Source organism: Pseudomonas taeanensis MS-3, assembly GCF_000498575.2.
Classification (GTDB): Bacteria; Pseudomonadota; Gammaproteobacteria; order Pseudomonadales; family Pseudomonadaceae; genus Aquipseudomonas; species Aquipseudomonas taeanensis.
Window position 1 is genome coordinate 1,539,963 of record NZ_AWSQ01000001.1, and the last position, 112,895, is coordinate 1,652,857.

General features: G+C 60.4%; 103 protein-coding genes and 8 pseudogenes (2 of these 111 cut by a window edge). 51 read left to right on the top strand and 60 right to left on the bottom strand.

Annotation, left to right across the window (positions count from 1 at the left end; all coding sequences use genetic code 11):
* Positions 1-319 carry the 3' portion of an efflux RND transporter permease subunit gene (locus TMS3_RS06680; protein ID WP_025164483.1) on the top strand. 2,813 nt of this gene lie to the left of the window's left edge, so 319 of the gene's 3,132 nt are visible here — the last part of the coding sequence; its start codon lies off the left edge, out of view; it ends in the stop codon at positions 317-319.
* A gap of 205 nt (positions 320-524) precedes the next feature.
* Entirely contained in the window at positions 525-1,715 is a 1,191-nt protein-coding gene (locus TMS3_RS06685; RefSeq protein WP_025164484.1) for a multidrug effflux MFS transporter, read from the top strand.
* 8 nt (positions 1,716-1,723) lie between these two features.
* Here TMS3_RS06685 and TMS3_RS06690 read toward each other — a convergent pair whose 3' ends face one another.
* The 5 genes from TMS3_RS06690 to TMS3_RS06710 form a co-directional block, all read right to left on the bottom strand.
* Positions 1,724-1,903: a hypothetical protein gene (locus TMS3_RS06690; RefSeq protein ID WP_025164485.1), complete on the bottom strand. Its 180-nt coding sequence runs from the start codon at positions 1,901-1,903 to the stop codon at positions 1,724-1,726.
* Positions 1,904-1,992: 89 nt separating this feature from the next.
* On the bottom strand, positions 1,993-3,846 hold the full coding sequence (locus TMS3_RS06695) for a bifunctional diguanylate cyclase/phosphodiesterase (RefSeq protein ID WP_083491709.1): 1,854 nt from the start codon (positions 3,844-3,846) through the stop codon (positions 1,993-1,995).
* Between the two features lie 184 nt (positions 3,847-4,030).
* Positions 4,031-4,300 (bottom strand): DUF2790 domain-containing protein, encoded by a 270-nt coding sequence (locus TMS3_RS06700; RefSeq protein ID WP_051394187.1) that lies wholly within the window; start codon positions 4,298-4,300, stop codon positions 4,031-4,033.
* A gap of 116 nt (positions 4,301-4,416) precedes the next feature.
* Positions 4,417-5,433, bottom strand: a complete 1,017-nt coding sequence (locus TMS3_RS06705; RefSeq protein ID WP_025164488.1) for a zinc-binding alcohol dehydrogenase family protein — start codon at positions 5,431-5,433, stop codon at positions 4,417-4,419.
* Between the two features lie 28 nt (positions 5,434-5,461).
* On the bottom strand, positions 5,462-5,755 hold the full coding sequence (locus TMS3_RS06710; protein ID WP_025164489.1) for a putative quinol monooxygenase: 294 nt from the start codon (positions 5,753-5,755) through the stop codon (positions 5,462-5,464).
* 103 nt (positions 5,756-5,858) lie between these two features.
* Between TMS3_RS06710 and TMS3_RS06715 the strand changes: the two genes are divergently transcribed.
* The 4 genes from TMS3_RS06715 (at position 5,859) to TMS3_RS06730 (ending at position 9,341) form a co-directional block, all read left to right on the top strand.
* Positions 5,859-6,776 (top strand): LysR family transcriptional regulator, encoded by a 918-nt coding sequence (locus tag TMS3_RS06715; RefSeq protein WP_025164490.1) that lies wholly within the window; start codon positions 5,859-5,861, stop codon positions 6,774-6,776.
* An 82-nt stretch (positions 6,777-6,858) separates the two neighbouring features.
* Entirely contained in the window at positions 6,859-7,245 is a 387-nt protein-coding gene (locus TMS3_RS06720; protein WP_025164491.1) for a DUF2946 domain-containing protein, read from the top strand.
* 137 nt (positions 7,246-7,382) lie between these two features.
* Positions 7,383-8,759 (top strand): PepSY-associated TM helix domain-containing protein, encoded by a 1,377-nt coding sequence (locus TMS3_RS06725; protein WP_025164492.1) that lies wholly within the window; start codon positions 7,383-7,385, stop codon positions 8,757-8,759.
* A gap of 114 nt (positions 8,760-8,873) precedes the next feature.
* Entirely contained in the window at positions 8,874-9,341 is a 468-nt protein-coding gene (locus TMS3_RS06730) for a copper chaperone PCu(A)C (protein WP_025164493.1), read from the top strand.
* A gap of 116 nt (positions 9,342-9,457) precedes the next feature.
* Here TMS3_RS06730 and TMS3_RS06735 read toward each other — a convergent pair whose 3' ends face one another.
* From TMS3_RS06735 to TMS3_RS06745, 3 genes are read right to left on the bottom strand one after another with little or no spacing between them, the layout of a single operon-like run.
* Entirely contained in the window at positions 9,458-10,192 is a 735-nt protein-coding gene (locus TMS3_RS06735; RefSeq protein WP_025164494.1) for a type 2 periplasmic-binding domain-containing protein, read from the bottom strand.
* 20 nt (positions 10,193-10,212) lie between these two features.
* Positions 10,213-11,526 carry a diguanylate cyclase gene (locus tag TMS3_RS06740; protein WP_029866164.1) on the bottom strand — a complete coding sequence of 438 codons (1,314 nt, stop codon included), beginning with the start codon at positions 11,524-11,526 and terminating at the stop codon, positions 10,213-10,215.
* Between the two features lie 37 nt (positions 11,527-11,563).
* A complete protein-coding gene (locus TMS3_RS06745; protein ID WP_025164496.1) occupies positions 11,564-12,334 on the bottom strand; it encodes a substrate-binding periplasmic protein in 771 nt (256 codons plus the stop codon).
* 292 nt (positions 12,335-12,626) lie between these two features.
* On the opposite strand from TMS3_RS06745, the gene TMS3_RS06750 reads away from it, so the two are divergent.
* The gene (locus tag TMS3_RS06750; protein ID WP_025164497.1) at positions 12,627-12,908 is read left to right on the top strand and encodes a PepSY domain-containing protein; all 282 of its coding nucleotides are present in this window, start codon (positions 12,627-12,629) and stop codon (positions 12,906-12,908) included.
* 102 nt (positions 12,909-13,010) lie between these two features.
* On the opposite strand, the gene TMS3_RS06755 is transcribed toward TMS3_RS06750, so the two are convergent.
* From TMS3_RS06755 to TMS3_RS06775, 5 genes are all read right to left on the bottom strand, one after another.
* Positions 13,011-13,958: an adenosine deaminase gene (locus tag TMS3_RS06755; protein WP_025164498.1), complete on the bottom strand. Its 948-nt coding sequence runs from the start codon at positions 13,956-13,958 to the stop codon at positions 13,011-13,013.
* Between the two features lie 134 nt (positions 13,959-14,092).
* Positions 14,093-15,448, bottom strand: a complete 1,356-nt coding sequence (locus TMS3_RS06760) for an 8-oxoguanine deaminase (RefSeq protein WP_025164499.1) — start codon at positions 15,446-15,448, stop codon at positions 14,093-14,095.
* A 152-nt stretch (positions 15,449-15,600) separates the two neighbouring features.
* Positions 15,601-16,185, bottom strand: coding sequence for an IMPACT family protein (locus TMS3_RS06765; RefSeq protein WP_025164500.1), 585 nt, complete (start codon positions 16,183-16,185; stop codon positions 15,601-15,603).
* A 14-nt stretch (positions 16,186-16,199) separates the two neighbouring features.
* The gene (locus tag TMS3_RS06770) at positions 16,200-16,865 is read right to left on the bottom strand and encodes a TetR/AcrR family transcriptional regulator (RefSeq protein ID WP_025164501.1); all 666 of its coding nucleotides are present in this window, start codon (positions 16,863-16,865) and stop codon (positions 16,200-16,202) included.
* 127 nt (positions 16,866-16,992) lie between these two features.
* Complete coding sequence (locus TMS3_RS06775) at positions 16,993-17,847, bottom strand: LysR family transcriptional regulator (protein WP_025164502.1); 855 nt, start codon at positions 17,845-17,847, stop codon at positions 16,993-16,995.
* A gap of 95 nt (positions 17,848-17,942) precedes the next feature.
* Here TMS3_RS06775 and TMS3_RS06780 point away from each other — a divergent pair, with 95 nt between their 5' ends.
* Positions 17,943-18,410 carry a multidrug/biocide efflux PACE transporter gene (locus TMS3_RS06780; protein ID WP_025164503.1) on the top strand — a complete coding sequence of 156 codons (468 nt, stop codon included), beginning with the start codon at positions 17,943-17,945 and terminating at the stop codon, positions 18,408-18,410.
* 15 nt (positions 18,411-18,425) lie between these two features.
* Here the strand turns inward: TMS3_RS06780 and TMS3_RS06785 are convergent, their stop codons facing one another.
* Positions 18,426-19,346 (bottom strand): LysR family transcriptional regulator, encoded by a 921-nt coding sequence (locus TMS3_RS06785; protein WP_025164504.1) that lies wholly within the window; start codon positions 19,344-19,346, stop codon positions 18,426-18,428.
* A 117-nt stretch (positions 19,347-19,463) separates the two neighbouring features.
* On the opposite strand from TMS3_RS06785, the gene TMS3_RS06790 reads away from it, so the two are divergent.
* Together TMS3_RS06790 and TMS3_RS06795 are read left to right on the top strand one after the other, a co-directional pair.
* Positions 19,464-20,810, top strand: coding sequence for an aspartate aminotransferase family protein (locus TMS3_RS06790; RefSeq protein ID WP_025164505.1), 1,347 nt, complete (start codon positions 19,464-19,466; stop codon positions 20,808-20,810).
* A 102-nt stretch (positions 20,811-20,912) separates the two neighbouring features.
* Positions 20,913-22,409 (top strand): CoA-acylating methylmalonate-semialdehyde dehydrogenase, encoded by a 1,497-nt coding sequence (locus TMS3_RS06795; protein WP_025164506.1) that lies wholly within the window; start codon positions 20,913-20,915, stop codon positions 22,407-22,409.
* Between the two features lie 113 nt (positions 22,410-22,522).
* On the opposite strand, the gene TMS3_RS06800 is transcribed toward TMS3_RS06795, so the two are convergent.
* Positions 22,523-23,851 carry an alkaline phosphatase D family protein gene (locus tag TMS3_RS06800; RefSeq protein WP_025164507.1) on the bottom strand — a complete coding sequence of 443 codons (1,329 nt, stop codon included), beginning with the start codon at positions 23,849-23,851 and terminating at the stop codon, positions 22,523-22,525.
* A 378-nt stretch (positions 23,852-24,229) separates the two neighbouring features.
* On the opposite strand from TMS3_RS06800, the gene TMS3_RS06805 reads away from it, so the two are divergent.
* The gene (locus tag TMS3_RS06805; RefSeq protein WP_025164508.1) at positions 24,230-24,856 is read left to right on the top strand and encodes a c-type cytochrome; all 627 of its coding nucleotides are present in this window, start codon (positions 24,230-24,232) and stop codon (positions 24,854-24,856) included.
* A gap of 998 nt (positions 24,857-25,854) precedes the next feature.
* Here the strand turns inward: TMS3_RS06805 and TMS3_RS06810 are convergent.
* Both TMS3_RS06810 and TMS3_RS06815 read right to left on the bottom strand, forming a co-directional pair.
* Complete coding sequence (locus tag TMS3_RS06810) at positions 25,855-26,907, bottom strand: hypothetical protein (RefSeq protein WP_025164509.1); 1,053 nt, start codon at positions 26,905-26,907, stop codon at positions 25,855-25,857.
* 57 nt (positions 26,908-26,964) lie between these two features.
* Positions 26,965-27,798, bottom strand: a complete 834-nt coding sequence (locus tag TMS3_RS06815) for an NYN domain-containing protein (protein WP_025164510.1) — start codon at positions 27,796-27,798, stop codon at positions 26,965-26,967.
* Positions 27,799-27,817: 19 nt separating this feature from the next.
* On the opposite strand from TMS3_RS06815, the gene TMS3_RS25305 reads away from it, so the two are divergent.
* Positions 27,818-28,177 carry a hypothetical protein gene (locus TMS3_RS25305; protein ID WP_160321024.1) on the top strand — a complete coding sequence of 120 codons (360 nt, stop codon included), beginning with the start codon at positions 27,818-27,820 and terminating at the stop codon, positions 28,175-28,177.
* A gap of 31 nt (positions 28,178-28,208) precedes the next feature.
* Here TMS3_RS25305 and TMS3_RS06825 read toward each other — a convergent pair whose 3' ends face one another.
* From TMS3_RS06825 to TMS3_RS06855, 7 genes are all read right to left on the bottom strand, one after another.
* Positions 28,209-29,069: a prohibitin family protein gene (locus tag TMS3_RS06825; protein WP_025164512.1), complete on the bottom strand. Its 861-nt coding sequence runs from the start codon at positions 29,067-29,069 to the stop codon at positions 28,209-28,211.
* A 365-nt stretch (positions 29,070-29,434) separates the two neighbouring features.
* The gene (locus TMS3_RS06830) at positions 29,435-29,776 is read right to left on the bottom strand and encodes a zinc ribbon domain-containing protein YjdM (protein WP_025164513.1); all 342 of its coding nucleotides are present in this window, start codon (positions 29,774-29,776) and stop codon (positions 29,435-29,437) included.
* A 201-nt stretch (positions 29,777-29,977) separates the two neighbouring features.
* Positions 29,978-30,823: an arylamine N-acetyltransferase family protein gene (locus TMS3_RS06835; RefSeq protein WP_025164514.1), complete on the bottom strand. Its 846-nt coding sequence runs from the start codon at positions 30,821-30,823 to the stop codon at positions 29,978-29,980.
* Positions 30,824-30,871: 48 nt separating this feature from the next.
* Entirely contained in the window at positions 30,872-31,294 is a 423-nt protein-coding gene (locus tag TMS3_RS06840) for a DoxX family protein (protein ID WP_025164515.1), read from the bottom strand.
* A 210-nt stretch (positions 31,295-31,504) separates the two neighbouring features.
* Positions 31,505-32,239 carry a substrate-binding periplasmic protein gene (locus TMS3_RS06845; RefSeq protein ID WP_025164516.1) on the bottom strand — a complete coding sequence of 245 codons (735 nt, stop codon included), beginning with the start codon at positions 32,237-32,239 and terminating at the stop codon, positions 31,505-31,507.
* A gap of 134 nt (positions 32,240-32,373) precedes the next feature.
* A complete protein-coding gene (locus TMS3_RS06850) occupies positions 32,374-33,144 on the bottom strand; it encodes a phytanoyl-CoA dioxygenase family protein (RefSeq protein WP_025164517.1) in 771 nt (256 codons plus the stop codon).
* Positions 33,145-33,197: 53 nt separating this feature from the next.
* Positions 33,198-33,827 carry a glutaredoxin family protein gene (locus TMS3_RS06855; RefSeq protein WP_025164518.1) on the bottom strand — a complete coding sequence of 210 codons (630 nt, stop codon included), beginning with the start codon at positions 33,825-33,827 and terminating at the stop codon, positions 33,198-33,200.
* 214 nt (positions 33,828-34,041) lie between these two features.
* Here TMS3_RS06855 and TMS3_RS06860 point away from each other — a divergent pair, with 214 nt between their 5' ends.
* Positions 34,042-35,001, top strand: a complete 960-nt coding sequence (locus tag TMS3_RS06860; RefSeq protein ID WP_025164519.1) for a mechanosensitive ion channel family protein — start codon at positions 34,042-34,044, stop codon at positions 34,999-35,001.
* 45 nt (positions 35,002-35,046) lie between these two features.
* On the opposite strand, the gene TMS3_RS06865 is transcribed toward TMS3_RS06860, so the two are convergent.
* On the bottom strand, positions 35,047-35,421 hold the full coding sequence (locus tag TMS3_RS06865) for a hypothetical protein (RefSeq protein ID WP_025164520.1): 375 nt from the start codon (positions 35,419-35,421) through the stop codon (positions 35,047-35,049).
* A 721-nt stretch (positions 35,422-36,142) separates the two neighbouring features.
* Between TMS3_RS06865 and TMS3_RS06870 the strand changes: the two genes are divergently transcribed.
* Positions 36,143-37,582 carry a multiheme c-type cytochrome gene (locus TMS3_RS06870; RefSeq protein WP_025164521.1) on the top strand — a complete coding sequence of 480 codons (1,440 nt, stop codon included), beginning with the start codon at positions 36,143-36,145 and terminating at the stop codon, positions 37,580-37,582.
* An 81-nt stretch (positions 37,583-37,663) separates the two neighbouring features.
* Here TMS3_RS06870 and TMS3_RS06875 read toward each other — a convergent pair whose 3' ends face one another.
* Complete coding sequence (locus TMS3_RS06875) at positions 37,664-38,212, bottom strand: cytochrome P460 family protein (RefSeq protein ID WP_025164522.1); 549 nt, start codon at positions 38,210-38,212, stop codon at positions 37,664-37,666.
* Between the two features lie 59 nt (positions 38,213-38,271).
* On the bottom strand, positions 38,272-38,811 hold the full coding sequence (locus tag TMS3_RS06880; RefSeq protein WP_025164523.1) for a carboxymuconolactone decarboxylase family protein: 540 nt from the start codon (positions 38,809-38,811) through the stop codon (positions 38,272-38,274).
* A 104-nt stretch (positions 38,812-38,915) separates the two neighbouring features.
* Here TMS3_RS06880 and TMS3_RS06885 point away from each other — a divergent pair, with 104 nt between their 5' ends.
* On the top strand, positions 38,916-39,743 hold the full coding sequence (locus TMS3_RS06885; RefSeq protein WP_025164524.1) for an AraC family transcriptional regulator: 828 nt from the start codon (positions 38,916-38,918) through the stop codon (positions 39,741-39,743).
* A gap of 24 nt (positions 39,744-39,767) precedes the next feature.
* Here TMS3_RS06885 and TMS3_RS06890 read toward each other — a convergent pair whose 3' ends face one another.
* Complete coding sequence (locus tag TMS3_RS06890; protein WP_025164525.1) at positions 39,768-40,253, bottom strand: LEA type 2 family protein; 486 nt, start codon at positions 40,251-40,253, stop codon at positions 39,768-39,770.
* Between the two features lie 188 nt (positions 40,254-40,441).
* On the bottom strand, positions 40,442-41,281 hold the full coding sequence (locus TMS3_RS06895; protein ID WP_025164526.1) for an EamA family transporter: 840 nt from the start codon (positions 41,279-41,281) through the stop codon (positions 40,442-40,444).
* A gap of 311 nt (positions 41,282-41,592) precedes the next feature.
* Between TMS3_RS06895 and TMS3_RS06900 the strand changes: the two genes are divergently transcribed.
* Both TMS3_RS06900 and egtD read left to right on the top strand, forming a co-directional pair.
* A complete protein-coding gene (locus TMS3_RS06900) occupies positions 41,593-42,942 on the top strand; it encodes an SUMF1/EgtB/PvdO family nonheme iron enzyme (RefSeq protein ID WP_025164527.1) in 1,350 nt (449 codons plus the stop codon).
* Positions 42,939-43,928, top strand: coding sequence for an L-histidine N(alpha)-methyltransferase (gene egtD, locus TMS3_RS06905; RefSeq protein WP_025164528.1), 990 nt, complete (start codon positions 42,939-42,941; stop codon positions 43,926-43,928). Before TMS3_RS06900 ends, egtD begins: the two co-directional genes overlap by 4 nt.
* A gap of 96 nt (positions 43,929-44,024) precedes the next feature.
* Here the strand turns inward: egtD and TMS3_RS06910 are convergent, their stop codons facing one another.
* The 6 genes from TMS3_RS06910 to TMS3_RS06935 form a co-directional block, all read right to left on the bottom strand.
* The gene (locus TMS3_RS06910; protein ID WP_025164529.1) at positions 44,025-44,762 is read right to left on the bottom strand and encodes a flavodoxin family protein; all 738 of its coding nucleotides are present in this window, start codon (positions 44,760-44,762) and stop codon (positions 44,025-44,027) included.
* A gap of 190 nt (positions 44,763-44,952) precedes the next feature.
* A complete protein-coding gene (locus TMS3_RS06915) occupies positions 44,953-45,738 on the bottom strand; it encodes a DUF547 domain-containing protein (RefSeq protein ID WP_025164530.1) in 786 nt (261 codons plus the stop codon).
* 8 nt (positions 45,739-45,746) lie between these two features.
* The gene (locus TMS3_RS06920; RefSeq protein WP_025164531.1) at positions 45,747-46,475 is read right to left on the bottom strand and encodes a glycosyltransferase; all 729 of its coding nucleotides are present in this window, start codon (positions 46,473-46,475) and stop codon (positions 45,747-45,749) included.
* On the bottom strand, positions 46,468-47,169 hold the full coding sequence (locus tag TMS3_RS06925) for a DUF2064 domain-containing protein (protein WP_025164532.1): 702 nt from the start codon (positions 47,167-47,169) through the stop codon (positions 46,468-46,470). The genes TMS3_RS06920 and TMS3_RS06925 overlap by 8 nt, the downstream gene beginning before the upstream one ends.
* A gap of 83 nt (positions 47,170-47,252) precedes the next feature.
* Positions 47,253-47,480 (bottom strand): anti-sigma factor family protein, encoded by a 228-nt coding sequence (locus tag TMS3_RS25310; RefSeq protein ID WP_025164533.1) that lies wholly within the window; start codon positions 47,478-47,480, stop codon positions 47,253-47,255.
* Positions 47,474-48,079, bottom strand: coding sequence for an RNA polymerase sigma factor (locus TMS3_RS06935; protein ID WP_025164534.1), 606 nt, complete (start codon positions 48,077-48,079; stop codon positions 47,474-47,476). Before TMS3_RS06935 ends, TMS3_RS25310 begins: the two co-directional genes overlap by 7 nt.
* Positions 48,080-48,418: 339 nt before the next feature.
* On the opposite strand from TMS3_RS06935, the gene TMS3_RS06940 reads away from it, so the two are divergent.
* From TMS3_RS06940 to TMS3_RS06980, 9 genes are all read left to right on the top strand, one after another.
* Positions 48,419-48,949 carry a TetR/AcrR family transcriptional regulator gene (locus tag TMS3_RS06940; protein ID WP_051394189.1) on the top strand — a complete coding sequence of 177 codons (531 nt, stop codon included), beginning with the start codon at positions 48,419-48,421 and terminating at the stop codon, positions 48,947-48,949.
* A gap of 228 nt (positions 48,950-49,177) precedes the next feature.
* Positions 49,178-50,158, top strand: a complete 981-nt coding sequence (gene arsS / locus TMS3_RS06945; protein ID WP_025164536.1) for an arsenosugar biosynthesis radical SAM (seleno)protein ArsS — start codon at positions 49,178-49,180, stop codon at positions 50,156-50,158.
* Between the two features lie 13 nt (positions 50,159-50,171).
* Positions 50,172-52,364 carry an FAD-dependent oxidoreductase gene (locus TMS3_RS06950; protein ID WP_025164537.1) on the top strand — a complete coding sequence of 731 codons (2,193 nt, stop codon included), beginning with the start codon at positions 50,172-50,174 and terminating at the stop codon, positions 52,362-52,364.
* Between the two features lie 130 nt (positions 52,365-52,494).
* A complete protein-coding gene (locus TMS3_RS06955) occupies positions 52,495-52,908 on the top strand; it encodes a DoxX family membrane protein (RefSeq protein ID WP_025164538.1) in 414 nt (137 codons plus the stop codon).
* Positions 52,909-52,998: 90 nt separating this feature from the next.
* Positions 52,999-54,333, top strand: coding sequence for an OprD family porin (locus TMS3_RS06960; RefSeq protein ID WP_025164539.1), 1,335 nt, complete (start codon positions 52,999-53,001; stop codon positions 54,331-54,333).
* A 183-nt stretch (positions 54,334-54,516) separates the two neighbouring features.
* Positions 54,517-55,035, top strand: a complete 519-nt coding sequence (locus tag TMS3_RS06965; RefSeq protein ID WP_268788192.1) for a phosphate ABC transporter ATP-binding protein — start codon at positions 54,517-54,519, stop codon at positions 55,033-55,035.
* Positions 55,036-55,765: 730 nt separating this feature from the next.
* Entirely contained in the window at positions 55,766-56,233 is a 468-nt protein-coding gene (locus TMS3_RS06970; protein WP_025164541.1) for a hypothetical protein, read from the top strand.
* A gap of 296 nt (positions 56,234-56,529) precedes the next feature.
* Positions 56,530-56,802 carry a hypothetical protein gene (locus TMS3_RS06975; RefSeq protein WP_321163846.1) on the top strand — a complete coding sequence of 91 codons (273 nt, stop codon included), beginning with the start codon at positions 56,530-56,532 and terminating at the stop codon, positions 56,800-56,802.
* Complete coding sequence (locus tag TMS3_RS06980) at positions 56,802-57,068, top strand: hypothetical protein (protein ID WP_025164543.1); 267 nt, start codon at positions 56,802-56,804, stop codon at positions 57,066-57,068. The genes TMS3_RS06975 and TMS3_RS06980 overlap by 1 nt, the downstream gene beginning before the upstream one ends.
* Before the next feature lie 109 nt (positions 57,069-57,177).
* On the opposite strand, the gene TMS3_RS06985 is transcribed toward TMS3_RS06980, so the two are convergent.
* From TMS3_RS06985 to TMS3_RS07020, 8 genes are all read right to left on the bottom strand, one after another.
* Positions 57,178-57,957 carry an IclR family transcriptional regulator gene (locus TMS3_RS06985; RefSeq protein WP_025164544.1) on the bottom strand — a complete coding sequence of 260 codons (780 nt, stop codon included), beginning with the start codon at positions 57,955-57,957 and terminating at the stop codon, positions 57,178-57,180.
* A gap of 58 nt (positions 57,958-58,015) precedes the next feature.
* Positions 58,016-58,699, bottom strand: a complete 684-nt coding sequence (locus TMS3_RS06990) for a sarcosine oxidase subunit gamma (protein ID WP_025164545.1) — start codon at positions 58,697-58,699, stop codon at positions 58,016-58,018.
* A 2-nt stretch (positions 58,700-58,701) separates the two neighbouring features.
* Positions 58,702-61,608, bottom strand: coding sequence for a 2Fe-2S iron-sulfur cluster-binding protein (locus TMS3_RS06995; RefSeq protein ID WP_025164546.1), 2,907 nt, complete (start codon positions 61,606-61,608; stop codon positions 58,702-58,704).
* On the bottom strand, positions 61,605-61,916 hold the full coding sequence (locus tag TMS3_RS07000) for a sarcosine oxidase subunit delta (RefSeq protein ID WP_025164547.1): 312 nt from the start codon (positions 61,914-61,916) through the stop codon (positions 61,605-61,607). Before TMS3_RS07000 ends, TMS3_RS06995 begins: the two co-directional genes overlap by 4 nt.
* A gap of 10 nt (positions 61,917-61,926) precedes the next feature.
* Positions 61,927-63,168, bottom strand: a complete 1,242-nt coding sequence (locus TMS3_RS07005; RefSeq protein ID WP_025164548.1) for an FAD-dependent oxidoreductase — start codon at positions 63,166-63,168, stop codon at positions 61,927-61,929.
* Positions 63,150-64,073 (bottom strand): bifunctional methylenetetrahydrofolate dehydrogenase/methenyltetrahydrofolate cyclohydrolase FolD, encoded by a 924-nt coding sequence (gene folD, locus TMS3_RS07010; protein WP_025164549.1) that lies wholly within the window; start codon positions 64,071-64,073, stop codon positions 63,150-63,152. Before folD (TMS3_RS07010) ends, TMS3_RS07005 begins: the two co-directional genes overlap by 19 nt.
* Entirely contained in the window at positions 64,070-64,936 is an 867-nt protein-coding gene (gene purU, locus TMS3_RS07015; protein WP_025164550.1) for a formyltetrahydrofolate deformylase, read from the bottom strand. The genes folD (TMS3_RS07010) and purU (TMS3_RS07015) overlap by 4 nt, the downstream gene beginning before the upstream one ends.
* 396 nt (positions 64,937-65,332) lie before the next feature.
* The gene (locus TMS3_RS07020) at positions 65,333-65,926 is read right to left on the bottom strand and encodes a helix-turn-helix domain-containing protein (RefSeq protein ID WP_025164551.1); all 594 of its coding nucleotides are present in this window, start codon (positions 65,924-65,926) and stop codon (positions 65,333-65,335) included.
* A 376-nt stretch (positions 65,927-66,302) separates the two neighbouring features.
* Here TMS3_RS07020 and glnT point away from each other — a divergent pair, with 376 nt between their 5' ends.
* The 5 genes from glnT (at position 66,303) to TMS3_RS07045 (ending at position 71,146) form a co-directional block, all read left to right on the top strand.
* Positions 66,303-67,637, top strand: coding sequence for a type III glutamate--ammonia ligase (glnT, locus tag TMS3_RS07025; RefSeq protein ID WP_025164552.1), 1,335 nt, complete (start codon positions 66,303-66,305; stop codon positions 67,635-67,637).
* 72 nt (positions 67,638-67,709) lie between these two features.
* On the top strand, positions 67,710-68,615 hold the full coding sequence (locus TMS3_RS07030) for a class II glutamine amidotransferase (RefSeq protein ID WP_025164553.1): 906 nt from the start codon (positions 67,710-67,712) through the stop codon (positions 68,613-68,615).
* An 11-nt stretch (positions 68,616-68,626) separates the two neighbouring features.
* Positions 68,627-69,310, top strand: a complete 684-nt coding sequence (locus tag TMS3_RS07035; RefSeq protein ID WP_025164554.1) for a GltB/FmdC/FwdC-like GXGXG domain-containing protein — start codon at positions 68,627-68,629, stop codon at positions 69,308-69,310.
* Positions 69,311-69,325: 15 nt separating this feature from the next.
* A complete protein-coding gene (locus TMS3_RS07040) occupies positions 69,326-70,663 on the top strand; it encodes an FMN-binding glutamate synthase family protein (RefSeq protein WP_025164555.1) in 1,338 nt (445 codons plus the stop codon).
* 141 nt (positions 70,664-70,804) lie between these two features.
* On the top strand, positions 70,805-71,146 hold the full coding sequence (locus TMS3_RS07045) for a DMT family transporter (RefSeq protein ID WP_025164556.1): 342 nt from the start codon (positions 70,805-70,807) through the stop codon (positions 71,144-71,146).
* A gap of 166 nt (positions 71,147-71,312) precedes the next feature.
* Here the strand turns inward: TMS3_RS07045 and TMS3_RS07050 are convergent, their stop codons facing one another.
* From TMS3_RS07050 to TMS3_RS07100, 12 genes and pseudogenes are all read right to left on the bottom strand, one after another.
* Positions 71,313-71,957, bottom strand: coding sequence for a B3/B4 domain-containing protein (locus tag TMS3_RS07050; protein ID WP_025164557.1), 645 nt, complete (start codon positions 71,955-71,957; stop codon positions 71,313-71,315).
* Positions 71,958-72,006: 49 nt separating this feature from the next.
* Positions 72,007-72,180, bottom strand: a complete 174-nt coding sequence (locus tag TMS3_RS25440; RefSeq protein WP_200929603.1) for a hypothetical protein — start codon at positions 72,178-72,180, stop codon at positions 72,007-72,009.
* A gap of 57 nt (positions 72,181-72,237) precedes the next feature.
* The gene (locus tag TMS3_RS07055) at positions 72,238-73,611 is read right to left on the bottom strand and encodes an ammonium transporter (protein ID WP_025164558.1); all 1,374 of its coding nucleotides are present in this window, start codon (positions 73,609-73,611) and stop codon (positions 72,238-72,240) included.
* Positions 73,612-73,888: 277 nt separating this feature from the next.
* Positions 73,889-74,866: pseudogene (locus TMS3_RS07060) on the bottom strand (methyl-accepting chemotaxis protein); the annotation flags it as partial.
* Between the two features lie 95 nt (positions 74,867-74,961).
* Complete coding sequence (locus tag TMS3_RS07065) at positions 74,962-77,307, bottom strand: DUF1989 domain-containing protein (protein WP_025164560.1); 2,346 nt, start codon at positions 77,305-77,307, stop codon at positions 74,962-74,964.
* A 44-nt stretch (positions 77,308-77,351) separates the two neighbouring features.
* Positions 77,352-78,722, bottom strand: a complete 1,371-nt coding sequence (locus tag TMS3_RS07070) for a flavin-containing monooxygenase (RefSeq protein ID WP_025164561.1) — start codon at positions 78,720-78,722, stop codon at positions 77,352-77,354.
* Entirely contained in the window at positions 78,719-79,621 is a 903-nt protein-coding gene (gene folD, locus TMS3_RS07075) for a bifunctional methylenetetrahydrofolate dehydrogenase/methenyltetrahydrofolate cyclohydrolase FolD (RefSeq protein WP_025164562.1), read from the bottom strand. Before folD (TMS3_RS07075) ends, TMS3_RS07070 begins: the two co-directional genes overlap by 4 nt.
* Positions 79,618-80,484 (bottom strand): formyltetrahydrofolate deformylase, encoded by an 867-nt coding sequence (gene purU, locus TMS3_RS07080; RefSeq protein ID WP_025164563.1) that lies wholly within the window; start codon positions 80,482-80,484, stop codon positions 79,618-79,620. The genes folD (TMS3_RS07075) and purU (TMS3_RS07080) overlap by 4 nt, the downstream gene beginning before the upstream one ends.
* Before the next feature lie 39 nt (positions 80,485-80,523).
* Positions 80,524-81,654, bottom strand: coding sequence for an aminomethyltransferase family protein (locus TMS3_RS07085; RefSeq protein WP_025164564.1), 1,131 nt, complete (start codon positions 81,652-81,654; stop codon positions 80,524-80,526).
* A 33-nt stretch (positions 81,655-81,687) separates the two neighbouring features.
* Positions 81,688-82,704 carry a heme-dependent oxidative N-demethylase family protein gene (locus tag TMS3_RS07090; RefSeq protein WP_025164565.1) on the bottom strand — a complete coding sequence of 339 codons (1,017 nt, stop codon included), beginning with the start codon at positions 82,702-82,704 and terminating at the stop codon, positions 81,688-81,690.
* Between the two features lie 11 nt (positions 82,705-82,715).
* A complete protein-coding gene (locus TMS3_RS07095) occupies positions 82,716-83,645 on the bottom strand; it encodes a PDR/VanB family oxidoreductase (RefSeq protein WP_025164566.1) in 930 nt (309 codons plus the stop codon).
* Positions 83,642-84,175, bottom strand: coding sequence for a dimethylamine monooxygenase subunit DmmA family protein (locus TMS3_RS07100; protein ID WP_025164567.1), 534 nt, complete (start codon positions 84,173-84,175; stop codon positions 83,642-83,644). The genes TMS3_RS07095 and TMS3_RS07100 overlap by 4 nt, the downstream gene beginning before the upstream one ends.
* Before the next feature lie 262 nt (positions 84,176-84,437).
* Between TMS3_RS07100 and TMS3_RS07105 the strand changes: the two genes are divergently transcribed.
* The 4 genes and pseudogenes from TMS3_RS07105 to TMS3_RS24545 all read left to right on the top strand — a co-directional run.
* A complete protein-coding gene (locus tag TMS3_RS07105) occupies positions 84,438-85,097 on the top strand; it encodes a LuxR C-terminal-related transcriptional regulator (RefSeq protein WP_025164568.1) in 660 nt (219 codons plus the stop codon).
* 912 nt (positions 85,098-86,009) lie between these two features.
* The gene (locus TMS3_RS07115; protein ID WP_268788205.1) at positions 86,010-86,540 is read left to right on the top strand and encodes an ABC transporter ATP-binding protein; all 531 of its coding nucleotides are present in this window, start codon (positions 86,010-86,012) and stop codon (positions 86,538-86,540) included.
* Positions 86,541-86,956: 416 nt separating this feature from the next.
* A pseudogene (locus tag TMS3_RS24995) lies at positions 86,957-87,184 on the top strand (helix-turn-helix domain-containing protein); the annotation flags it as partial.
* Positions 87,185-87,197: 13 nt separating this feature from the next.
* A pseudogene (locus TMS3_RS24545) lies at positions 87,198-87,356 on the top strand (LysR family transcriptional regulator); the annotation flags it as partial.
* Positions 87,357-87,379: 23 nt separating this feature from the next.
* On the opposite strand, the gene TMS3_RS07125 reads toward TMS3_RS24545, so the two are convergent.
* Complete coding sequence (locus TMS3_RS07125) at positions 87,380-87,853, bottom strand: MarR family winged helix-turn-helix transcriptional regulator (RefSeq protein WP_025164572.1); 474 nt, start codon at positions 87,851-87,853, stop codon at positions 87,380-87,382.
* Positions 87,854-88,191: 338 nt separating this feature from the next.
* Between TMS3_RS07125 and TMS3_RS07130 the strand changes: the two are divergent.
* The 6 genes and pseudogenes from TMS3_RS07130 to TMS3_RS07160 form a co-directional block, all read left to right on the top strand.
* A pseudogene (locus TMS3_RS07130) lies at positions 88,192-89,039 on the top strand (PDR/VanB family oxidoreductase); the annotation flags it as partial.
* A 42-nt stretch (positions 89,040-89,081) separates the two neighbouring features.
* Positions 89,082-90,164 (top strand): aromatic ring-hydroxylating dioxygenase subunit alpha, encoded by a 1,083-nt coding sequence (locus TMS3_RS07135; RefSeq protein ID WP_025164573.1) that lies wholly within the window; start codon positions 89,082-89,084, stop codon positions 90,162-90,164.
* An 85-nt stretch (positions 90,165-90,249) separates the two neighbouring features.
* A pseudogene (locus TMS3_RS07140) lies at positions 90,250-91,293 on the top strand (alcohol dehydrogenase catalytic domain-containing protein); the annotation flags it as partial.
* Between the two features lie 773 nt (positions 91,294-92,066).
* Positions 92,067-93,020, top strand: a complete 954-nt coding sequence (locus TMS3_RS07145) for a PDR/VanB family oxidoreductase (RefSeq protein WP_025164575.1) — start codon at positions 92,067-92,069, stop codon at positions 93,018-93,020.
* Positions 93,021-93,252: 232 nt separating this feature from the next.
* Positions 93,253-94,068, top strand: a pseudogene (locus tag TMS3_RS07150) (alcohol dehydrogenase catalytic domain-containing protein); the annotation flags it as partial.
* A gap of 303 nt (positions 94,069-94,371) precedes the next feature.
* Positions 94,372-95,459, top strand: a pseudogene (locus TMS3_RS07160) (IS3 family transposase).
* Positions 95,460-95,550: 91 nt separating this feature from the next.
* Here TMS3_RS07160 and TMS3_RS07165 read toward each other — a convergent pair.
* From TMS3_RS07165 to TMS3_RS07175, 3 genes are all read right to left on the bottom strand, one after another.
* Positions 95,551-96,315, bottom strand: coding sequence for a hypothetical protein (locus tag TMS3_RS07165; protein WP_025164577.1), 765 nt, complete (start codon positions 96,313-96,315; stop codon positions 95,551-95,553).
* A 97-nt stretch (positions 96,316-96,412) separates the two neighbouring features.
* Complete coding sequence (locus TMS3_RS07170) at positions 96,413-97,354, bottom strand: VOC family protein (RefSeq protein ID WP_025164578.1); 942 nt, start codon at positions 97,352-97,354, stop codon at positions 96,413-96,415.
* A 22-nt stretch (positions 97,355-97,376) separates the two neighbouring features.
* Positions 97,377-98,534 carry an alpha/beta hydrolase family protein gene (locus TMS3_RS07175; protein ID WP_025164579.1) on the bottom strand — a complete coding sequence of 386 codons (1,158 nt, stop codon included), beginning with the start codon at positions 98,532-98,534 and terminating at the stop codon, positions 97,377-97,379.
* A 1,454-nt stretch (positions 98,535-99,988) separates the two neighbouring features.
* On the opposite strand from TMS3_RS07175, the pseudogene TMS3_RS25925 reads away from it, so the two are divergent.
* Both TMS3_RS25925 and TMS3_RS25930 read left to right on the top strand, forming a co-directional pair.
* Positions 99,989-100,210: pseudogene (locus tag TMS3_RS25925) on the top strand (HAMP domain-containing protein); the annotation flags it as partial.
* A gap of 72 nt (positions 100,211-100,282) precedes the next feature.
* On the top strand, positions 100,283-101,074 hold the full coding sequence (locus TMS3_RS25930; RefSeq protein WP_407691607.1) for a methyl-accepting chemotaxis protein: 792 nt from the start codon (positions 100,283-100,285) through the stop codon (positions 101,072-101,074).
* Positions 101,075-101,133: 59 nt separating this feature from the next.
* On the opposite strand, the gene TMS3_RS07185 is transcribed toward TMS3_RS25930, so the two are convergent.
* Positions 101,134-102,075: a LysR family transcriptional regulator gene (locus TMS3_RS07185; protein ID WP_025164581.1), complete on the bottom strand. Its 942-nt coding sequence runs from the start codon at positions 102,073-102,075 to the stop codon at positions 101,134-101,136.
* 257 nt (positions 102,076-102,332) lie between these two features.
* Between TMS3_RS07185 and TMS3_RS07190 the strand changes: the two genes are divergently transcribed.
* The 8 genes from TMS3_RS07190 to TMS3_RS07225 all read left to right on the top strand — a co-directional run.
* On the top strand, positions 102,333-103,457 hold the full coding sequence (locus TMS3_RS07190) for an FAD-dependent oxidoreductase (RefSeq protein WP_025164582.1): 1,125 nt from the start codon (positions 102,333-102,335) through the stop codon (positions 103,455-103,457).
* Positions 103,458-103,577: 120 nt separating this feature from the next.
* Positions 103,578-105,221, top strand: coding sequence for a DUF1302 domain-containing protein (locus tag TMS3_RS07195; protein ID WP_025164583.1), 1,644 nt, complete (start codon positions 103,578-103,580; stop codon positions 105,219-105,221).
* A 10-nt stretch (positions 105,222-105,231) separates the two neighbouring features.
* On the top strand, positions 105,232-106,614 hold the full coding sequence (locus tag TMS3_RS07200) for a DUF1329 domain-containing protein (protein ID WP_029866180.1): 1,383 nt from the start codon (positions 105,232-105,234) through the stop codon (positions 106,612-106,614).
* Positions 106,615-106,874: 260 nt separating this feature from the next.
* On the top strand, positions 106,875-107,045 hold the full coding sequence (locus TMS3_RS25315; protein WP_160321025.1) for a type 2 periplasmic-binding domain-containing protein: 171 nt from the start codon (positions 106,875-106,877) through the stop codon (positions 107,043-107,045).
* Positions 107,046-107,707: 662 nt separating this feature from the next.
* Positions 107,708-108,721, top strand: a complete 1,014-nt coding sequence (locus TMS3_RS07210; RefSeq protein ID WP_235576610.1) for a WD40/YVTN/BNR-like repeat-containing protein — start codon at positions 107,708-107,710, stop codon at positions 108,719-108,721.
* A gap of 3 nt (positions 108,722-108,724) precedes the next feature.
* Complete coding sequence (locus TMS3_RS07215; RefSeq protein ID WP_025164587.1) at positions 108,725-111,205, top strand: efflux RND transporter permease subunit; 2,481 nt, start codon at positions 108,725-108,727, stop codon at positions 111,203-111,205.
* 238 nt (positions 111,206-111,443) lie between these two features.
* Complete coding sequence (locus TMS3_RS07220; protein WP_051394192.1) at positions 111,444-112,655, top strand: MFS transporter; 1,212 nt, start codon at positions 111,444-111,446, stop codon at positions 112,653-112,655.
* A 56-nt stretch (positions 112,656-112,711) separates the two neighbouring features.
* A protein-coding gene (locus TMS3_RS07225; RefSeq protein WP_025164589.1) for a malonic semialdehyde reductase crosses the window boundary here: on the top strand, positions 112,712-112,895 show its start. It continues 407 nt past the right edge of the window; the window shows 184 of its 591 coding nt (coding positions 1-184); it begins with the start codon at positions 112,712-112,714; its stop codon lies off the right edge, out of view.

Below are 112,895 nucleotides of genomic sequence, written 5' to 3' on the forward strand. Positions count from 1 at the left end.
CATCCTGATCGTCGAGTTTGCGGTGATCTGCCGCAGGCAGGGTATGGGCATCTTCGAGTCGGCATTGGAGGCTTCGCGCCTGCGCTTCCGCCCGATCATCATGACTTCGCTGGCCTTCATCCTCGGCGTGGTCCCGCTGGTCATCAGCAGTGGCGCCGGCTCGGCCAGCCGCCACTCGATCGGCACCGGGGTGATCGGCGGCATGCTCGCGGCGACCTTCCTGGCGATCTTCCTGATCCCGATGTTCTACCTGCTGGTGGAGTCGCTGGCGGCCAAGCTGAGCAAAGGGCGGAAATCTGCGGAGGTGGTTGAGTCATAGGTTGGGTTAGGCACGTGCGCGGTATCTGTCGGCGCACTGGCCTAGGCGCGGCGTAACCCGGTATTTTTGCTGCTACCAGTGGCGCCGCTGGGTTACGCGGCTTTCGCTTGCCGGGTTGGATTCAACTTACTGGGAACACGCCGCTTACCCAGCGTTGGTCATCGTGTTGCATGAATGCCTACCCCACTCTCTGTTCTGGACGCCCATGCCGTTACGTCTTCTGTTGATTCTTGGTGCGCTGAGCGCCTTTGGCCCATTGGCCATCGACTTCTATCTGCCGGCTTTCCCGACCATGGCGCAGGCCTTCGCCACCGATGTGGAGCATGTGCAGCTGTCGCTGGCCGCCTATTTCATCGGCTTGGCCATCGGTCAGCTGATGTATGGGCCGTTGGCCGACCGTTTCGGTCGACGCGGACCACTGCTGTTCGGTGTGTTGTTGTTCACCCTGGCCTCGCTGGCGTGTGCGCTGGCACCAAGTCTGGAATGGTTGATCGCCGCGCGCTTCGTTCAGGCCCTCGGTGGTTGTGCCGGCATGGTAGTGACCCGGGCGGTGGTGCGTGACTTGTGCGACCCGATTGCCTCGGCCAAGGTGTTCTCGCAATTGATGCTGGTAATGGGGCTGGCGCCGATTCTCGCGCCGCTGGGTGGCGGCCTGCTATTGAGCGGCTTCGGCTGGCCGTCGATTTTTGTCTGCCTGACCCTGTTCAGTGCGCTGTGTCTGTTGGCCGTGGCGCTGTGGCTACCGGAAACCCTGGCGGCCGACGGACCCAAGGCGCCCTTGCGCGGCGCCTTGGGCGAATATCTGCGGTTGTTCGGCGACCTGCCGTTCCTCGGCCACGCCTTGACCGGTGGTTTGGCGGTTGCCGGCATGTTCGCCTACATCGCCGGTTCACCGTTCGTCTTCATTGAACTGTATGGGGTGCCGGCCCAGCACTACGGTTGGTTGTTCGGCAGCAATGCGCTGGGCTTCATCCTGATGGCGCAGGTGAATGCCTGGCTGGTGGCGCGTCACGGGCCGGGTTATTGGTTGCGGCGCATGGTCTGGTTCTACCTGGCCTGTGGTGCGGCGCTGCTGGCGCTTGCCGCCGCGCAGCTGCCGGACCTGTGGCCGCTGTTGCTGCCCTTGTTCGGTTGCATCGCCAGCCTCGGCGTGTTGTTGCCGAACGCCACGGCCTGCGCCATGGCTGGGCAGGGCCGGCATGCTGGCAGCGCCTCGGCCTTGCTCGGCAGCCTGCAGTTCAGCATTGCCGCCAGTGCGGCCGCGCTGGTTGGCGTGCTGCACGATGGCAGTGCGCAGCCGATGGCCTTGGTGATCTTTGGCTGTGGCGTGCTGGCCGTGACGTTCTCGCGCCTCACCCGTTGGGCGGAACACCGCGTCGGTCATCCAGAGCTTTAGTTATTGACTCAACTGGCGATGCGCGGCCCTTGGTTCGGCCATGAATGGGGCGCCTGCAAGCGTGCTTCGAGAGTGGCTACGAACTGGCGGGCCTGGCTTTCACTGCGAAAGGTCACGCTGTGTTTCGCCAGGCGAACCTGCCAGCAGGGACTCTCGGCCTGGTTCAACGGGTGAATGGAAATATTCATGCATGGCACCTCCAGGATAGAGGTGTCTAGTCTAGGCAGACGGATATGAACCCATAGTGATATCGATCAACTGAACGACTGGCGGTCATTTACAGCATCCGCGAGGTGGCGTCGCTCTTATGCTGCTGCACGGCCAATCCGGCCAGGCGGGTGAATTCGGTGACTAAGGCAATATCGCTGGGGCTTGGCCGAGCGGGCTTGCGATAGTAGATGCCGAAGGTGCCCAGCACCTGGCCCTGTTCATCCTTGAATGGCAACGACCAGCAGGCATGCAGCCCTGCAGCCTGAGTTTCAGCCTGAAAGTTGCGCCAATATGGATGGCTGGCAAGGTCTTCGGCGATGGCCAGCTCACCGCTACTCGCAGCATGTCCGCATGAACCGACCTCGGGGGCCGCGTCAATTCCCTCGATGGCCTGTTGATAACTGGCGGGCAGGTCGGGGGCGGCGGCGATGTGCAGGCGTCGCTGCGCATCCAGCAGCATGATCGACACCAACATGTGTGGGTTCAGGCTCTGCAGGCTTCGGCTGATGCCGTCTAGGGTCTGCGCCAGCGGATGCCGAGCGAGCAGCTCGTCGAGCACTGCATTACGGGCCTGCTGCAGTTGTTGTGTCTGATAGCGTTCATGAATGTCGCACAGGCTGCCGCGTAAGCCATAGCCAGGCGGGTTGCTGCTCAGCTGCAGTTCGACCCAGCGTAGCTGGCCACTGCGCGTCAGCAGGCGGTATTCGCCCCGCAGCTGGGATTGCCTGCCGGCGATGATGGCACTGATCTGCTGAGCCAGGCGGACGGCGTCATCGGCATCGAAAAACTGCGTTAGCGGCCGGTCGATACTGCTATAGCAGGCATATCCGCTGATTTGCTCCCAGGCCGGATTGAGAAAGTTCAAGCAACCACGGGCATCCGTCAGGACGATCACGTCGCTTAGCTGTTCGACCAGCTCGCGGTAGCGCGCTTCGCTGGCGTATAGCTCACCATCGCTCTGTTTCTGCTCGCTGAGGTCGATGTCTATGCAGTACAGCTCGAGCTGATTGCGGCTATTGCGCAGCATCACATGACTGGAGTAGACCCAGACTTTGCTGCCGTCCTTGCGCTGCAATTGCACTTCCGACGCAGCAATCGGCGGGCCTCCCAGCAGCCAGTGATTGATCGTGCTGGCGACCTGGTTGCGCATCTGCGCCGGGATGACCAGCTCCTCCAGGCGTTTGCCCATGGCCTCCTGCAGGCTGTAGCCATACAGCTGAGTGCTGGCCTGGTTCCAGAAAATCACCCGGCGCTCGCGGTCATAGCCTTGCATGGCGATGCGCGGGGTTTGTTCGAACAGTCGCCGAAAGCGCTGTTCGCTCTCGCGCAGGGCGATTTCATCGCGTTTCTGGTTGCTGATGTCCTGCACCGTACCGAGTGTCTTGCTGCTGCTGTCCACCTCGCCGCGCAGCATCAGCCAGGTGGCCTGTTGTCGGTGTGGCTGATGCAGGCGCGCGCTGATCGCCAGGGGTGTGTGCTGCTGCAATAACGCCTGGATCGCGCGCTGTACGGATGGCCTGTCGGCTGGGTGCAGCCAGTTCAGCAGCTGCTCCATGCTGCTGAACGCATGACCTTCGTCCCGCCCGAACAGGTGCAGGGCTTCCTGGCTCCAGTGGAAGCGCCCGGCATACTCCCAGCTGCCCAAGGCCGCATTGCGCTGGATCTGTTGCAGCAGCCGGGCGTTATGCGTCAGCACCTCGACCAGCCGGCGCTGGGTCTGGTTGTCGCGATGACTGATGTAGAAAATCAGCACGCTGCTGAGCAGCACGAAGAGCATGCCCTTGGCGATTTGCAGGCTGGCGGCCAGGGCAGTGTCGGACACTAGAAGGGTCAGCAGGTAGTCGCTGGACAGAATCCAGGCGGTGCTGAAGAGGATATAAAAACTGGCTAGGCGCAACGGGCCTGCTAAATCGGATCGCATCCGTACCACCGATGGGTCGCAGATTAGCGGGAGACGACTGGAAGTTCTTCAGTGTCGTGGATAGTGACTCGGAGTTGAGTGCAGTCTAACAGCCATAAAGCCATTACTGGGCACGGGCTGCGTAGATTGCCGGCGAGCGGAGCCTGAGCATGCGTCTCAGGCATCCGCAGTTCAAGGCATCGGTCTAGTTACCCTGGTTGTAACCTCCCAGCTGCAGGTAGTTGAGCTTGTGCAGCCTGCCGTGGCTGTCCAGGTAGGTGATGGTCGCCGGCACGACGCCGACCTTGTCCGAGGTATCGGTGATGTGGATGACTTTATCGATATCCAGAGCCATCCCGTAGTGGTAATCGACCGCCTGTACCTGACTGGCGTCCTGAACAGTTGGGCTTTGCGCGAGTGCCGCAGCGGTATAGCCGAAGGTCGCGATCAGCGCGAGGGGGATTAAGCGTTTCATGAGAGTCACCTCGTAACGATGAGCTACAACTCAATAGATGCATGAGCCGCTGGACCGTTACGAGGCCAGGGTGCCGCTGGTCGGCGTGGCTCCTGGCGAGGTGCCACACCGCCGGCTCAGAAGCCCTCGAGGACGATCTTGCCGCGGGAGCGGCCGCTTTCCAGCAGTGCGTGGGCACGGCGTAAGTTGGTCGCATTGATGGTGCCGAAGTGCTCACCCAACGTGGTTTTCAGAACGCCATCGTCGATCAGTTGGCTAACCCGATCGAGCAGGTGATGCTGCTCGATCATGTCGGCGGTTTCGAACAGCGAGCGGGTGAACATCAGTTCCCAGTGCAGTGACAGACTCTTGCCCTTGAGCTTCATCACGTCCAGCGGCTGCGCCGGGTCGTCGATCAGTGCCAGGCGCCCTTGTGGGGCCAGCGCTTCGACCAATTGCTCGAAGTGCTGGTCGGTCTGGGTCAGGCTGGCGACATGGGTCACCTGATCGATACCGATGCGCTTGAGTTCTTCGCTCAGCGGCTTGCTGTGGTCGATCACGTGGTGGGCACCGAGATCGCGGACCCAGGCCTGGGTCTCGGGGCGCGAGGCTGTGCCAATCACGGTCAGACCGGTGAGTTGACGGGCCAGCTGAGTGAGGATCGAGCCGACCCCGCCGGCGGCGCCGACGATCAGCAGGCTCTGGCCCTGATCGGTGTGGCCCTCGGCGATCTGCAGACGCTCGAACAGCAACTCCCAGGCGGTAATCGCAGTCAACGGCAGCGCCGCCGCCTGGGCGAACGACAGGCTGCTGGGCATGCGCCCGACGATGCGTTCGTCTACCACATGCAGTTCGCTGTTGGCGCCGGCACGGTTGATCGCGCCGGCATAAAACACCTGGTCACCCGGCTGAAACAGGCTGACCTCACTGCCTACGGCTTTGACCACGCCGGTGGCGTCCCAGCCGAGTACCTTGGGCTGCTGGTCTTCGGGTGCGACGTTGCTGCGGATTTTAGTGTCCACCGGGTTCACCGAGATGGCTTTGACTTCGACCAGCAGATCGCGCGGGCCAGGGCTAGGCTCCGGCAGTTGCAGATCCTGCAGCGATTCGGGGTGTTCGGCGGGCAGCGATTGCAGGTAGGCGATGGCTTTCATGAGGGGCTCCTTGAAGGGTTGGGCGGGTTCAGACAATGCGCCGCAGTTGGTTGAGTTCGACGCTGGCCAGCTGCGCGCCGAAGGTGGCGCTGAACGTCTGGTAGTGCGCAGTGCCCTCGTGTTGGGTAAGCGCTGCGGCGTCCTGCCACTGCTCGATCATCACCAGAACATTGGCAGCGCTGTGCTGTTGGTGCAGGTCGTACTGCAGGCAACCCGCTTCGGCGCGGCTGGCGTTGACCAGTTTCTCCAGGCCCTCGAGCAGCAGGGCATCGGGAGCTTGATGCAGGGTCAGGGTGGCGATCAGAGTGATGGGGGTGGGCATGGGCGGCTCTCCAGAGTAGAAGGCCATCCTCGTCTATTTCATAAACGGGAAAAAGTGTGTAGGAATAGAGTCTCTTTCAATATTTTTTTGATAATAGGACGCCATGCTGCGCTTCGATGACTTACAGCTGTTCGTGCGTACGGCGGAAACCGGCAGCTTGTCGGCCGCAGCTCGGCTTCTGGAGATTTCACCGGCGGTGGCCAGCGCCGCGCTGAAACGGCTGGAGGTGCAATTGGATGTACGCCTGTTCGCCCGTTCGACCCGCAGCCTGCGTCTGACCGCGCAAGGTGAGTTGTTTCTCGAATATGCGCGGCTGGCTTTGCAGAACCTGGAAGATGGGCGCCAGTTGTTGGCCGGTAGCAAGGCCGGCATCAGCGGCCTGCTGCAGCTGTCGGCACCTTCGGACTTCGGCCGCAACACTCTGTTGCCCTGGCTCGATGAGTTCCAGCAGGCGCACCCGCAGTTGCACTTGCGTCTGCTGCTGGGTGATCGGGTCAGCGACCTGTTTCGCGAGCCGGTGGATATCGCCCTGCGCTACGGCGCGCCCGAGGACTCCAGCCTGGTCGCGCTGCCGGTCGCCGCCAGCAACAGACGGGTACTCTGTGCCGCCCCCGAGTATCTGGCGCGGCACGGGCAGCCGCAATCGCTGAGCGATCTGGCGCGACATAACTGCCTGCTCTACATGCTCGGCGGCCGGGTGCATGAGCGCTGGAGGTTTTTCGACGGCAAGCGCGAGCTGAGCCAGAGTGTCAGCGGCGATCGTCTCAGCGACGACGCCGATGTGGTGCGGCGTTGGGCCGTGGCCGGCGTCGGGCTGGTGTACAAGTCCTGGCTGGATGTGGCCGGGGACGTGCGGGCGGGGCGGCTCAAGGTCTTACTGCCGGAGTGGCGGGGCGAGCCGACGCCGCTAAACCTGATCTGCGCCCATCGCGCGCAGCTGAGCACGCCGGTGAACCTGCTACGCGAGTTCGTCCAGGCCCGCTGCGCCGAGTTGTTGGCGCATGCGCCTTGGAATGCCTAATCTTGCGGGTAACCCAGCTGTGGCAATCGACCGCAGCCCGGTGCTCTTGTTACCGCGCAACTAGCTGCTAGAGTCGCCGACCATGAAACTGGCCCGTACCGACCGCTCGCTGATTGCCTGGATCCTGTACTTCAGCATCCTGTTCAGTGCGCTCGCCTGCAGTATTGGTCATGGTCAGATGGCCGGCTTGCAGCTCAGTGGTATCGATGGCGTGTATTGCTCGGCCGCGGGTGGCGATGGTCCTGCAGTTGACTTCGGCGGCGTCGGTACGCCCATGCCGAATCCGGCCAGCGGTTTCGGTTGCGCACTGGCCTCCAGTTTCGTCGGCCTGGCATTGGCCGCCTTCTTCGGCTTGCTGGGGCTGCTGCCGCACGGCACCAGGCTGCCCCCCAGCCCGCCAGCACGACTGGGCAGCGCCGTCCGGCACGCCTGGCCCTCGCTCAATCCCCGTGCTCCCCCTGTGATCTAGCGCCCTCCCAGGCTCGGCCCTGTGCTGTGCCTGCCCTGTTCTTCGATCCTGTCGCTAAGCGCGCCTTTCTGCGCGGTTCTTCGCGCGGGGATCGGAGTCTGCGAGCGTCATGCGACGCGCTACATCGGAGCATAAAAATGAAACAGTCCACTCCGTCGTTCTACAACCTGGCCTGGCGTTGGCACTTCTACGCCGGGCTATTGGTTATACCCTTCCTGATCCTGCTGTCGCTGACCGGGATCGTCTATCTGTTCAAACCGCAACTGGACCAGTTGATGTACGCCGACTTGCTGCAAGTCCCGGTGACCGGGCAGCGCTTGAGCGCCGATCAACAACTGGCGGTGGTCCAGCGGGCTTACCCGCAGGCGAACGTGCAGCAGTATCTACCGCCGGTGCAGGCGGACCGCAGCGCGCAGTTCGTCGTCGACAACGCCGGGCAAGGCATCAATCTGTTCGTCGATCCTTACCGGGGCATGCTGCTGGGCAGCCAAGATGCGCAGAACAACCTGCAGGCGATTGCCCGAGCGCTGCATGGCGAGTTGATGATCGGCACCCTCGGCGATCGGCTGATCGAGTTGGCCGCCGGCTGGGGCATAGTGCTGCTGGTGTCCGGGCTGTACCTGTGGTGGCCGCGCGGTAGTGGCGGCGCCGGGGTGCTGTGGCCGCGTCTGGGCAGTCACGGCCGCCTGTTCTGGCGTGACCTGCACGCGGTCACTGGCTTTTGGGGTTCGTTGTTGCTGCTGTTCATGCTGCTTACCGGGATGACCTGGACCGGTTACTGGGGCGCGCAATTCGCCGGCGCCTGGAATCACTTCCCGGCGGCCATGTGGGATGCGGTGCCCACGTCCGATCAGCAGGCGCGCAGCCTCAACACCAGTACTAAGCAGACCGTGGCCTGGGCTGTGGAGACGACACCGCTGCCGTTGTCCGATGCGCATGCCGCGCACACCGGCAGTGCCGCCAGCCAGGCAGGCAGTGCGGCGCCGCAGATCAGCCTGCAACAGGTGGTCGACACGGCCAGCGCGCGTGGCGTGCAGCCGGGTTACAGCATTACCCTGCCCAAGGGCGCGGAAGGGGTGTACAGCATCGCGCTGTTCGCCGACGACCCCCGCCACGACGCCACCCTGCACCTCGATCAATACAGCGGCGCGGTGCTCGCCGATGTGCGCTGGGCGGATTACGGCCTGGTGGCGAAAACCGTGGAAACCGGCGTGATGCTGCATGAGGGCAAACTGTTTGGTATGCCTAACCAGCTGTTGATGCTGGCGGTCTGCCTGCTGGTGCTGCTGAGTGCCGTCAGCGGCATGGTCATGTGGTGGCAGCGCCGCCCGCAGGGCCGCCTCGGCGTGCCGCCGTTGCGCCATGATCTGCCGCGCTGGAAGACCGCGATTGTCGTCATGCTGCTGCTCGGCGCCGCATTCCCTCTGGTCGGCGCGTCGTTGCTGCTGATCTGGGCGCTTGACTGGTTGCTGCTGTCGCGCCTCGGTTCTCTGCGGCGTCTGGTCAGCGGTTGATCGGCCCCTGATAGCGAGCCAGTTGCGGGCCAAACCAGACCTGCTCCGCAGCTGCGAATTCAGTCACATTAGCGTGCATATCCCGGACACAAGATCCGCAACTGGAGGTTCACCATGCTGTTGAAGAAAACCCTGCTGATGGTCGCGTTGCTCGCGCCCTGTCTGTCCGCCTCGGCCCATGAGTACCAGGCCGGCGAGCTGCAAATCGAACACCCCTGGTCGCGCGAGATGCCGCCGGTGGCGCCGACTGCGGCTGTCTATTTCGTGGTGCACAACAAGGGCAGTCAGGCTGATCGCTTGCTTGGCGCGCAGACCCCGGTAGCTGGCAGCGCCGAGTTTCACGAACACGTGCATGCCGATGGCCTGATGAAGATGCAGCAGGTGCAAGCGGTGGATATTCCGCCCGGTGGCGAGGTGCAGTTTGCGCCCATGGCTTACCACGTCATGCTGTTTAACCTGAAACGGCAAATGCAGGACGGCGAGCGTTTTCCCTTGACCCTGACCTTCGAGAAGGCCGGCACGCTTGAGTTGGAGGTGACGGTACAAAAGCAGCCGCCAGCCGAAGCAGCCGCCCACCATTGAGTGGTCACCTGAGGGTTAACCAGGAGTCCGCGCGGACTCCTGGTAATGCCGGTCGCCGTTTTGCTTGATCTACCTGCGTTGACGCGCGCGGCACGTAGCTGTAGTACCCGGCGGGCTTAGGGTTTGCCCCTCATCAAAGGGGTCACACGGCCCTCGGCCTTGAGGCTGTCGAATGCGGCGCGGGTGCGCGTCACTAGCTCATCGGCCGTGGCCAGGCTGTACGCCATGTACAGGCCAGTCGACAGTGCGTCCAGGGTGTAGACCTGCTCGAGGCTGGCGCAGTCGATGTGAGCGTCTACGCAGAACATGGCGACATCGCGCTCCGGCATGGGCACCAGTTGCACCTGCTGGTTCAGCAGTTTATTGAAGTTGTCGCGATTGTGCGCCGAGACCACCAGTTTGCTGAAGCCTTGAGTCCGCAGGTATTTCTGGCGCACGTCGTCGCGCAGCACGCCGACGCTGTATTGCTGGGCGTCCTGCAGGCTGTGCACCTGGATGTCCTCGCGTGCGCGCAGCTTGTAGAAGTGGTAGTCGATACGGGTGATTTCGCTCACCCATTTGAACCGTGGTTCGCGCGCCGTTGTGCGGGCAATCAGGTAGATCAGCACGTTAGGTTGCTGCAACGCCATGTCGTAGGCGCGCGCCCAGGGGTACAGGGCGAGGCGATAGTCGCTCAGCCCGGCGCGCTGCAGCGTGGCTTCGACGACTGCGCTGGCTGGCCCAGCCACCCGACCATTTTCCAGGTAGCTGTAGGCGGTGTCTTCGGTGACGACCTGGATGTCTTCTGCCTGGCTGCCGATGCAGACCAGTGCCAGCAGCATGGCGCTCCAGGTGGACTGAGCTGGTGTCATGGCGGACCTCGGTGATGTCATCATTCGGCTATTCGGTCGCGGCCCAGGCTTTTGGCGCGGTACAGCGCCTGGTCGGCGCATTGCAGCAGTAGATCGAAACGGTCCATGGTCTGCGGGTCGAACTGCGCAACGCCGATGCTCAGTGTCACGTGCGGCGCCACCGGTGAAGTGGCGTGTACCACGGCTTGAGCCGCGAGGCCCTGGCGCAGTCGTTCTGCAGCCTTGCGTGCCTGGTCGAGGTCGGCGCCGGGCAGCAGCACGGCAAATTCTTCCCCGCCGACCCGCGCCACCAGCTCGCCGGCGCGCGCGAAGACCTTCATCAAGGTATCGGCCACCACTTGCAGGCACCGGTCGCCCAGGGCGTGGCCGTAGGTGTCGTTGTAGAGTTTGAAGAAGTCCACATCACACATCAGCACCGACAGCGGTTGACCCAAGCGTGTCGCGCGGCGGAACTCGACGTCCTTCATCTCATCGAAGTGCCGCCGGTTGGCCAGCCCGGTTAGCGGGTCGCTGCGCGTGAGTTCCTCCAGGCGGCTGTTGGCCGCGCGCAGCTCGGCCGTTCGTTCTTCTACCAATTCGGCCAGGCGATCACGGTGTGCGGCCAGGTCGAGTTCGTCCCGTCGTTGCTGCTCGAGGAAGTCCGACAACTTGCCTTGCAGGTTGTTGACTCCGGCTTCCAGCAGACTCAGTTCGTCGCGGCGCGATGCCCGCCGATCAATGCGCAATAGCTGCTTGAGGTTGGCGGGCGACAGTTCACCCAGGTGCTGCGCGATGTGCCGAACATGCACCGTGACCGAGCGGTTGAACATCCACATGATCAGGCCCGCCAGCAGCAGCGACTGGATGACCTGGGTGATCACGATGCTGGCCACGTCGCTCAGCAGGCGCCGCCAGAGCACCCGCTCGTCGCCCTCGATGATCAGTTCGCCGACGGTCTCGCTTGCGCCGGGGTAGGGCTCGTAGGTGAGCATCCGTTGCAGCGATGGCACCAGTGGCGAGGGAGAACGCTCGGCACGTTGCCGGCCCAGTACTTCGGGTGCACGCCCGGTCCGGCGGATACTCAACTGCACGCGGCCTACCGGAGCGGCCTGGGCGACGCTGTCCAGTTGGGTCTGCAAGGTCTCGCGATCCATCTCCCAGATCGCCTTGGACAATGTGCGTTGGAACACCTGATCGATCAGCCCAAGCTCGGCGGTCATCGCGGTCAAGTTGCCGTTCCACGCCGAGCCGGTGCGCACGGTTACGGTGACCAGGGTGAACAGCGCGCAAAATGTCAGCGTCGCCAGCACCAGGCGGCGTCCAAGCGAGCTGGCGGGCAGCACCCGTGCCGGCATCTCGGCGACAAGCTCGCTGGCAGGCGGCGTGCGCACGCTACAGCCACCTCTTGGCGATGGCGTCATAGGTACCGTTGTCGCGGATGGCCTTCAGGCCCTTGCGGAAGCGTTCGACGGTGGCGTCCGGGGTCTGTCGGCTGAAGGCCATGTTCAGCCCATCGCCACTGCCCAGGTCGGGCAGGCTCAGCGTGGGTATCAGCACCTTGGCCGGCTCGTCACCGGCCTGACGCACCAGATAGCGAGCGTTCAGGTCGTTGGCGACCCACAGGTCGATGCGTCCCAGGGTGAGCTTTTCGTAGTTGTGTGCGTACTTGTTGCTCGACTGCAGGTTCTTGCCGACGGTGAAGCCCTGGGCCACCAGGTACTGTTCACCGGCGTCTTCCTGGACGGTGCCAATCTGGTACGGGCGCGCGTCGTCGAGTTGCTTGAGTTGGATGTTGCGTTGGGGTAACGAGTACAGGTACCAGTGCATCGGCGCGACGATGCCCACCCACTTGAACAGCTTCTCGCGCTGGGCGGTGCGAGCGATCGAGTAGATCAGCACGTTCTCGGCATTCAGGGCGATGTCGTAGGCGCGTGCCCAGGGCATTGACTGGATGCTTGCCTGTTCACCGATTTCCTCCAGCACCGCCTGCACGACTTCGGTGCTCATACCGGTGAGTCGCCCGTCCTGGGTCATGTTGTAGGGGGGCAACTCCTCTGTGACGATCTGGATCGCCTCGCCTGCCACGGCTTGCAACGACAGGCAGGCCAGTGCTGCCAGCAGTAAGTTGCGGGTGACTGGGCAGTTGAACAGGGGCTGTTTCATGCGATCGGCAACCTCGGCGACGGTAACGTACCAAGTATGGGTAAATATGGCTTTGCCACTATATTGCCATCCATTGGGCAGGGTATAGCTTCTTGTGTTTCGGCACTGCGTGGAAAAACTTCAGGACTCGGCTCGGCCAGCACAACAAGTTCCGAGATCGCATTTCGCCGGCTAAGGGGCGAGGTGGCAAAGGCCGGGCTGATAGAAGTGCGTCGTATCTATCCGCTGATTCTCATCTGTGCTTTGAACTAGAGTTATTAACTGATAATTCACCAATCATGAGGAGTCACCTATGCGCGCGATCGTTCTATCGTTCCTGGCTTTTCTAAGTCCGTTGGCGTTGGCCAAGACCGAATGCACTACGGCCGACCAAACCACCTGGCAAGATCAGGACGACTTCCAGCAGGAACTGGTGCTGCAGGGTTACGAGATCAAGAAGTTCAAGGTCACTGGCGGCAACTGCTACGAGATCTACGGTTACGACAAGGACAAGCGCAAGGTCGAAATCTACTTCGACCCGGTCAGCGGCAAGGTGGTCAAACATGAGTTCGAGGATGAAAAGGGTGGCTACTGAACCCTGTCCGCTATATCCCACCATCTAGAAACGGCAGCCAGACAGGTTTCCCTCCAGGCCGCCGGCTGTGCGTGGAGACACGCACAGCCGGCAATCCCTGTTTCAGGCCAAGCGTGCATCCAGACTGTTCTGCGCCAGGCGTTGTGCCTGCTCGCGGGTCATGCCCAGGCTGTCGTGCAGGGCGGCGAAGTTTTCGCTGACGTAACCGCCGAAGTAGGCAGGGTCGTCCGAGTTCACAGTGACCTTCACCCCGCGATCGAGCATCTCGAGGATGTTGTGCTGGCGCATGTCCTCGAACACCCGCAACTTGGTATTCGACAGCGGGCAGACGGTCAGCGGGATCTGCTCGTCGATGATCCGCTGCATCAGCCGCTCGTCCTCGATGGCGCGCACGCCGTGGTCGATGCGCTGGATCTTCAGCAGGTCCAGGGCCTCCCAGATGTACTCGGGTGGACCTTCCTCGCCAGCGTGGGCCACGCTCAGATAGCCCTCGCTGCGCGCCTTGTCGAACACCCGCTGGAACTTGCTGGGCGGGTGGCCCATCTCCGAGCTGTCGAGGCCGACGGCGATAAAGGCATCGCGAAACGGTCTGGCCTGTTCGAGGGTCTTGAACGCCTCGTCTTCGGGCAGGTGACGCAGGAAGCTGAGGATCAGTCCCGAGCTGATGCCCAGTTGTTGTTGGCCATCCTTGAGCGCCTGACGAATGCCACCGAGCACCACCTCGAAAGGAATGCCGCGGTCGGTGTGGGTCTGCGGGTCGAAGAAGGGCTCGGTGTGGATGACGTTCTGCGCCTTGCACTTTTGCAGGTAGGCCCAGGTCAGGTCATAGAAGTCCTGCTCGGTGCGCAGCACGTCGGCGCCCTGGTAATAGAGGTCGAGAAATTCCTGCAGGTTGTTGAAGGCGTAGGCGCCGCGCAGCGCTTCGACATCGTTCCAGGGCAGGGCAATCTTGTTGCGTGCGGCCAGGGCGAACAGCAGTTCGGGCTCCAGCGAACCCTCCAGGTGCAGGTGCAGTTCCGCCTTGGGCAGGGCGTTGAGCCAGTCGTACATGGTTGGTTCTCTCGATCAGCGTGGTCGCTTGGCAGTTTAACCCTTGCCATGGCAGGCGTGCGCAGCGCGTAGGAGCCAGCAAGGTGGCGATCGAGCAAAGCATCGCCAGCAAGCTGGCTCCTACAGGAGCTTCGTCAGCCGGCGATCAGCTGCCTGGCCGCCTGGCGGTGGTCGGCGATCAATTGCGCCACATCCAGGCCTTCGATCTGTCCGTCGATCACCCGCCAGGTACCGCCGATCATCATCCGGTCGGCGCGGTCGGCGCCGCACAGCAACAGGGCCGAGAGTGGATCGTGGCTACCGGAGAAGCGCAGCTCGTCGAGCTTGAACAGGGCCAGGTCGGCTTGCTTGCCGACGGCCAGTTCGCCGATGTCACTGCGTCCCAGCAGCTTGGCCGACCCCTGGCTGGCCCAACCCAGCACCAGCTCTGGGGTGATCTTCTCGGCGCCGTAGCGCAGGCGCTGCAGGTACAGGGCCTGGCGCGCTTCGAGAATCATGTTGGAGGCGTCGTTGGAGGCCGAACCATCGACGCCCAGGCCGATTGGCGCGCCGGCGGCTTCGAGCTCCAGGGTCGGGCAGATGCCCGAGGCCAGGCGCATGTTCGAGCTGGGGCAGTGACTGATGCCGGTGCCGGCGGCGCCGAGGCGGGCGATTTCGTCCGGATTGAAGTGGATGCCATGGGCCAGCCAGGTACGTGGGCCGAGCCAGCCGACGCTGTCCAGGTAATCCACGGTGCGCAGGCCGAAACGCTGCAGGCAGAAGTCTTCCTCGTCGAGGGTTTCCGCCAGGTGGGTGTGCAGGCGTACGTCCAGCTTGCCGGCCAGTTCGGCACTGGCGAGCATGATCTCCTGGGTCACCGAGAACGGCGAGCAGGGCGCCAGGGCGATCTGGATCTGCGCGCCGACGCCGCGCTCATGGTAGGCGCCGATCAAGCGTTGGCTGTCGGCCAGAATCACCTCGCCCTGCTGCACGGTCTGCTGCGGCGGCAGGCCGCCGTCGGCCTCGCCCAGACTCATGGAACCGCGCGTGAGCATGGCGCGCATGCCCAGCTCGCGCACCACCTCGACCTGTACGTCGATGGCGTTTTCCAGACCGCCGGGGAACAGGTAATGATGATCCGCCGCGGTGCTGCAGCCGGACAGCAGCAGCTCGGCCAGGGCCACCTTGGTCGCCAGGGCGAGTTTCTCTGGAGTCAGGCGTGCCCACACCGGGTATAGGGTCTTCAGCCAGGGGAACAGCGGCTGGTTGACCACCGGCGCCCAGGCGCGGGTGAGGGTCTGGTAGAAGTGATGATGGGTGTTGATCAGCCCCGGCAGCACCACGTGCTCGCGGGCATCGAAGGTCCGCTCACAGGGGCGGCTGGGCTGTTGCCCGGCGCTGAGCACTTCGGCGATGACGCCATCCTCGATCACCAGGCCGCCGGCGGCGTCCAGCTGGTTGGCGGTGAAGATGGCCAGGGGGTTCTTGATCCAGATACGGGTAGCTGCCATGAGCAGGCTCCTCTGAGGTTGATTTCAGGTTAGCCAGCTCAGTGTTGACCCTGTCTGCTGATCCAGGTGCGTCGAATGACGTGCGCAGACGATACCTGCCCTGCGAGTCAGGATCAACGGCCTTTTGTCGCCGCCTCGGTCGTCAGCGGTCGCTACACCCGGCGCAACACTATCCGTCCACGGCTGATGCCGGCCAGGAGTTGCTGCAAGTCGGCGACCCGCGCTTCGGGCAGGGCCAGCTGCAGTTCGGCACCTTCGGCATCGAAGGCTTCCTGCTCCAGCAAAGCGTCCAGTTCGCTCAGACGCGCCTTGAGCAGGGGCAGTTCGGCGAAGGCGCAGTGGCAGGCGCAGCGGCTGCGTTGTACCAGTTCCAGGCGTTCGGCGGCCTGCAGGCATTTGTTGGCGCTGCCGCCATAGGCGCGGGCCAGGCCGCCGGTACCGAGCTGGATGCCGCCGTACCAGCGGGTGACTACGACCACCAGCTGATCGCAGTCCTGGCCCTCGATGGCGGCGAGAATCGGCCGGCCGGCGGTGCCGCCCGGTTCGCCATCGTCACTGAAACGGTACTGCTGGCCGACCTTCCAGGCCCAACAGTTGTGCGAGGCGCTGTGGTCGCTGAGTCGTTCGACCGCCGCCTGCGCCTCGGCCGCGCTGGCGACCGCTACGGCCTGGGCAAGAAAGCGGCTCTTGCGAATTTCTTCGCGGTAGTCGCAGGGGGTGATGAGGGTAAAAGGCATGGTGTTCCGTGGGCTCAGCCAGCTGGCGGGGTCAGGCCGCAGCCCTTGAGGATGATGCGGGTCAGGTTGTCGCTGGCGTCCTCGAAGTCCTGCTTGGTCAGGCGCGTGCGGCCGGTGACGCGACAGATCTGCGAGGCGAAGTCGGCGTAGTGTTGGGTGCTGCCCCACAGCAGGAAAATCAGGTGTACCGGGTCGATCGGGTCGATCTTGCCTGCGGCGATCCAAGCCTCGAACACCGCGGCGCGGCCACGGAACCAGGTCAGGTAGTCCTGATTGAAATACTCCGACAGACATTCGCCGCCGCTGATCACTTCCATGGCGAAGATCCGCGAAGCCTTGGGGTAGCGCCGGGAGAACTCCAGCTTGGCGCGGATATAGCGGGCCAGCGCCTCGGCCGGGTCGTCGTCGACGCTGAGGCTGTTGAAGGTGCTGTCCCACAGCTCGAGGATGTTGCTCAGCACCGCCAGGTACAGGCCCAGCTTGTTGTTGAAGTAATAGTGCAGGTTGGCTTTGGGCAGGCCGACGGTCTGCGCGATGGTGTTCATGCTGGTGCCCTTGAAGCCGTGACGGGCGAATTCCTCTTCGGCTGCGGCGAGGATAGCTTCTTCGTTTTTCTGGCGGATGCGACCGGCGGGTTTGTCGGCGGAGTTGGCGCTGTGCGCAGGGACTTCAAGGGTCATGGGCGGTTCCGAGCGGTTCAAGGGGCGCAATGACAGCACTGATAACCCACTGTCGGCGAGGTGACAAGCGCGAGCGGTAGAAAACGCCGGCACGGATGCGCAGCAGCCAGCCACAGAGCGCGCTGGCTTACTCGGTCATCTTGTCGAAAAGCCAGCTTCCGGCCGGCCCGAGCGCGTGGAACTTCGACGACACCGCGTCGACCATGATCTGCCGCGGCCAGCCGTGCACCTTGAGTTCGCATAACGAGCCGGAACCGTAACGACCTACCAACCAGCGGGGGATCGGCGCCCAACCAAAACCCTGCTCGGCCATTTCCATCAGCATCAGGTAGCTCGGGGCGGACCAGGAGCGGCCGCGCGCGGAGCTGCTGGCGCTGTTCAGCACCGTGGCCAGGCGCAGTTCGCGATGCTCATGCAGCGCGTCGCTGCTGACGTTTGCCAGGGCCGCCAGTGGATGGCTGGCGGCGACGTAGAGGGCCATGTCCGAGCCCTCTGCCACGGCGCAGGCACTGATTTCCGGCGGGTAGACGGCCTGCGCCTCGACGAAGCCAAGTTGCGCGCGGCCTTGCTGGACGAACGCCAACAGGTCTTCGCACTCGGCAATCAGGCATTCCAGCTCCAGGTCCGGGTAGCGCTGTTGAAACTCGCTGAGCGCCAGTTCGAAGCGGTCGGACTGGTAGGTGTCCGACAGCACGACGGTCAGTTTCGACTCCAGACCCTGCGCCAGTTCATGGGCGGCGCGCTCGAGGCGGTTGTTCGCCGCCAGCACCACTTCGGCGCTGCGCAGCATTACCCGGCCATGCTCGGTCAGGCTTGGCTTGCGGCTGCTGCGGTCGAACAGGATCAAGCCCAGGTCGGCTTCCAGGTTGGCGATCGCCGCGCTGATGGTCGACTGGCTTTTGCCCAGCTTGCGCGCCGCGGCCGAGAAAGAACCGTAGGACGCGGCTTGAACGAAGGCCTGCAAGGCGTCGGAGGAGGGCATCAACTATCGCCTTTGTCGATGGTTATTAACTTTGAAGTATCTATAGGCGCGGTGATCATGGCAACTCATCAATCGACAGACCGACAGGGGCAAGCATGCAAGCCGACAAATCTTTGCGCGAGCGGATCTTTCAAGCGCTGGGCTTTGAAATCCTCGCGATCGTGCTCAGCACCCCGCTGCTGGCCTGGGCAATGGCCACCGAGTGGCATGCTATGGGCGTGGTGACAGTCGCCACCTGCCTATTCGCCTTGATCTGGAACGTGCTGTTCAATCGGGCGTTCGATCAGCTGCGGCGGCGCTGGGGTATCGGCCTGAGCGTGCCGGTGCGGCTGACCCACGCCATGCTGTTCGAAGGTGGGCTGATCGTCATCTGCGTGCCGTTTGCCGCCTGGTGGCTGGACATCGGTTTGCTCGCCGCGCTGCTGATGGACATCGGCTTGCTGCTGTTCTTCCTGCCCTACACCTACCTCTATAACTGGGCCTACGACACCCTGCGCGAGCCGGTGCAGCGCTGGTATCACCGTCGCCTCGCGCGGCGCGGCCTGACTAGGCATACCTGCTAACGCTGCGCGCTGTGCTCAGGCGGTGGCTGCCAGGGCTTCGAGAAAGCTCTCCAGGACCAGATGTGGGCGGCGGCCCTTGCGCGTTACCGCCGCCAGGCTGAGATCGTGGAAGCGCGTGTCCGCTTTCAGCGCGCGCAGACGGCCCTGTTGCACCCAGGCGGCGGCATAGTGATCCGGCAGGTAGCCGATATAACGCCCGGTGAGAATCAGGAAGGCCATGCCCTCGCGGTCCGAGGCGCTGGCCGTGCAATTGAGCTGCTGATAATGGCTCTGCACCTCCGGCGGCAGGCGGAAGGTCGGCGCGATCGCGTCCTGGGCATCCAGGCGCGCGTCCTCCAATTGCTGGTCGTCGACATAGAACAGCGGGTGGCCGACCGCGCAATACAGCAGCGAGCGTTCGTCGTACAGGGTCTGGTAGTCCAGCCCGGACAGGGCGCCGGCTTGCGGCACCACGCCGACATGCAGGCGGCCGTCGAGCACGCCTTGTTCGACCTCGCTCGGCGGGGTCATGCGGATATGGATGCGCACCTCCGGGCCGCGCTCCTTGAGCAAGGCCAGGGCGTTGGTGATGCGCATGTGCGGCACCGTCACCAGGTTGTCGGTGAGGCCGATATTCAGCTCGCCGCGCAGGTGCTGGTGGAGGCCGTTGACCTCGGTGCGAAAGCTCTCCAGTGCGGCCAGCAGTTGCTGGGTCGACTGGTACACCTCGCGGCCCTCCTCGGTCAGGGCAAACCCTGCGCGACCGCGTTGGCACAGGCGCAGGCCGAGGCGTTGTTCGAGGTCACTCATCTGCTGGCTGATCGCCGAGCGGCCGATGCCCAGCACGCTCTCGGCTGCGGAGAAACCGCCGCATTCGGCGACGCTGCGAAACAGCTTCAACAGGCGGATATCGAAGTCGCTGACCTGGGCCAGGGGTTCGGAGCGGCGTGTGCTCATTAGTTTAGTAGCCAGTTAACTAAAGGTAAGAAGAGTTGGGTTTTTCAGACTGTATGCCCGTGGCACCTTGGTTGGCAACTCTCCCACATGCCCTGTTCTTGATTGCGAGGCCGCCCCATGAACATGCAGCAGACCGCCACCGTGCCCCTGGCCAGCCAGCTCAAGCTGGATGCGCACTGGATGCCGTTTACCGCCAACCGCAACTTTCAGCGCGACCCGCGCTTTATCGTCGGCGCCGAAGGCAGCTGGCTGACCGACGAGAGCGGGCGTAAGGTCTACGACAGCCTGTCCGGCCTGTGGACCTGCGGTGCCGGACATTCGCGCAAGGAAATTCAGGAGGCCGTGGCCAAGCAGCTCGGCACCCTCGACTACTCACCGGGCTTCCAATACGGCCACCCCTTGGCCTTCCAATTGGCCGAGCAACTGGTCGAGCTGGTGCCGGATGGCTTGAACCATGTGTTCTTCACCAGTTCCGGCTCCGAGTGCGCCGACACCTCGGTGAAGATGGCCAAGGCCTACTGGCGCCTGAAGGGCCAGCCGGCCAAGACCAAGTTCATCGGCCGCGCCCGTGGCTATCACGGGGTCAACGTCGCCGGCACCAGCCTCGGTGGCATCGGCGGCAACCGCAAGATGTACGGCCAGTTCATGGACGTCGACCACCTGCCGCACACCCTGCAGGCGGGGCTGGAGTACACCAATGGCATGGCCGCCACGGGCGGCGTCGAGCTGGCCAACGAGCTGCTCAAGCTGATCGAACTGCACGACGCGTCGAACATCGCCGCGGTGATAGTCGAGCCGATGTCCGGCTCGGCCGGGGTCATAGTGCCGCCGGTGGGCTACCTGCAACGGCTGCGCGAGATCTGCACGCAGCACAATATCCTGCTGATCTTCGATGAAGTGATCACCGCATTCGGCCGTATGGGCAAGTGGACCGGTGCCGAGTATTTCGGCGTCACCCCGGACATCATGAACACCGCCAAGCAGATCACCAATGGCGCGGTTCCGCTGGGCGCAGTGATCGCCAGCAGCGAGATCTACCAGACCTTCATGAACCAGCCCTCGCCCGAGCACATGGTCGAATTCACCCATGGCTACACCTATTCCGCGCACCCGGTGGCCTGCGCCGCCGGCCTGGCCTCGCTGGAACTGCTCAAGCGCGAGAACCTGGTGCAACAGGCCGCCGAGCTGGCGCCGCAGTTCGCCAACGCCCTGCATGGTCTGAAAGGCGCCAAGCACATTCTCGACATTCGCAACTGCGGCCTGGCCGGCGCGATCCAGATCGCCCCGCGCGACGGCGATCCGTCGATCCGTCCATTCGAGGCCGGCATGGCCCTGTGGAAGGCCGGCTTCTATGTGCGTTTCGGCGGCGACACCCTGCAGTTCGGGCCGACCTTCAACGCCAGGATGGAAGACCTCGACCGGGTGTTCAGCGCCGTCGGCGAGACCCTGAACAAGCTGGATTAACGCCCTATCCCCGGTAGGAGCCAGCTTGCTGGCGATGCTTGAAAGGCTGATCGCCAGCGAGCTGGCTCCTACACAAACAGATTAGTTATTGAGGAATACCGCATGCCCACCATCACCCACCTGATCAACGGCGAGCGCATTGCCGGCACCGGCCGCACCACCGAGGTGTTCAACCCTTCCACCGGCGCGGCGATTCGCCAGCTGGCCCTGGCCGATCGCGCCACCGTGCAGCAGGCCATCGACGCCGCCAAGGCCGCGTTCCCGGCCTGGCGCAAGACCCCGGCGGCCAAGCGTGCCCAGGTGATGTTCCGCTTCAAGTTCCTGCTCGAGCAGAACGAAGCGAAGATCGTCCAGCTGATCAGCGAAGAACACGGCAAGACCCTGGAAGACGCTGCCGGCGAACTCAAGCGCGGCATCGAGAACGTCGAGTACGCCTGCGCGGCCCCTGAAATCCTCAAGGGCGAATACAGCCGTAACGTCGGCCCGGACATCGACGCCTGGAGCGACTTCCAGCCGATCGGCGTAGTGGCCGGCATCACCCCGTTCAACTTCCCGGCCATGGTGCCGCTGTGGATGTACCCGCTGGCCATCGTCTGCGGCAACTGCTTCATCCTCAAGCCCTCCGAGCGCGATCCCAGCTCGACCCTGCTGATCGCCGAACTGTTGCAAGAGGCCGGCCTGCCCAAGGGCGTGCTCAATGTGGTGCACGGTGACAAGGAAGCGGTCGACGCGCTGATCGAGGCCCCGGAAGTCAAGGCCCTGAGCTTCGTCGGCTCGACCCCGATCGCCGAATACATCTACAGCGAAGGCACCAAGCGCGGCAAGCGTGTGCAGGCCCTCGGCGGGGCGAAGAACCACGCCGTGCTGATGCCCGATGCCGACCTGGATAACGCGGTCAGCGCGCTGATGGGCGCGGCCTACGGCTCCTGCGGCGAGCGCTGCATGGCCATCTCGGTGGCCGTGTGCGTCGGCGACCAGATCGCCGATGCCCTGGTGCAGAAGATTGCACCGCAAATCCATGAGCTGAAGATCGGCGCCGGCACCAGCTGCGGCCTGGACATGGGCCCGCTGGTCACAGGCGCCGCCAAGGAGCGGGTCACCGGCTATATCGATGCCGGCGTGGCCGCCGGTGCCGAGCTGGTGGTAGACGGCCGTGGCCTGAGCGTCAGCGGTAACGAGAACGGCTTCTTCATCGGCGGCACCCTGTTCGACAAGGTTTCCCCGGAGATGAGCATCTACACCGACGAGATCTTCGGCCCGGTGCTGTGCATCGTCCGCGTGGGCAGCCTGGAAGAGGCCATGCAGCTGATCAACGACCACGAATACGGCAACGGCACCTGTATCTTCACCCGCGACGGCGAGTCGGCGCGGCTGTTCTGCGACGAGATCGAAGTCGGCATGGTCGGCGTCAACGTGCCGCTGCCGGTGCCGGTGGCCTACCACAGCTTTGGCGGCTGGAAGCGCTCGCTGTTCGGCGACCTGCACGCCTACGGCCCGGACGGCGTACGCTTCTACACCCGGCGCAAGGCGATCACCCAGCGCTGGCCGCAGCGCGCCAGCCACGAGGCGGCGCAGTTCGCCTTCCCCAGCAATGGCTAAGCGAGCAGGGCGGTAAACAAAGAAGGCCAGTCAGATGACTGGCCTTTTTCATGCCTGCGATTTGGCAACGCTGTCTGCCCGATGCGCCGGGCAGGACGTGCCTTGGCCGGGGATTAGAACTCGCCTTTAATCGCCGGTTTGATTCGATTAGTAGTAGTTCTGAATATCTCGTAACCGATGGTCTTATCCGCGCTCACGCTGATCGCCATGACGTTCGAGTGGCTGCCGTAGTAGGACTTGTCGTGGATCTGCGCACTGTAGCTGATGTGCTCGATCTGCCGGCTGGCGGTCGTGGCGTAGTGGCTCTTGGCGGGCAGGCTCGGGGTGAACTGGTTGATCGGGCTGGACATCAATTCGTGGATGATCCTGGGCGCTTTATAGGGCTTGGTGGTATCGGTGACTTCCATCGTGGCGTGGTAGGAGGTGTGCATGTCGCCGGTGAGAAAGGTCAGGTGATTGATGTCCTTGTCGAGCACGTGGTTGAGTATCTTCAAGCGCTGCGCGTCATAGATCGGGTCGCACCATTTGTCCCGGTCGGGATTCAGCACCTCACCGACAAAGGGCACGCTGCTGATGACGAATTTGCTGTGATCCTTGTATTTGCTCATCCACGCCAGCAGGGCAGTCATCTGTACCTCGTCGATCATCTGGCCGCGGCTGGAGTCACGCTTCGAGCGCGTGTCGGTGGCAAAGAACTGCACATCGCCGAAGTTGAACACGTAATGGTAGCGGTGCAGGTTGGCCGCGGCCGACGGGTTGTGTGAGTGCTGGAACTCCCAGTAGACCTTCAGCGCGATCAGCGGCAGCGTGCGGTCGAGTTCGGCCCGGCAGTTGTCGAAGTTGTTGGTGATCTCATGGTCGTCCATGACCATGTAGTGCGGCAGCTCGGTCAGCACCTTGCGCGCGGGCACGCAGTCATCCCAGGCATCCAGGTACTTGTCGCGGTAATGCTCCAGGCTGCTGCTCGGCTTGAAGGGAATGTCGGCGTAGATCTGGTCCCCGGCATGAATCATGAAGCGCGCTTTCGCGGCCTTGGCGATCTGCGAAATGCTGCTCCAGGCCTGATCCGGGCGCTCGATGATGCCCAGCGAATGCAGGTTGCAGGAACCGAGGATGAAGGTGAAATCGCTGGCCTGGTCGCTGGCAGGGAAGGTGGTGAAGCGGCCTTCGCTGTAGGCGTCGCGGATCAGTGCCTCGGGGCGATCCTTCCTGGTCTTGCCGAAGTAGACCTTGACTCGGTAATCGGTGTTGGCCTTGAGGCCCGTCCATTCATGCACGGCGGTATGGAATTCGGCCGCCTGCGTCTCGATCGAAATGCTGCCGAGTTTCACCAGCCCACTGTCTTCGAACAGGGCGATGAACGCTACCGGCCAGCGCAGCGAGGCGCGGACCCATATTTTGATCGATGACTCGGTGGTGTGGCCGAGAATTAGCCGTGGCATGACGGTCTCCCCATTCGCCCCTGGCCTGCTCATGGGGCGTGCGCTGTCCCGTTGGTAGGTATAGCACCCGAGCAGGACGAGGCCAGATGGCTGGAGGCCGCCGCCGCGCCTCGACCGCCACTAAGTGTCGCCAATCTGCCATTTGATTGATCTGCGCCGGGGTATGAGCTTGTTCTTGTCTCTATAGTCGCGCCCTCGAATTCCCGCCTTAGTGGCCTGTGCGGCTGGTTCAATGAAGCATTTCCGGCTTCTGGGGCGCTGATACTGCGTGCCATGACTCGTTGCAGTGTCTTGCCTCAGAACCTCAGTCAGCCGAACTTGAGTCAACCCACTCAGCGCACAGGCCACTAGGCGAAAACCAGGATAAGGACTCCCGCCATGCGCGCGCTCGCCCTCGTGCTTTTCAGTTGCATCGCCCTCCAGGCCTGGGCCAACGACGCGGCCATGCAACGCTTCAACCAGCTCAACGACGACCCCACCCTGCGTCAGCAGGCCTATGCCGCCGGGCAGGAACGGATTCGTTTCTGCGGCAACTGCCACGGTGAAAACGGCAATAGCAAACGCCCGCACATTCCCAACCTGGCTGAGCAGAACCCGGTGTACCTGTTCAACTCCTTCGAGAAGTTCGCCAGCGGCGAGCGCAAGGATTACGTCATGTCCAAGCTTGCGCCGAACCTGACCCAGGAAGATCGAGTGAACATCGCCATCTACTTCGGCCAGCAGCAGTTGTTGCCGCACAGCGCGGAGGTGGACGCGGCCCAGCAACAGCAGGGCAAGCAGATGTTCGAGACGATCTGCACGGGCTGTCATGGCGACAAGGCTCAAGGCCGCAACGATACTCCGCGTCTGGCCGGGCAGCCGGCCGAGTACCTGCGCAAGGCGCTGACCCGGTTTCGTGATAAGGACCCGAGCCGCGCCGGCTCGGTGATGATGTCTGTCGCCGCCGATTTCAGCGACTCGCAGATAGCGGCTCTGGCCGCCTACCTGCAGCAGTTGCAGCCCTGATTTCGAGCTGAAGTCTGATCGTTCTATGCTCCAGCGCGTCAGCGGTCTTGGCTTCGTAGGATGTGGTGGAGCGCAGCGATACCCATCGGTTGGTCATCGGCTGATGGTTGCAGGCTCCATGTGGGAGCGGCCTTGGCCGCGAAGCGGTAGCAACGGTTAAGGCCGTGGTTCGGCGCGACACTTTCATTGCCTGATCATAAGGTTTCGCCCTTACGGCGAGTTCCTTTTGGCAGTCGCCCGGACGGCCGGCCCCGCCAAAAGGAACCAAAAGGTCTTGCCCCTCCATACGTGACTAGGCGTCCCCGTCTCGCTGCGCTCGACTTCCCTCACTCCATCATTGCTCCGAGGGCCCGACCTAGGCGGCCCCCCACGAAGGGCCATCCCTGGCCCATCGCGGCTCTCGCGGCATCCATGCCGCTCAACCCACTCCACAACGATTGCGTTCGGCCTGCTGGAAAGGGGCGTTGTCCCGGCTCGAATTTATTGTCTCGACGGAGCATGGCGTTGGCTTTAATGATCGTTCCCACGCGGAGCGTGGGAACGATCAAAGGCGTACACAAAACCTATAGACGATGCGGTCTCCGGGTCCCGTCAGGAGGCCGAGTGGAGGTGCTGTGCAGAGGGGCGTTTGGCATGGATGCCAAACGAGGAACGATGGGCCAGGGATGGCCCTTCGTGACGACCCTCGGAACAGTGCCGGAACGAGGGAAGTCTGGCCGCAGGTCAGACCCGTATGTCGGGCGCGCTTTCTCTTTGCTGCCACTGATATAAAAAGTCTCTTTCGCGCGAGTAAAGAGAAACGCAGCGAAGCGGAGTAACAGCCGCAGGCTGGCCGGTAGGGTGAGCGAAGCGAATCAAGTGACTCGCCGTAAGGGCGAAGCCCGTAATTGTCGGTAATAAAAGTGCGGCGGACTAAAGCCTGAAATTTGGCTGGTTGCTTGTGAGGTAGTTGATGGGTATCGCTGCGCTTAATGCCTTTTATGGTTTCTGTGGTTTATTTAAAATAATTGGTTTTCGAGGTCTTCTATTAGTTTTTGACGATATTGATGACCCCAGTGCTCTGAGTTGTAGGCTCTGTTTGGTGTTGTATCGATATTGGATTGGTTGAGTGATTGGTTTAATTTTTCCCAGTTGTCATCAGGTAAATATTCTTTTAGGGGGTCGAGGTTTTGGGTTTTTTGTATGTTTACAGCAAGTCTTAATAGGTTGCAAAACGCTTTGTCGGCACTGGCGAATAGGAATTCCGAGGTGTCTTTTTTTATCCATGATTTGAAGTATTGATCCATTATGTAAAGATCCCAGGTCATGTTCGTTATGTGGTTTTTCTTTTCGACTTTGCTATGGCTAAATTTGTACTTCATCATGCGTTTGAGTGGACGATTGCTAAAGAGTACAGCTGCATAAGTTATAGCGACGAGCGACTTTCTAAATTTAAGTATCGTCCACTTGACGAACTCTTCAAGTTTTTTATGTCTTGGGGTGTTTGATGTGTCTATGCGTGTTATGCATAGAATCATAAGGTATAAAGAGTCCCACTCCTTTAGTTTTTTGTATTTCGTGAGCTCGTGCCCGACTCGTATTTTATTTAGGCTGTATTGGCTATCTGTTAGTATTTTTTCCGAGTGCCCTAGAGCATATTTTGCTAATTGGTTAGGGCGGGAGTTGTTTATTCTGTGGAATAGTTCTAGGTCGGAAAGAACTTCGCTAAGTTTTTCTTCGTTGTGGTTGAGTTTTTCATATGCTGGATAGGTTGGGTCGACTTCAATATTTGCAATTTGACAGAAAGTGATAAGCGCGGCTGCTGCCCTGTATTGTTCGTTGTCTCCGCCTTTTCTTGCGCCGTTTAACAAAAATTGATAAATATTTAAATCTAAATGCAGGATGTAAGTGGTTTTTTCTAGTTCTATGTTGTTTAAATAGTTGGCCGGGTTGTAGGTTTCTGATGCGTTTTCTGTGTTGAAGTTGTGTGTGATCCAGTCTTGTTTGGCTGCTAGCTCAGTTATTTCATTTATGTATTCTGGTAATAAGTAGGCAAAGATTTCATCTGTCATTTGCGGTGTTTTGCTCGCGGTTTTTCATGAGTTTTCTGCGGGGTTGTTACACGGCTTTCATTTTCCACTTTTTTTGTTCCTCACATACAACGCCTCTCCCCCCGTCGCACTACTCCCCCTGACCTGCAACTCAAAGCGCTTGGCCTGCCCCTTGATCAACTCACTGAGCTTCTTGCACCCATACAGCCGCGCATCGAACGCCGGGCGCAGTTTGCTGATGTTCTGCCCGAGCACGCCGAGTTCCACCCAGCCGTCTTCGTCGTCGTTGTCATCGATGACCTTGGCGATAAAGTCCACCGGGGCTTTCTGTTGTTTGTTTTGACTGCTCGGCTTGGCCGGCTCGGCAGGCGTCTTGTCCGTGGCCGGCGGCTGCGGCTTGTCGTTGCGGGCGGCGGGCTCGTTGGTCTCGGGGCGGAGTATTTCCGTGTAGATGAACTTGTCGCAGGCCGAGACGAATGGCGAAGGGGTTTTCTCTTCGCCGAAGCCGTACACGGTCAGGCCTTCCTCGCGCAGGCGGGCGGCCAGGCGGGTGAAGTCGCTGTCGCTGGAGACCAGGCAGAAGCCATCGAAGCGTCCGGTATAGAGCAGGTCCATGGCGTCGATGATCAGCGCGCTGTCGGTGGCGTTCTTGCCGCGGGTGTAGGCGAACTGCTGCACCGGCTGGATGGAGTGGTCGAGTAGCACCTTCTTCCAGCTGCCGAGGTTGGGCTGGGTCCAGTCGCCGTAGATGCGTTTGACGCTGGCGACGCCGAACTTGGCGATCTCCTCGAACAGGCCTTCGATGATCGAGGCCTGGGCGTTGTCGGCGTCGATCAATACCGCCAGGCGCTTTTGCGTGTCGTCATCCTGCGGGCGCGCGGCATAACGCGCGGAGGGGGCTTTGGTGTTCATGGGTCATCCTTGAATGAGCATGCCCAGAACATACTGCGGAAGGATGACCGAACGCCATAGGCAACAGGTCGCAGAGCGCGAAGGCTGTTACCTGCTGCGTGGTTCGGCGGGTGGCCAGATTCCTGCGCTATTCGGCGTTCTGGCGGGCTTCTTCGAGGCGTTGCTGGCTCAGTTGGTTGGCCTGCTCGACCTGCAGTTTGAGCTGCGCCATCTGCTGCTGAGCCTGCTCCGCCTGCTTGGCCTGCAGCGCGGCAGTGGCGGCGGTTTCGCCAAGGCCGCAGCCGGCCAGGACGAGCAGGATGGCGAGGGTCATTACGGTGGGGATGCTGCGCATAACCAGCTCCTGTTCGATTGGGCCGCCACGCTGGCCATGCGCTAGGCAGGCGAGCGTAGCGTGCAAGGCGCCTAGCTTACTTGCTGGCATCGATAAACGGCAGGGTGCCGCCCGGCAGTACGGTGGTCGGCAATACGCCGTTCCAGCGCTCGGCCTTGGTCAGTTCAATCAGGTTCTGGTTGCTTGCCAGGGCTTCGGCGCGCGCGCGAATGGCTTCGGCTTCGGCCTGGCCGCGCAGGCGGGTGGCTTCGGCATCGGCCTTGGCCTGGGCCAGCTTGGAGTCGGCCTCGGCCTGCGCCTGGGTCACGCGGATCTGCGCCTGCACCTGTTCGGTGGCCAGTTGCTGCTCGCGGGTTTTTACCTGCACTTCGGCAGTCATGCGCGCTTCCACGGCCTTCTCGTAGGCGTCGGAGAAGTCGATGTTTTCGACTTGCACGCTGTCAATCATCACCGGGCCTTCGATGCCTTTCTTGATCGCAGCGGAGATGTCGCTGACCAGTTGCCCGCGATTCTGCACGGCGGCCACGGCGTTGTAGCGGCCGAACACGTTCTCCACCTGGGTCGGCACCTGCCGGCTGATCAGCCGGTCTTTCATGCCCTCGATGGTCTGGTAGGCGGTGTACACCTTGGCCACTTCCGAGGGCACCACGTGCCAGGACACCGACACGCGCAGGGTCGCGGCCTGCTGGTCCTTGCTGTAGGCCTGCAGCCGGTCGTAGATGGTGACCTGGCTCTGGGTGGAGAGCAGCTTGACCGACTCGATAAACGGAAACTTGAACGACAGACCGGGCTCGATCACGCCGACCAGCGCGCCGTTGCGCAGCAGCACACCACGCTCGGTTTCATCCACGGTGTACCAGGCCCCCATGAAGCCTCCCACCAGCAACAGGCCGGCGACTCCGGCCACGATGGCTTTGGCGTTGAGTTGCTGCGTCATGTTTGTCTTCCTTATGCATAGCGTTGAGTGCGGCTACAGGCCGTGTTGGCAGCGTCGCCCAGACGACTGCGTGGATTGTTGGCAGAGTTTTTTTGTGGTGCGCGCGGGGCGCCTCCGAATCTGCGGCGCCGACCATACCCCATCCGGCAAGTGGCCGAGTGCTACTGTGCCGCAGAATGCCGCACAGGCGAACGGCTGTCCCCCGCAGCATTGGGATGTAACGGCTATGTGGTCTGGGTAGGTGTGCGCAGTGTTGGCGGCATCTCCCTCGCGGCGCTGCTGGCGCTGGAGGGAGGGCGCCGAATCGCTCGGGCACTTGTGCGTGCGCGCTGTATGTCGCGCTCAGGCGGCCCGTTAAGCAGGGCTCAGACTTTTCTGACGAACTCGGACTTGAGTTTCATCGCGCCGATACCGTCGATCTTGCAGTCGATGTCGTGGTCGCCGTCGACCAGGCGGATGCCTTTGACCTTGGTGCCGACCTTGACCACCAGCGAGGAGCCTTTGACCTTGAGGTCCTTGATCACGGTGATGGTGTCGCCGTCCTGCAGGGTGTTACCGACCGAATCCTTGATCACCTTGTCGTCAGAGACCGTTTCGGCGGAGGCGGCGGCCGACCATTCGTGGGCGCACTCCGGGCAGATCAGCATCAGGCCGTCTTCGTAGGTGTATTCGGAGTTGCAGTTTGGGCAGGGCGGCAGGGCGCTCATATGGCAGGCTCACTTTCTGGAAGGCTAAAAACCGCAAATTGTATAAGGTTTTGCGCGCTTTGCGGTCGTGCCGGGCCAGGTGGCGAGCCGGCGGGCAATGTGGCCTGCCAGTTGGCCGCGCCCAGCGGACGGCCTGTTTGGGCGAAGGCAAGGCTGCCTCGGGCGAGAAAATCCCAGGGGCGCAGCGTCTGCGTGCAAGCGCTAGGCGCTTGGCTGGAGCAGGGCTTGCAGGCGTGGTTTCAGGAGGGGGCAGTCCAGATCGGGGTCGAGGTTGAGCAGGAATTCGTTGCGCAATACTGCCAGCACTTCGGCGGCTGACTCGATCAGCCGTTGTTCGACACGGCCATCGGCGTGATGGCGTTTGAAGGTGCCGTTGGCCAGGGTCAGGCGAGTACTGCCGTCGGTGCGGGCTGCCATCAGCATCTGCCGGAAGATGCTCTGCGGGTGGGTGGCGGTGTACCAGTTGCGCGCGGCGAAGTCGATCCAGGGCGAGGCCTGCAGGTCGAAGTGGTACACCGGCAGCCAGGCCTCGGCGACGCGGGTCTGTAACTGATAGTGCGGTTGTGCGGCGTTGGGCGGCAGCAGGCGGAAGGGCAAGTCCGGCAGATCGCTGGGCTCGTGCAGCGGCATGGCACGGAACGGGGTGGCGGAGCCGAAGGCGATGTCGACCAGGAACGGGCCTTGCGCCAGCTCCACGCAGAGTAGCAAGTGCGAGAGCATGGTCTGTGGCGCGCTGTCCGCCAGGCCCCAGCGCACGCGGCCGGCGAGCAGGCTGACGCGGTAGCCGAGGCTGAGCAGCAGGCGGGCGAACAGCGAGTTGGCCTCGAAGCAGTAGCCACCGCGGCCGCGCTCGACGATCTTGGCGAAGGTCGTCGCGGCGTCTATGCCGATGGGCCGGTCGAGCAGTACATCGACGTTCTCGAACGGCACTCGGTTGAGGTGGGCGGCGATCAGCCGGTCGAGGTTGGCGCGATCGGCATCGGCCGGGCGAGGCAAGTCGAGGTGCGCCAGGTAGGCCTGCTGCTGTGCGGGGCTCAGCGGGTGCATGGTGTTGGGCTCCAGTCGGACCTGTTCAGAGGCTGCTTGGCTGCGGTTTCAGGTGCTGTTGAGTTTGCTGCGGCACAGTCGGCGGTCGAGGCTCCAGGCGCCGCCGCCCGCCGCAGCCAGGTAAAGAAACACAAAGCAGAACAGAATGGCCAGCTCGCCGTTATTGAGTATGGGGAAGAATCCCTTGGGGGCATGGCCGATGAAATAGGCGAAAGCCATTTCACCGGACAGGATAAAGGCCGTGAGCCGCGTCAGCAGGCCGGCGATCAGCAGCAGGCCACCCACCAGTTCGAGAACGCCAGCCAAGCCGATCAAGGAGAACAGGCTCAGACCGTCGAAGAAGGGCACATGGGGAAAACCCAGTAACTTGGCAGTGCCGTGCTGGAGGAACAGCACGGCGGTGACTATACGCAGCACGCTGAGTAGGCGCGGGGCCCACTGGCTATTGAGTTGAGCGATCAAGGCGGACATGGGCGAGTCTCCTGGGCGAACTGGGACACCGTCAGCCAACGCCACGATGCGCTGGCGCACTCATTGCTGGGGAGTGTAGTAGCCGTCCGGCGCAATTCCAGGCTCGCCTTGGCGCTGGCGCCCGTTGCACGGCAGCAGTCAGGCAGCGTATTGGGCCGTCAGTTTGATGTTCTGGCGATGTGTCCGGGGGTGGGGCTCAGGCAATAGCGATCAATCGACTCGGTGTCCCCAGCGCAGGTAGATGGCGTCGAGCTTGCCCGCGCTTTGCAGGCGCTCCAGGGCGGCGGCGAATTGCTGCGCGCGTTCTTCATCGCCCTTGGCGAAGGCGACGTAGCGTGGCATTTCCGCCAGGGGTTGTTGCAGGATGCGCACCTGTTGTTCGGCGTGTTGCTCGCGCACGAAGTGCATCAGCTGGGCCTGGTCGCCGACGATGATGTCGATGCGTCCGGCCAGCAGCATTGACACCAGCTGGCGTGGATTCTGGGCGCTGGTGTCGCGCGCCAGATCGGCCTGATCGAACTCCGATTGGTAGGCATAACCGCGCACCTGGCCAATGACATAAGGCGACAGGTCGCTTAGTTGGTGCCAGTCCTGGATCGCGGTCTTGTGACTGGTCATGAATACGGTCAGGCCGCTGCGGATAGGGCCGACCAGGTTGTATTGCGCCTTGCGTTCGGGCGTGCCGGCGAACTGAAAGGCCATTTCCACCTCGCCGCGCGCGAGCATCTGCTTGACCCGCTCCCAGGGGTAAAGGCGCAGCTTGTACTCGACGCCCGCTTCACTCAGTACCGCATTGACCAATTCGACATCCAGCCCTAGTGGAGTGTCGTCGGGGTTCTGGGAAAAGCTGTAGGGGGCAAACTGTTCGTCGCCGATTACCCGCCATTGGTGGGCCAGGACTGGGGCGCTGAGCACCAGCAGTAGACAAAGCAGCAGATAGCGCATGGTGGACTCCGCCTGACCATGAGAATGAGTCGGTACGCCCGTGCAAGAAGTATCAGGGCACGCTTTGAGGCTAGTCAATTGACCGCAGAATGCGCGATAGACGCGTGAAATAATGCGCCGGTGCGCTCGCCGGGTCAGTCGTATTCGGCGGCCGCGTGTTCGCCGAGCAGGCGCCGCTGGCGCGGGGTGCAGGCGGCCAGCACACGTGGGTTGAAGTGAAAGGCCAGGTAGGGTGAGAACTTCTGCGCGACCATGCGCCGGCCGTAGTGCACCTGCAACAGGTAGCGCGTGCGGTCTGGCGTGCGGTTGCGGCTGCCAGCGTGCCACAGCTCGCTGCGCAGGAACAGCGCGTCGCCGGCGCGGCACAGTACTGGCTGCGGTGCCTGGCCCTGCCACTGGCTTTCGTCCTCGGCCGGCGGGCGTCCGGCGCGGTGGCTACCGGGAATCACCAGGGTGGGGCAGAGCTCGGCGTCGATGTCGTCGAGGTATAGCTGCGCGGTGCAGATCTGCATGGGCAGCTGGAAGGCTGGGTCGGCCAGTAGCGTCGACGGCAGCTGCATGGCCAGGTAGTCCAGGTGCAAGTCGGCGCCGATAAAGCCGGGGTGACAGCGCCAGGCCGTCTGGCCAATCACGTGGCAGTCCGCGCCCAGGCAGGCCTCGGCCAGCTCGATGACTCCCGGCGGGTCGAGGTAGGGCAGCCACAGCGGGTCACGGTTGAACACGCATTTGTAGTGGTCGACCAGACCGCTGTAGTCCCAGTGCTGCGGGTGTAGTTGGTCGATGGCGGCGTGCAGTTCAGCAATCTGGCGCGTGTTCAGAGTTCCGCGCAGCAGCACGCAGCCCTGCACATGCATGGTCTGCAGGCGTTCGGCGGTCAGCTCGGCGGTAACGTGGGTGCTGGGCATGCTGGTGACTCCCTACTCTGGACGTGCTGGCCGGCAGCCGCTGGGCCGGCGCGTTAGGATTTGCGGGTCAAGTCATGCGCCGAGAGAGACGACTGGCCACGCTCGGGGTTGGCCTCCACCTTGTTGTGCAGACGTTGACTCAAGGCATCCGCGCCGCCGATGTAGCTGCCATCCAGCCAGATTTGCGGCACCGTGATGGGGGTGCTCGGACCCACCAGCGGCTTGACCCGGGCCAGCATCTCGTAGAGCGCGCGTGGGTCCTTGACCACGTCGTGATAGCGGAAGTCGATGCCCGCCGCCTTCAGGTAGCCTTTGGCGCGCTGGCAGTGGGGACAGGTTTCCTTACCGAACAAATGGTGGCCGCTCGCCGGGGTGCGGCCGGCGTGGTGAGCGATCACCGCCTCGGTGAGCACGCCGCGGTTGAGCGCATTGCCCTGGCTGATCACCCGGCCCTCGACCATCACGATGGGCGCATGCCAGCCGCCCTTGAGCAGCGGCTGCCACCACAGGCTCAACCAATCGCGGGTCTGCAGATCCACCGGGATGTCGGCCAACTCGTTGCTCAGGGTGTCGTTGATCACGTCGTGGGTCAGGGCGCACTCGCCACAGGGAATCTTGATCCTGAAGGGGCCGAAGGCGCCGGCCCAGCGGTAGAGGGTGATGCGAACGGCTGCACTGCTCATGCTCATGCCTATCGACGCTGCAGGGCACAGGCCCTGGTTTGAGAATAGCTAATCAGCCTTGTCTGTCGTTCCTGGCCTGTGTGTTGGGCGGGCTGTGGCGCTCGGCGCAAACGGGCGACCCGCGTCCGGACAAGCCTATGGCTATCCTCAAGGTGACAGCGGCGTGTTCGGACGCTTGTGTCGACCCTTCTTTGCCACGCAGCAGGTTCTGGGCATGCAACTAGACGACATCACTGACAGCGTCTTGCAAACCTTGTGGGGGTGGGCGACCACGCCCTGGTTGCAGATCGGCGAGACCGATTTGCACCTGGCGCGGCTGTTGGGTTTGCTCTTCATCCTGTTCTTCGCCTGGTGGTTCTCCTCCCTGCTGGAGCACGGTCTGCACAATGTGGCGGCGCGCGGCAAGGGCACCCACATGAATTCCTCGGGGATGTATGCGCTGACCCGGATCATCCGCTATGCGGTATGGATCATCGGCACCCTGGTCGGTTTACGTTACCTCGGTCTCGACCTGACCAACCTGGCCTTGATCGGCGGGGCAATCGGTGTGGGTATCGGTTTCGGTCTGCAGAACATATTCAGCAATTTCATCTCCGGCTTGATCCTGCTGCTGGAGAAGACCCTCAAGGTCGGCGATTTCGTCGACCTGCAATCTGGGGTGATGGGCCGCGTTACCGAGATCGGCATGCGCTACACGCGCATTACCACCAATGATCTGGTCGACATCATCGTGCCCAACTCGGAGTTCATTAACGGCCGGGTGACCAACTGGAGCTTCAACGAGAAATACCGGCGCATCCACGTGCCGTTCGGCGTGGCCTATGGCAGCGACAAGCACAAGGTCAAGCAGGCGGTGCTCAAGGCGGTGGAGGCGGTGCCGGGGTGCATCATCAATGAGCCCGCGCGGCAGCCGGATGTGTGGCTGACCAAGTTTGGCGACAGCAGCCTGGAGTTCGAACTGGTGGTGTGGGTGGCGCACGATCTGATGATTTCACCGGGGGCGACCAACGCCCGCTTCATGTGGGCCATCGAGGACCAGCTGCGCCTGGCCGAGGTGGAAATCCCCTTTCCGCAGCGTGACCTGCACCTGCGCTCCGGTAGCCTGCGCCTGGATCTGGGCGACGATCCGCGCCTGCAGGCCCTGCGCGATCAGCCGCCAACCGGCGACCGTTAAAGCCCCTGAGCACAGAGGCCCCGCATGGGCGGGGCGGCCTGTTGGCTACCAGCGTGGATGGGCGTAATAGCCTCTATGCCGACCATGATGCTTGTGGTGGTGCCGTCTGAACGAGTGGCGCGGCGCGACCACCACGGGGTAGGGCTGGTAGTACGTCGGCTGCGGCGGGTAGTAGACGGGTTGTGGCGGCGGGTAGTACGCAGGTTGCGCCGGGTAGTAGACCACCGCTGGCGGCGGGTACGCCTCGACATAGACCGGAGCCGGTGCATAACGGCTATTGGCGACGATGGCGCCGCCGACCACGGCGCCCAGGATGGCCCCGGCAATGGCAGCATCGCGATCAGAGCCGCGAGCCTGTGCCTGACCACCGAGTGCCAGGCCGGCCACGAGCACGGCGAGTAGGGGAATACGGTTAAGCATGACGGGTACTCCTGCGTAGCGTCGGCATGTGCCGGTTACTAGTTTCGACCCTGGGCTTAATTGAACGTCTCGCGAGCTAAGGTAAAGCTTGTGTAAACCCCTCGAGCGCAGCTGTTGAGCGGGCTTGCTGCCTGGCGTCAGCGCGCCCTTGTGACCCCCGTGCTAAGCGCATTCGTGCTCACATCCTGATGATGGGGTGAGCCGGTCAGGTCGCAGTGCTGCATCGAAGGCACTGTCCATTTGATTGGCTATAAGGGTCCGTCTGGATTGTTGATTGTATTTATAAAGATATATTTATCAAATACTTATGAGTTAATAATGCGAGGTTAAGAAAATTGACGAAATATTGACTATCCCGTCTTGCGGAACTAATACCTTAGGTACGCTCAAGCAAATATGAGTGTTTCATGCGCTTGAGGCGGGTACCCGGACCGTGTGCTGCTAGGGCAATGGTACGAAGTCTGTCTGGGCCAATCCCGGTCTCTGTTGGCGCCTTTTCTAAAGCCTGCTCGTGCGAGTAGATGGCTCGGTTATTGAGTGCTGTCTGCTGCATTGGTCAGAGCGTGCTACGACTGTGGCCCTGCGCAGTTGTGCTGAGGGAGGCTGTGAGATGGACAGAGTAGCGGGGAGGGCAGGACAAACTCCGTCATCCGTAAGCTGTGCCGTAACGGTTGTGGCAGATCACAGGCCCGCGGCCATACGCTTTCTCAATTCGCCGTTCATGCGCTTTCTCTATTCGCTGGGCTTGCTGCTGGTGGCAACGCTGCTGGCAACGCTGGTGGCTATGGACATGGCGGTGGGCGACGAGCAGCCGGGTAATGAAAAGTGGCTGGAGCCGGCCCGCTCCAAACTCATGGCTGTGATGAGCGCCATGCCGTTCTTTCCGCACCGAGCCAACACCACCGGCAATCTGGTGTTGGATGTGAAGGACTTCGATGATGCCCAGGTGTGCGGCACTTGCCATGTCGAGATCTACAAACAGTGGCGTACTTCGATGATGTCCCAGGCCTGGGACGACCCGGTCTATCGGGCCTTGCTGAAAATGGCCAGTGAAGCCACCAATGGCAAGGTGGATAATTTCTGCACCGGCTGCCACTCGCCAATCGGCCTCACCACCGGACAGATTACCTCGCAGGTCAACCGCTCCTCGATTGAGGACAGCGCCATGAACCACCCGATGCCTGGGGTCGATTGCGAGACGTGCCACAACATCAGCGCGCGCACCGGCCTGGATAACGGCGCCTATGTCATGAGCCCGCGTGCGCACGGCCGGCCGACCAAGTACGGCCCGCGCAAGGATGCCGTTTCGCCTTATCACGACACCGTGTATTCGGCGCTGCACACACGCTCTGACTTCTGCGCTACCTGCCACAACGTCACCCACCCCTTCAGCAGCGTGGCGGTCGAACGCACCTACGATGAATGGCTGGAAAGCCCCTACAGCTTCAATAATGAAACCTGCCAGGACTGTCATATGCCGGGTTTTGCCGGAAAGGCCGCGATCATGGGGCCAGACCGCGAGCGGGTCGCTTCGCACTGGTTCAGCGGCGCCAACGCTACCGTGCTCAGCTATCTCGGCCAGCACGAGGCCGCGCAGCGTGCGCGTGACATGCTCGCCAGTGCGGCGGAAATGCAGTTTCAGCCACTGCCGGCCGACATGCTGCCCGGTCAATACACCACGGTCGCGGTCAAGGTGGCCAATGTCGGCGCCGGGCACAAACTGCCGACCGGTTTCCCGGAAGGGCGGGAGATCTGGATCGACTTCCAGGTGCGCGATGCTACGGGGCGCGAGCTCTATCGCCTGGGTGCGGTCAAGGACGGCAAGACCGAGGAGGATACGCGTAATTTCAAGGTGCATCTGGGCGACAAGGATGGTAATGAGCTGGACATCGAGGTCTGGAACGCTACGCAAATCCTCTCGGATAACCGCATCCTGCCCAAGGGCTACATCGTCCGCGAGTTCTCCTTCCAGGTGCCGGCTGACGCAGTCGGGCCACTGACACTGACCGCGCACCTGAACTACTGGCCGTTCTCGCAGAAGCTGGCCGATTACCTGTTGGGCAAGGACAAGATGCAGGTGGAGGTCACCCGCATGGCCAGCGTGACGCAGCGCGTGCCTTTATTGAAGGCGCTGGCCAGTGCCGCTACGGGTACGCCATAGTCCTGTCAGTGTGGGCATACCTAAGTGGGGGCACCGATCACGCGTGCCGAACTGCCCGATCGGCACGCTCTGCGCGTCGGCTCAAGGCTTGTGCAGCGTCGGGTAGCCCTGGCTGAACACCCAGTCGCTCTGCTGGGCCGGAACGTGGCAGGCCTTGCAGGTTTCCTCGAAACTCTTGGAGACATTCAGCGTCGGGTTCTTGGCTTCGTACAGTGCCCAGCCCCAACCCTCGCCCCAGTGCGGGTTGCCCTGGAAGCGGCCCTGGCGGTCCTTGACCATCACGAACCAGACCGCGGTATCGCCGGCCCACTGCGCCAGGCCGGTGGTCTGCGTGCCGTGCTCGACCTTGCGGATTTCCTTGATCAGTACGGCGCCGTCCGGGAATTTGCCGGTCTGGCGGTAGGCCTCAACCACTTCAGGCTGGCTGTAGACGTCATGGAAGCCATAACCGGGCGCCTTTTCGTCGGCCACCACCCAGGAACCCAGGTGGCTCCAGCTCTTGCGGGCATCGGCGGGCAGGCTGATTTCGCCTTGGTCATTCACGTAGGTACTGAAGGTGTGCTCGGCCAAATCCGCCGCGCTGGCGTTGAGGCTGGCGAGGGCGATGGCGAGGGACGCTAGGGTCTTCATGAGGATGCTCCTCTGTGGGGACGAGAAACGGCGGCGCCCGGCTAGGCGCCGCCGAACCGTTACAACGCGGCGTTGACCGGCGGGAAGTCGATGTCGGTGTGCGCCAGGTTGTTGGTGAAATTGGTCAGCACGTTGAGCGCTACCTGAGCCACGACTTCGAGGATCAGGCCGTCATCCAGGCCGGCCTCGCGAGCGGCGAGCAACTCGCTGTCGCGGATGCGCCCGCGCTGCGCCAGCACTTGTGTGGCCAGCTCGGCGGTGCGCGCCTCCAGCGGATCGGCTGCCTTGCCTGCGCGGGCTGCGAGCAGTTCGGCAGCGCTCAGACCGGCGCCCTTGCCCATCAGGCTGTGGGCGCTCAGGCAATACTCGCAACCATGAGTCTGGGCCACCGCCAGGGCGATGATCTCGCGCTGGCGAGCGCTGAGGCGGCCGCGGCCGAGGGTTTCCGAGAGCCCCAGGTAGCCCTGCAGGGCCACCGGGGCTTGAGCGAGGGTACTGAACAGGTTGGGCAGCATGCCCAGTTTGCGCTTCACCGCATCGAGCGTGGCTACGGTTTGTGCGTCGGTGTGCGTGAGATTGACGGGAGTGATACGGGGCATGCTGAGTTTCCTTCGGTTGGTGATGAGACTGTGATATCCACTTTGACCGAGGAGGCGATATTAGTGATGATGAATAGTCTCTTAAATCTAGCCGATGGTATCGAATGGACCGTCTCTCTCCCTTGCTGGCCCGCTTCAGCCTGAGTGCCAAGGTGTTCCACAGCGGACCACTGTGTGGCTTCTCCGAACAGTTCGACGGCGGCAGCGTCGGCTATCTGCACCTGTTGCGCCGCGGCACCCTGCGGGTCTCCGGGCCACAGATGCACAGCTACGAGATCGATCAACCCTCGTTGCTGCTGTTTCCCCGGCCGTGCAGCCACCGCCTGCATGCCGATGGGCTGGAGGGTGCCGAACTGCTGTGCGCCACCTTCGACTTCGGCGGCGGCCTGGGCAATCCGCTGCTGCGCACCCTGCCCGCCGAGATGCTGGTGCCGCTGGCGCAGATCCCCAGCCTGGAACCGGTGTTGAATCTGCTGTTCGACGAGGCCTTCGACGATCATTGCGGGCGCCAGGCGGCCATCGATCGGTTGGTCGAGTACGTGCTGATCCTGCTGATGCGCCACGCCATGGATGCCAACCTGCTGCAGGCCGGAATTCTCGCCGGGCTGGCCGAGCCGCGCCTGGCCAAGGCGATCAATGCCATGCATGAACAACCGGAGGCCGGCTGGACCCTGGAAAGCCTGGCGCAGCGGGCCGGCATGTCGCGTGCGCGCTTCGCGGTGAACTTCCGCGAGGCGGTCGGCATGACGCCGCTGGACTACCTGACAGAGTGGCGTCTGAGCCTGGCCAAGAGCCTGCTCAAACACGGTAAACCCATGGGGCTGGTGGCACCAGCGGTCGGCTATGCCAGCCCGGAAGCACTGTCGCGGGTGTTCAGCCGCTGCTGTGGCCTGTCACCACGGGACTGGCTGAAGAGCCTGATGCAGGCCTGAGAACGGCCTGGCGGCAACGGCCGGTTAGGGCACGGTTGCGGGCTCGGGCCAGTTGAGGGTGCCGCTGTCGGTAAAGCGTGAAGTGCCGAACAGCCCGCCGGCCAGCTTGCCGTGCAGCTCATAGGGCAGGCCTTGCCCAGGCTTGTAGCCGGCCGCGCCCCAGGCCTGACGCATGGCGGAGAACGCGGAAATGCTCACCGGCACGCTGATCAGCGCCTCACCGAAGCGCGGCACCTGGCCGCGCTGATCGCTCACCCCGCTGGCCAGCGGCTGGCCGTTGACGGCCAGGTCCAGGGCCACGCCGTTGTAGTCGATGGCGGTGTCATTCGGGTTGAGCACTCGCAGCTTCACCGCGAAGCGCATCTCCAGGCCTTCGCCGGCCAGTGGCTCAAGGCCAACCAGGTCGATGCGCAGCGGATCACGCAGGCCGAGGCTGCTGCACGCCGCCAGGCTGAACGCCAGCAGGCTGTAGAGCAGGGCGCGTATCAGGTGGGAGGCACTAATGGGCATGGCGTGATATTCCGTTGTGGGCAGTGGGTACAGGATAGAAGACAGTCGCGGATGAGTTTTGCTCAGTCAGTCTCTCAGTCTCTCAGTCTCTCAGTCTCTCAGTCTCTCAGTCTCTCAGTCTCTCAGTCTCTCGGGCGTGGTGAGTCGGCGGAGCCATGTCCGCGCAACCGCCTCTATCATGCGATGTCTCACGCACGCTGCTTGGCGCCCAGCACCAGGGCGATGCCGCCGAGTACGGCGACCGCACTCAAGAGCAATCTCAGGCTCAAGGCTTCGTCGAGCAACAGGCTGCCGGCCAAGGCAGCGAGGATCGGCACGCTGAGCTGAACGGTGGCCGCCTGGAACGCCCGCAACCCGCGCAGGGCGGTGTACCAGATGGCGTAGCCAATGCCCGAGGTCAAGGCGCCGGACAGCAAGGCGTAGATCAACCCCGGCACATCCCAGCTGAGGCGGCTGAGCAGCAGCGCGCTGACCAGCAAGGCCAGCGGCACGGCGCGCAGGAAGTTGCCGGCGGTGGCGGCGAGTGGGTCGGCGATGCCGCGCCCGAGCAGCGAGTAGGCTCCCCAGGCTGCGCCAGCCAGCAGCATCAGCAGGGCGCTGCCCAGGGCTGGCGCGCTGGCACCGGGCAGCAGTAGGGCGAGCATGCCCGCGAGGGCCAGGAGCAAGCCCGCGCCGGTCAGCGGGCTGAGGCGCTCGCCGCGATAAAAACCCCAGGCCAGCATGCTGATCTGCACCGCGCCGAACAGCAGCAGCGCGCCGACCCCTGCGTCGAGCTGGATATAGGCAAAGGAGAACGCCGCCGCGTAGGCCAGCAGAGCCACAGCGGCGAACCAGCTGCCAGCGAGGGCGCCGCCGCCTGAACGCAGGCGCAGCAGGAACCACAGGGTGAGGGCGCCGGAGAGAATGCGCAGGCTGGTGAAACTGGCCGCATCGATGGCGGTGTCTTTCAGCGCCAGGCGGCACAGCAGCGAGTTGCCGGCAAAGGCGAGCATGGCCAGGGCGGTCAACAGCAGGGTTCGAGCGGTCATGGGCTATCCGGGCGTATGCAGTCTGGCGGGGGCGCCAGCCAGAGTCGGGCTATCTAAACATAGAGTGGATGGGCGATGTCCAGGCCCGCTCCGGGGAGGTGAAGGCGTTGCATTGGGCGGCGGTCACGGATGCTCAGTGCCCGACGACGGGTCTGGGTTCTACTCGCCAGTGGACTACGCTTGGGGGGTGGATTCGCTGGATTGGCCAATACACGGCGCCTCGTTGAGCAGGGCCGATGTGAACCTTTGAGCTTGGCCACCGGCCTATAGAAAGTAATTGCCTACTCTTCCTCGAATGATGAAGGCCGTTCATGTCCAGACCAATTTCTGTTGCCGAGCGACCTGGGCTATTGCCCTGGTATAACCGTAACCGTGAGCGCTCCGCCCAGCTGTTCGGGCTAATAGCGGACGAGGCCTATTACAGCCGTCCGATTGCGCTGCGCAACCCCATCGTCTTCTACCAGGGCCACATCCCGGCGTTCAGCTTCAATACGCTGGTCAAGCAGGGGTTGGGCCGTCCGAGCATCGATGCACGGCTCGAGCTGCTGTTTGCCCGAGGTATCGACCCGCATGAGGACTCCAGCAACGTCCGGGCCCGGGGCAACGAGGCCGACCTGTGGCCCAGTCGCGACGAGGTGCAGGGCTTCTGCGACGAGGCCGATCGACAGGTGCGTGCAGCGCTGGCCGAACATGACCAGATTCCGCTAGATGCTCGGCCGCTCGATTACGTCGAGGCGGCGCACTGCATCCTCGAGCACGAGGCCACTCATCTGGAAACGCTGATGTACATGTGGCATCAGCTGCCGCTCGAGCAGAAGCGCAGACCCGCTGGCTACCGTCCGCTCAGCGGTGGCCAGCCGCCGGCGCAGAGCTGGATTGAGGTTCCGCCTGGCCAGGCCGCGCTCGGGGTCGAGCCCGGGACCGAGCCGTTTGCCTGGGATAACGAGATGCCTGCCTGGGCCGAGCAGGTGCCGGCGTTCCGGATTCAGCAGCACAATGTCAGCAACGCCGATTACCTGGAATTCGTCGAGGCCGGTGGCTATGCCGATGCGCGCTGGTGGCGGGCCGCCGATTGGGCCTGGATCAACGCCGAGGGGATCAGCCATCCGCTGTTCTGGCAGCGCGACGGCGAGCAGTGGCTGTGGCGTGGCATGTTTGATCGGATCGCCTTGCCCGCTGCCTGGCCGGTTTGGGTGAGCCAGGCAGAGGCCTCGGCTTACTGCCGCTGGCGCGGGCTGAGCCTGCCCAGCGAGGCGCAGTATCAACGGGCCGCCTATGGCGCGCCGGACGGCCAGCCGCGCCGCTATCCCTGGGGTAATGCGGCGCCCGATGCCTCGCGCGGCGTGTTCGACTTTCATGCCTGGGACCCGCAGCCTATCGGCAGTCATCCGGCAGGGCGCAGCGCCTGGGGCGTGGATGATCTGGTCGGCAATGGTTGGGAGTGGACGGCGACTGCCTTCGCGCCGTTTCCCGGGTTCGAGGTGCGCGCGTGTTATCCCGAGTATTCGGCGGAGTTCTTCGATGGCGAGCACTTCGTGATGAAGGGCGCGGCGCCGGTGACCGTGAGCGAACTGCTCAGGCCATCGTTGCGCAACTGGTTCCGTGCGCGTTACCCCTACATGTACGCCAGCTTTCGCTGCGTTGCCGGAGCGGGACAATGACCCCCGCGTCGGCACGGGTCTCCGTGCGGCCGCCGGCCGATCAGGTGTCGACCCAGCAGTTTGCCGAGGATGTCGCCTTCTACCTGACGCAGACGCCGCGCCAGCTACCCTCCCGGTATCTCTACGATGCCCTCGGTTCGGCGCTGTTCGAGGCCATCACCCGGTTGCCCTGGTATCGGGTGACACGCGCCGAAACCGGGCTGCTGAAGACCCATGCGCGGGCCATTCTGTCCGCCTGTGCACCGCTCACCGACACCGTCGAGTTGGGCGCGGGCAGCGGAGAGAAACTCGCCCGCGTCTTGCAGGCCCGGGATGCCGGCAGCGCGGCGTTGCGCGTGCACCTGGTCGACGTGTCGCGTAGTGCGTTGTCCGCCGCAGCCGGGTTGCTGGTGGGGCTTCCAGCCACCCAGGTGATCACCCATGAAGCCACCTATGAGGCGGGCCTGGCCGAATTCAGTCGCACCCAGTCGGAGACGGGGCATACGCTGTTGCTGTTTCTCGGCTCGAACATGGGCAACTTCGATCCGCCCAAGGCCAACGAACTGTTGTGCCAGATCCGCGCTGCGCTGCAACCCGGCGATCTGTTCCTGTTGGGCGCCGATCTGATCAAGCCCGAGCGCGAACTGATGCTGGCCTACGACGATCCGCTGGGGGTGACCGCCGCGTTCAATCGCAACCTGCTGGTGCGGATCAACCGCGAGCTCGGCGCCGATTTTGACCTCGACAGTTTTCAGCACCGTGCCCTGTGGAACGCTACCGAGTCGCGCATGGAGTCCTATCTGGTCAGCACCCGCACACAGCGGGTGCGCATCGCCGAGTCGCGGCTCGAGCTGACCCTGCACGACGGCGAGACGATCTGGACCGAAAGCTCGTACAAATACAGCCTTGAAGGGTTGTTCGGCTCGCTGCAAGCCGCCGGTTTTGCCCGGCGCCAAGCCTGGATCGATGAGGATGCGCAGTTCGCCCTGACCCTGGTGCAGCGCTAGCAGGCTGTTGAAAAATCACTGTGCTCGACTATGCAGCGTTGGAATCGGCTTGCTGGTTACAGCGCCGCAGCTGCTTCAGCACAGAGCTGTTGGCGCCTAACGGTACTCCGGGTTCGGGTGGTCGAAGTGGTTGCCCGCATCCCACTGCTCGCGCAAATTGCCATAGGCCGGTATGCCGCCGGCATCCTTGAGCAGGCGGGCCAGGTGCAGCAGGTTCCAGGTCATGAAGGTGGTGTTGCGTTGGGTGAAGTCGTTGGCGAACCCGACCCGGCTGCCATCGTCCTGGCGGTCGCCGTAGCTGGGGCCGGGTCCGGCTTCACCTATCCAGCCGGCGTCGGCCTGCGGCGGGATGGTGTAGCCCAGGTGCTGCAGGGCATACAGCACCCCGGTGGCGACATGTTTAACGCCATCTTCGTTGCCGGTGACGATGCAGCCGCCGACCTTGCCGTAATAGACGTACTGCCCCTTGTCATTCAGGTCCGCCGACTGGGCGTACAGGCGCTCGATCACGCTCGAACAGATCGACGAGCGCTCACCCAGCCAGATCGGCGAACCGATCACCAGAGTGTCCGCCTGTTTCACCTGGGCGTAGAGCTTTGGCCAGTCGTCCCGCTGGAAACCATGCTCGGTCATATCCGGCTGCACGCCTGGGGCGAGCACATGGTCGGCGGCGCGGATGTGCTCCACCTTGACGCCCTGCGCACGCATGATCGCCTGGGATACTTCCATCAGTACTTCGGTGTGCGAGGGCTCGGGGGAGGGTTTGAGCGTGGTGTTGATGAACACGGCGCACAGATCCGCATACTGGGCGGGTGGCAGTGATTGCTTGCTCATGGTCATGCATCTCCTGGCTTATGCAGCAGGCGCTTAACCCGCAGCTATCGGCCAGGCGGCGGTAGCGTGGCTGGCGTCGGGGTCGTCCATGCCTTGCGCGAGGTCGTTAGCGGCAATAGACAGTGATATTTGACCGCTGCCCGGGGCAAAGGTTGGCCATGCAGGCGCGCAACCTCGGTACTCCCCTCGCTCAGTTGGATTGATTCAGTGACCAGTCATAGTCAAGGAACTCGACCTTGGGCGTGTTGTTGGCTGCAGGTCGCTGTTCTGGAGCCGTCAGCAAAGGGGTTTGCTGGATCAGATAGTTGTCCAGCGAGCCCCAGCGCTTGGCGAAGTCTTCGCCGTACCAGTCGAAGATTTTCGAGACCTGAAAATGCCCGCTGGCAGAATCGAAACGGTTGCGGCTGCGGTCCTTCAGGAAGCGTTGCTGGCTGTCTTCCAGCTGCCCGTCGAGGGTGCTGGCCACGAAGGCTTCGCTGCGCAGGGCCGGGCAGCCGACCGAGGCGCAATTGGCGGCAAAGTGGATGCGCGGTTCGTCGTAGGCGCCAGGGGCGCGGATCATCGAGTGCTCGATCTGGTCCAGGCTCAGGGTCTGCCCCAGCAGGGGAATGAACGCTTGCTTCCAGGGGCTGCTGAACAGCCCGCCGATATCCTTGATCGACTCCAGCGGGTAGTGGTCGAGGATCAGTTGTACCGTGAAGGCGTTATAGGCATTGAGCAGAAAGGCCAGGCGCTGATCGCGACTCCAGCCGTCGAACTGCGGGCGGGAGACATCCGACAGCGTGGCCAGATAGCGGGTCAATTCAGCCTGATCCTGTTTGAAACCTTGATAGTCGACTGTGCTGGCCACCCCTTGGTTAACCCAGGAGATGTGCTGCTCCAGCAGTCTGGTCCACTGCCGGTGCTCATGGTCGAAGTTGCTGGCGTGCAGCGGGCTACTTAGCCAGAGCATGAGGATGAGTAACAGGGGGCGCATGGCAGCTCCTAAGGATTGTTTGAGGGGCAGGCACTGGTGTTGCGTTGGCCGTACAGGCGCGCCAGGCGGGTAGTCGGCACGCCAGCCGCATAGGCGAGTGCCAGCAGGCGGTTATGCAGCGAGCGCCGCCACCAGCCGTCGCGTTGCCAGCGCCTAGGGTCGACCTGAACACCCTGGCCGATCCGCACGAAACGGCCCAGTCGGCGCAGCTGCTTGATCAGTTCCACTTCCTCGAACAGCGGCCAGGGGCGGTGTTGGCCGCAGACAAGGTAGGCGCTGGCCTCAACGAACACGCCTTGATCGCCATAGGGCACGCCGAAGCGGCTGCGCCAATCGATGAGGCGTTCCAGCAAACTGCTCTGCCAGCACCCTGGCCCGGCAAAACGGAAGGCGAAGGCGCCGCCGACCGCACCCGCGGCAACCGCCGCCTGGATGTCCGGCAGGGGATTGCCCAGCAGCTGAGCATCGGCGTGCAAAAACCACAGGATCGGATGCCGGGCGTGTTCCGCGCCCAGGCGCAGCTGTTCGCCTCGACAGGGCGTTGCAGGCAACCATTGCGCACCATGTTGCTGGCACACGCGGCTGCAGCTCGGGCTGCGTGCGGCATCGACCACAATGATCTGCAACTCCTGCCTGGAGCGCGTGGCCAGCTGATGCAGGCGGGACAGCAGGGGACCGAGTAACGCCTCATCGCGCCAGCAGGGGATGATCACGCTGAGCGGTGTTTTATCAGGCATGGGCAGGCACTCCGAGGTCGCGAACGGCATCGCGCAAGCGCAAGCGTGCGGGCCGCGCGTCCTGTGTGAGGGCGAGGGCCAGTAGCTGCAGGTCATCTCGATGATCGATGTCGAAGTAGTCGCCGGTCTGTACCAGTGAATGCCCGGCAGCCCGGCACTTGTCGGCCAGCGTCTGAGCCAGGTGTGCAGTGCTCCAGGGCAGGTCGCGCAGGTCTGGCCATGGGCGGTTCGAGGCCATCAGCACGACGCCGCCGTCGCGTGCCTTGAGCAGTACCGTGTCATGACTGTCGAGTAGTTCGCTCACCGCGTGGTAGTCACTCGGCAGCAGGGCCGGGCAGTCACTGCCGATGAACAGCAGGCGGCGCTGACCCTGGTCGCGTAATCGGCGGTCCAGGTCGTTGAGACGTTGGCCGAGGTTGCCTTGGTGTTGCGCCAGGCACAGGGCCTGGGGGCAGCGCGCCTGTGCCCAGGCCGAGTGGTCTGGGTGATCCGGAGCCAGTGCCTTGGGCCCCGGCCATTGCTGGAGATCCTCCAGGGCGCAGTCGAGTAGGTGCTGGGCGATCTCGAGCGCTGGCTCCAGACCCAGCTGCGCCGCCAGGCGTTGCTTGGAATGACCGATCGCTGGGCGTTTGCACAGCAATACCAGACAGGCTGCGGCGGCAGGCGCGATGTTGGGGGGATAGCGGTCGGTCAAGCGGGGGCTCCCGTTTCTACGGTGGAGTGAGGCAATGTCTGCACTCTTCTGAGCCGTTGCCGCTGATTTTGTTACAGCGCGATCTATCGATCGGGCGTGCGCAGCCGGTCGAGGATGGCCTGACTGTCCACCGACTCGTCGCCGAGGGGCAGTTGCTGCAGTACTTCGGCAGTCAGTTTCAGTTGTTTGATATACAGCTTGCAGCGAGGGCACATGCGTTGGTGCATGAGTACCGCCAAGCGAGTGGAAAATCGCAAATGGCCATCGATGATCTCGGAACCGAGCTCCGACATTTCGCGACAGGTCAGCATGTTCCTACCTCCTCGAAGTGATTGAGCATCGCATGCATGCGTTGCCGCCCCCGGTGTAACAGCACACGGATGTTGCCCTCGGCCAGGCTCAAGGCTCGAGCGATTTCGTCGAAACCGAGGCCGCCCAACTCGCGCATCATCAGCACGCTTTGCTGGTCGCCAGGCAGCTGGTGCAGGTGTTTACGGATGCACTCGTGCAGCTCCGCTTCAGTCAGCAGCGCCTCGGGCGTGTCATGGTGCCACTGACTGGGCGGGGCATTCCAGCCGCCCTGCTGATTGAATCGGGAGCCGATGGGCGAGCCGGAATCGATGCCCCAGTCATCCAGGGACAGCTCTCGGCCTCGCTTGCGCCGCAGGGCATGGGCCTCATTGATGGCGATCCGCGCCAACCAGGTACGTAGTTTGGCTCGGCCTTCGAACTTGCTTATCGCGGCGAAGGCCTTCAGCCAGGTTTCCTGGGCGACATCATCGGCCGAGTCCGCGCCGACCAAGGGTATGGCCATGGCTACCAGGAAGGCATGGTGAAGCTTGATGGCGGTCTCCAGGGCGTTGCTGTCGCCTTGGCGTAGCCGTTTGACCAGCTCTTGTTCGTCGACCATCTATTTCTCCCGAGGTGACCTGAAAAAACACTGTAGTGACAGCCCGCGTGTCGTCACGTGGGGCTGGTGTTGCAGCGCCATGGGTCGTGGTCAGCGCTGCGTAGGGGCAAACCTGTTTATCAGATGATGCAGTTGATCGCTTCCGTCGCCAGGTTCGGCCAGCGAGCATTTCGTCCAGCGCGCGCAGCTGACTGGCAACAGCTTCTGATGGACGACATGGTTTTTTGTTACAGCCGCAATAGCCTCAACTTTGAATTAAGACATGCTCGGTCCATAATCAGCCGCATGAACCGCGGACGCCCTAGAACTTTCGACCCCGACCTTGTCCTGGAAAATGCCATGCAGCTTTTCTGGAGCAAGGGCTATGAGGCCACCAGCCTGCAGGACCTGCTCGAGGCGACGAAGCTGTCCAAGAGCAGCCTGTATGAGAGTTTCGGCAACAAGCAGAGCCTGTTCGAAGCTGCGTTCAGCCGCTACGTCGAGAGCCGTGTCACGCACCTGCTGGCACGCCTGGAGCTGGCCGAGTCGCCGCTCGCGTTCATTCGCGAATGCCTGCTGTCGGTGCTCGAAGACGCCGAGCGAGCTACCCCGCGCGGCTGCATGCTGGTCAACGTAACCAATGAATTCTCCACCAGCGACCCGGTGGTACAGCGGCTGATCGCACTCGCGACGCGGCGTTTTCGTGGGGTGTTCGAGCAGGCTTTCCAGCAGGCGCAAGCTGCAGGCCTGGTATCGGACAGGCAAGCGCCCGCTGCGCGGGCGTTATACATGCACTGTGTGATGAGCGGCCTGCGTACCCAGACCAAGGCCGGCATGGAGCAGAAAGAATTGCTTACAGTTATCGAACTGGTCATGGCGAACCTGGGCTAATTTTTTGCCGTATTATGGACCTATCAGTCCGTAATTAAGAGCGCCGCTCTGCCTCCAGATTCCCCGCATGCCCCCTGCTGTTGTCTTCGATTTCTATGTGACGCCCGCCGCGACCCAGGTCGTGCCCGGCCGATTGGCAGAGGGCTGTGCAGCGTTGGCAAGACGCTGTTTTGTAACGCAGAGCCGCTTCGGCTCTCAAAACACCAGTTCTCAAGAGTTTAAATCGTCATGCTCCCCACCTTGCCCCTGCTCAATGCCCTGAGCTTTCCAGCGATTCACCGCGCGCAGCTGCACGCTCTGCAGATCAACCTTACCTACCTGTGCAACCAGCGCTGCCTGCATTGCCATGTCAACGCCGGGCCGACCCGCAAGGAGGCCATGACCGACGAGAGCCTGGCCTTGCTGCATCAGGTCATCGACGCCCATGCGGTACAAACCCTCGACCTCACCGGCGGTGCACCGGAGATGCATCCGCGCTTCCGCGATCTGGTCATGCACGCCCGCCGGGAAGGGTTGCGGGTCATCGACCGCTGCAACCTGACGATCCTCAGCGAGCCGGGTTATGCAGACCTGGCCGAGTTTCTCGCCGCGCAGGAGGTAGAAGTCACCGCTTCGTTGCCCTGCTATTCGCGGGAGAACGTCGACAAGCAGCGTGGCGATGGCGTGTTCGATGCCAGCATCGAGGGCCTTAAGCAGCTCAACCGGCTGGGCTATGGCGTCGAGGGTAGCGGCCTGATTCTGAATCTGGTGTTCAATCCACAGGGCGCCAGTCTGCCGCCGCCTCAGGCGCAGCTTGAGGCCGAGTACAAGGTGCACCTGGCCGAGGACTTCGGCATTCACTTCAACCATTTGCTGACCATCACCAACCAGCCGATCGCGCGGTTTGGCAGCACCCTGGTGAGCAAGGGACAGTTCAACGGTTACATGCAGTTGCTACGCGACAGCTACCGGCCGGAGAACCTCGATGACTTGATGTGCCGCAGCGTGGTCAGTGTCGATTGGCAGGGCTATCTGTACGACTGCGATTTCAATCAGATGCTCGAGCTGCCCATGGCGTTGCCCGAGCTGATCGGTCGTGACCGTGCGCATCTGCGCGACTTGTTGCAGGTATCGAGCCTGCACAGTAATCCCATCATCACCCGCGATCACTGCTACGCCTGCACCGCCGGTCAGGGTTCCAGCTGTGCTGGCGCATTGCAAAATCAATAAAGGAGCTGTCTGCATGGACAAGCGTAAGTCGGCCTTGTTGGCCATCATCCTGTTGCTGTTGACCAGTTTCTTCGTCTTCGATCTGGGCCAGTACCTCAACCTCGCCAGCCTCAAGGCGCAGCAAGCGGCCCTCAACGCCCAGGTGCTTGCCAACCCCTGGCTGTCCGGCGGCCTGTTCTTCGCGCTCTATGTGCTGGTGACCGCGCTGTCATTGCCGGGTGCGGCCTTGATGACGTTGGTCGGCGGTGCTTTGTTCGGCTTGTTGGGAGGCACCTTGCTGGCGTCTTTCGCCTCGACCCTGGGCGCCACGCTGGCCATGCTCAGCAGTCGCCTGTTGCTGCGCGACTGGGTACAGAGCAAGTTCAGTCAGCGTCTGGCCGGGATCAATCAGGGCATCGAACGTGAGGGTGGCTCCTACCTGTTCGCCCTGCGCCTGGTGCCGGTGTTTCCGTTCTTTCTGATCAACCTGGCCATGGGCCTGACCAAGTTGCCGGCGCGGACTTTTTGGTGGATCAGCCAGCTGGGCATGCTGCCGGGTACCCTGGTCTTCGTGAACGCCGGCCGTGAACTGGGACAGCTCGATTCGCTGGCCGGCATCCTCTCGCCAGGATTGATCGGTGCCTTCGTGCTGCTCGGCCTGTTGCCGATCATCTCGCGCAAACTGCTGGAGCTGGTCAAGGCGCGCAAGGTCTACGCCGGCTGGCAGAAACCCAAGCGCTTCGACCGCAATCTGTTGGTGATTGGCGCCGGTTCCGGCGGCCTGGTGTCGGCCTATATCGCCGCCGCAGTGAAGGCCAAGGTGACCCTGATCGAAAAGCACAAGATGGGCGGCGATTGCCTGAATACCGGCTGCGTACCGTCCAAGGCGCTGCTGCGTTCGGCCAAGCTGGCCAATGAATTGAAGAAGGCCGAACAGCTGGGTTTCAAACCGATCACCGGTGAAGTGGATTTTGCCGCAGTGATGCAGCGCGTACAGCGGGTGGTGGCGGATATCGAGCCGCATGACTCGATTGAGCGTTATACCCAGCTGGGTGTCGAGGTGCTGGAGGGCGAGGCGAAGATCACCTCGCCCTGGACGGTCGAGGTCAATGGTCAGAGCCTGAGTGCGCGTTCCATCGTCATCGCCACCGGTGCTCGGCCGCTGGTGCCGAAAATTCCGGGCATCGAGCTGGTGGCCCCGCTGACCTCGGACAACGTCTGGGATCTACGCGAGCAGCCCAAGCGTTTGCTGGTGCTGGGGGGCGGGCCGATCGGTTGCGAACTGGCCCAGGCCTTCCAGCGCCTCGGCAGTGCGGTGACTCAGGTGGAGATGACCGAGCGCCTGCTGATTCGCGAGGACCAGGAAGCCAGTGAGGCGGTGATGGCCAGTCTGCGCGCCGACGGAGTCGAGCTGCGCCTGCAGCACAAGGCGGTACGTTTCGAGGTGGTTGAAGGCCAGCGGCAGTTGATCTGCCTGAACCTGGTCGACAACCGCGAGGTCGTGTTGCCCTTCGATCAGGTGCTGCTGGCCCTGGGCCGGGTCGCCAACGTCAAGGGTTTCGGTGCCGAGGAACTCGGTCTGGAAGTGCGCAACAACGGCACTCTGGAAACCAACGAGTTCCTCGCCACGCGCTTCCCCAATATTTTCGCGGTAGGCGATGTCACCGGACCTTTTCAGTTCACCCACACCTCGGCGCATCAGGCCTGGTATGCGGCGGTGAACGGCTTGTTCGGCGGCTTCAAGCGCTTCAAGGTCGATTACCGGGTGATCCCCTGGGCGACGTTCACCGACCCCGAGGTGGCCCGCGTCGGCCTCAACGAGCAGGACGCCAAGGACCAGGGCATCGCCTATGAAGTGAGCCGCTTCGGCATCGACGAACTCGACCGCGCGATTGCCGACGAAGCCGCCCATGGCTACGTAAAGGTGCTGACCGTGCCAGGCAAGGATCGCATCCTCGGGGTGACCATCGTCGGCGAGCATGCCGGCGAGCTGATCGCCGAATACGTCGCGGCCATGAAGCACGGTTACGGGCTGAACAAGGTCCTGGGCACCATCCACATCTACCCGACGATGGCCGAGGCGAACAAGTACGTGGCCGGCGAATGGAAGCGTGCTCATGCCCCGGCCAGCGCCTTGCGCTGGCTGGCCAGGTTCCATCAATGGCGCCTGGGCGGTGCTGAAGGTGCAGGCAGCACTCAGCTGATTGCCAGTGACAAGGTCGTGTGAGCATCCCGTTCGAGGTGCTGCGCCTATGACATCTCACCCATAGTGAAATCACCCTCAATTACACGGCCATGACGGCCGTGTAGCAACCCAAGACCGGGCCACGAACCCGGTCCGAATAGGAAAGTACGTTATGAAAATCTGGACTCTGTTGCTCCTTCGCCTGTCGCTTGGCTGGCTGCTGGTTATTTGGGGGGCCGACAAAGTGTTCAACGTTGCGCACGGGATGGCGGTGGCCAACAAGTTCTACTTCGATTTCCTCAGTATCGAGAGTGTGCTGCGTGTGGGCGGTGTACTGCAGATGCTGGTCGGTTTGGCCGTGGTGCTGGGTTTTGCGCGGCGCTGGGTTTATCCGGCACAGGTACTGTTCAATGGCGCCTCGCTGTTGGCGGTGATGCAGTCGGTGATCGATCCCTGGAGCTGGGTGTTTGAAGGCAGCAATGTGCTGTTCTATCCCTCGCTGATCATCTTTGCTGGCAGCCTGTTGCTGATCGCCTTCCGCGACCAGGACCGACTGGCGCTGGATGCAGGTTATTCAGGCAAATAAATTCGTAACAAGGACTCATGTGCTGACTCAAACTGGGTCAGCACGCAAAACGCTGGCATTGGCATGACAACAAAAACTGGAGTAATACCAATGCACGTGATCAAGTTGAGCATTGCCGCTTTGGCAGTGTCGGCAGCCACCATGCAAATGGCCGCCGCCAGCCAGCAAGCCGATTCCAAAGGCTTCATCGAGGACAGCACCCTCAATATCCTCAACCGAACCTTCTACTTCAATCGCGACTTCCGCAATGGCGGTTCGAACGGCTCGGGCACCAATCGCTTCAAACCTGTGGATCAACGCAATGGCTTTCGTGAGGAGTTGGCGCACGGGATCATGGCCTTCTACGAGTCCGGCTTCACCCAAGGCACGGTGGGCTTCGGGGTGGATGCCTATGGTTTTCTGGGCCTGAAACTGGACAGCGGCGGCGGTCGCACAGGCACCTTCCTGCTGCCGGTCGAGGGCGATGGCGAGCCAGGCGATGCCTACGGCGAGTCGGGCGGTGTGCTCAAACTGAGAGTCTCCAACACCACCCTCAAACTCGGAGAAAAACAGGTCGAGAACCCCATGGTGGCGACTGGCGATGCACGTCTCATACCGCAAACCGCAACGGGCATCTTCCTCAATAGCGATGAAATTGAAGGCCTCAACATCGACGCCGGCCACATCACCTCGATGAACGAGTTCGGCAGTACCAACTCCGATGGCGAGCTGCAAATCCAGTATGCCTCGGATGTAGGTAATACCGTCGACTGGCTGGGCGGCAGCTATACCGCCAGTGATGCGCTGAGCCTGAGCCTGTTTGCATCCGAAGTCGAAGATACCTGGCGCCGCTACTATGCCAATGCCAACTACAGCATTCCGTTCAGCGGCGAGCGTTCGTTGAATTTCGATTTCAATATTTACCGCACTAACGACCAAGGCAAGGCACTGGTCGGCGATATCAGCAACACAGCCTGGTCCTTGGCCTCAAAGTACGCATTCGGGGCGCACGCACTGACCTTGGCCTTTCAGAAAATCGATGGCGACGATGGTTTCGACTACGTCGGCTTCAACGCGATTTATCTGGCCAACTCGGTTCAGTACTCCGACTTCAACGCCCCCAATGAGGAGTCGTGGCAACTGCGCTATGACCTGGATCTTGCCAGCTATGGCGTTCCCGGGCTGTCGCTGATGACCCGTTACATTCGCGGAGACAACATCGACAGCACCAAGGCCGATGCGCTCAGCGGCTTCTTCGATGCCGCCGCCAACAACGAGTCGCATTGGGAACGCGATATAGAAGCCAAGTATGTCGTTCAGCAAGGGCCCGCCAAGGATCTCTCGCTGCGTATCCGGCATGCGGTACATCGCGGTTCATCCAATCAAATCGATGGCGATGTTGACGAGGTTCGCTTCATTGTCGAGTACCCGCTGAGCGTTCTGTAACGCGCGTGTTTCGGTTGAGTACAACACCGGGACTGCTCCTTGTTTCCCGCTTTGGGGCTGTTGCTACAGCCCTCTTTTTATGCGCTCGCCTGGCGAGTTCGGTGTGGCTTTGAGCTGTAACAAAAACGCTGTTTTTTTATCTGCTTTATAGGGGTTGCTCCTTACCTCCCCGCCTTGGGGCTGTTGCTACAGCCCCTTTTTTATTCGCACGCACGCCGAGCTCTGATAGTCGCCGGCGCGGCAAGGCGCCAGGTGGGAATGGTGTTCCAGCAGCCCAATCCGTTTCCCCTGAGCATTGCCGAGAACGTCCTGTTTGCCCTGCGCGAACATGGCGTGCGCGACAAAGTTGAGCTTTACGGGCGCATGGAGAAGGCCCTGTATTCCACCGGGCTGTGGAGTGAAGTACGTGATCGTTTACAGAAACCCGCACTTGGTTTGTCCGGTGGGCAACAGCAACGCCTGTGTTGCGCCCGCGCTCTGACGCTGGAGCTGCGCGTGCTTTTACTGGACGAACCCTGCAGTGCCCTGGACCCGATCGCCAGCGCCACAGTTGAAAATCTGATTGATAGCCTGAAAGGGCGTTACACCCTGTTAATGGTCACGCATAACCTTGATCAGGCTCGCCGTCTGGCCGACACATGTGACTGTGTGCTGGGTGCGCGATGGCAGTGGATGCGTGCGGGGCAGCGGCCCGGCCTGTGAACTGTTCGAACGCGCGCGTGACCCGCTGGCGCATCGGTATCTGAATGGGCAGCTGTGTTGATAGCTGCACTCGGAAGGGCGCTAAGGCTTCGCAGGGTCTTCAGTGCGCCTCCCGGTTTCCTCCTAACTAAGACATTGGGACTGTCTACTGAGTTAGCGAGGATTTACTTAGATGCTTGGAATACCAGTTTTCGTAGTGCTCGCTGACTGCAATGTGCTCAGTAGGCAGGAACCGCCGTATACGGAACCGTACCTACGGTGGCGTGAGAGGACGGCGGGGGTAACACCGTCTCCTAATCGATCGACTACTTCAGTCGCGATAGCCGTTTAAGTAGCCCGAAAAAACTAGGAGCGTCGCATTGGTATCACGGTTAAAACCACAGTGGCTGTAATTGCCAGTGCGCCTATGACGCGATCATCTGTATCAGAAATGGATCAACTGCATGGTGGTCTCCTGGGGCAGTTGGCCGCGGTCATCCTCTCGGGAGTAGCGCGTCAATGTCCTTTGCGCGATCGTGGCCTGAGGCTTCTGGATAGTCAGCGCTGGCTGACTGCCTGATTAGTATTGCCTGCTTCCAGGGCTTGCCTGGATCAAGCAGACTGCAGCCATAGAGATTGGTCGGGAGCCATGGGGTTAGGGCTAGCAAACCTGCGACCCCAGGGGCACGAGGTAGCGGGAAATGATCGAGGCTAACACTCCTCGTGATGACCACAGTGCAAAGGGGATGACATGCAGCTTTCCGTCCAGCAGATCCATACCGCTTACCAGGCAGAGATTCGCGGTGAGGCATTCTTTCGCAGCCTGGCAGGCTTCACATGCGACCAGGCTAATCGTCGCGCGTTGATGTTGCTGGCGGAGCTCGAATATCAAACCGGCGAGCGTTTGGGGGAGGTGCTCCATCGGCTAGGAGTCGAGGCCATCCCGGATCCAGTACAAATTAGTGCGGGCCGATCCCGTGCTTCGGAATGGCGCCATCTGAGCTGGCACGATGCAGTAGTGCAACTCAAGGAGCTTGCTTATCCCTACCTTGAGGTCTATGACCGTATGGCGCAGGAGTCTGGGCCAGAGACGCGTGAAGCCCTGGCGTGGTTAGCGGAGCACGAGCACGCTCTTTATGCGTTCGCCTGTACGGCGCTGCAGGGACAGCCCGATGAAGCAATGGATGTGATCACTAGCTTCCTGGCGAGGCAGTCGTAAGGGGCTGGTTCGGCCAGGGCGTGATTGACAAGCGATCCTTTGAGTTCAAAAAGAAAAAGATCGGTTCCGTAGTAAGCAGGGCAGCGAATAAGCTGCCCTGCTTACTCTTGTCACTAGCCTAGCGACTGAAGCCTGAGTACCGCTTGAGCGGCCCATAGTAGACCGAGCAGGCAATTGCTACTGCGATCAGGGCAGTGGAAATGGGGTAGAACCCTTCAGACAATCATGGCCGAAACACTTCCATCCTTAGGAATGAGCAGGGCATGAGGCTGGCACCAGTCCATGATCTGGCCCCCATGGTCAAGGATGATGAAGGTGTAACGCGCACAACTAAGTGGCCGAAGCACATTGAGTTGGCGGGTGAGGTCGACTGGAGGGCCGCCTGCGATGAGGTTGCGGAGTGGATCAACGCTGATGAGCTATTTGAGCTGCTCTGGGTTGAGGCTCAAACATTCCTGGCCATGCCTGATTTGTTGAGTGCAGATGGTCTGCCCGCTGCGACAATGAACCATCCTCGCGTAGCGCTGCGCGATCTCCCTCAGCGGCTCAATAAGTGGGGGTTCATCTAATGGACATCCTTGAGCACAACCGGATTCTCAACGAGTTGCAGGTGCAGTTGGCTTCTGGAGAAATTACTATCGATATGGCAGTTCGGCGGTTACGCAAGGAAGTGACTGGATTGCAGCAGGTAAGGTTCGCACAGATGTACAAGCTTTCCCTGCGTGCATTGCGGCAGCTAAAACATGATGAAAACAACCCAACCGTTCAAACCTTAAATAGTGTGTGTAATCCATACAGCATGCAGGTTGGTGTCGTGCCAAGGGTTTCACGCTGAAGGCGTAACTCCGTGTGTTTTTGTCTGAAACGACGAACTGGGTTGGTCCAATCTAAATGGACCAGAGTCACACTTAGTCTGAAGCCTGCAGTGACTATTCTGCAGCTGGCTAGCGGTTAACCCCACCAAACTCTCTAGATATAACTTTTGCAGTTTTCAACAAATGCTCTCTACAGATCAGTTGTGTTTCGGGGTTGTCGAGAATGGCTTCTGGACCGGAGAGATTGATGGCGGCCACAACTTTGCCGGTATGATCATTAATGGCGCAGGCTATTGCTGTGGAGTAGTCGGAGCGGTGCAGTACCCAGCCGGTTTCGCGGTCGCTGACTAGTATCTTGATCAGTTCGGGAAGGGTTTTAGGTGCGGGCGGTGGATAATCATCTAAGCGCACATGTCGATAAAGGTTATCGAGTTCCAGTTCTGACAAATCACAGAGCAACACGCGGCCCATAGCCGTGCAGTGGCAGGGTAGGCGCGAGCCAATTGGAATGTTGACAGAAAGGCGCTGCGCAGCAAAAGCACGGTAGATATACAGGCTATCTGTTTGCTCGCGGATGCTTAAGTGGCAGGTCATCGAGGTGCGGTCGCGCAGGTTGTTCAGGTGCGGCATCGCGATTTCGACAATGTCACGGCTGGCCAGGTAACTGAAGCCGTTGCACATCACCTGCGGCCCTAGCTCGAAGGTGTTTTTGCTGATTTTGTTGAGGTAACCCATCTCCAAGAGTGTGTGCAGAATCCGATAGATCGCCGAGACGCTGAGGCCCAAGCGTTCGGCGATGTCGTGACTGCTCAGTTGGCGTTGCTGGCTGCTGAACATTTCCAGCACCATCAGGCCGCGTTGTAGTGCGGGCACGCGATAGTCAACGTCGCGCTCAATGTCGAGGTTCATAAGGGCTCATCCCTTCCATGATTCACCGGCGTGTTTAACAACACGCCGGTTTCTGGTCTCAGTCGAGGAGGGCTTGGATACCTGCTGGCTTGCCACCGAACTCCAGCATGGCATCCAGTACGGCGTCCCAGAAGTAACTCACAGAGGCGCGATCGCAGAGGATGTGAAAACTAGGCAGCGCTGTAGTGTGAGTGTTGATGACGATCACGTTGATTCGTGCTGCCGATGTTTGCGCCACTGCACCCTGCGTGAAATTGCCATCGCGCAGGTCAACGCCACACAGTTTGGCCATTACCGCCGCGCAGTGTTCGCCGGTCAGGAGCAGCCACGCGTGGCTGTCCTGGCGAGGCAGCAAATAGTTTGCCTGCTCGCTCAATTGCCAATGCGCTTCCAAATCCGACACCCGAGTTCCGGCATCGCGCAGGCTGCCCAATAGCAGGTACTCGGTTTGTGAAAGGCGTGCGACCATGCTGCCGTCGTCTTGCAGGGTGGCGTGGTTGGGTGTCTCTGGCAGGTGGTAGCCTTTGCTCAGCAGAAACTCTGCTGAATCAGTACCGCGGAACCCTACGCGAGCCAGATTAGTGAGATCGACCAGCGCACAGCGCGCTAATTGCGAGTGTTCGTCAGTTTCGCTAAAGCGTTCGACGGCTACAGTTTCAGCAAGCGGCGCAAGGCAAGCACCCTTATGTTTGGCATACAGAGGGCTGCGTTCTTTGAAGTCTTCGGCTGTCAGGCTGTTCATGCTTACAACTCCTGGCGTTGATTGGCGGGGTCGAAGAAAGGCAGTTCGACAACAGTGGCGTGTACCATTTCGCCGCCTTCGACACGGATCGGCAGATGGCTTCCGGGTATGCCCTGGTTGGCGCCGGCATAAGCCAGACCAATGATCTGGCCGAGTGTTTCGCTGTATTCGCATGAACTGACATTGCCGCTTATGTCACTTCCATCAAGCACCAGATGACCTTCCAGTGGTTGGCGACTGCCTTTTTCCAAGGTGAAGCCAACCAGCTTACGTTTCTGCGGCTGCTGCTCAAGAATCTCAACCGAACGCTTACCAACGAAGAATGGCTTGGTGCGACTGATTGCCCACGTCATATCGATCTCGCCGGGAGTGGTCATGCCATCGGTATCCTGACTGATGATCACGTGGCCTTTTTCCAGGCGCAGCAAGCGTTGCGTCTCGACACCGAACGGACGGATGCCTTCCACTTCGCCCGCTTCCATCAACACGTCCCAGAGGTATTCGCCGTAGCGCGCGGGCACGTGGATCTCAAAGCCCAGTTCACCGACAAAGCCCACGCGCATCAGGCGCGCCGGAATGCCTGCGACCGTGCCAGTGCGCACGCCTAGATAGGGGAAGCCTTCGGGCGATAGATCAACATCGGTGCACAGCTTTTGCAGCACCTTGCGTGACAATGGCCCCGCCAGATTGACGGCCGCCAGTGCCGCGGTGACATTAGTTACATCAACATTCAGGCGCCACTGGGCATTCCACTTGAGCATCTGTTGGTAGATGCGGTCGACCCCACTGGTGGTAGCTGTGACATAGAAATGGTTGTCGGCGAAACGAGCACAGACTCCATCATCAATCACCACGCCATGTTCGTTGGTCATCAGCGCATAGCGAGAGCGACCGACAGGCTGCTTGAGGAAGGCAAAGGTGTAGATGCGATTGAGAAACTCGGCCGCATCCGGGCCGCGCACATCCAGCCCGCCAAGTGTTGATACATCGATCAAGCCAACCTTGTTGTGCACGTTCAGGGCTTCAGCCTGCATGCATTGCTCACGATCTGTGTCATTGCCATAGAACGCCGGACGCTGCCATACGCCCGCGGGCATCATCTTCGCCCCAGCAGCCAGGTGGCGACCGTGCATAGGCGTCTGACGGTATGGGTCAAAGCCACGTCCGGCCACATGCGCAAGCTTTTCCGCGACGAAGGGAGGGCGCGCCGTGGTAACGCCGGTCTCACTGATGTTGCGTTGAGTGGATTGGGCGACCAAGCGGGCGGTCGGTAGAGCGGAGTGACGACCCTGCGAGGGTCCCATGCCAACGGTGGAGAAACGCTTTACCAACTGCACATCGCGGTAGCCGATTTTAGTGGCGTTGATAATGTCGCGCACTTGCAAGTCCTCATCGAAGTCGACGAAGTCCTTGCCTTTAGGGTGCGCAAAGATTGGCCACGGGAAATTGACCTGGGCTTCCGGTTTCACTTTCGCGCGACCGAGGTCGCTGTTCAGACCCAGCGCTGCGATGATGTCGAGTGCACAGTTGGTCGCATCAGCTAGCACGTTATCCAACGCGTGGCAGCCGTTAGCCGAGCCACTGACTCGGAGGATTTCGGGCAGGCCGCTGAGTGTGAACTCTGCCAGTTGATCGTCATAGGCCAGCTTGCCGCCAGCCTGGCATAGCAGTTGGTAGACCGGCATGTAACCGCCAGACATACACAGCAGGTCGCAGCCGAGGGTCAATGAGTCACTGGCCACCTGGCCCTGGCCGGTTATTTTGCGTAAATCGACACCGCTGACATGACGCATGCCTTTTTCATGCAAGGCCTCAAATACGGTGGTGCTCAAGTGACAGGTAATGCCGCAGGTTTGCAGGAGCGTGAGCAGTTGTGGGTCAGCAGGTTGGGCACGCATATCGACCAGCGCAGCGACTTCCACACCTTGCTCGTGCAGGTCGAGCGCGGCCAGGTAGCCGTCGTCGTTGCCCGTTAGGACGACCGCCCGCTTGCCTGGCTTAACGGCATACAGTTTCATCAGCCGTTGTGCAGCGCTGGTCAGCATCACACCCGGCAGATCGTTGTTGCGGAAAATCACCGGCTGATCGAACGAGCCGCTGGCGACCAGGCATTGCTTGGCGCGCACTTTGTACAGGCGCTTACCCTGAATCACTGGCAGGTAGTTGTCGGTGAACCAGGCGTTGCAGGTTGCCCTTTTGAGAGTCTGGATATTGCAGTGGCCCTCAACGGCTGCGATTAGTTCCTGACGCAGGTTGTCGGCGCGCACACCTTCGGCATCGAAGCGGGCATAGGTTAGCGAACCGCCGAGAATTGACTGCTCTTCCACCAGTAGCACCTTGGCACCAGCATTTGCAGCGGTCAGCGCGGCCTGTAAGCCAGCTGGGCCTGCGCCCACGACGGCCAGATCGACGAACAAGAATTGTTTGTCGTAATACTCAGGTTGGAATTTCAAGTCGAGCACGCCGAGGCCGGCCTTCTTGCGAATGATCGGCTCCCAAACCTTCCACATGCCTTTAGGTTTATAGAAGGAGCGGTAGTAGAAACCTACCGGCATAAACTTGGAAAACTTGCCCAGGTAGGCATCGCGGTCGTTATCCAGTGAACCGGAAACATTCTGGGCGCTGACCTGCATACCGGCTTCAACGCTAGTGACGTCGGCCAGGACATTGGGCTCACTGGGCAATTGCACCAGCGTGTTGGCATCTTGCCCGGCCAGTGTCAGCGGGCCACGTGGGCGGTGGTATTTAAACGAGCGTGACATCAACCAGCGACCATTGGCGATCAGGGCGCTGGCGATGCTGTCACCGCCCAGAGCGCTAAAGGATTGACCGTCGAATTGAAAACTGAGCGCCTGGTCACGGTCGATCAGCAGGCCCATAGGGGCGGGCAGGCGGTTCGAAGAACTCATGCGGTGACTCCCTTGAGCGCGGTGCTATTGGCGTGAAAATCGACGCGTTGGTTGAATACTTCTTTCGGGTCGAAGGTGCGAATGATCTGATCGGTTACGGTGTGGCGCTCGGCCAGAAACCAGTAGCTCGAGGGTGTGTGCATCCACCATTCAGTCACTACACCGGCAGCGTTATCGCTGTTGAACACATAGTCAGCCCACTCGATATCGCTGCAGGTAGCCGAATCGGGCATGGCTTTGAGTTCGCCGCCATAGGTGAATTCGCTGATGTTGCGCGGCCCGTTGAGCGGGCAATTCATGATTTTCATTGTCCGGTCCTCAATGGCTGGCGGCGGTTGCGCCCATTTCGTTGACTTGCTGGAAGCGCGAGAAGCGTTCCAGGGCAAAGGGCTTGATCAAGTCAGGCACCTTGCCGCCGCTGGCAATCAGTTCAGCCATGGTCTTGCCGCAGATCGGCGTGGCCTTGAAGCCCCAAGTGCCCCAGCCCGCGTCGAGGTAATAGTTCTCCACCGGCGACAGGCCCATGATCGGGCTGTAGTCCGGCGTCATGTCGGTGATCCCGGCCCACTGGCGCATCAGTTTGGCGTTGGCCAGGAATGGGAACATTTCGATGGCATGGGCCAGCAGGCTTTCCTTGAGATCCAGGGTCGAGCGGCTGTTGTACAGCGGGTAGGGGTCGGAGCCGCCACCAAACACTACTTCGCCACGGCTGGTTTGCTGCACGTAGCAGTGCAGCGCCGAGGAACTGACCAGTGGGTCAAGGAACGGTTTGAACGGCTGAGTGACCATGGCTTGTAACGGGAAGGTCTGGATCGGCGAGCGGATACCGGCCTTGGCCATCATCAGCGAGCTGTGCCCGGCGATGGCTTGTACCGCACAGCCGCACTTGATGGTGCCACGGTTGGTTTTCACTGCCGTGATGGCACCATTTTCGATAACCAGGTCTTGCACGTCGGTCAGTTGGTGGATTTCCACACCGCGCTTGGCCGCCTGCTTGGCGTAGCCCCAGGCCACGGCATCGTGACGCGCGGTAGCGCCATCCATGTGCCATAGTCCGGCAAGTACCGGAAGGTGACCGGGGTCGAGATTAAGGCTCGGCACCAGTTCGCGAATTTGCTGGCGGTCTATCATTTCGGTGCGCCCGCCGAAGTGCTTATTCACCTCGGCACGCTGGCGAAACGCGCGCACGGTTGCATCCGTGTGGGCCAGGGTCAGCTGGCCGCGCTCGGAGTACATGATGTTGAAGTCGAACTCGTTGGACAGGTTCTGGAACATATTCACCGACTCGGCATAGAAGCGCACGCCTTCGGAGGTGAGGTAGTTGGAGCGGATCACTGCAGTGTTGCGCGCGGTGTTACCGCTGCCAAGGTAAGACTTCTCCAGCACCGCGACGTTAGTGATGCCGTGATATTTAGCCAGGTAGTAAGCGATGGCCAGGCCGTGACCGCCGCCGCCGATGATCACCACGTCGTAGGAACTCTTCAGCTCTTTCGGCGCGGGAAGATCCACCTCAACCGGGTAGTCGGAGCTCAGGCCGTATTTCAGGAGATTGAAAGGCATGTTGCCTCCGCAGGTGTGGAGTGGATGGTCAGGGCAGGGTGCTGCAAGCGCGTTGCGGTGACGGTGTTCTTCATTAGCAAGGCAATCGTCATGGGGCCCACGCCGCCGGGAACCGGAGTAATGGCCGAGACCACGCGTAGGGCGCTGTCGAAGTCGACATCACCGACCAGGCGGGTTCTGCCATCCTCTTCGATCCGGTTGATCCCCACGTCAATGACCACGCAACCGGGTTTCAACCAGCTGGCATCGAGCATGCGTGGGCGGCCGACGGCCACGACCACAATGTCGGCCTGACGGCAGAGCTCGCCGGCGTTTACGCTGCGGGAATGAACGACGGTGACGGTGCAGTTGGCCTTGAGCAGTAAGGCTGCCATCGGTTTGCCGACGATGTTCGAGCGCCCGACGACCACGGCATGTTTGCCGCTCAAATCGCCGAGTGTGTCCTGCAGCAGGTGCATGCAACCGTTGGGCGTGCAGGGCGTAAGCACCTCACGGCCCTGGCTGAGGCCGCCGACATTTTCACTGTGGAAACCGTCGACGTCCTTCAGGGGGGCAATGGCCTGGAGTACGCGGTTCTCATTGATGTGCGTGGGCAGTGGCAGTTGCACGAGGATGCCGTTGATCGTCGGATCTGCGTTGAGATCGGCGATCAGGCCAAGCAAGTCGGACTCGGTGGTCTCGGCTGCTAGTTTGTGCTCCACAGAGCGAATGCTGGTCTCTTTGGCGCGCAGCACTTTGTTGCGCACATACACCTGGCTGGCCGGATCATGGCCGACCAGTACCACGGCCAGGGCCGGGTGCAGGCCGTAATCCTTGAGGGCGCTGACCGCGTCACGAACGTCGTTCAATACCCGAGCGGCAGCGGCTTTACCGTCGATGATGTTGACACTGCAAGAGCTGTTCACCGGAAAATCACCGTACGGTCCTGGTTGAGGAAAACCCGGTGTTCGAGGTGGTATTTTACTGCCTTGGACAGGGCCACGGTTTCGGTATCACGGCCGATGGCGACGAGGTCGTCAGGCAGGTAGGCGTGATCAACGCGCTGCACTTCCTGCTCGATGATCGGGCCTTCGTCGAGGTCGCTGGTGACGTAGTGGGCGGTGGCGCCGATCAGTTTCACGCCGCGCGTATACGCCTGGTGATATGGCTTGGCGCCTTTGAAACCGGGCAAGAAGGAGTGGTGAATATTGATCGCTCGGCCGGCCAGCTGTTGGCACAGATCATTGGACAGTATCTGCATGTAGCGGGCGAGTACGACCAGCTCAGTGCGGGTCTCGTCGACGATCTTCATCAACGCGGCTTCTTGCTCGGCTTTGCTATCTTTGGTCACGGGCAGGTAGATGAAGCGGATGCCCTCCCGCTCGGCCATTGGTCGCAGGTCGAGGTGGTTGGAGACAATCGCGGTGATCTGCATGTCGATTTCGCCTTTCTGATGGCGATACAGGAGATCGGTCAGGCAATGGTCGAACTTGCTCACCATCAGCAGCACGCGCATTGGCTGCGAGGTGCTGTGCAGCGTCCATTCCATCTCAAAGCGCGCGGCCACATCAGCAAAGCCTTGTTCAATCTCGGCGATACCGCCCTCCAGGCCCTGGTTGAAGCGGAACACGGCACGCATAAAGAAACGATCGCTGATGTCGTCATCAAACTGCGCCATTTCGCTGATGTAGCAGCCTTTATCCGCCAGGTAGGTGGTCACTGCCGCGACAATGCCGGAGGCCGCCGGACAGCTGATCTTGATAATGAAGTGGCTGGTGGCGTGTTGCATGTCAGGTCCTCAATAAGGGGGGCGGCAGCTCATTGCAAAGCGTAAATACGCAGGTAAAAGCATTTTTTATAGGTGGATGTTATTTACTGCTGGGAATATTAATTTCTCTTGGCGCTTTTATATGCGAAGAGATTCGACAGGTCTAGCGCTTTGTGAAATTTTTTATCCTGGCAGGAAACTTTGTCTGAGGAGATCCAGGCGGAGAGGCCTATAGCGGGCTGAAAGGTGGGGGACGCGCGTGCTCACTCACGAATCAGGCGTTTCGCTGCGGCGGGGCGAGGCGTCAGGGCCGTGTGGTGGCGAATTGCAGGGGGCGGCGCTTATGCCGATAAGCGCCCTGGTTTGACGGTGCAGTACGCTCAAGTGTGCGCACTGCGGGCATGCTTGAGCGGCGTTTCAAGCCTTGCTGTAGTTCATGATCGAGAGCAGGCGGATCGGCACATGCAGCAACTGTTCTGGGCCGTGGGGGACTTCACCCTCGAAGGTTAGGCTGTCACCGGCCTGCATGTGATAGAGCTGGTTACCGTGGCGGTAGACCAGTTCACCTTCCAGCAGATGGAGGAACTCGGTGCCGGGATGGGCGAAGGTGGGGAACTCTTCACTGGCGTCGTCCATGCTCACCATATACGCCTCAAAGTTCTTCTTCGGTCCCCGCGTGTGATTGAGCAGGTGATAGGTGTGACCCTTCTCGGTACCACGACGGACCACCTCAAGACCCTCGCCGGCTTTAACCAATAGCGCGCTGCCATCGGGCTGATCGTACTGACTGAAGAGTTTCGACATCGGCATGCCGAGCACATCACACAGCCGACTGAGGATGTCCAGGCTGGTCGACACCTGGGCGTTTTCGATTTTGCTCAGCATGCCCTGACTGATATTGGCGATGCGCGCCACATCCGCCAGCTTCAGCTCCTGCTCTTGGCGCTGCCGTTTGATCTGCATGCCCAAGTACTGTTCCAGCCTGAGGCGGGGTTGGGTGTCACTCAACATGAGGCTGTCTCCCTGCACGCTTTCGGTTCAAGAAATTTAATATCGCACAAGGAAAGTGCGAGTCGGACAATTCAGCGTGTGATCGCCTCCCAGGCTTTCCCACTGGGAAATCTATATTCCCATATAAACAGAAGCCTGCGCCGATCGGCGGCAATTTTTTAGCGGGCTGCGCGTTCTGGCAAGGCGCTTGCATTCTTGTAGGGAAATAAACTTTCCTGAATGGAATTAACACGTCGGTATGCGCCTAAACCTCACGAACCACCTGCGTTTCGGCGTGACAGCCCTACCCCAGTTCTTGGTAGTTCGGGCATGTCGCAATGCCTTTGTTTGCCTGCCCTTGTTTAACCGCCTTGCCATTAATTAGGAGCTAAATCGCATGTTGCCATCCGAAACGCAGCGGATCATTGATCAGCATGGCATCAAGTATGTGCTGGCCCAGTTTGTCGATATTCATGGTGCCGCGAAGACCAAATCCGTTCCGGTTTCCGGGCTCAAGACTGTAGCCGAGGAGGGGGCCGGGTTCGCCGGGTTCGCTATCTGCGGCATGGGTATGGAGCCTCATGGTCCGGACTTCATGGCACGCGGTGATTTATCCACACTGACCCCGGTGCCTTGGCAGCCTGGCTACGGCCGGGTGGTGTGCATTGGTCACGTCGAAGGAAAACCGCACCCCTATGACAGCCGTTACGTGCTGCAGCAGCAAGTCGAGCGTTTAAGCGACAAAGGCTGGATCCTGAATACCGGGCTTGAGCCTGAGTTCAGCCTGTTCCGCCGTGATGCCGGCGGCAAGCTGCAGTTGGTGGATGGTTCCGACAACCTGGACAAGCCCTGCTACGACTATAAAGGTCTGTCGCGTTCTCGCGAGTTTCTTGAGCGCCTGACCGAAGCGCTGCAGCCGGTGGGTTTCGATATTTATCAAATTGACCACGAAGATGCCAATGGTCAGTTCGAGATCAACTACACCTACAGCGATGCGATGGAGTCGGCTGACCGTTTTACCTTCTTCCGTATGGCCGCCGGTGAGATCGCCAACGACATGGGCATGATCTGCTCGTTCATGCCCAAGCCGGACCCCAAACGCGCCGGTAACGGCATGCATTTCCATCTGTCTATCAGCAGCGCCACGAACAAAAATATGTTCCATGACGCCAGCGATCCAAGTGGCATGGGCCTGTCGAAAATGGCCTATCACTTTGCTGCGGGTCTGCTTGCACACGGCCCGGCGTTGTGTGCCTTTGCCGCGCCAACGGTGAATTCTTACAAGCGTCTGGTCGTTGGCAACTCACTGTCCGGCGCTACGTGGGCCCCTGCATTTATTGCCTTTGGCTCCAACAACCGCTCGGCCATGGTCCGCGTGCCATACGGCCGACTTGAGTTCCGCCTGCCGGATGCCGGTTGCAACCCTTATCTGGTGACTGCTGCGATCATCGCCGCCGGCCTGGACGGCATCGACCGCGAACTGGAAATCGATAGTGTCTGCAACGAGAACCTCTACAAGTTGAGCCTGGAGGAGATCGCTGCTCGCGGTATCAAGACCCTGCCGCAATCACTCAAGGAAGCCTGTGACGCACTGGAAGCGGACCCGCTGTTCCGCGAGGTGCTGGGCTCCGGAATTGTCGATGAGTTCATCAAACTCAAGCGCATGGAGTGGGTGGAGTACAGCCGTCACGTTTCCGATTGGGAGCTGCAGCGTTACACCGAATTCTTCTGACCGCCGGATCTATTAACTGTTTTCGACGCCCTGCGAAATGGGCGGGGCGTCTTCTGCCGTGGAGTTTTGACTATGTGTGGGATTGTTGGTCTTTACCTGAAAAATCCGGCGCTGGAATCCCAGCTTGGTGCGTTGTTCGAGCCGATGCTCGAAGCCATGACCGACCGTGGCCCTGACAGTGCCGGCTTCGCCATTTACGGTGATGAGGTCTCGGATGGCTGGGTCAAGTTGACCCTGCAGGCGACCACCGATGAGTATGACTTCAAGGCGCTGACCGGCGAATTGGAAGGCAAGCTTGGCGCCTCACTGGACTGGTTTCAGAACGCCAGCGCCATCGTGCTGAAAATCAAGGCCGAGGAAGCCACAGTGCGCGCTGCCCTGGCTGAGCTGGCGCCAACCGTACGCATCATGAGTGCCGGCAAGAGCATCGAGATCCTCAAGGGCATGGGCCTGCCGAAGGAAATCTCCGAGCGCTTCGGGCTGAAAAATATGAAGGGTAGCCACATTATTGGTCACACCCGTATGGCCACTGAAAGTGCGGTGACCATGGAAGGCAGCCATCCGTTCTCCACGGGTGCCGACCTGTGCCTGGTACACAACGGTTCCCTGTCCAACCACTTCCGTCTGCGTCAGGAACTGCGTCGCGAAGGGATCAATTTCGACACTGAAAACGATACTGAAGTCGCTGCCGGTTATCTGGCCTGGCGCCTGCAGCAGGGCGACTCGTTGAAGACCGCGCTGGACAGCTCCCTTGAGGCACTGGACGGTTTCTTCACCTTCGCCATCGGTACCCGCAACGGCTTTGCCGTGATCCGCGATCCGATTGCCTGCAAGCCGGCGATCCTTGCTGAGACTGATGACTACGTGGCCATGGCCTCGGAATATCAGGCGTTGTCCAGCCTGCCAGGCATCGAGAAGGCCAAAGTATGGGAACCCGTTCCCGCCACCATGTACATCTGGGAACGCGCGTCGGCTTAAGGAGCACGCACATGAAAACTATTGATCTATCCAGCGCCACCGTGCGTGACCTCAACCAGGCCCTGCACGATCAGGTTAATCAGCTCGAAGAGCGCGAGTGGGTGGTGACTCATCCTAATGGCGCACACAACTTGGCGGTGGGCGTCAATGAAGCCGTGTCCGTCGATATCCAGGGGCATGCCGGCTATTACTGCGCGGGCATGAACCAGAAAGCCTCAATTACCGTGCACGGCAACGTCGGGGTAGGCTGCGCCGAAAACATGATGTCGGGTTACGTGCGGGTAAAAGGCAGCGCTTCGCAAGCGGCCGGCGCTACCGCTCACGGCGGCCTGCTGGTTATTGAAGGCGATGCCGGTGCACGTTGCGGCATCTCCATGAAAGGCGTCGACATCGTCGTCGGTGGCAGCATCGGGCACATGAGCTGCTTTATGGGCCAGGCTGGCCGTCTGGTGGTCTGCGGTGACGCTGGTGACGCGCTGGGCGATTCGCTGTACGAGACACGCATCTACGTTAAGGGCACGGTCGAATCCTTGGGTTCGGATTGCATTGCTAAAGAGATGCGTGCCGAGCACCTCGAAGAATTGCAGGTGCTGCTCGATCGCGCCGGTTTCAACGAAAAAGCAGCGGACTTCAAGCGTTATGGCTCGGCCCGCCAGCTGTACAACTTCAAAGTCGACAACGCCTCCGCGTACTGATCCAGGAGCATGACCATGAGCGACCAAATTACCCAGAAAGCAGCCCCACCAGTGCTACGCGAATCGGCTACGTTCGACCGCCTGACTATCCAGGAAATTCAGCGGGCCGCCGAGACCGGTATTTACGACATTCGCGGCGGCGGCACCAAGCGCAAGCTGCCGCACTTCGATGACCTGCTGCTGCTCGGTGCCAGCGTGTCGCGCTACCCGCTCGAAGGCTACCGTGAGAAGTGCGGCACCGATGTGATCCTCGGTAACCGCTTCGCCAAGAAGCCGCTGCACCTGAAAATCCCGGTGACCATCGCGGGCATGAGCTTTGGTGCACTCTCGGCTAACGCTAAAGAGGCCCTGGGGCGTGGTGCTAGCATCGCCGGTACCAGCACCACCACCGGTGACGGCGGCATGACCCCGGAAGAGCGCGGTCAGTCGCAGCACCTGGTGTACCAGTACCTGCCATCGCGATACGGCATGAATCCAGATGACCTGCGCAAGGCCGACGCCATCGAGATCGTCCTCGGTCAGGGCGCCAAGCCGGGCGGCGGCGGCATGCTGCTGGGCATGAAAGTCACCGAGCGAGTAGCCGGCATGCGTACCCTACCGATTGGCGTTGATCAGCGCAGCGCCTGCCGTCATCCAGACTGGACCGGCCCTGATGACCTGGCGATCAAGATCGCTGAGATCCGCGAGATCACCGACTGGGAAAAACCCATCTACGTGAAAATCGGCGCTAGTCGCCCTTACTACGACGTCAAGCTGGCAGTGAAGGCCGGTGCCGACGTGATTGTTCTCGACGGCATGCAGGGCGGCACCGCGGCCACTCAGGAAGTATTCATCGAGCATGTCGGCATCCCTATCTTGCCGGCCATCCCTCAGGCCGTGCAGGCCCTGCAGGAAATGGGCATGCACCGCAAGGTACAGCTGATCGTCTCCGGCGGGATCCGCAACGGCGCCGACGTGGCCAAGGCCATGGCTCTTGGTGCTGATGCCGTAGCGATTGGCACGGCGGCCTTGATCGCCCTCGGCGACAACCATCCGCGTCTGGACGAGGAATTGAAGAAAATCGGTTCGGCTGCCGGTTTCTACGATGATTGGCAGAATGGGCGCGACCCGGCTGGTATCACCACTCAGGATCCTGAACTGTCCAAGCGCCTGGATCCGATCGAGGGCGGTCGGCGTCTGGCTAACTACCTGCGCGTACTGGTGCTGGAAGCCCAGACTATGGCGCGGGCTTGTGGCAAGTCGCACCTACACAATCTCGACCCTGAAGACCTCGTGGCGCTGACTGTAGAGTCTGCCGCGATGGCGCGTGTACCTCTGGCTGGCACCAGCTGGATCCCGGGTAAGGGCTACTAACTGCCTCGCAGCGTCGATCAATAAATACTGATTGATAGGGCCCGCTTCGGCGGGCCTTTTTTTGCATAGTAATTATGTCGCTGGGCCACATGCACAAAACCTTGCTCGCGGCATGATCCCGATTCATACAAAGGAGCTTATATGACAACTTACGGTGCATGGATGATCCTGCTGGCGGCCGGCGTTTGCGAGGTGATGTACGCTGCGGCAATCCCGCGAACCGAAGGCTTCACACGCCTGTGGCCTAGCCTCTATTGCGGGTTGTTCATCGTCATCAGTCTGTACCTGCTGTCACTTGCTGTGCGCACCCTGCCGGTGGGTACGGCCTACGCAGTATGGGTCGGCATCGGTGCTCTCGGCACGGCGATCTATGGCATCGCGGTGCTCAATGAACCGGCCCAGCTGGCGCGTTTGGGGTGTTTGGGCCTGATCATTGCCGGGGTGATTGGTCTCAAGTTGGTCAGTGCGTCAACGTCGGTTTGACTGACGAGATAATCCAGCGGAGCCGTACTAAAGCCCGACACCGCAGCTGGTGTCGGCGTTCTGCGGTGCTTAAGTTCCGTCGTGAGGGAGAGGCCGTTATGTTGGCCATAAAGGTGCGCGTAAGCGTCGAGAATACCGGCCAGTAGCGTTGATAACGCGTCGGGCGTCAAGCCACGCAGCTGGCGCAGCAGGACATCAGATCAGCCTTGAGGTCAGCAGCGATCCGCTGCAGGTATTGCGGGTCAGTGTCGGGATGACCCTGGACGATAAACAGAGCCGAGTCGCTATTGGCATGCAAGGCGGTAGCCTCACACTGACGATACTCCATGCGGCAGAGCACCTGGCCTTGGGCGTCCAGGTAGGCATATTCGCCGGTGGGCAAAAGCTGGCTGGTGTTGCTGCCCAGTGCGTGGAAGACCTCGCCGCCTTGCGTTAGGGTCAAACTTGCCGGCAGTTGTAGGCGACGTAAATCATGGGCGCCGATCGAAAGTCCGCTGTTCAGTGACCACTGATTGTAAAGGTCGACGATTGGTGAGATTGGCCGCAAGCCTGAGTGACGTTGATACTGGTCGAGTAGGGCCTGTGGGGACGCGGGGAAACGCTTGGGCGAACGGCCCATACGCAAGCGTAATGCATTAAAACCTTCCATTTCCCGTCGGCTGTACTGAAGGTTGAAGTTATTGCGCAACCGCACAAGGCTGGCTTGCAACGCACTGCTGTAGTGCAGGTTGCTGAGTGAGTGAAGGCTGAATGCGATGGCTTTGAGGCCAAGATCGGGAGGTGTGAGCAGGCAGAAAATAGGGCTGAACATGGCTGACTCCAGGCCGGCCGACGCCCCCTAGGACGCCGGACGGCTGAACTTACTTTTTGATCATCGGGCTTTTGTAGCTGTGCTGCTCGTGACGCACCGTGGCGTAAATCGCGAAGATCGTTAGGGCGACTGCGACGACGACGATGAAGCCCATCACCATTGGCTTGTCGGCGAACGTGAAGACGGTGCTGGCGCCTTCCCAACTGCTAATTGGACTGCTCATGGCATTTCTCCTTCATGACGTCACGCAGTAGGGAGTACTGCGTGACGTAGTTCAAATTCACGCAGGCTTGGTTTCGCCGACGATAGTGTTAGGGATTACTTCGCTTGCGGAAACAGTGGTGATACTGGCACCAGTGATGGCCCATTCTGGGTAGGCTTGGGCCGGTACTTCGACCAGATCCAGGCCACGTTCTTCGGCATGTGCTGGTACGCGCAGAACGCCCATTTTCTTCATCAGCAGCGAGATAAAGTAGCCGGGGATGAAGCCCAGTGCGGCCAGTACGATTGCGCCACCGGTTTGGCCGAGGAAATTTATGGGAGGGGCTCCTTCCATGACGTTCGGGTAACCCGCGATGAAAATGCCGCTGAGCACCAAGCCGGCAAAACCGCCGAAGCCATGAACGGCGAATGCGCCAACAGCATCATCGATACCACGCTTGCCCAAGAACTTGTGTACCAGTGGTGCGGCTGCAGCAACGCCCATACCAATTACAAAGGCTAGCGGTGGGTAGTAAACGTCCAGGCCTGGGGCTACAGAAACGATACCGATCAGACCACCGGACATCATCCAGAAAGGTTCACGGGTGGTCAGGTAAGCACCGATCAAACCGCCAGAAAAGCCCATCAAGGTATTGAAGGCAAATGCAGACAGGGTTGTTGGCTGACCATAGATGTTGGTCCACTGGCCACCGGCGTTGTAGATGATGCAACCACCCAGGAAACCGAAGAAGCCGACGATGACCAGCATCAAGCCAATTACACTCATCGGCATGCTGTGACCGACTATGTTATTTGAGCTGCCATCGGCGTTGAAGCGGCCAATACGCGCACCGACGTTCATCACAACACCGAGGGTGAAGAAGCCTGCAATGGCGTGCACACAGCCTGCAGCACCAACGTCATGGAAGCCCCACTTGGTGGTCAGCCAGCCGGTTGGGTGCCAGCTCCAGGCAGCTCCGAGAATCCAGACGCCAGAGCCCAGAATGATGGCCAACACAATAAAGGCACTCATCCGTGTACGCTCGATAAGCGCACCGGACATGATCGATGCAGTGGTGGCGGCAAACAGGACAAAGGCGGCCCAGAAGATACCGGTCGCGTTGTCAGTGATGTTTGGCCCCATACTGCTGGCCCATGGCAAGCTGCCGGCTGCACCGTCCAAGTCGGGAATTAGCCCACCGGAAAAACCGTTATAGATCCACCAGCCGAAGAAAAAGAACGTCGGCACGATGAAGGCGAACGCCAGAATGTTCTTAACGCCGGCCGTAAGGGCATTTTTCAGGCGCGATGCCCCGATTTCGTAGGAGAGAAATCCAGCGTGTATCACCATCATCAAGGCGATACACCACCAATAGAATATTTCCATATTTATGGTGTTAGACATCTGAATGAGCTGTTGTAGCTCTTCCAGTGTTGGGGTTGCCTGTTCCATTGTTGAATCCTCGATGCAGTTTTCAGAAGTGGATTTTGTTCAGCAGGTCGAGTGTTAAGTGCGAGCAGGTAGAGCTTTTAATTTATCTAGGGTTAAGAAAAGTTCCCGCAAGGAAATTGCAAGGCTTGTGCCACTTATCCCATCAGCCCGTTCCAAGCGTATCTCTGCGGGTTAGCTGTGCTGGGTGAGTGCGGGAGAAGCCCCATTTCTGTTCGTTGCGGGTAGATCGCGCCTGCTCTTGGGTCATCTGGCGGCTTAGGTACATCGTTTAGTTGCGTTGCTGCAGCATGGTTTGAATTTGTTGCACCGAGTCCTGGGTGCGTTTGGCCAGCGTGCGTACCTCGTCGGCCACTACCGCGAAGCCCCGACCCTGTTCACCTGCGCGTGCAGCTTCGATTGCGGCGTTGAGTGCAAGTAAGTTGGTTTGATCAGCGATACCCTTAATGACGCCTGCTACGTGGGCGATCTGGGTGTAGGTGCTTTTCATGTTGCTTTGTTCGCGGTTGCGCAAATCCTCAGCGGCTTTCTCATCGCTAATTTCGCGTACAGCGCCGATCACGCGTTGCAGAACGCCCTGGCTGTTGCGTAAGCAGCGACCTCGCTCACGGAACCAAAGTTCGCCGCGTTGTTTGTGTTGCATGCGGTATTCAACGACATAAGCGGGTTCACCTTTGGGGTCAGCAACGAAGTCACCGAACACCTGCATGACCTTTTTCAGGTCGTCGGCGTTGACCACTGCAAAGAAGCTGTCCCAGCCATCGGCAAACTCGGCGTGGTTGTATCCGATCAGTTTGCGAAACTGTTCGGACCAGCAAATCAGATTGTCGGGATGATCGGCATCACCTTTTACGACGGTCAGGTCCCAGCAGCCTTCGGTCAGGGTCTGCTTGGTCAGCTCCCATGCTTGTTCATCCTGCTGCCAGCGCGCCTGTTGTTCCTCCACGTTTTCCAGTCGCGCATGGCTTTGCTGAAGCTGCTGTTCGAGCAGCTGGTTATTCCGGGTGGCTTCTTCAAGTTGCTGCTTTAAGTGCTGATATTGCTCGGCGGTGCACGGTGGCTGCGAGTGGGTTTCAGCTTGGCGCTGCACATGCTGCGTATGCCAGCGTTGGCTGAGCAGTTCGATGGCCGTGAGCAAATGCGGGTAGCGATGCAGCGCCGAAGACTGTTGATCCAGATGGGCATGCTGATCAGGTAATTGGGTCAGCACGTTGGCTAGGTCGCTAGCCAGTTGGCGGGCATTATTGTTGAACCACATGGATTAATACTCCTCTTAGGGAAACTGCGCTGCTGGCTGCCTTCGTCAACGCATGACTGCCAGAGCGCTAGCAATTCCCCCGCCGTTCCTTGCAGTTAACTGCGAACCCGTGACTTATCCGGATCGTAGGCAACCGTTCCGCTGGAAACACGTGCACTAATTCGCTTTTGCTGACCGTCGAGTTTGCCGATTTCAACTGCCGTACCGGCTTCGCAATAGTCGATAGCCAAGCGGCACAGTGCGATGTTCTTGCCCAACACCGGTGAGCGCGTTGCACTGGTAATTACGCCGACTTGCGCACGGCCAACGCGAACACAATCGCCATGCGCCGCCGGCTCATTGCCCTCCAGCTCCAGCCCAACCAAGCGCTGTTGTGGACTGGCATTGCGCCTTTGCAGGGCATCACGGCCGATAAAGTCGTCTTGTTTGCTCTTCAGCGGCACACAGAAACCGATACCTGCTTCGTAAGGATCGGTCTGATCACTAAAGTCATACCCCGCAAACACCAGCCCGGCTTCGATGCGCAGCATGTCCAGCGCGTGCAGGCCGAGCGGTACCAAACCGAGCGGTTTGCCGACTTGCCACACGCGTTCCCATACACGCATGGCGTCGCTTGGGTGGCACCAGATTTCAAAGCCCAACTCGCCCGTGTAGCCGGTGCGCGAGACCATTATTGGGCAGCCGTTGTAATCATCAAGGCGACCATTTAAGAAGCGAAACCAACCCAGCTCGCTCACCGATGGCTGACTGGGCGGCGTCCAGATCATCTGGCTGAGCAACTCGCGACTGAGTGGCCCTTGCACGGCAATGTTATGGATCTGCTCGGAGGCCGATTTTATCCAGACCTTCATGCCGAGTTTTTCAGCCTGCTCGCGCAACCACACGCCGCCGTGGTCTTCGCCGCAGATCCAGCGAAAAGCATCCTGGCCAAGACGCAGCAAGGTGCCATCGTCGAGCATGCCGCCGTGCTCGTAGCACATTGCTGAATACACCACTTGGCCGATCGCTAACTTACGCACATCGCGCGTCAGGCAGTGGTTGAGTAGGGACTCGGCATCCGGTCCGAGGATCTCAAATTTGCGCAGGGCAGAGAGGTCCATTACGGCAACACGCTCGCGGCAGCCGTGGTACTCCTCCAGTGCGCCGAAGCCTTCGAAGTGAGTAGGCGTCCACCAACCGCGATAATCGACAAAATGGCGGGTAAGGGCGCTGGTGCCTGGATGGAAACCGCTCTCGCGGGTCAGCACAGGATCGGAATCAGGGGATATGCGCGTGGCCATAGCGATACTGAAGCGCTCCTTTGCAGAATAAACGCGGATGTGGATGTCGGTAGGTTGCCAGCCGTTGGCCGGGTCGATGTCGTCCGGGCAAGAGCTGTTCGCGCAGATCAGATCGTTACTGGCGCGCATCAGTACGTAGTCGCCGGGGCGTGACCACGGCTCGTCCATGGTCAATTGCTGGTGGTCATCAATAGCGGTGTTGAAGAAGAAGTTGATCGCGGGCCAACCGGGCCGTGCAGCAACGCCATGCTCGGCGAGTGCGCGACTGATGTTGTCACTGCAATTGGCATGGCCGAAATAGCCGTGGCTCTCGTAATAGCGTGAGGTGCAAGCTAGGGCAAAGGTGTCGTGACGACCAACGGTATCGCGGCGCACCTCGAGCATGGGCTGCATGTTGCGATCAAAGAACCGGCTGAATAGTCCGGCGCTAGGATAGGCATTGCTGTTCAAGGTGCGCGTGACGGTGGGGTCGAGGTCGACCTCTCTGCCAGCATCGAGGTTGCGGCGGTCGAAGGCGACGAAGTCCGAACACTGCCGTCCGGCTACGTCGAGCACTTGAATATATTGACCGGCGGCAACGGCATAAGCCTGGGCCGTGCCGGGCTTGATGGTGAACTCGTCAACCACCTCGCCAAGCGCTTCTGGTAACGGCGGCGCCAGGGTCTGGCGAGGATTGGTACGTTGGATCAGCAAGCGCAGTTCGCTGGCGCGCAGTTGGCTGAACACTGGGCTATCCGTACCCGGTGCCGCGACCATGACCAGCAAGGCTTCGGCGGCCTGCAGGGTGCGGCTGTAACCAGCAGGCGTACCAGCGGGCCACAAGTCAGCGGCCGGCGGCAAGGTGGTGGCATTGATTCCCAGGCCTAACAGCCGGCGCTGACTGCGTTCTGACGCGGCGCTGCCATTAGTGAGCAGGCGTTGGCTGAATTCGGCCCCCGGCGTTGCGCTAAGGCTCAGTGCTGCCAGGGCCGCGTGGCCATTAGGGTTAAACGCATGCAATTCGGCGCGCTGGTCGCCTTCGAGGTCAATCACCTGCAGGCTATCGCCGGCTTGGAGGTTAATCAGTGTTAACCCGCCGGGGGCAACCCGGTGACGCTCTAGGTTAGGTGCACGGGCAAACAGGGCCGGTTCCCAGGGACGAGAAATGACAGGTTGGCGCATGGTGAGGCTCCACATGGGCGGGGCGTTTAACGCCCCGCACGGCTTCAGATAGCGGTTACTTGGGTAACCGCCGGAGTCTCGCTGAGGTAGGCTTCAAGGGAGTCGTCGAGTGCTTCCAGCCACGGGGTGTGATGCGGGGTGGCCATGGTGCCGCTGATCAGCGAGCGGAAGCATTTGTTGCGATAACCCATGATGTCTTCGTACTTGTCATGCTTCCAGTCGAGGAACGTCTGGTTGACCGCCGAAATGTCAAAGGTCGGATAGTCCGTGGCTTCGATCAGTTGGCGGATGTACTCGCCCTGAAATTCAAACATTTGTTGTGCTGTTTCCAGCGTTTCCTCTTCCTGTCGCCATGCCAGATCTTCAGCCTGCATCTGAGCCAGTTTGGGCAGGGCGATGCGCCCGAGGATGACGTCGCGGGCATACCAGGCTTGCGCGTCGAACATGTTGAAGCTGTACCACTGATCCTGCATGCCGAGGTAAATCAGCTTGAGGTTGTTCTCCCAGAACACGCCCTTGTACAAGCTCAGTGGCCACAGCCGGTTGTCGGTCTTCAGGCGCAGCTCTTCGGCGAGGAAGGGGAAGTGGTGCTTGTAGCCGGTGCACAAAATGATCGCGTCGACATGGTGGTGAGTGCCGTCGGCAAACCAGGCGGTCTTGCCGGTCATGCGTTGCAGCAGAGGCTTCTCTTGCCAGTTATCCGGCCAGCGGTAACCCATGGGCGCGCTGCGGTAGCAACTGGTGATTGAGCGGGCACCGTATTTGTAGCATTGCGAACCGATGTCTTCGGCCGAGTAGCTGCCGCCCACGATCAGTACATCTTTACCTTTGAATTCCAGCGCATCACGGAAGTCATGGGCATGCAGCACGCGCCCACCGAAGCTTTCGAAGCCTTCGAAATAAGGGACATTTGGGGTAGAGAAATGACCGCTGGCGACCACCACATAATCAAAGATTTCGGTGCTGGTTTGGTCATTGTCATAGCTGTGCACCGTGACGCTGAACAGGCCGCTGTTCTGGTCATAGGTGACGCCGCGCACAGCTGTATTGAACTGGATGAACTTACGGACGCCAGCTTTTTCGACGCGACCCTTGATGTAATCCCAGAGCACTTCGCGGGGCGGATAGGAGCCTAGGGGGCGGCCGAAATGCTCGTCGAAACTGTAGTCGGCAAACTCCAGGCACTCTTTCGGTCCGTTGGACCAGAGGTAGCGGTACATGCTGCCGTGAACCGGTTCACCGTGCTGGTCGAGGCCGGTGCGCCAGGTGTAATTCCACATGCCGCCCCAGTCAGACTGTTTCTCGTAGCAAACCACTTCTGGACACTCTGCGCCTTGATCCTGGGCTGACTGGAATGCACGTAATTGGGCTAAGCCGCAGGGGCCTGCACCGATGATGGCAACTCGTTTTTTCATGCTGGAATCTCCATAGAGGGTTTAGCGTGGCGAACAGCCGGGTATTGCAGCTGTGCAGCAGTAACGGTGTTTTTCATCAGGTAGGCGATGGTCATGGGGCCGACACCACCAGGTACTGGGGTGATCGCTGAGGCGGTGGCTTGGACGCTGTCGAAATCGACATCACCGACCAGGCGACTCTTGCCGTCTTGCTCGATGCGATTGATCCCTACGTCGATCACCACGGCGCCGGGTTTGAGCCAGCTGGCATCGACCATTTGCGGGCGGCCGACAGCGGCGATCACAATATCGGCCTGGCGGCACAGCTCGCGGATGTTGTGGCTACGGGAATGGACCACCGTGACGCTGCAATTGGCCTGCAGCAGCAACGCGGCCATCGGTTTGCCGACAATATTGGAACGGCCAATCACCACGGCATGCTGGCCGCTGAGATCGCCACAGGTCTCTTTCAGCAGGCGCATGCAACCGGCCGGCGTGCAGGGCGTGAGCACGTTGCGGCCTTGGCTCAGGCCGCCAACGTTTTCACTGTGAAAGCCATCGACGTCTTTTAGCGGGTCAACGGCCTGCAAGATGCAGTTTTCATCGATATGCCCGGGGAGCGGCAGTTGCACCAAAATGCCGTGCACCTGCGGGTCGGCATTGAGGCGCTCGATCAGCGTCAGCAACGCAGTTTGCGATGTGTCGGCGGCCAGTTTGTGTTCAAACGAGTGAATGCCCGTCTCTTCGGCGCGCAGTACTTTATTGCGCACATACACTTGGCTGGCCGGGTCACTGCCGACCAACACCACGGCCAGCCCCGGATCAATCCCCACGTCTTTGAGCGCCTTGACCTCGACACTCACCTCACGAATTACCGCAGCGGCGCAGGCCTTGCCATCGATCAGCGTCGCGCAACTCATGGCAGGATCACCGTCTTGTCGCAGTTGATGAAAACCCGGTGCTCAAGGTGATATTTCAGTGCCTTGGACAGGGCCACGGTTTCGGTATCACGACCAATTGCCACTAGATCTTCCGGCAGGTAAGCGTGATCCACACGCTGTACCTCCTGCTCAATGATCGGACCTTCATCCAGGTCGCTGGTGACGTAATGAGCGGTAGCACCAATCAACTTCACACCGCGTGCATAGGCTTGGTGATAGGGCTTGGCACCCTTGAAGCCGGGCAAGAAGGAGTGATGGATATTGATGGCGCGCCCGGCCAGTTGCTTGCACAGGTTGTCCGAGAGGATCTGCATGTAGCGTGCAAGTACCACCAAGTCGGTTTTGGTCTCGTCGACAATCTTCATCAACGCAATTTCTTGCTCGGCTTTCGTTTCTTTAGTCACTGGCAGATAGACAAAGCGAATGCCCTGACGCTCCGCCATGTGGCGCAGGTCGAGGTGGTTGGAGACGATGGCGGTGATATCCATGTCCAACTCGCCTTTTTGGTGGCGATAGAGCAAATCGGTTAAGCAGTGATCGAACTTGCTGACCATCAACAGGACGCGTGGCGGCTGGGAGGCTTCAAATAATTTCCAGTCCATGTCGAACGGAACGGCTACGTCTTCGAAACCCTGACGCAGCGCCCCGGTGTCGCCCACGCAGCCGTTGTTGAAGCGAAACACCGCACGTAGAAAGAAGCGCCCGGTGAACTCGTCATCAAACTGAGCCAGTTCGCTGATGTAGCATTCATGATCAGCCAGATAGGTGGTCACCGCGGCAACGATTCCGGAGGTCGCCGGGCAACTGATCTTGAGGATGTGTTGGGTCGATACGGGAGCCATGAAGCTCTACCTCTTTTAAGTGGATGACTGAAGGGAGGGTTAGCCTTTGGCAGTGCGCTTGTGCTTTTCCGGGTCGTCGAACGGCAGCGTGTGCGCGATGGCGTTGCTCTGCAGGCTGCCGCGTACTTGCAGCGCCACGCCCTGTACGGCGTAGCCCGGCTCAAAGCGGGCAATCGCCATCGAGCGTTCGGTCAGGCGCGAGTACATGCCGCAGGTGATCACGCCGACCTGACGGCCTTCGTGCCAGAGGGTGTCGCCGCCTTCGGCCGGCTGTTGGCCCTCGAGCAGTACGCCAAAAATCTTGAAGCGCTCTTGGCCTTGCAAACGCTGATGCTCGCCGGCGCCACGGAAGTCCTGCTTGCCCGGTGAGACGGTGAAGTCCAGGCCCAACTCCCAGAGAGTGTCTCCGGCTTTCTGGTCGGCGAAGGGGTACATTTGCGAGTTGTCGTAGGGGAAGAACAGCAGGTAGCTTTCGACTCGCAGCCAGTCCAGTGCAGTAAAGGCGCACGGGATAATGCCCATGCCCTTGCCGTGCTCGAGGATGCTGTCCCAGATGGTCGGAGCATCGGCGGCTTTGCAGAAAATCTCATAACCACGTTCGCCGGTGTAACCGGTGCGCGAGATCATCACCGGGCGGCCGAACAACTTGCCTTGCAGATGGTGGAAGTAAGGCAGGTCGCGGATGCCGGGGACGTGCTCGGCCAGGAAGTCGACGGCACGTGGGCCTTGCAGGGACAGGTCATGCAGGTCGTCATCGAACAACACGGCGACCTGGCGGCCTTGGGCCGAGCGGATCAGCATCTCGTAGCCGGTGCCTGCACCATGTACCACCATGAAGGCGTTGGGGCCGGTGCGATAGACGATGCAGTCATCAACAAACTTACCGTCCTCGTCGAGCATGCTGGCATACACGGATTTGCCCGGATAAAGCTTGCTCATGTCGCGCGTGGTGGCGAAATCGAGCAGGCTTTCGGCGTGAGGACCGACGTAGTGCACTTTCTTCAGGCCGGATACGTCCATCAGGCCGGCGCGGGTACGGATCGCTTCGTGGTGATCCGCCAAGTCACTGGAGTACGTCCAGGGCGTGCCCATACCATTCCAGTCCTCAAGGGAGGAGCCGAGTGCCAGGTGACGGTCGCGCAGAGCGCTGATGCGCCATGAATTAGCCATTGTTAATGTCCTTTTCTGGGGTCGTAGTAAGGTTCAGGCCTGGCTGTCGAATTGGCTCAGCCAATCCACCAGTGTCTGGCGATAAAGGGTCATGCCCTTGTAGTCGGCAATGGCATCAGGCAAGTCGCGCAACACGCGGTGCAAGCGTTGGGCCCAGGCAGGTTGAGTCACCAGTTCATCCATGCTGATCAGGTAGGTGCGGATGCTGAACATCAGCGCATTGGAGCGCGGCAGGCGGGCCATGACCTGTAACTCGACGCGCAAGTGAACCAGGCTGCCGACATTTCCCGGGGTGATGCTGGCGCGATCGCTTCCCCACTCGTGGAAGGTTTCCGGCGAGGTGTCGAGGCGCGGGTTGATGGTCAGTGTCCAATTCAGGCGGCGTACCGGTTGGCCCACCTGGATGTTTACTAGGTACTTCAAGGCGCGGTCGAATACGCCCATCTGATGCGCCATTGGTACTGGCGAGTGCCATTGCTTGAAGCTCATGCCAGCATCGAATGCCAGGGACCAGTCGGCCGGGCAGGTGACAATGCCGGCATCCATAAACAGGTCGCCTTCACGCTGGTCGAGCAAGGCGAAGTCGCCCTGTACCTGACGGCCGATATACTCCAGCGGCTCGCACGGCAGCGTATCGGCATCGCCGTAGGTGAAGCGCTGATCAATGCCCAGCGCATGGTTTTGCCACTGCCATTGATCACCGTCACGACTCAGCGCGAACCACTGTGGGTAATCCTGGCTGAGGTGCTCCATCAACATGGCCAGCGTGTCCCAGGCTGCTGTCTGCATATGCGGCATGACCAGGCACCGGCGTGGGTCGCGCTCCAGGACCCGGTTGCGCTCAACCATTTCCGAGCGGTAGTGCTCGTCGATATCGAAGCAGTGCTCGAAAATAGAGCCGGGATTGCGTGAGGTGGCGGGTTCCAGATTCACCGAATACATGTACTGGTCTTCCGGGAACGGGAACGGAAAGCGTTGTATGGCCTCCTCGCTGTTACGGAAGCTGAAGTCCTGGTGATAGCTCCCCACTGGCTTGAAAGTCAGGCTCATGGATACGTCTCCTAAAGGTCGAGCAGAAGGGGCTGCCCGCAACCGCGCGAGACACAGGGCATCAGGCTGGCGGCTTTTTCATCGGGGCTGAGGAAGTGATCACGGTGCTCAACATCGCCTTGCAGGTAACCGGTTTGGCACTGGCCGCAAACGCCACCGCGACACAGGTTTGGTACCTCGACACCGGCGGCTTCAAGGGCTTCAAGTAGGCTTTGATCAGCGCTCACATTCAGCTGCTGGCGACTGCGTAGCAGTTGCACGCTGAATGGTTGGCCCGACTGCGCCGCACTAAAGGCTTCGCTGTGAATGCGGCTGTCGCTCCAGCCGAGCGACGCAGCCTGCTGGTGCAGGTCATCCAGAAGTCGCTGCGGGCCACAGGCATACACATGACTGCCCAGTGGCCGGTTGCTGAGAACGTGCTTGAGATCGAGCCGGCGCTGCGGGCTGTCATAGCAATGCAGGCGCTCACCGAGCAAATCGCGCAGCTGGGCCACATAGGCATCGCTGATGCAATTGCGATAGGCGTAATGCAACTCGAATGGCGCGCCCCGGCGTAGCAGTTCTGTGCAGTAGGGCATGAACGGGGTAATACCAATCCCGGCGGCGAGCAGAATGTGCAGGTGCGCCTCGTTGTGCAGAGGAAAGAGATTGGCGGGGGGCGCGATGCGTAATTCATCACCGACCTGCAGTTGCTCATGCACGTAGCGCGAGCCACCTCGAGAATTCTCCTGGTGACGCACGGCGATGCGGTAGTGGCGCGTGTCTAAGGGGTCGCTGAGCAGTGAGTAGGCATTGCGCTTACCATTGGGCAGCAGTACTTGGATGTGGCTGCCCGCCGAGAATTTGGGCAGCGCCGTGCCGAGTGATTGCAAGCTGACTTCACGGATCACCGGGGTGACCTGGCGTATATCGGTTACGCGCACCGGAATAAAGCCACTCATGAGCGCGCCTGCGCATAAGGCTGGCGAGCGTCGGCGCAGACGCCGAGATAAGCGCCCAGGCGTCTGGAAAAATGTTGGCGAACCTCAAGCACCACACCACATTCTGTGCAGGTGTGAGGGCTGTCGAGAGCTCCGTGTTGGGTGGTTGAACAATGCACGCAGTAGATGGCATGGCCGCAGCTGGCGCTGGGGATCACCTGGATTTCTTCGGGTTGCAACCCGGCGACTCTGGCCAGAGCATGAAGCGGCCAAATGAAGTCCTCGTTGCCCAACAGGTAAATGCGCAAACCTACTGTGGCCTCGCGCAAAATGCTGAGCATGGCGCGTTGTAACTCGGCTGAGCTTGGGTAGTCGCTCAGTGACAGGTGAGTCATCGGTACCGCGGAGCTGTTCAGGCTGGCGCAGATACGCGCCTGTTCTGTGCAGCCGCGGCCCTGAGACACCATCAGGTGATGAGTCGCCAGCTGGCTGGGTTCGCCGCTGTAGTAGCGCGGTACGCTGGTGGGAAGCTGTTTGGTTGTCGTGCTCATGTCGATCCTCTTGCTGGCTTGCGCCAATCGCCATTTTTTTGCCCCGTGGTGACGCATGGAGGCTTTCACTTGGTGCATGAGGAACACGGTCTTGCTATGGGGTGTTCCGTTTCCTGGCTGGGAATATATTTTCCTCTGAGGAATTTGTGGTCAATCCGCAGGAGGTGGTACGCATAAAGGGGTAGTGCGAGATGTGGGCACATAAATTGCTGTTGTTCCAAGCCTGTTAACCACGGTTCACCCGCCGCCGAGGAGGAGAACGATGACCACCGCCAGTCTGTTGCTGAGCGCCACACGGCCTAAGCTTGTTGCGTCACCTCAGGAGCTACCGGGTGAACTCACCGAACGTGAAAGCCAGACCCTGGCTTTGATTGCCAATGGCTTGAACAACAAACAAATTGCCCGCGAGTTGGGCATTAGTGATGGCACGGTGAAGATTTACGTGCGCAACCTGCTGCGCAAGTTCCGGCTCACGTCACGCCTTGAATTGGCAACCTGGGTGTACCGCAGCGACGCCCACGCGCAGCCATCCCCGGAGCAGAGTGCTGGGGAAAATCCTAAGGTGTGGTTTGGCGGGCTGATTGATGAGCTGCCAGGGCTGATCTATCGGGGTGATAACCAGCGCAATTGGCCAATGCAATATGTCAGCGCCGGCTGTAAGGACCTGACCGGTTATTCGCCTGACTATTTATCCAACAACCCTGAGCATCACTATGGCGCACTGATCCTGCCCGAGTATGTGGATTACATTTGGTACTGCGTGCAATGCGCCTTGCTGCGTAATGAGCCCTACCAACTGAGCTACCGTATCCGCTGCGCAGATGGCCAGATCAAAGAGGTGTGGGAGAAAGGGGTGGGCATCTACTCAGCCTCAGGTGAGGTGCTGGGCGTAGAAGGCGCCATCTTTGAAGTGCACGAATGATGAACCAAGGCCGTTAGTACTTCAGGGGTGCTGATTTTAGCTGCCCAAGCCTAACGAGAAGGCCAGCGTGTGCTGAAAACACTTACCATCCGATTGACGTCGCTCTTCCACCAAGTCGAGAAAGCCCAATTGGATCAGTTTGGGGCAGGTCGGGATTTCACGTGCGGAATGCTCGTTCTTTAGCGACTTGTGAAAGCCGTTAGCGTTGATACTGATCAGGTGGACGCCGTGAACACCTTGGATCACATCATGTACGCGGCGTTGGCACAGTTCATTCAGTCACGCGCCGGTAAATAGGTAGAGCGGCATCATGGGTGCCCTGCGGCCAGTCGAAACGAGTGAAGCCAATTATTGAGGACTTTCATCAGTTTTGGACTAGGGAGCAGTGCGAAGTAGATTTCGCCGCCCGGCTCTTCAGTGAAAAGCACAGGGTGTTCCTGGCACTCTTTCAGCCGGCGTTCATAACTTGGCGTTGGGTCGCTTGACGCTAGCTTGGTGGGAGAGGGGCGGATGGCCCATGGCGAGTAGCTTGAGTGCACATTGGTATTTTACGAGAGGTTTTGGTATTCCAAAAATTAGCACCTGCAGGCTTGGAATAGCATTTGGAATACCATTTGGAATACCAAAAGACATGGATCCTGCTGGACGCTCATGGATCTCTATAGCGCTGAAAGCCCCGTATTTGGTGGGTTTCAGGCACAAAAAAAGACGTCAGTGGACGTCTTTAGATGTATGGATGGTGGAGCCGGGGGGATCCGACCTAACTCGTCGAATCGAGCCGCTTCCATCGAGTGGTTCAAGCCGGCACTTGGCGCAGGCCTTGTGTTGTCTGGCTTCTCAGTTCTCAAACATAGGCGGGTTTTTTTGAGCGTCAAGGGCGTAACAAAATAAACTGCTGTTTTTAGGGTAATTGTGTTTCGGTGGAGTGGGCGTTACCAAGCGTGGGTACCAGTTCAAATCCTTATAGGGGAGTTGAACTGGCGGAATGCATTAGGCGAGGTGCTGATTCGCGGCGAGCGCTGCAGCGGCCGCGCCACCCACCAGATTATCCGCCGCGGCATCGGTTACGTGCCGGAGGGCAGGGGCATGTTCCCCAATCTGAGCGTGCGCGAGAGCCTGATCATGGCCGCCCAGCCGGGTCTGGACGGACGCCGCGACTGGGACCTGGAGCGGGTGCTGGAGACCTTCCCGCGCCTGGCCGAGCGCTTCGCTCACCTGACCGGCAACCTCTCCGGCGGCGAGCAGCAAATGGTCGCCATCGGTCGCGCGCTGATGACCAACCCCGAACTGATGATTCTCGACGAGGCCACCGAGGGCCTGGCGCCGTTGATCCGCAAGGAGATCTGGCAGGTGATCCGCCTGATCAAGGCCAGCGGCATTGCCACCCTGGTGGTGGACAAGNNGAGCCAGCCGGAAATACTCCAAACTCATATTGGCCTGTGAGGCCAGGGAACCCGAACATGATCCATTCGACTGCCATTGAATCAGTGCGCAGCTGGCAGAAACCTCTGGCGACCCTGCTGCAACTGACGGCCGTGTTGGCGGCCGCGGGTCTGCTGCTCGATAGCGGCCAGCACGGCTGGCTGGCGGTGCTGGTGCTGACCAGCGCCGGACTGGCCGGCGTGCTCTACCACTGGCTGCCGCCGACCCTGGTGCAACTGCCGCCGGCGCCGTTGCCCACGGCGGAACCGCTGCCGCTGTTGGCGCCGGTCGCGCTTGCGGCGGTGCCCGAGCCGCAGCCTGACCCGACCGTGCCGCTACGCGCGCCCCTGGCCCAGTTGCTCGACGGCATCCTGCGCACCGAGGAGGACATGCAGTACGCCACCGACCTGGCGCGGGCAGGGGGCGAGAAGGTGCAACTCAGCGCCGCCCACCTGAATGCTCTGTGTCGGCGCCTAGCTGGGCAGTCGGCCTTGCAGCTGATCAACCAGCGCCTGCTGCTGGAGGCCAAGCGCTGCCTGGTCTACACCGCCATGACCATCAACCAAGTGTCGGATAGCCTGGTTTTTTCCGAGCCGGCGTATTTTTCCCGCTTCTTCAAGCGTGGCAGCGGGCTAACGCCCAAAGCCTTTCGCCTGCAACGTTGAGCCAGAGAACCGCATGAACATCGACAACCGCATCAAGTTCCGCCACCTACTGTGCTTTCTCGAAGTCGCCCGCCAAGGCAGTCTGGCGCGCGCCGCCGGAGGCTTGGCAATCAGCCAGCCGGCGGTATCGAAAACGCTCAAGGAACTGGAGAACATTGAATCGCCTCGGATTACCTAGACACTTTCCAGGCTCAATCAGGCGTCCTTGGCTGGGTCGTACTCATTCACATGAGCAACCTGGGCGTGCATGCGTCCCAGTAGCTTGATCAGAGTATCGACTTCTTCCGGCGAAAGGCCGCTGAGCAGGCGACGCTCCCGCTCAAGTGCAACTTTCAGCACCCTATCATGTAGGGCTCGACCGCTGGGCGTAAGGCTCACCGTGTTGCGGCGCGCATCGCGACTATCGGCCTTACTGGTCACGTGCCTCGCGGCCTCCAAAGCCTGGAGCGACCGGCTGACTGCGCTTTTGTCCAGGCCGATTACCTGGCAGATTCGATTGGCCGTAATGTCATTTTCGACCGACAGCATGGAGAGCATCCGCCACTCCACAACACCGATGCCGAAGTGTTTGCGATAGCACTGCGAAGCGCCCGCAGCCAGCTTGTTGGAGAGGAAAGTCAGTAAGCCGGGGACGTAACGTACAAGGTTTAGCTGAGAAGATTTTGACATTTAAACGGGCGCCTTAAGAACAAACTGACTAGCCAATTGGTTGACATGGCAACAGTGTGAAGTGAGGATAGCGACAACGAGGCGGTGCGGATATTCGTCTACATGGTATGCCCACCGCTGACCCTCACAAAAATAAATATTAGGTCTTTGCTATGAGCCGCCTTGATTACGCCTATCCCGCTCTGCGTCACCGCACACCGTTCACCTCCTCCTTGACGTCAGGCTAGAGCTCGCCAGCTTCATCTACCGCTATCGCAAATTTACCAGCGGCCACTTAAATGTGGAGAGATAGATCATGTTCCAAGTTCTCGTCACTCGGAAGGCAGATGAAGCTGACGGCATTTATCGATGTTTATATCGGGCGTGGCGTTATTCGCCAATATTCATTGTGCGTCACCCCGAGGAGCGTCATCGCTACCTGATCGGCGTGCTGAAGGACTCCAATTCCCGTGGTGGTTCGAAAACCAGGCATGACCGCGTGATTCAGGGGCCACTGCTCAATATCAGCGAGCCTCGGAATCTGTTCCCGTTGGAGTCGGATGGGAAGAGGCACGTGCTGTTCGCAGGTGGCATCGGTATCACTCCGATCTTGGCGATGGCCCAAGAGCTTTCCCATGGTGGTGCAGACTTCGAACTGCACTATTGCTTCCGCTCCAGAGCGCGCGCCGCCTTCCTCGAGGTGCTCCAGCAGAGCCCCTTCGCCAATCGCGTACATCTGCGTGAAGACAGCGACGAACATGAACAAAAGCTCAATGCTACGGCGCTGCTGGCGGCTCCAGAACCAGGGGTTCACTTGTACGTTTGCGGTCCGAACGGCTTCATGACGTACATCCTGGATTCCGCTCGGAACGGTGGTTGGCCTAAAGATCAGGTGCATCGGGAATTCTTCGCAGCTGCCGCCATCGAGCAAGGTTCAGATCAACCCTTCGAAGTCGAACTGGCCAGCACCGGTCTGGTATTCCAGATACCCGCAAACCGCACTGTTTTTGAAGTGCTGGATGAAGCGGGCATCGAGACCCAGACCTCTTGCGAGCAGGGTATTTGCGGCTCCTGCATCACCCGTGTTCTGCAGGGAACTCCGGATCACCGGGATCAGTTCATGACGGCGACTGAGCAAGCCAACAATGACCGATTCACACCCTGCTGCTCGCGCTCCAACTCACCGCGGCTGGTCCTTGATCTCTGATCCCACCGCCAAGAACAACAACCGAGAACTGTGGAGAACACCATGAGTACATCCAATGCCGAATCGCTTGTCTATGAGGCTGCTTCCCCTATCGCTTCCGCCCCGAGCTTCCCGTTGGACCAATGGTACGTCGCGGCCCTGGGCTGGGAACTGAAGGAAAAACCTGTGGGCCGGACGCTACTGAACAAGCCAGTCGTGCTGTTCCGCACTGCGGACGGTCAGGTTGCCGCACTGGAGAACCGCTGCTGTCACCGGGCGCTGCCACTGTCCAACGGCACCCTCGAGGAGCGAGGGGTTCGCTGCGGCTACCATGGCCTCCTTTTCAATGGTGATGGCAACTGCGTGGAGATCCCCGGTCAGGACAAGATCCCCAGCAAGGCCAAGGTGCCGGCATACCACGTGCGCGAGCAGGACCAGATCGTGTGGGTCTGGTTCGGCAGCGAAGCTCACCCGGAGCCGACGTGCGAACCGCCGGCATACGACGTGCACAGCAGCGGCAAGTACCTGTTCGGCGGCGACGTTTACCACTACGACGCCCCATATCAGCTTATCCACGATAACTTGCTGGACCTCAGCCACCTGGGCTATGTGCATCTGCGCACCATCGGCGGCAATGCCAGCATCCACATGAATGCTCAGATGAAGATAGAGAGTGATGACACTACCGTGCGTGTGGTTCGCCACATGCCTAACTCGGTTCCACCGCCAACCTATACCGCCGCCTATCCCTTTAAGGGCAATGTTGATCGCTGGCAGGAAATTGAGTTTCACGTGAGTCACTTACAAATCTGGACTGGCGCGGTGGACGTCAATACCGATGCAATGGACGACCCAGAGCGCGGTGGTTTCCATATGCGCGGTTTCCATGGCGTGACACCCGAAACCGAGTCATCCAGCCACTACTTCTGGACCATGGCTACCAACCCTGTCAGCGATCCAGAGGCGACGAAGATAAAGGTTATTGAGCAAACGATCCTCACATTCGACGAGGACAAGGAAGTCATCGAGGCGCAGTACCAAAACATGTGCCGCTTCGGTACCCGCCCCATGGTCGACATCCACGTCGATGTCGGAGCCAATCGCGCCCGCAAGATAATAGAGCAGATTCGCCACTCCACCTGCTGAGTGTTCAGCGGGTGCTTATCGGCTGATGAGAGCTCGTGGATTTTTCCTGTTTCGCGTAAACCCCTAAGTGTTTGAAGGAGGTTGCATGTCTGGTAATCGTGGTGTCGTATATCTCGGCGCGGGTAAGGTCGAGGTACAGAAAATTGACTATCCGAAAATGCAGGATCCGCGCGGCAAGAAGATCGAGCACGCGGTCATTTTGCGCGTGGTATCGACCAACATCTGTGGTTCGGACCAGCACATGGTGCGCGGCCGTACTACCGCACAAACCGGCCTGGTGCTGGGCCACGAGATCACTGGTGAAGTGATCGAGAAGGGTCGCGACGTAGAGAACCTGCAGATCGGCGACCTGGTCTCGGTACCGTTCAACGTCGCCTGCGGCCGCTGCCGCAGCTGCAAGGAACAACACACCGGCGTCTGCCTGTCGGTCAACCCGGCCCGTCCCGGCGGCGCCTACGGCTACGTCGACATGGGCGACTGGACCGGTGGCCAGGCGGAGTACGCCATGGTGCCGTACGCCGACTTCAACCTGCTCAAGCTGCCGAATCGCGACAAGGCGATGGAGAAGATCCGCGACCTGACTTGCCTGTCCGACATCCTGCCGACCGGCTACCACGGTGCCGTCACCGCAGGCGTCGGCCCAGGTACCTCGGTGTACATCGCCGGTGCTGGCCCGGTCGGTCTGGCCGCTGCCNNTCAGGGCTTCGAGATCGCCGATCTGTCGCTGGACACCCCGCTGCACGAACAGATTGCCGCCCTGCTGGGTGAGCCGGAAGTCGATTGCGCCATCGACGCGGTGGGCTTCGAGGCCCGCGGTCATGGTCACGAAGGCGTGCAGCACGAGGCTCCGGCCACCGTGCTCAACTCGCTGATGGGCGTGGTCCGTGTCGCCGGCAAGATCGGCATTCCTGGCCTGTACGTCACCGACGATCCAGGTGCGGTCGACGCGGCAGCCAAGAAGGGTGCACTGAGCATCCGCTTCGGCCTCGGCTGGGCCAAGTCGCACAGCTTCCACACCGGCCAGACTCCGGTGATGAAGTACAACCGCCAGCTGATGCAGGCGATCATGTGGGACCGCATCAACATCGCCGAAGTGGTGGGCGTACAGGTGATCAGCCTNNTCAGCGCGGCCTGAAAATCGATCCCCGGCTGGATCAGGCGCCCCTCGGTCCTGAGCACCGAACCGTCTCGGAGTCGAACCGTCGGCTCCGAAAAACCGTATCCCCTCTGGGGTGGGGAGGTTTCGGCTGCCCGTCGTTCGAATCATCTCGCCTTTTACAGTCTAGGGCCTGAAGTGCTTTCGCTCATGTCCTGTGCGCTGGTTGAGGGCGCTTTTGTTGGTTTATCGAATAACGAGGCCTGAAGCATGCGCTGCGCTATCACCCATTATCAGTACTTGTCAGACGTAGAGGTCAGGCCGAAATGGCTCGCCCAAGAGGGGTATCTAGTTTCTAGATACTCGCCATTTGTACTAACGATTGGTCAAATTTATTGCGACTTCCTACCCTGTGTTGCAAAGGGACGTACAACGCTGGCGGGAGAGTCGTGTCGGCATAGCATCCCCCGATACCGCACAAACGCATACGCTCGCGTATTCGTGCTAGCACAATAAAAACTAAAGGATTTCTTATTAGCGAAAGCAGTAGGTTTTTGTCGTGCTTAGCTTGGAGCTGATCGGTAGTGACGCGCTGGAGATCGAACTGTGGTGCTTCATGCAGCGGTGTTTCGAGCACTGTGGCTCCATCAGCGAGAAATCAATCCTTGCTGATGCTCACTGCAGCCCTCGTTTGACTAGTGCTGCAGTCGACCCAACTTGTCCTCTTGTCGCGTGAACTGCGCGGCTATCCGCGCCGTTCAAAGTATCCGCGTGGTCCCGCCCTATATTCCACGAGGTAGAACACCATGATCGACGTTACGGTCACTCGCAAAAATCTGGAAGCCGAAGGCATTTATAGTTTCGAATTGGCCCGGGCCGATGGCCGGGCGTTACCGCCGTTCAGCGCAGGTTCCCATGTCGATGTCCACCTGCCTAACGGGCTGGTACGGCAGTATTCGCTGTGCAATCACCCCGATGAGCAGCATCGCTACCAAATCGGGGTCTTGCTCGACCCAGCATCACGGGGTGGCTCCCGGCTCATGCACGAATTAGTTGACGAGGGCACTCTGCTGCGTATCAGTGAGCCCCGCAATCTGTTCCCGCTAGCGCATGGCGCCAAGCGCTCGTTGCTCTTCGCTGGTGGTATCGGCATCACGCCCATCCTCTGTATGGCTGAGCGCCTGGCGCAGATCGGCGCGCAATTCCAAGTGCATTACTGCAGTCGCTCACAGACGCGCACGGCCTTCGTTGAACTCATGCAGGGTGCCTGCTTTGCCGATCGGGTGAACTTTCACTTCGATGATCGCGGTGATGAGCAAAAGCTCAATGCAGGTCAGGTCCTGGCGGGATATACCGAAGGGGATCATCTCTATGTTTGCGGTCCTGGTGGGTTCATGGCGTTCGTCTTGGCTCAGGCTCAGGCGGCGGGGTGGCCGGAGGCGAGCCTACATCGCGAGTATTTCAGCGCAGAGCCTCAGGTACACGCGAATGACGGGAGCTTCGAGGTGCAGTTAGCGAGTAGTGGCCGCTGTTTACAGATTCCAGCCGATCGTTCAGTTGCCGACGTGCTGTTGGAGGCCGGTATCGACTTGCCGCTTTCGTGCGAGCAAGGCATTTGTGGTACTTGCCTGACCCGAGTACTAGAGGGCGAGCCAGACCATCGCGACATGTTCCTCACCGTGGAGGAACAGGCTCGAAATGACCAGTTCACACCTTGCTGCTCCAGGGCGCGAACTCCGCGCCTAGTGCTTGATCTCTAGCCGAAGGCTCAGCCCAGGAGAGGGTCGCCTCGCTCTGCTCCTGGCTCAAGAAGCTCTCCGGTTGGCTAGCAGGTTGAGTAGCACAAAATTTGTACCGCGATTGCCATTACCTCGTCCTGCTTTCGCATGCTTTAACGACTGCTGAGTGTTCAGTGGGCGCAAATCGGCTGGATGAGCGCTCGCAGATTTTTCCTATATTGCGTAAATCCCTAAGTGCATCGAAGGAGGTTGTATGTCTGGTAATCGTGGTGTTATTTATTTAGGCGCTGGCAAGGTCGAAGTACAAAAAATCGACTATCCAAAAATGCAGGATCCACGCGGCAAGAAGATCGAGCATGCGGTGATCCTGCGTGTAGTCTCCACCAACATCTGCGGCTCCGACCAGCACATGGTGCGCGGCCGTACCACCGCACAAACCGGCCTGGTACTGGGCCACGAGATCACCGGCGAGGTGATCGAGAAGGGTCGCGACGTCGAGAACCTGAAGATCGGCGATCTGGTCTCGGTACCGTTCAACGTCGCCTGCGGCCGCTGCCGCAGCTGCAAGGAACAACACACCGGCGTCTGCCTGTCGGTCAACCCGACCCGTCCCGGCGGCGCCTACGGCTACGTCGACATGGGCGACTGGACCGGTGGCCAGGCCGAATACGCCATGGTGCCGTACGCCGACTTCAACCTGCTCAAGCTGCCGGATCGCGACAAGGCGATGGAGAAGATCCGCGACCTGACGTGCCTGTCCGACATTCTGCCGACCGGCTACCACGGTGCCGTCACCGCTGGCGTTGGTCCGGGCTCCTCGGTGTATATCGCCGGTGCCGGTCCGGTCGGTCTGGCCGCAGCTGCCTCCGCGCGTCTGCTCGGCGCCGCCGTGGTCATCGTCGGTGACGTCAACCCGGTGCGCTTGGTGCATGCCAAGGCTCAGGGCTTCGAGATCGCCGACCTGTCGCTGGACACCCCGCTGCACGAACAGATTGCCGCCCTGCTGGGTGAGCCGGAAGTCGATTGCGCCATCGACGCGGTGGGCTTCGAAGCCCGCGGTCATGGTCACGNNCGAAAAACCGTATCCCCTCTGAGGGGGGGGGCGGTTTCGGCTGCCCGTCTCTTGAATCATCTCTCCTTTTGCGTATTTCGGCCCATCGTGACCGCTCATCTTTCACATCCTCGGGCCTGAAGTGTTGTCGCTCATGTCCTGTGCGCTGGTTGAGGGCGGTTTTGTTGGTTTATCGAATAACGAGGCCTGAAGCATGCCGTCGCACAACGCTGGCGGGAGGGTCGTGTCGGGGTAATCCCCCCTGAAATCAGTACTCGTCAGAAGTAGAATTTTCTCCTAATTGGATCAAGGAAATTTTGCGTGAAGACATCGCGTTTTTCGGACAGCCAGATCATCGCCATCCTCAAGCAGGCCGAGGCCGGCAGCCCAGTTCCTGAGCTGTGCCGCGAGCACGGCATCAGCTCAGCGACCTTCTACAAGTGGCGCGCCAAGTTCGGCGGCATGGACGCTTCATTGATGGCCCGGCTGCGTGAGCTGGAAGAGGAGAACCGCCGCCTCAAGAAGATGTATGCCGAGGAACGCCTGAAGGCCGAAATCATCCAGGAGGCCATGGCAAAAAAGTGGTGAAGCCATCTCGGCGGCGAGAGATGGCGCAGCATGCGGTGCGCTCGGGCCGGGTCAGCATCAAGCAGGCGTGCCTGGCCTTCGAGGTCAGCATCACCTGCTATCGCTACCAGCCTCGGTTGTCCTCGGAAAATACCGAGATCGCTGATCACCTGATCCGGCTTACACACAACCAATGCAACTGGGGTTTTGGCCTGTGCTTCCTGTATCTGCGCAACGTGAAAGGCTACCGCTGGAATCACAAGCGGATGTACCGGATTTATCGGGAATTGGAGCTGAACCTGCGGATCAAGCCACGCAAGCGCATCGTACGAGAGAAGCCCGAACCACTGGTGGTGCCGGAGGCGGTCAATCACTGCTGGTCGATGGATTTCATGCACGACCAACTGGCTGACGGTCGCAGCTTCCGCCTGTTCAACCTGATCGACGACTTCAACCGTGAAGCTCTGGCCATGGATATCGACTTGTCTCTGCCGGCGGAACGCGTCGTGCGCGCACTGGATCAGGTCATCGAGTGGCGCGGCAAGCCACAGGCCATTCGCAGCGACAACGGACCGGAGTACATCAGCAGCAAGCTCGTCCTCTGGGCAGAAAAGCACGGCATCCGCCTGGAGCATATCCAGCCTGGCAATCCGCAGCAGAATGCCTATGTCGAACGCTACAACTGCACCGTGCGCTACGACTGGCTGGGGCACTATCTATTCGAGTCCATCGCCGAGGTGCAGGAACATGCAACTCGCTGGGTGTAGACATACAATCACGAGCGACCAAACATGGCGCTAGGAGGCATCACCCCCAAACAGAAGTTGGCCCTAGCAGCCTGACCTCTACTTCTGGCAAGTACTAAAAATGGGGGGATTACCGGAGATGTCTACGACACTAGGGGCGATTCACCTGGTCTAATTTTACGGCCTGCTATGGCTCAGTGATCTCATTCTGCGCAAGGGACAGTGAATTCAACGTTCGAGTGATCTTGCCCAGATAGTAAGCGGCACTCTCCTGGACCAAGTCCTCTCCATGTTCTAGTAAGCTTCTTCGAACAAAGTAGTAGTTTCTGCGGCTCGTACTAATAACCTTGCTGTGATTCGGCCAAAGCTCCTCAGTCTTATCAAAGCCATCGATTATTTTTATGTCGAGTGCCTTGAAGGGATCACTGCTGTTGTCGCTCAAGAAGAACCGCAGTGCCCCGAATGTGCGGGTCTGATAGAGCAAATCCAATCGAGCAAGATTGAGGCTAAGCGCGTCAAGCGATTCTTGAGCGGGTGACAGTGGTACCGCCGCGTACAGTTGGGCTGCGCGGTTGTCTAGATCGGCGTGGGCCTGGAGAATCAGGTTTAGCCAGTGCGAATAGCGCGGCTCATCGCTAGACGGCAGCCGCTCAAGTTCGGCGAGAAGCGTTTCCATTATTTCTAACGGCGCTGCTAGTCGTGTATCTCGTACGGGGTCAACCAGTCCACGTAACTGCTTGAGGCTTTGCCGGTATTCCTCAGCATGGCGAGGATCCCGCCCGCCGTCACGACGATCCACATTGGGGTTGAAGTGCAGCATCGCGCTGTTGCAGACATCGAATGCCTTGCTGCGGATGGCCTGCAAATCCCGAGCGGATTCGCTAGCGCTGACAAACATGGGCCCGGCGAGCAGGGCTATCAAAAATACGCGGTTGAACACTCGATTGAGCATGTGACATCCTGTTTTCTTATTGTGGTCTGGCTTTGCGGTCATTGCTGGACCGTGATCCCCCAATGAAAAAGCCCCGGTTTCCCAGGGCTTCAATGGATCAGTGTGGAACATCCGGGCCTGGCCCGCCTGGTGACCACTTTGGGCGATGCTCGAAAAGGAAGTACTGCGACGTGTCAGCACTGATCGGCGCTTCGCGGGCCGCCCAGCTGTCGTCATGCAAGTCCATATCGGCGTCGTATTCGACGTGGCAACCCAGCGGGCTATTGAAGTACCAGAACCAGTTCGAACCGAACTGATGACGGCCCGGCCCCCAGAACGACTGGTATCCTTTCTCGACGAAGCGGTAGCCCGCCATCATCACTTCAGTTGGCCCGCCCATGTGGAACGTGAAGTGCTCGATACCCTTCATGAATGGCGGCGTCTCGATCATGAACAGTGTGTGGTGGTCCAGGGTGCCGGCCGGGCGTAGGAACGGCCCGACACCGACAAAACGGTCGGTGCAGACGAAGCCTAGACGCGCGTAAAAGGCTTCGGCCTTTGCGGCATCCGGTACAAAGTAGACGACGTGCGACAGGCTGCGCGGTAGCGCAGGCATGTCTTGGGTTGCGCCTAGTGCGTTTGCGGGGCGCTGCGGCTTGTCGCCGGGCGCGTTGACGCGCTCGGCGGGCAGGTCAATCGTGCGGCGTTGGCAGAGCTGGAAACCGAGCGCGAAGCCCATGTCGTCGACACAGCGCAATACACCGTCGGTGCCGCGGGTGATGCTGCGATCCTTCGACAGTTCCTGTTCGATGGCCTGCAGCGCCTGCTCGTCGGCAACGCCGTAGACGGTTTCGCGCAGCATAGTGGAGGTTTCCATCGCGGCCGGGAGGCTTGGGTCTGCACGGTGGCGGATGACCACGCCGGTGCCGTCGAGCGCCTCGAAGCGACCGCCCTTGTCGGTCAGATCAATGGGCTTGAGGCCATAGTCGGTCATGTACTGGCAGCAGGCTTCGACGTCGTCGACGCCGAAGACCAGGTAATCGGGTCCGATGATGTTCACGGGCAATTTCCTCTTGTTCTTGTTAGGCGACGTGGCCGCCAAGGGTTTCCGCGATCCAGTCGGCGATGAGGTGGCCGGCGTTGATCGGGTTGTCAAAGCTGGAGTGCTGCACGCCGCCTTCACGATCGGTGAAGATTTTCAGTTCACGCTTGGGGCTATTGACCAGTTGCTCGTAGGTGCGATGGGCCCACTTGAGCGGGATCTGTGAGTCCTTTTCGCCGTGGGTGACGAGGAACGGGACCTTGATGCGCTCGACGACGCCGTCGAGGTGGACGCTCTCGGCGATCTGCATGAATTCCTCGGTGTCTTTGCCGCCCCAAACCCAGCGCACGTGATCCCAGTAATGTGGCACCGGGAAGTCACCTTCCTTCTCCAGGCGACGCTTTTGCACGTCACGCCAATCGTGGTTGGCCCCCCAGATCACGCCGCAGGCGTAACGCGGCTCCATGGCCACTACGCGTGGGCAGTAGTAGCCGCCGAGTGATACACCTTCGCAGCCGATGCGCTTGGCATCGATGTCGGCACGGGCGGCGAGCCAGTCGAACACCACGCTGCCCCAATGCTCGGCGTCGTAGCGGGCCTTCATATCATGCAGGCGTAATGCTTCGCCGGTGCCGGGCTGGTCAATCAGTAGCGAGGCGACGCCGCGCTTGGCCAGCCAGAAGGGTAGGCCGACGCGGTATTTCATTTCCTTGGTCGAATCCAGTCCGTTGAGTTGCACCATCACCGGTTGCGGACCCTCAACACCCTCTGCGCGCACATACAGGGCGGAGATCACCTTACCTTCGTAGGGGATTTCGACACGCTCGCAGTTTTCTTTCGACAGTTGGATACCGCGCGCAAACACGTCAAGGAAGCGTTGGTAAAGCTCCAGTCGTCCTGGCGCGCCGTGCGCTTGCAGACGCTCGCAGGTCAGGTAGTAAGTGGCGGCACGGTTGTACTTCTCGCCGGCGGAAAGCAGGTGGCCCTTGGCTTCATCTTCCTGCGCCATGTCGAACAGTTTGTCGGCCATCTTGGACCAGGTCTCGCGGAAGGCGCGGGTACCGGATGCATCCGGCTGCTTGGCTGCGTCCTGTAGCGGTTCACACATCTCGACGATCTCACCCATTTTCGCGCCCATCTCGATGGCGAGGTCGACGGAGAGATTCCATACGTAGTTGGTGGGGAAATAACGGAACATCGGTTGTTTTCCTTTCTAGTTTCTAGTTGTTTTTCGGCTTGCCCGGTAGGTGGCGCTCTTGCAGGGGCGCGGTTTCAAACGCGAGGGCTAATGCCTCGGCTTTGTCTGGTACTGAGCATAAGGGTGAAGTTAGGCGGCCCTCATCTGAGGAGTGGCGTTCCAGGTCAATTCGTGCTTGGCGGGGCCGAGCAAGGCTGCCGCACATGGCAGGAAAATCGCACGCGTACCTGGTGGGCACAAATCGCTTGTAAGGATGGGAGGCATCGGTAAACGCGATACCTATTGAGTGATCGTTCGCCTAGCGCGGCTATTTCCTGGAGGGTTCGAGGAGGGTATTCAACCTATCCGCGTTTGCGATGGCTAGCATCGCCATTGGTGATTAGCCGAGCGGGGCGTGCACTGGGTAGGCTCCAGGCGCTTCGAAGAACAAGAAGAAGACCTCATATGCTCAGCTCGCCATGGCGCCCCACGGCACCAACTCTCAGGTGCAGCCTCGTCCCGCCGCAGGCATTGCGGCTTATGCTTCCTACGACCGATCAAGCCCTCATCCGCCACGACACCGCGGCGACCTGCACTTCTCTTTCGTTGCGCAAAAGGTGGTCCCTATGATGGCTCGTGTACTGGGCAACCTGTCTGTGGGCACCAAGTTGTCGCTCGGTTTCGGCTTGGTGCTGTTATCTACCCTAGGAGTTGCAGCGACGGCGTTTTATGCCTTCAATATGCTCGAAGCACGAGCCGAGAAGACGCGCGACGTGGCATCCGTCGAGTCGCTGATGCTGCAAGCGCGGGTAGCGGTAAAAGCGTTCGGCCTGGAGTTGGCTGAGGAGGAGGCCAGCAAGGTTGCGGGCCTCACCGGTGAGCTCGTCTCTTTGTTACAAAAACCTCCAGCAGATACCGGGCAGGGCGATTCCATAGAGGCGGCAAGCACTTATCTCGCCCAGTTCGAGCGGTACGCCCAAGCCCAGCGCGATGCCCGCGCGGCGCGCTTGCGCATGCAGCAGGCGGCCCAGGCGCTTGGCGAGCGATTCACCGTGGTGGTGTTGGATCAGCTCGACGCGGTCAACCTGCTCGCCGAGCAGGCGCAGCCGGCTGATTCGGTGCGCATGCTGCAGCTTGAACAAGCCTCAATGTTGCGTGACAAGCTGGCAAACCTGCGTGACAGCGAACTCTATTTTACCCTGGACGGCAGCACCCAGGTGCGCAACGACTGGGAGACGCGGATGATGGACCTGCGCTCGTACATGGAAAACTTAGCGCGGCGGCTCGAAGGTGTGGAGCAGGAATCGCTGACCCAGGCGAGTGCGGCGCTGGGCGAATACCGCTCCGCGTTCGAACGTTTTGCCGCAAGCCGTGCGCAAACCACCGATAGCCAGGCGGCGATGAATGTCGCAGCGGACAAAGTGACCGCTCTGCTTGGCGCGGCCCGCGCCGCGCAGGTGCTGGCCTCGCAGGCGATGAGTCAGCGGGTATCCCGGTTGCTTGGGGGGATTGTGCTACTGGCGCTCAGCTTCGGCATCGGCGCTAGCCTGTTGATTCGCCACTTGATTCTACAACCGCTGCGTCAGGCTGTTGATCTTACCCGGCGCGTGGCATCGGGCGATCTCAGCGCACAAATCGATGCGTCTGGACGGCGTGATGAGCTGGGTCAGTTGCTCACCAGCGTCGGGGTGATGCTCGACAGCCTGCGCGGGCTGGTCGGGCGGATCGGTCAGGGTGTTGGGCAGCTGAACCAAGCCGCCAACGGTCTGATGCAGGTGACCGAGCGTACTCGTCAGGGCGTTGAGTTGCAGCGTGAGGAGACTGAATTGGCGGCCACCGCTATGCAACAGATGGCCTCCACCGCGCAAGACGTCGCGCGCAACGCCAGCGAGACCCGCGACGCAGTCGAGCAGGCTGATAGTCAGGCGCGCAAGGGTGAAGAGTTGGTGCGTCAGGCGACGACCAAGATCGATCACCTGGCCCAGGAAATGAGCGGGTGTTCCGAGGCGATGGGCTCGCTGCTCAACGAAAGCACGGCTATCGGTAAGGTACTCGATGTGATCAATGCCCTGGCCGGGCAGACCAATCTGCTGGCCCTGAATGCTGCGATTGAAGCGGCACGTGCCGGCGAAAACGGTCGTGGTTTCGCTGTGGTGGCGGACGAGGTACGCAACCTGGCGCGGCGCACACAAGCCTCTACCGATGACATCGCCGCCATCATCCAGCAGCTGCGAACCGTAGCCGAGCAGGCGGCCAGTCGCCTGCAGGGGAGTCAGGCGCTGACCGGCGAAAGCGTGGTGCTTGCCGCACAGGCGTCACAAGCACTGCAGGAAATTGCCGCGGCGGTGTCGACAGTGGAGCAGATGAGTCAGCAGATTGCCGCAGCGGCCGAAGAGCAGAGTGCGGTGGCTGAACAGGTTGGCGAAAGTATGGAGCGGGTACGGGCGGTCGCGGAGCAGAGTACCGAGGCGAGCGGGTTGCTGGAGGCCTCGGTACGCGAGCTCGAACAGGTGGGCGGCGCGCTCAACTCGGCGGTTGGAGATTTTCGGACCACGGCCTGACGCTGGTTCGCAAGCGGGGGAGGGGCAGGTCGATCATGCGCGCTAGCCTCCAGCTGTTTTCAGGTAGGCATAGAAATTTCGTAGGGCTCGCAGGGCGGCATCGCCTGGGCGGTCTTGATGATCTGTTCGCGCACCCAGCGCAGCATTGGGTCGCGGTCCATGCTGCGATGCCACACCAGATGCTCCTGCATCAATGGCAGCGGAACAGGCGTCGGGATGATCCTCAGTGGGTAATGCTGCGCATATAGCTCGGCCAGCCGCCGGTGCATGGTGACGATGCGCTCGGTCCCGACCACCAGCTGTGGCAGAGTGTTGAAGTCGTGGGTAATGACTTCAAGCCGACGCGTGCATTTGTACTGGCTCATGAAAAAATCTTCGATGGTGATGCGCCTGCTGCGACCGAGGCCCACGGTGATGTGGCCCATCTCCAAGTATTGCTCAATCGAGATGCGTTCGCCCACGGTCTTATTGCCAGCCCAAACCACACATACGTGTTCCTCCTCAAACAGCAAATGCGAGGGATGGCTCTCGGTGAGGTAATGCTCGGGAATGATCAGCATTTCTACAGCGCCTCGCGTCAGTAAGTCGAAGGCTGTGTCGCCAAATGCCAGCATTTCGAAGGTGATATGCGGCGCCTGTTCGGCGATCTGCTGAAACGCCTTGGCGAGCATGACGCTGATGACATAGTCCGACGCGGCTATGCGGAAATGCCGCTTGCTCTCCGCCGGCTGATGGACCGGCCTGGCGGTAATTGAGGACTGTATAGTCATCAGTACTTCCCTAACGGGAAGCTCCAGCTCCCTGGCCAGTGGCGTGGGCATCATCTTGCGCCCGACCTGGACTAGCAGATCGTCATCGAAATAAGTCCGCAGCCTCGCCAGCACACCGCTCGTAGCCGATTGGGTCATGTGCAGGCGAGTCGCCGCGTGGGTGATGTTCTGTTCTTCCAGCAGCACATCAAGGGCGACCAGTAAATTAAGATCGAGATGGTGAAAGCGCATCGCGGTAAGCCTTTTAATATTTATTTTCGCGATACTTTCCATTCTGACTCACGATTAGTCAAATTCCTTCCCCCGCCCTAGTTTGTGTTTACAACGAACGTATGTAAGCAGCGACTTCTTGCACTGCGCAATACGGTCTCGTACGAACGTCCGTCGAATACAAACGTTGCGCAGTTACCGATTTCGGGTGTTGGCTGTTTGTGACGTTTGAGCCCGACGGCATCGCTCAGCAGATAACAAGAACAAGGGAAAGCATCATGCATGAAGTAAAGAAGGTTCTGATCGTCGGTGGCGGGATCGGTGGCCTATGCGCCGCCATTGCGTTGCGCCGCGAAGGGGTGCAGGTCGATCTGGTTGAGCTTAAGTCCGAGTGGACAGTCTACGGGGTCGGCATCATCCAGCAGAGCAACGTGGTCCGCGAAATGGCACGGCTCGGCGTGCTGGATACGTATCTGAAGGCCGGCTACGCCTTCGAGGATGTATGCATCTACAACCTGCAAGGCAACCAGCTCGCGCGTATCCCTGGCCAGCGTCTAGCCGGGCCTGATTATCCGGCCAACATGGGCGTCTCGCGTTTGGCGCTGCATCAGGTGCTCTCCGAGAGCGCGATGGACCTCGGTGCACACATCCGGCTGGGAACTACGGTCGAGCGTCTGGAACAGGACGCCGCGGGCGTAGACATCGAATTCACCGACGGCAGTAAAGGTCGTTACGACTTAGTGGTTGGTGCCGATGGCATCTATTCTAAGATCCGTCAGATGCTGTTCGGCGACCAATACACGCCGCGCTTCACCGGCCAGGCCGTGTGGCGCTACAACTTCCCGCGTCACCCCAGTATTGATCATCTGGCGAGCTACCAGGGCGTCGACGGCAACGCGGGGCTGGTCCCGCTCGGCGAGAACCTGATGTACATGTTTTCCACCTCGCACGAGCCGGATAACCCGTGGATGGATCCGAACAAGCTGGCCGAGCTGATGCGCGATCGCATCAAGAATATTGGCGGGCTAGTCGGCGAACTGCGCGATCAGATTACCGATAACAGCCAAGTTGTCTACAAACCCATGGAAGTGTTGTTCGTCAACGAACCCTGGTTCCATGGCCGAGTGATCCTGATCGGCGACGCCGCCCATGCCACGACTCCGCATCTGGGGCAGGGCGCTGGCATGGCCATTGAGGACGCCATCGTGCTGAGTGACGAGGTGCGTGGTGCGGACTCCATCGAAATCAAGCTTGGCCGCTTCATGCAGAGGCGTTTCGACCGCTGCAAGTACATCGCAGAGCAATCAGTCCTCGCCGGTGAGAAGGAGATGGCTCACGACCACGCCTTCGATCGGGTCGGGATGGTCAAAGAAATGCTCAAACTGACCGCTCAGCCGATCTGATCGCTAGCAGGCGCAGGACGTGTCTGCCAGCTAAGGAGCTACTCCTGCCTGGCGCTGCGAGCCAGCGAAGGCAGGGGGGTTACAAAAGGTTAATCAAAACAAAAACAAGAGGGTTCTGTCATGGTAAATCCAACGACTACCACACCAATACGTGCCGCGCGTAAACCGTTCGTGCTAAGCCTACTTGCCATCTCGATAGGCACCATCGCCCCGATGACCCAGGCGATGGAGCTCGATACCGGCAATCCAGATCTCAGTGTGCGCTGGGACAATACGGTGAAGTACAGCAATGCGTTCCGCGTCAGCGGCCAGGACGACGAGCTGATCAGCAGCATCAACCAGGACGATGGCAACCGTAACTTCGAGCGAGGTTTGGTATCGAACCGCCTCGACATCCTCTCCGAAGTGGAAGTGATGTACGGCAGCAACTTCGGGTTGCGTGTATCCGGCGCCGGCTGGTACGACAGCGTCTACAACAGTGGTACCGATCACGACAACCCGGCTAGCTGGAACTTCCCGAGCACCAAGGTCGGGGAGTTCCCAGGTGGGACGCGTGACCTGCATGGCCGCGATGCCGAGTTTCTCGACTATTTTTTGCTCGGTCGCTTTGATATCGGCGGGCGGAACCTGACTGCCCGCCTTGGGCAGCACGCCTTGATTTGGGGTGAGAGTCTGTTCTACGGAGCCAACGGCATAGCCGGTGGCATGCAGCCGGTGGATATCGTTAAGGCACAATCAGTGCCCAACACCCAGTTCCGTGAGTTAATCCGCCCGGTTGAGCAGATTTCGGCGCAGTTCGACCTCACCCCGGACATCACTCTAGCGGCTTACTACCAGTTTGAGTGGGAAGGGCACCGCCTGCCGGGTGCTGGCAGCTATTTCAGCGTTGGCGACATCGTGGGGGACGGTTCCGAAAACGTGTTGTTCGGACCGCAACCCTTCGCACCAAGCGCCCCGGTAATCTACAACAAACCCAAGGATTCCGGGCAAGGCGGTATCAGCATGCGTTTCCGTCTACCCAATGGTAATGCTGAATACGGTTTGTACGCTATCCAGTACCACGCCAAGACCGGGCTTGCGCAAACCCGTTTCACCCAGCCTGGTCCTCCCACCAGTTTCGAGTGGGCTTACGGCGAAAACATCAAGGCCTTCGGTGCCAGCGTGAGCAACACCTTCGGCCCGGTGAATTTGGGCCTGGAAGTATCTACGCGGCGCAACAGCCCGCTCGTGTCGAGTAACGTCTCTATCTCTCCCGGCCAGGTCGAGGATAACGATGACAACGCTGCCTTTGCTAAGGGCAACACTTTGCATGCACAGCTCTCGATGATCGCCACGCTGCCAACCAATCCGCTGTTCCGTGAGTCGAGCCTGATCGGTGAAGTGGCGTGGAACCGTGCGTTGAGCGTGACCGATAATCCTGAAAAGGTCGATCCCAACACGACCCGCGATGCCTGGGGCTTCCGCGCTGTGTTCACGCCGACCTATCGTCAGGTAGTGTCGCAGCTCGACCTGAGTGTACCGGTCGGCATCGGTTACAGCCCCAGGGGCGCCTCGCGCGCGGTCGGCGGTTTCGGCGTAGACCGTGGCGGCGACTTCAACATTGGGGTGCGCGGCAGTTATCTGCAGGATTGGAACTTCGGCGTGACCTACACCAATTTCTTCGGGGGTCGGGGTCACTTCCTCAACGCTGCCAACGAATATAGCTTTGATCAGGCGCTGGCCGACCGCGATTTCATCTCGGCCTACGTAAGCCGCACTTTCTAAGGAGAATCGAATGAAAACAATAAATATAGGTCTTCGTCTGAGCGCCCTCTGCGCCGCCATGTTGATAGCCGCGCCACTGGCCTACGCGGGGGTTAGTCCGCAAGAGGCCGAAAAGCTGAAGAGCAACGAACTGACGCCAATGGGCTCGGAGCGAGCAGGCAATGCGGATGGCAGCATCCCGGCCTGGGACGGTGGCCTGACCGGCGGCAGTTACGATGGCAAGGGCAAACGGAGTAACCCGTTCGCTGACGAAAAGCCGCTGTATTCGGTGACGGCCCAAAATATGGGCGAGTACGAGCAAGTACTCACCGCGGGCACCAAGGCGATGCTGCAGAAATTTCCTGACACCTATCGGATCGACGTGTATCCGAGCCACCGCACGTTCGCCGCGCCGCAGGCGTTCTACGACAACACCTTCGCCAATGCTACCCGCGCAACTGCTGCCGACAACCCCAGGCATTCGCCGTCAGGCGTCTTTGGCGGCGTGCCCTTCCCGATTCCAGCTGATGGCGCGCAGGTCATGTGGAATCACCTGCTGCATTGGCGCGGGTATGCCTATCAGCAGCCGATGACCAATGCGCTAATCAGTGCAGACGGTCGGAACGTGATCACTTCGGTTGGAACGTCGGAAATCCAGATGCCCTATTACGACCCGAAGGGAGACTTGGAGACCTTTCAGAGTAAGTTAAGCAGCGACTACTGGCTGTTCCGCATGGTCAATGATGGTCCGCCGATCCGTGCCAAGGAAGCCATCATTGGGCGGGAAAACATCCAACCTGACCAGTCGCGCACCTGGGTCTATTTAACCGGCCAGCGCCGGGTACGCATGCTGCCCACTGCCTGCTGTGACACGCCGACCCCCGCTGCCGCTGGTGTCGCTGGTTTCGATGACCTTCAGGTGTGGCTGGGCCGCCTTGATCGTTTCGACTGGAAACTGGTCGGCAAGAAGGAAATGTTGATTCCCTACAATGCCAACAAGAGCCAGTTGGCACCCAGTATCGACGAGTTGCTGATGGCGAATCATCTGAACCCGGACTACGTACGCTGGGAGCGGCATCGCGTTTACGTCGTTGAGGCGACCCTCCGCGAAGGCCAGCGCCATACGGCTTCCAAAGGTACCTACTACATCGACGAGGACAGCTGGCGCGCCGTGGCTGGCGAGCGCTACGACGCCAAGGGTAACCTGTGGAAGGTACTGTTCAACCTGCCGGTGACCGCGCCCGAGATGCCTGGCTTCGTGCAAGGTCCGCACGGCTTCTACGATCTGGTCGCCGGAACCTGGTACGCGAGTAACCTCGAGAACAACCATCAGGGCAACCTGGTTATCAAGGAAGGTGGCTGGCCGGATGCGCATTTCCTGCCGGCTTCGCTGACAGGGTCGAGCTTACGCTGATACGCAGGCGAATCCCCCGCGCACCAACCAAACCCCTGGCCTTATGGTCAGGGGTTTTTCATTTCGAGGTGGGCAATCGCTTCGGGCATCGCTATCCATCGCAGCTATACCGAGCATTTCCGCTAACCATTGGCCAAACGCACCGCTCGCTTCTTATGTTGTAGCTGCAAGCTTATGTACTGCGCGTCTGTAAGAGCGCTTTCGCATTGACAAATAAGGAAGCACGAGGAGCACGCTCGCTTGCCGCGCAGGCGCCGAACGTGAAGCTTCATCTGAACTCGCATCACAAGCAGCCACTGGAGAACCTGGTGCGTGGCGATGTCGATCTGGTCATCATTCCCGAGCAACATGTGTCTCCCGATAATCCCCGCGAGAAGCTTTATGAGGAGAGCTGCGACTGCTTGGTATGGGGCGGGAGCGAGAAAATCTGACATTCATAGTCTTTTGGCGAATACCTGAGGCCGAACATATTTCGGTGCAGTTCGGGCCTAATCTGAATATTACCTTCGACGGCTGGTTTCTCGAGAGGCTACGGGGTAGCCCGCCGAGTCGAACTCAGTGCCTCAAGCCTCATGGCGCCTCCGGTGCTGGTAGTCGGTACGCAGCGCAGCGCCAACGTCAATCGACGTCTTCGGCCATGGCGGCGCGTCTCTGCTGTTTCGCGTGTTAACACCGCTACTGGAAATCACCTCACTGAACCGAATGGTTCAGTGGCATAAGCATCACAGCAATCACGCCGGCCTCGCCCGGTTACGCGGCGTGGTGGTCGAATTAGCGTCGAAGCTGTAAGGAGTCAGCCTGCCATGCTCACAGCGAACTGATTTCTGCCACTGGCATTGTAAATGACGATACTTCATATCCTTAAGATCGATTAGCCAGCTGCCTCAGAGAGCCCTAGCTTATGTTTTAACATTCGGATCGACCGCTTTGGCCGGCACGACCCGACATCTGCACCCAGACGAGCAATGCGAGCACGGGGTGTCGGAAATAAAAATAAGAGGTACAAAAAATGGTAATCCATCACTTTGCGATGACCTGCAGGCGTATGCGCTGCAGCCTGCTAGCCCTAGTGTGCGGCGCGCTGACTAGCCCAGTGCTGGCGATCACGCCAATCGACGTTCTCAATAATCCTGCCACTCAGTCGGTGCAGGCAGTTAATGCCGTGTTGCTGGGCATCGCTCGTGCCGGCGATCGGCTGGTTGCGGTTGGCGAGCGCGGCGTGATTCTGCTTTCCGACGACAGCGGCGCAAGCTGGCGGCAGGGCGAGGTCCCGGTCAGCAGCACGCTCACTGCAGTGCAGTTTGTGGATGAGCTCCAAGGTTGGGCGGTTGGCCACGCAGGCGTGGTGTTGCACAGCGAAGATGGTGGCGAGCATTGGACTCTGCAGCTTGATGGGCGCCGTGCCGCGCAAATTGAGTTTGACGCCGCCCAGGCTGATAGCGAACAAGGTTCGTCCCGTAGGGATGCCGCACAGTTGCTGATGGACGACGGCCCGGACAAACCTTTCCTCACTCTGCAATTCAGCGATACGCGCAATGGCATCGTTGCTGGCGCCTATGGCTTGACGCTGCAAACCCGCGACGGTGGCAAGAGCTGGGCGTCGATTATGGGGCGCTTGCCGAATGATTGGGGCGCGCATATATACGGCATCGCGAAGAAAGGACGTGAGCTGTACATGGTCGGCGAGCAGGGCCTGTTCCTGCGCTCGCTGGATGGTGGAGTGATATTTGAAAAGATAAGCACACCTTATGAGGGTAGTTTCTTCACAGTGGGCCTTTTGCCCAGCGGTGATCTGATTCTGGCGGGGCTGCGCGGCACTGTCTTGCTGTCGGGCGATCAGGGCAGCAGCTTCCAGTCGCTAGACAATCCTATTCCCGTATCACTGACCTCCAGCGTAACCGATGGCAAGCGGTTGCTTCTGGTCAATCAGGCGGGGGGGCTGCTCGAGGTTTCCACCGACGGTCGGCTGCGGTCGCTGATGAATACGAAAGCACGGTTAACCGATGCGGTCGTTGCCTCGGGCGGTAGGCTGATCGGCGTCGGCTTTTCGGGACCGGTAATGCTAACACCTGTCGATCACGCCCATTCCCAAGCTTCCGCGGAGTAAGCCATGCACGCCCCGAATTCGCCCAACATGGACACGACCCAGGTTAGGGCCGCTTTTGATACCAACTCCGGATCGCTGCTCGAGCGTGCGCTGTTCAACTTCCGTGGTGTAGTTGTACTGATGTGCCTGGTTATTACCTTGCTGCTCGGCTGGCAGGCTACCAAGCTGGGCTTTAATGCCAGCTTTGAAAAGATGATTCCGAGCAATCACCCATTCATTGTCAATTACCTCGAAAATCAGAGCCAGCTGAGCGGGCTTGGCAACGCTGTTCGCATCGCCGTCGTTAACAAGCGCGGTAGCATCTACGAAGCCGATTACCAAAAAATTCTGCAGGCGCTCAGTGACGAGGTCTATCTGCTGCCTGGCGTTGACCGTACCTATATGAAGTCGTTGTGGACCTCTTCAACCCGTTGGGTCGGCGTCACCGAGATGGGGCTCGAAGGCGGGCCGGTGATTCCGGATAACTACGATGGTTCCGATACCAGCCTTGAAAAGTTGCGGCGCAATATCGAACGCTCCAACGAGATTGGCCAGTTGGTTGCGTTTGATCAACAGTCGAGCATCATTTACGTGCCGCTGCTGGCGAACGCGGATGGGCAGCCGTTGGATTACACCGTACTGTCGAACCAGCTTGAAGCCCTGCGTGACAAGTACCAGAGCGGGCCTGTCGAGATTCGCATCACCGGCTTCGCTAAGGTGGTCGGCGACCTTATCGAGGGCTTGCAGCAGATTCTGCTGTTCTTCGCTGCCGCCATCGCCATCACCTGCATGGTGTTGTTCTGGTATACCCGCTGCGTACGCAGCACTTTGCTGGTGATGGGCTGTTCTCTGGTCGCAGTGGTCTGGCAGCTTGGCCTGTTGCCGCTACTGGGCTACGAGCTGGATCCGTATTCGGTGCTGGTGCCGTTTCTGGTATTCGCCATTGGCATTAGTCATGGCGCGCAAAAGATGAACGGCATCATGCAGGACATCGGCCGTGGCTTGCACAAACTGGTGGCGGCGCGCATCACGTTCCGCCGTCTGTTCATCGCTGGACTGACTGCACTGATCAGCGATGCGGTGGGTTTTGCGGTGTTGATGTTCATCGATATCCCGGTGATTCAGGACTTGGCGATCACCGCCAGTATCGGAGTGGCGGTGCTGATTCTGAGCAATCTGATCTTGCTGCCGATCTTGCTGTCCTATGTCGGTGTCAGCGCCAGAGCTGCACAGCGCAGTCTGCGCGCCGAACTGGCCGATGCCAGCGGGGCGACCAAGCATCCGCTGTGGCGCTTCCTCGACCTATTCACCCGCCGCGGCTGGGCGACTGGTTGTGTGCTGGTTGCCGCCGTACTGGCCGCAGGCGGTTATTTCATCAGCCTGCAGTTGAAAGTCGGTGACCTGGATGCCGGGGCACCGGAGTTGCGCGCCGACTCGCGCTACAACCAGGACAATGCGTACATCACCTCGCACTACGGCGCCAGCAGCGATGTCTTCGCGATCATGGTCAAGACCCCGGTCGGCGGCTGCGCTGCATACGACACACTCAAACGTGTCGACAACCTCGACTGGAAGTTGCGTGCATTGCCAGGGGTGGAGTCGACCAATTCGCTGGCACAACTCAATCGCCAGGTTCTTGTTGGGCTGTCGGAAGGCAACCCCAAGTGGTATGAACTGATGAATAACCAGGCCACCCTGAACATGATTACGGCTAGTGCGCCGCGGGGGCTGTACAACGATGAATGTAGCATGCTGACCCAGTATGCTTACCTGGCTGACCACAAAGCCGACACCCTCACGTCTGTCGTCGATACCGTCCAGACCTTCGCCGCTGAAAATGACAACGAGCAGGCGCAGTTCCTGCTTGCGGCGGGCAGCGCAGGGATCGAGGCGGCAACCAATATTGTGGTCAAGCAGGCGAACCGCGAAATGCTCTGGTGGGTTTATGGCGCAGTCATTCTGCTCTGCCTGCTGACCTTCCGTTCTTGGCGCGCAGTGACCTGCGCCGTGCTGCCTCTGATGCTGACCTCGATTCTCTGCGAAGCGCTGATGGTCTGGCTGGGCATAGGCCTGAAAGTGGCGACACTGCCGGTAATTGCCCTAGGCGTAGGCATCGGCGTGGATTATGCGCTCTACGTGATGAGCATCGTGCTTATTCAGATGCGCCTTGGTGCCAGCCTCTCCGAGGCGTACTACCGGGCTCTGGTCTGCACTGGCAAGGTGGTGATTTTGACCGGCGTAACACTGGCGATTGGAGTCGGCACCTGGATCTTCTCGCCGATCAAGTTCCAGGCCGACATGGGCGTGCTGCTGGGCTTCATGTTCCTATGCAACATGCTCGGGGCCCTGTTGTTGCTGCCGGCGTTGGCCTACTTCCTGTACCCATCCGCGCGCCGCGTTGCCTCTCCTGTGGGTGCCGTGGCCGATAGCGCCGTCACAGTGGTGGCCGAGCAAAAAGGGATCGTTAGGGCCAGCGTGCGCATCGCACAACACTCCTACACCTAAGCCCAGCGGCCCGGATCAGGAGTACCTGGCCCGGGCTTTCATTTGCTGACCGTCATCTGCCGAGAAGGCTTCGGTTTGCATACTAGCGTGCCGTTTTCAATAACAACAAAAGGTATCGAAATGATGGAATACCCAGACAGTCTGAGCCACGGCTGCTACACGGGCTTACGAGTACTAGCGCAAGGGCTGGTCCGGTACGGTACCGCGATGCACGCCATACCTGCGGAGGTACCGGCCCATGCCTAGAATCAGTCTTGGACCAACCGCCTCCTGGCCACAGGCTTCGCTGTTGCTATTCGGCAGCTGCCTGTCGGTACTGGCCGCCGTGCTCGTTGCGCCGTTACTACCGGCCATGCAAGCGCACTTTGACGATACCCCCGGCAGCGCGGTGCTGGTACCACTGGTCATCGCTTTGCCTGCGCTGATGGTCGGTTTATTGGCACCCTTTGCCGGGATCATCGCTGACCGGATGGCACGCAAGCCGCTGTTGCTGATCTGCCTGGTGCTCTATTCGCTGTTCGGCCTGATGCCGCTCTGGCTCGATTCTCTGTACCTTATCGTCGCCAGCCGCGCCGGTATCGGCTTGGCCGAAGCCGGCATCATGACCTGCTGCACTACGCTGATTGGCGATTATTACAACGGTGTGCGCCGGCAACGCCTATTGGCCTTGCAGATGGTCGCGACTTCATTGTCGGCCGTGGTGTTCATCACCCTGTCTGGTTTCCTCGGCGGGGACAGCTGGCGTATGCCTTTCGCACTTTATGCGGTCGGACTTGTGCTGCTGCCGCTGATGGCGTGGTTGCTGTGGGAACCGGATCGTGGTGCTCGTGCCGAGCGTGTCGCCGAAGTGAAAGGGTTTCCCTGGAAGGCCTTGTTGCCGCTTTATACCCTCACCTTTTTGGCCGGCATCAGTCTGTTGATGGTGCCAAGCCAGGCCGGTTATTTGCTCGGCCAGCTCGGTGTCGAAGCGCCCCAGTTGATAGGTATGACCATGGGGGCCAATCAGCTTGCGGTCGTTGCCGGTGCACTGAGCTTCCGCGTACTGGCACGTCATCGGTTGGACTGGCTACTGCTCGCGGCCTTCGCCTTGACGGGCGCAGGCGCTTTACTGATGGCTGTTGCGTCTACCCACGAAGCGGTAATCATCGCCGTCGTGGTCAATGGGCTCGGCCTCGGATTGATGCTACCTACGTTGATCACTTGGATTATGGCGCAGGTCGGCGTGCACTTGCGCGGGCGTGCAACCGGGGGGTTCAACTCGGCGATGTTCAGTGGCCAGTTCCTTAGTCCGCTGGTGATCCTCGCGGTGACCGGAGGGGTACTCACCTCGCTGCCGGCCGCGATCGCAGTGGTCGGCGGCGTGCAGCTCCTGATCGCGCTGGCATGTCTAGGCGTCCCGAAACTTGGTGGCCTGCAGGCGAGGGCCGGTGCATCTGGGGCCGCTCACTGAGTACTTACATGTAGGTCGGAGCTCACCCGGCCGCACGAAGTTTAATGGAGTTCGATATGAGTCAAACCCTTTCATCTAAAGCGCTCGATCAGCTATTCCTAGAGGCCCGATCGCATAACGCCTGGTTCGACCGTCCGGTCACCGATGGCCAGCTTGAGCAGTTGTACGGTCTGCTGCGTCAGGGGCCAACCAGCAATAACTGCAGCCCTGCGCGTTTTGTCTTTGTTCGTACGCCTGAGG

Coding starts and splice junctions, on each gene's coding strand:
- TMS3_RS07050 (WP_025164557.1), bottom strand. CDS start 71,957: ATGTTCAGCCCTATTTTCTGCCTGCTCACACCTCCCGATCTTGGCCTC.
- glnT (WP_025164552.1), top strand. CDS start 66,303: ATGTTGCCATCCGAAACGCAGCGGATCATTGATCAGCATGGCATCAAG.
- TMS3_RS06890 (WP_025164525.1), bottom strand. CDS start 40,253: ATGCCCATTAGTGCCTCCCACCTGATACGCGCCCTGCTCTACAGCCTG.
- TMS3_RS07195 (WP_025164583.1), top strand. CDS start 103,578: ATGGTAAATCCAACGACTACCACACCAATACGTGCCGCGCGTAAACCG.
- TMS3_RS07125 (WP_025164572.1), bottom strand. CDS start 87,853: ATGTCAAAATCTTCTCAGCTAAACCTTGTACGTTACGTCCCCGGCTTA.
- TMS3_RS06915 (WP_025164530.1), bottom strand. CDS start 45,738: ATGCGCCCCCTGTTACTCATCCTCATGCTCTGGCTAAGTAGCCCGCTG.
- TMS3_RS06855 (WP_025164518.1), bottom strand. CDS start 33,827: ATGAGCAGTGCAGCCGTTCGCATCACCCTCTACCGCTGGGCCGGCGCC.
- TMS3_RS06910 (WP_025164529.1), bottom strand. CDS start 44,762: ATGAGCAAGCAATCACTGCCACCCGCCCAGTATGCGGATCTGTGCGCC.
- TMS3_RS06795 (WP_025164506.1), top strand. CDS start 20,913: ATGCCCACCATCACCCACCTGATCAACGGCGAGCGCATTGCCGGCACC.
- TMS3_RS07185 (WP_025164581.1), bottom strand. CDS start 102,075: ATGCGCTTTCACCATCTCGATCTTAATTTACTGGTCGCCCTTGATGTG.
- TMS3_RS06805 (WP_025164508.1), top strand. CDS start 24,230: ATGCGCGCGCTCGCCCTCGTGCTTTTCAGTTGCATCGCCCTCCAGGCC.
- TMS3_RS06790 (WP_025164505.1), top strand. CDS start 19,464: ATGAACATGCAGCAGACCGCCACCGTGCCCCTGGCCAGCCAGCTCAAG.
- TMS3_RS06700 (WP_051394187.1), bottom strand. CDS start 4,300: ATGAAACGCTTAATCCCCCTCGCGCTGATCGCGACCTTCGGCTATACC.
- TMS3_RS07065 (WP_025164560.1), bottom strand. CDS start 77,307: ATGCGCCAACCTGTCATTTCTCGTCCCTGGGAACCGGCCCTGTTTGCC.
- TMS3_RS06685 (WP_025164484.1), top strand. CDS start 525: ATGCCGTTACGTCTTCTGTTGATTCTTGGTGCGCTGAGCGCCTTTGGC.
- TMS3_RS06995 (WP_025164546.1), bottom strand. CDS start 61,608: ATGAGTTCTTCGAACCGCCTGCCCGCCCCTATGGGCCTGCTGATCGAC.
- TMS3_RS06865 (WP_025164520.1), bottom strand. CDS start 35,421: ATGCTTAACCGTATTCCCCTACTCGCCGTGCTCGTGGCCGGCCTGGCA.
- TMS3_RS25930 (WP_407691607.1), top strand. CDS start 100,283: ATGCAGGTGACCGAGCGTACTCGTCAGGGCGTTGAGTTGCAGCGTGAG.
- TMS3_RS06895 (WP_025164526.1), bottom strand. CDS start 41,281: ATGACCGCTCGAACCCTGCTGTTGACCGCCCTGGCCATGCTCGCCTTT.
- TMS3_RS06815 (WP_025164510.1), bottom strand. CDS start 27,798: ATGAACACCAAAGCCCCCTCCGCGCGTTATGCCGCGCGCCCGCAGGAT.
- TMS3_RS06720 (WP_025164491.1), top strand. CDS start 6,859: ATGAAACTGGCCCGTACCGACCGCTCGCTGATTGCCTGGATCCTGTAC.
- TMS3_RS06750 (WP_025164497.1), top strand. CDS start 12,627: ATGCGCGCGATCGTTCTATCGTTCCTGGCTTTTCTAAGTCCGTTGGCG.
- TMS3_RS06940 (WP_051394189.1), top strand. CDS start 48,419: ATGCAGCTTTTCTGGAGCAAGGGCTATGAGGCCACCAGCCTGCAGGAC.
- TMS3_RS07105 (WP_025164568.1), top strand. CDS start 84,438: ATGACCACCGCCAGTCTGTTGCTGAGCGCCACACGGCCTAAGCTTGTT.
- TMS3_RS25305 (WP_160321024.1), top strand. CDS start 27,818: ATGCCCAGAACATACTGCGGAAGGATGACCGAACGCCATAGGCAACAG.
- TMS3_RS07190 (WP_025164582.1), top strand. CDS start 102,333: ATGCATGAAGTAAAGAAGGTTCTGATCGTCGGTGGCGGGATCGGTGGC.
- TMS3_RS07055 (WP_025164558.1), bottom strand. CDS start 73,611: ATGGAACAGGCAACCCCAACACTGGAAGAGCTACAACAGCTCATTCAG.
- TMS3_RS06835 (WP_025164514.1), bottom strand. CDS start 30,823: ATGCACCCGCTGAGCCCCGCACAGCAGCAGGCCTACCTGGCGCACCTC.
- TMS3_RS07135 (WP_025164573.1), top strand. CDS start 89,082: ATGAGTACATCCAATGCCGAATCGCTTGTCTATGAGGCTGCTTCCCCT.
- TMS3_RS06875 (WP_025164522.1), bottom strand. CDS start 38,212: ATGAAGACCCTAGCGTCCCTCGCCATCGCCCTCGCCAGCCTCAACGCC.
- TMS3_RS07020 (WP_025164551.1), bottom strand. CDS start 65,926: ATGTTGAGTGACACCCAACCCCGCCTCAGGCTGGAACAGTACTTGGGC.
- TMS3_RS06870 (WP_025164521.1), top strand. CDS start 36,143: ATGCGCTTTCTCTATTCGCTGGGCTTGCTGCTGGTGGCAACGCTGCTG.
- TMS3_RS06880 (WP_025164523.1), bottom strand. CDS start 38,811: ATGCCCCGTATCACTCCCGTCAATCTCACGCACACCGACGCACAAACC.
- TMS3_RS06780 (WP_025164503.1), top strand. CDS start 17,943: ATGCAAGCCGACAAATCTTTGCGCGAGCGGATCTTTCAAGCGCTGGGC.
- TMS3_RS07215 (WP_025164587.1), top strand. CDS start 108,725: ATGCACGCCCCGAATTCGCCCAACATGGACACGACCCAGGTTAGGGCC.
- TMS3_RS06900 (WP_025164527.1), top strand. CDS start 41,593: ATGTCCAGACCAATTTCTGTTGCCGAGCGACCTGGGCTATTGCCCTGG.
- TMS3_RS25440 (WP_200929603.1), bottom strand. CDS start 72,180: ATGAGCAGTCCAATTAGCAGTTGGGAAGGCGCCAGCACCGTCTTCACG.
- TMS3_RS07030 (WP_025164553.1), top strand. CDS start 67,710: ATGTGTGGGATTGTTGGTCTTTACCTGAAAAATCCGGCGCTGGAATCC.
- TMS3_RS06975 (WP_321163846.1), top strand. CDS start 56,530: ATGGTCAAGGATGATGAAGGTGTAACGCGCACAACTAAGTGGCCGAAG.
- TMS3_RS06960 (WP_025164539.1), top strand. CDS start 52,999: ATGCACGTGATCAAGTTGAGCATTGCCGCTTTGGCAGTGTCGGCAGCC.
- TMS3_RS06810 (WP_025164509.1), bottom strand. CDS start 26,907: ATGACAGATGAAATCTTTGCCTACTTATTACCAGAATACATAAATGAA.
- TMS3_RS06715 (WP_025164490.1), top strand. CDS start 5,859: ATGCTGCGCTTCGATGACTTACAGCTGTTCGTGCGTACGGCGGAAACC.
- TMS3_RS06760 (WP_025164499.1), bottom strand. CDS start 15,448: ATGGCAGCTACCCGTATCTGGATCAAGAACCCCCTGGCCATCTTCACC.
- TMS3_RS06970 (WP_025164541.1), top strand. CDS start 55,766: ATGCAGCTTTCCGTCCAGCAGATCCATACCGCTTACCAGGCAGAGATT.
- TMS3_RS06690 (WP_025164485.1), bottom strand. CDS start 1,903: ATGAATATTTCCATTCACCCGTTGAACCAGGCCGAGAGTCCCTGCTGG.
- TMS3_RS07200 (WP_029866180.1), top strand. CDS start 105,232: ATGAAAACAATAAATATAGGTCTTCGTCTGAGCGCCCTCTGCGCCGCC.
- TMS3_RS07070 (WP_025164561.1), bottom strand. CDS start 78,722: ATGAAAAAACGAGTTGCCATCATCGGTGCAGGCCCCTGCGGCTTAGCC.
- TMS3_RS06755 (WP_025164498.1), bottom strand. CDS start 13,958: ATGTACGACTGGCTCAACGCCCTGCCCAAGGCGGAACTGCACCTGCAC.
- TMS3_RS07000 (WP_025164547.1), bottom strand. CDS start 61,916: ATGAAAATCATGAATTGCCCGCTCAACGGGCCGCGCAACATCAGCGAA.
- TMS3_RS06725 (WP_025164492.1), top strand. CDS start 7,383: ATGAAACAGTCCACTCCGTCGTTCTACAACCTGGCCTGGCGTTGGCAC.
- TMS3_RS25310 (WP_025164533.1), bottom strand. CDS start 47,480: ATGCTGACCTGTCGCGAAATGTCGGAGCTCGGTTCCGAGATCATCGAT.
- TMS3_RS07175 (WP_025164579.1), bottom strand. CDS start 98,534: ATGTTCCGTTATTTCCCCACCAACTACGTATGGAATCTCTCCGTCGAC.
- TMS3_RS06980 (WP_025164543.1), top strand. CDS start 56,802: ATGGACATCCTTGAGCACAACCGGATTCTCAACGAGTTGCAGGTGCAG.
- TMS3_RS06800 (WP_025164507.1), bottom strand. CDS start 23,851: ATGCCACGGCTAATTCTCGGCCACACCACCGAGTCATCGATCAAAATA.
- TMS3_RS06830 (WP_025164513.1), bottom strand. CDS start 29,776: ATGAGCGCCCTGCCGCCCTGCCCAAACTGCAACTCCGAATACACCTAC.
- TMS3_RS06950 (WP_025164537.1), top strand. CDS start 50,172: ATGGACAAGCGTAAGTCGGCCTTGTTGGCCATCATCCTGTTGCTGTTG.
- TMS3_RS06845 (WP_025164516.1), bottom strand. CDS start 32,239: ATGCGCTATCTGCTGCTTTGTCTACTGCTGGTGCTCAGCGCCCCAGTC.
- TMS3_RS06765 (WP_025164500.1), bottom strand. CDS start 16,185: ATGCCTTTTACCCTCATCACCCCCTGCGACTACCGCGAAGAAATTCGC.
- TMS3_RS06695 (WP_083491709.1), bottom strand. CDS start 3,846: ATGCGATCCGATTTAGCAGGCCCGTTGCGCCTAGCCAGTTTTTATATC.
- TMS3_RS07090 (WP_025164565.1), bottom strand. CDS start 82,704: ATGAGCCTGACTTTCAAGCCAGTGGGGAGCTATCACCAGGACTTCAGC.
- TMS3_RS06985 (WP_025164544.1), bottom strand. CDS start 57,957: ATGAACCTCGACATTGAGCGCGACGTTGACTATCGCGTGCCCGCACTA.
- arsS (WP_025164536.1), top strand. CDS start 49,178: ATGCTCCCCACCTTGCCCCTGCTCAATGCCCTGAGCTTTCCAGCGATT.
- TMS3_RS07095 (WP_025164566.1), bottom strand. CDS start 83,645: ATGAGTGGCTTTATTCCGGTGCGCGTAACCGATATACGCCAGGTCACC.
- TMS3_RS07145 (WP_025164575.1), top strand. CDS start 92,067: ATGATCGACGTTACGGTCACTCGCAAAAATCTGGAAGCCGAAGGCATT.
- TMS3_RS06885 (WP_025164524.1), top strand. CDS start 38,916: ATGGACCGTCTCTCTCCCTTGCTGGCCCGCTTCAGCCTGAGTGCCAAG.
- TMS3_RS06935 (WP_025164534.1), bottom strand. CDS start 48,079: ATGGTCGACGAACAAGAGCTGGTCAAACGGCTACGCCAAGGCGACAGC.
- TMS3_RS07085 (WP_025164564.1), bottom strand. CDS start 81,654: ATGGCTAATTCATGGCGCATCAGCGCTCTGCGCGACCGTCACCTGGCA.
- TMS3_RS06785 (WP_025164504.1), bottom strand. CDS start 19,346: ATGAGCACACGCCGCTCCGAACCCCTGGCCCAGGTCAGCGACTTCGAT.
- TMS3_RS07035 (WP_025164554.1), top strand. CDS start 68,627: ATGAAAACTATTGATCTATCCAGCGCCACCGTGCGTGACCTCAACCAG.
- egtD (WP_025164528.1), top strand. CDS start 42,939: ATGACCCCCGCGTCGGCACGGGTCTCCGTGCGGCCGCCGGCCGATCAG.
- folD (WP_025164562.1), bottom strand. CDS start 79,621: ATGAGTTGCGCGACGCTGATCGATGGCAAGGCCTGCGCCGCTGCGGTA.
- TMS3_RS06730 (WP_025164493.1), top strand. CDS start 8,874: ATGCTGTTGAAGAAAACCCTGCTGATGGTCGCGTTGCTCGCGCCCTGT.
- TMS3_RS07045 (WP_025164556.1), top strand. CDS start 70,805: ATGACAACTTACGGTGCATGGATGATCCTGCTGGCGGCCGGCGTTTGC.
- TMS3_RS06745 (WP_025164496.1), bottom strand. CDS start 12,334: ATGAAACAGCCCCTGTTCAACTGCCCAGTCACCCGCAACTTACTGCTG.
- TMS3_RS06705 (WP_025164488.1), bottom strand. CDS start 5,433: ATGAAAGCCATCGCCTACCTGCAATCGCTGCCCGCCGAACACCCCGAA.
- TMS3_RS06990 (WP_025164545.1), bottom strand. CDS start 58,699: ATGAACAGCCTGACAGCCGAAGACTTCAAAGAACGCAGCCCTCTGTAT.
- TMS3_RS06850 (WP_025164517.1), bottom strand. CDS start 33,144: ATGCCCAGCACCCACGTTACCGCCGAGCTGACCGCCGAACGCCTGCAG.
- TMS3_RS07165 (WP_025164577.1), bottom strand. CDS start 96,315: ATGCTCAATCGAGTGTTCAACCGCGTATTTTTGATAGCCCTGCTCGCC.
- TMS3_RS06955 (WP_025164538.1), top strand. CDS start 52,495: ATGAAAATCTGGACTCTGTTGCTCCTTCGCCTGTCGCTTGGCTGGCTG.
- TMS3_RS07100 (WP_025164567.1), bottom strand. CDS start 84,175: ATGAGCACGACAACCAAACAGCTTCCCACCAGCGTACCGCGCTACTAC.
- TMS3_RS06825 (WP_025164512.1), bottom strand. CDS start 29,069: ATGACGCAGCAACTCAACGCCAAAGCCATCGTGGCCGGAGTCGCCGGC.
- TMS3_RS07040 (WP_025164555.1), top strand. CDS start 69,326: ATGAGCGACCAAATTACCCAGAAAGCAGCCCCACCAGTGCTACGCGAA.
- TMS3_RS06775 (WP_025164502.1), bottom strand. CDS start 17,847: ATGCCCTCCTCCGACGCCTTGCAGGCCTTCGTTCAAGCCGCGTCCTAC.
- purU (WP_025164550.1), bottom strand. CDS start 64,936: ATGCAACACGCCACCAGCCACTTCATTATCAAGATCAGCTGTCCGGCG.
- TMS3_RS06860 (WP_025164519.1), top strand. CDS start 34,042: ATGCAACTAGACGACATCACTGACAGCGTCTTGCAAACCTTGTGGGGG.
- TMS3_RS07220 (WP_051394192.1), top strand. CDS start 111,444: ATGCCTAGAATCAGTCTTGGACCAACCGCCTCCTGGCCACAGGCTTCG.
- TMS3_RS06770 (WP_025164501.1), bottom strand. CDS start 16,865: ATGACCCTTGAAGTCCCTGCGCACAGCGCCAACTCCGCCGACAAACCC.
- purU (WP_025164563.1), bottom strand. CDS start 80,484: ATGGCTCCCGTATCGACCCAACACATCCTCAAGATCAGTTGCCCGGCG.
- TMS3_RS06740 (WP_029866164.1), bottom strand. CDS start 11,526: ATGCCGGCACGGGTGCTGCCCGCCAGCTCGCTTGGACGCCGCCTGGTG.
- TMS3_RS06920 (WP_025164531.1), bottom strand. CDS start 46,475: ATGCCTGATAAAACACCGCTCAGCGTGATCATCCCCTGCTGGCGCGAT.
- TMS3_RS06840 (WP_025164515.1), bottom strand. CDS start 31,294: ATGTCCGCCTTGATCGCTCAACTCAATAGCCAGTGGGCCCCGCGCCTA.
- TMS3_RS07005 (WP_025164548.1), bottom strand. CDS start 63,168: ATGCCTTTCAATCTCCTGAAATACGGCCTGAGCTCCGACTACCCGGTT.
- TMS3_RS06735 (WP_025164494.1), bottom strand. CDS start 10,192: ATGACACCAGCTCAGTCCACCTGGAGCGCCATGCTGCTGGCACTGGTC.
- TMS3_RS06710 (WP_025164489.1), bottom strand. CDS start 5,755: ATGCCCACCCCCATCACTCTGATCGCCACCCTGACCCTGCATCAAGCT.